Raw genomic sequence first — 112,441 nt, 5'->3', positions numbered from 1 at the left:
GCGACCTCCATTCACCTGATCCGGACCATGCCGGCGAAGGGAACCCGTCTCGTAGGTCTTTCGCATGCCCTCCCGCGGTCCTACGGTTTCCGCTCCGGCTCCGTCAGGTCGATCAGCCGGCAGACCGTCTCGATGTCGATCTTCACCTGGGCGATGGAGGCGCGGCCCGACAGCCAGGTGATCAGGGCCGAGTGCCAGGTGTGCTCGATGACCCGGACGGCCGAGAGCTGGGCCGGGGTGGGGTCGGTCCGTCCCATGGCGTCCAGGATGATCGCCGTCGTCTGCCGGGAGACCTGGTCCACCTCGGGGGAGACGCTGCGGTCGGCGAAGGTCAGGGCGCGGACCATCGCGTCGGCCAGGTGCGGCTCGCGCTGCAGGGCCCGGAAGGCCCGCATCAGGGTCTCGGCGACCCGCTCCGACGCCGTCTCGCCCGCCGGCGGCTTCTTGCGCAGCGTGCCGTGCATGTGCTCCAACTGGTCCTGCATGGTCGCGACCAGCAGGTGCACCTTGGAGGGGAAGTAGCGGTAGAGCGTGCCGAGGGCCACCTGGGAGGACTCGGCCACCTCGCGCATCTGCACCGCGTCGAAACCGCCCCGGCTGGCCAGCTGGGCGCTCGCGTGCAGGATCCGGCGGCGCCGGGCCTCCTGCCGCTCGGTGAGCGGCGGGGTGGCCGATCCGGTGCCGATGTCCACCTTGGCTTCCGCAGGCATGGGTCCCGTCCGTGACAGTCGGTGAGGGCAGCGCTCAGGGCGAGTGATCAGACAGCATGGCAGGGGTCGCGCCGTGGCGCGAATCACCTGATCCACTGCTCACTCGGCCCCTACCTGCCGGTAGATTCAGAGCCTCCTGAACGATCAAGTCTGAAACTTGTTCTAGATTAGCGTCCCGGCGTAACCTCGCGGGAAAGTGCAGGGAGAAGGGGGCCCGGAGTGACCGCTGAGGCCAGGCGGACGGGTGCCGACCAGGAACCCGCCGCCGGTGGGGGCCCCTCCCGCTCGAGCGCAGCCGAGAGCGGGGGAGAGCCACCGCTCCACATCGCGCTCCTCACCTATAAAGGGAACCCGTTCTGCGGCGGTCAGGGCGTCTACGTACGGCACCTCTCCCGCGAGCTGGCCCGGCTCGGCCACCGTGTCGAGGTGATCGGGTCCCAGCCGTACCCCGTCCTGGACGAGGGCTACCCCGAGCTCACCCTCACCGAGCTGCCCAGCCTGGATCTGTACCGCTCCCCGGACCCCTTCCGGACGCCGGCGCGGGACGAGTACCGGGACTGGGTCGACGCGCTCGAAGTGGCCACCATGTGGACCGGCGGCTTCCCCGAACCACTGACCTTCTCCCTCCGGGCCCGCCGTCATCTGCGGGCCCGCGCCGGGGAGTTCGACGTCGTCCACGACAACCAGACGCTGGGCTACGGCCTGCTGGGGGATGTCGGCGCGCCCCTCGTCACCACCATCCACCACCCCATCACCGTGGACCGGCAGTTGGAGCTGGACGTGGCCGAGGGATGGCAGCGGCGGTTGTCCGTACGGCGCTGGTACGCCTTCACCCGGATGCAGAAGCGGGTCGCGCGCCGGCTGCCGTCCGTGCTCACCGTCTCCGGCACCTCCCGCCAGGAGATCGTCGACCATCTCGGTGTCCGCGGGGACCGGGTCCACGTCGTCCACATCGGCGCCGACACCGACCTCTTCGCGCCGAATCCCGCCGTACCCCAGGTGCCCGGCCGGATCGTCACCACCTCCAGCGCGGACGTACCGCTGAAGGGGCTGGTCTTCCTTGTCGAAGCCCTCGCCAAGGTACGGACCGAGCACCCCGCCGCGCATCTCGTCGTCGTCGGCAAGCGGCCCGCCGAGGGGCCCGTCGCGCAGGCCATGGAGCGCTACGGCCTCGGGGACGCCGTCGAGTTCGTGAAGGGCATCTCCGACGCCGAACTCGTCGACCTGGTCCGTTCGGCCGAGGTCGCCTGCGTGCCGTCGCTCTACGAGGGCTTCTCGCTGCCCGCCGCCGAGGCGATGGCGACCGGCACCCCGCTGCTGGCCACGACCGGCGGCGCGATTCCCGAGGTCGCCGGACGGGACGGGGAGACCTGCCTGGCCGTGCCGCCCGGCGACGCCGGAGCGCTGGCCGCCGGGCTGAGCCGGCTCCTCGGCGACCCGGAGCTGCGCGCCCGCCTGGGCCGGGCCGGCCGCGAACGGGTGCTGCGGCACTTCACCTGGGCCCGCGCCGCGGAGGGCACGGTGGCCCGCTACCGCGAGGCGATCGCCACCGCGGCGCCGCGGCCCGACCGCCACCCGGGGACCCGGCCGGCCGCCCGTGGGCAGACCACGGACGCCGCCGCCCGTCCGGCGGCCCCCGCCGGCGTCGGGGTCTCCGTCGCGCCGGAGGACGGCTCCCCCGACTTTGTCTCTTCAGAGGTTGTCAATTCCGAAGGCAGGGCCACGTGCTGACCGTCGACTTCTCCCGGTTCCCGCTCGCCCCGGGCGACCGCGTCCTGGACCTCGGCTGCGGGGCCGGACGCCACGCCTTCGAGTGTTACCGGCGCGGCGCCCAGGTCGTGGCGCTCGACCAGAACGGCGAGGAGATCCGCGAGGTCGCCAAGTGGTTCGCGGCGATGGCGGAGGCCGGTGAGGCCCCGGCCGGCGCGACCGCCACCGCCATGGAGGGCGACGCGCTGGCGCTTCCCTTCCCCGACGAGTCCTTCGACGTCGTCATCATCTCCGAGGTCATGGAGCACATCCCGGACGACAAGGGCGTGCTCGCCGAGATGGTGCGCGTGCTCAGGCCCGGCGGGCGGATAGCCGTCACCGTGCCGCGCTACGGCCCCGAGAAGGTCTGCTGGACGCTCTCCGACGCCTATCACGAGGTCGAGGGCGGGCACATCCGCATCTACAAGGCCGACGAGCTGATCGGGAAGATCAAGGAAGCCGGTCTGCGGCCGTACGGCAGCCACCACGCGCACGCGCTGCACTCCCCGTACTGGTGGCTGAAGTGCGCGTTCGGCGTCGACAACGACAAGGCGCTGCCGGTACGGGCGTACCACAAGCTGCTCGTCTGGGACATCATGAAGAAGCCGCTGGCCACCCGCGTCGCCGAGCAGGCGCTGAACCCGGTCATGGGCAAGAGCTTCGTCGTCTACGCCACCAAGCCGCACCTGCCCCGCACCGGGGCCCGGTCCGCGACCGGCACCCCGTCGGACGCCGAGGTGGCCGCCAAGTGACCACCCCCCGGACAGAACACCTCGTCCTGCCCGGGGTCCTCACCGCCGAGCAGGCTGCCGCGACCGTCCGTGGCATCCTCGCCGTGCAGCGGGAGGACGGTGCCATCCCGTGGTTCCGCGGGCACCACCTCGACCCCTGGGACCACACCGAGGCCGCGATGGCGCTGGACGCGGCCGGTGAGCACACGGCCGCCGAGCGGGCGTACACCTGGCTCGCCGAGCACCAGAACGAGGACGGCTCCTGGTACGCGGCCTACGCCGACGGCGCGCACGACGACGTCACCGACCGTGCCCGCGAGTCCAACTTCGTCGCCTACATCGCCGTGGGCGTCTGGCACCACTACCTGTCCACCGGCGACGACACCTTCCTCGACCGGATGTGGCCCGCCGTGTACGCGGCCGTCGAATGGGTGCTGCGTCTGCAGCAGCCGGGCGGTGAGATCGGCTGGCGCCGCGAGGAGGACGGGACGGCCGCCGACGACGCGCTGCTGACCGGGAGTTCGTCGGTCCACCACGCGCTGCGCTGCGCGCTCGCCATCGCCGAGCAGCGGGAAGAGCCGCAGCCGGACTGGGAGTTGGCGGTGGGTGCGCTGCGCCACGCGATACGGCGCCACCCCGAGCGGTTCCTGGACAAGGACCGGTACTCGATGGACTGGTACTACCCGGTCCTGGGCGGGGCGTTGACGGGTGCCGAGGCGGGCGCGCGGATCGAGAAGGACTGGGAGCGCTTCGTCGTGCCCGGGTTCGGGGTGCGGTGCGTCGTACCCAATCCGTGGGTGACGGGCGGGGAGTCGGCCGAACTCGCCCTCGCGCTGTGGGCGGTGGGCGAGTCCGACCGGGCGTTGGAGATCCTGCAGTCGATCCAGCATCTGCGGGACGCGGAGTCGGGGCTGTACTGGACCGGGTACGTCTTCGAGGACGGCGCGATCTGGCCCCGGGAGCTGACCACCTGGACGGCGGGGTCGCTGCTGCTGGCCGTGGCCGCGCTCGGCGGGCACGACGCCACGTGCGCGGTGTTCGGGGGAGGGCGGCTGCCCGCGGGGCTCGAAGTGGACTGCTGTGCCTAGGGGCGGCCGGGGGCTGCGGTACGGCGGTTCTCAGTGCCGCTGCATCCGGCCGGCGATGGCGTGGCCGATGAACAGGTAGACGACCGCCGCCAGGCCGTATCCTGCGACCACCCTCGCCCACGCCTCGTCGAAGGTGAACAGGTCGCGTGACCAGCCGGCCAGCCAGGCCGCCGCGTCATGGATGAACTGGACCAGGCTGTTCGCCCGGTTCGCGTCCAGCAGGTACATGACTATCCAGAGGCCCAGTATGAGGGCCATGATGTCGGCGACGACCGCGACGACCGTGCCTGCCTGGTTGTGACGATATCGAGGAGACATGCCCTTCGGGTTGCCGCCGATCGGTCCTTGAAACCTGTACCGGGTTCCCCGAGTGGCGAGGTGCCGCCATCTGGGTGAGGCTGCGGGAGGAAGCTACCGCTCGGGGAGGACATCGAGACACACGGGAGGACCCCGTGCCCGTACCGATACGGCGCCTGGTCGTCGCGCTGACCCTCTGCTGCGCACTCGTCGCCGGCGTGACCGCATGCAGCAGCACACAGAGCAAGTCCACGGACACCGGCAGGGCCGTGGTGCCCGTGGCCGACACGCCCAGTCCGAGTACGTCGGCGGAGAAACAGAAGTTCGCCAAGACGCGGTTCGTCGCCAACGCGTCCCTCGCGGCCGGAGCCACCTACCAGTGGATCATCAAGCCCTGGAAGGCCGGAAAGTTCAAGAAGGGCGCCCACGGCCGCACCCTCGCCCTGATCAAGGCCGGTCTCGCGGGCACCTTCGCCTACAACCGGCTGCAGGCCGCCAAGCGGAACGCCCAGGGCGACCCGTTGCTCGCCAAGGCCGTCGCCCCGCTCTCGTCCGGCATCGACGCGCTGAAGGGCCTGCCGTCCAAGCTCCGCAAGGGCGACGGGAACGCGGCCAGCTCGTTCAACGACGTCATCAACAACGTGAAGGAAGCCGGCAAGAGCGCCGGCGCCCCGGTCACCAACAAGGTGCCCTCGGCGTCTCAGCTCACCCACTGAGCGACGTGGTTCGGGTCCGGCGCCGGAGTGTCCGAGTGCCTCCCCCGAGTGTCCGGCTCGTTCGCCCCGTGTCCGCACGGAGTTGACGCTTTCGGCGGTGACTGTTCGAGGCGGTAGTCCAGCCCCGTCACCGCCGACGAGCCCCGCTCGGCATCGGCCGAAGACCCCGGCGCCGTCTCCCGCGCCGCGCCCTGTCCGCCCATCCGCCGGCCCTCGCCGGCCCGGTGTCGGGCCCTGCCGGGGCATCGCCACCCAGGCCCCCAAGGGCATGGACCGGCGGCACGGCAGGAGTTCCAGGACGAGGAGTACTCCGGCGGCGTCGAGTTCCAGGCCCGCTGCCCGGCCGAGGTGCGCAGCCGGAACCGCCGGGCGCGGGAACCGGCCCTGGACCCGTTCGCCGTCTTCCGCTGAACTACCTAGGCCCGCCTAGGAGTTGAGCTCGGCGAGAACCCGCAGGGTGTGCGGGTCGGACGCCAGCGCCAGCAGATCGGTCACCGGGCCCCTGCGCCACGACTCCAGCCGTTCGGCGATGCGTTCGCGTGGGCCGACCAGCGAGATCTCGTCGGCGAACGCGTCCGGTACGGCCAGTACGGCCTCCTCGCGCCGTCCGGACAGGAACAGCTCCTGGATCCGCCGCGCCTCCTCCTCGTACCCCATGCGCGCCATGAGATCGGCGTGGAAGTTGCGGGCCGCGTGCCCCATCCCGCCGATGTAGAAGCCGAGCATGGCCTTCACGGGCAGCAGCCCGGCGGCCACGTCGTCGCAGACCTTCACCTGGGCCATGGGGGCGACCAGGAAGCCCTCCGGCAGGTCGGCCACCGCGGGCCCGTACACCTCGGGTCGGCTGGGCGCCCAGTACAGCGGCAGCCACCCGTCGGCGATCCGGACGGTCTGGGCGACGTTCTTCGGCCCCTCGGCGCCGAGCAGGACCGGAAGGCCGGCCCGGAGGGGATGGGTGATGGGCTTGAGCGGCTTGCCGAGCCCGGTGGCGTCCGGCCCCCGGTACGGATGCGGGTGGAACCGCCCGGCCGACTCCACAGGCCCCGCTCTGCGCAGCACCTGCCGTACGACGTCCACGTACTCCCTGGTCGCGGTCAGCGGCGACGCCGGGAACGGACGGCCGTACCAGCCCTCCACGACCTGCGGCCCGGACAGGCCGAGCCCCAGCATCACGCGGCCCCCCGACAGGTGGTCCAGGGTCAGCGCGTGCATCGCGGTGGTGGTCGGCGAGCGGGCCGCCATCTGGGCGACGGCGGTGCCCAGCCCGATCGTCGAGGTCTGCGCGGCGATCCAGGTGAGCGGGGTGAACGCGTCCGAGCCCCAGGACTCCGCCGTCCACACCGAGTGGTACCCGAGCCGCTCCGCCTCCAGCGCCAGCGGCACCTGGTCCGAGGAGGGCCCCCGTCCCCAGTATCCGAGCGCCAACCCGAGCCGCATATCAGCCTCCTGACGGAACGTCAGCACTTACGGACGGACGACTGTACGACAACGGCCCCTCACCCGAAAGGGCAAGGGGCCGCGGGAGGTCGCCGACGCGTCAGCCGCGCTGGATCCCGGAGGTGTCCTGGAGCACGCCACGGCGGCCGTCCTGCGTCTGCGCCACCAGAGCGCCGCCGCGCTGCTCGACCGCCAAGTACCAGGTGCCGGGCGCCAGTTCGGCGATCGGCGCGGTCGAACCGTCCTCCGCGAACAGCGGCCGCGCCACCGGGACGGCGAACCAGAACGGCGAGAAGTCGGGCGCGGGGGAGGCCGGCTGCTGTGCGGCGGCCGGGGGCTGCTGCCCGAACGGCTGGCCGGTCTGCGGCTGGGCGCCGTACGGCTGCCCGCCCTGCTGTGCGCCGGTGCCGGGGTAGCCGTAGCCACCGGAGGGCTGGGCGCCGTAGGGCTGCGGGGCCTGCGGCTTGGGGGCCGGGACCAGGGCTGCCTGGAGGGCGGGGACCAGCGGGGTGGCGATCGCGGCCGCGGCCAGCAGCAGGGTGGCGATCAGTCCGAGGATCAGACCGGAACCGGCGCCGATGTTCAGGCTGTTGAAGTCGTCGAACGCGCCCAGCGGGTCGATGGTCGACCAGAACGCGGTCCACACCGCGAACACGGACAGGCCGACCCCGATCTGGCCCAGGTCGAGCCCGACGAACTTGAACGGCTGCGGAAGTGCCCGGGCGAGGACGATCAGGACCGCGCCGGCGATACCGCCGACGTACATGCTCATCACCAGGCCGAGGTTGTCCCAGGCGTTCGGGGCACCGTTGCCGGACGTGTCGAACGTGTCGAGGAACGACGCGACGAACAGCAACACCGCTGCTCCGATCACCACGCCGTCGCCTCTAGTGAGGGAGCGGATATTCACTTCAGGTCCTTCGTAGGTCGTCTCGTCGGCGGAGGAGGCGTCGCGAGGTTGCCCCTCATCGTAGGAATCGCAGGAAGGACACTATCGTTCGTACGATCGGCGTGTCCGCCCGGACCAGTCGACCCATGCCTACCCGCGCAGGAAACTCACGATTCCCTCAGAGATTCCCTGCGCCGCCTTCTGCCGCCAGGCTCCGCTCGTCAGCAGTGCCGCGTCCTTGCTGTCGCGCATGTTGCCGCACTCGATGAACACCTTGGGCACCGTCGACAGATTGAGACCACCGAGATCCTTGCGGACGTCGAGACCGGTGCCGTCGCCGACGTAGTTGGACGGAGCACTGCCCGTCACCTTCGCGAAGTCGCTCTCGACGTGCTCGCCGAGGGTCCGCGAGGGACCGATGATCGGGCGGGTGTCGGCGGCGCCGGAGTGCACCTCCGCGGGCAGGATGACGTGGAAGCCGCGGTCGCCCTCGGGTGCGCCGTCGGCGTGGATGGAGATGGCCGCGTCGGCGTGCGCGTCGTTGCCGATCTGCGCGCGCTCGGTCACGCACGGCCCCCAGGCGGGCTTGTCCCCGTCGTGGGTCATCTTCACCGTGGCGCCCTCCCGCTCCAGCAGGGCCCGCAGCCGGTCCGCGACGTCGAGCGTGAACTGCGCCTCGCTGTAACCGGCATTGGTGGAGGTCCCCGTCGTGTCGCATTCCTTCCAGTTCGTCCCGATGTCCACCTGCTGGTTGATCTCGGACGTGTGCTGGAAGTTGCCCGGGTTGTGCCCCGGGTCGATGAGTACGACCTTGCCCCGCAGCGGGGGCGTCGGGCTCGGGCTCGGTACCTTGGCGTCGTCGCCGGGCGACACGGGCGCCGACCTGGGCGCCGCCGCGTCCGTCCGTCCGCCGCCGTTGCCGCCGGGTTTCCCGACGCCCTCGTACACCACCCATCCGAGCAGCGCACCGGGCACGAGCGCGGCGAGGGCGAAGGTCATGGGCGCCCGCCGGGAGCGCCGCTGCTGCGGGGGATCGAAGTCCGGGCCTGTGTAGGACACATCAGCCACCCTAGCGGCCGTCCACGGTGCCCACCCTGTCCAAGAGGGCCGAAAGGATGACGGCGTGACACCGGTCACCGGGCCGGGGGAACATGCGTCGTCCAATACGGCGACGGGCGGCGGCGACCGTGGGCCCATGCGGGTTCTCGTCTCCGGCGCCGTCTCCGTCTCCGGCGCCGCCGGTCCGGTTCCGGCCTGCCGGCTCACCAGGCACGGCCTCTCCGTCACCGCCGTCGAGCGCGCGCCGGACCCGCGCAGGACCGGCGGTCACGCGGTCCCGGTTCGGCGTGTCCGGACTGGCCCAGGGTGCCCGCCCGGTCTCCGCCCTGCCCGCGGGCGCCGGCCGCGTCCTTCTCCGCCTCACCGCCAGGAGCGCACGTTTCCACGACTTTGTGACCGTGGACGGCTACCCGCCGCCTGAGGAGGGGCCACGGTCCCGGCCGCGCCCTCAGATCCCCGCGCCCGTTCGCCGCAGGACGCGCAGCGAGTCGTGCGCCGCGACCTCCGTGAAGGCGCCCGACCCCAGGGCGCGGAGGTGGACGCGGTAGGGGGCCTGGCCGGTGAACTCGTCCTTCGGGTCCGGGAAGACGTCGTGGATCAGCAGGAGCCCGCCGGGCGCCACATGGGGGGCCCAGCCCTCGTAGTCGGCGGTGGCGTGCTCGTCGGTGTGCCCGCCGTCGATGAAGACGAACCCGAGGGGCGAGTTCCAGAGCGCGGCGATCTGCGGGGAACGGCCCACCAGGGCGACGACGTGGTCCTCGAGTCCGGCGCGGTGCAGGGTCCGCCGGAAGGCGGGCAGCGTGTCCATCAGCCCCAGCTCCGGGTCGACCGTCTCCGGGTCGTGGTAGTCCCAGCCCGGCTGCTGTTCCTCGCTGCCCCGGTGGTGGTCGACGGTGACGGCGGTGACCCCGGCGGCGCGTGCCGCGTCGGCGAGGAGCAGGGTGGAGCGGCCGCAGTACGTCCCGACCTCCAGGAGGGGGAGACCCAGCGCTCCGGCTTCGGCGGCGGCCGCGTACAGCGCCAGCCCTTCGTGCAGCGGCATGAACCCCTTGGCCTTCTCGAACGCGGCCAGGGTCTCGGGCTGGGGTGCGGCCGTCATGGAGGCCCTTTCGCTCGTACGACGTTCTCCTCGCCCCATGCTGTCGTACCCCCGCCGGTTGCCCGACGGGGGGTCCGCATGCCGCGTCCGCGGGGGAGGCGCCCCTTCGGGTGAGCGGGGCGGAATCCGGTCCGCGGCTCCGCCGCGTGGGTGCGCCCGGCCCCCACGGACCCGCGGCCGGCAACGCGCTCGTTATGCCGTGACCGACTCCGTCGGCAACGAAAGATCGAGGTCCACGGCCCGGTCGTCCCCCGCGTGCGACGCCGAGGAGGCCAGCGGGCCGTATCCCGACGCCTTCGCGGCCAGCACGTACGCCCCCTCGGTCGGCACCGCCAGCGCGTAGGTACCGTCGTCACCGGACAGCGTGGCGCCCGCCTGCCGCCCCCGCCGGTCGATCAGCGTGACCTTGGCGCGGGCCACCGGAGTGCCCGTGGCGTCCAGCACCCGTCCGCGGAAGCCCCGCAGCACCTCTTCGGCCACGGCCGGCGCGACGTCCTCGTCGCTGCTCGCGCGCAGCTGCGTGTGCTGGGCGGCCGCCGCCGGCGCGCTCCGCCTCGGCAGCATCAGGGCGAGGACCAGGCCCACGGCCACCGCACCCGTCGCGATCAGGAAGGAGACCCGGAAGCCGTGCATGGTGGGGACGGCGACGCCGCCCACGTTGTTCGCCGTGTTGGCCAGCACCATGCCGATGACGGCGCTGGACACCGACGTACCGATGGAGCGCATCAGGGTGTTGAGACCGTTGGCGGCGCCCGTCTCCGACGTGGGGACCGCGCCGACGATCAGGGCCGGGAGGGAGGAGTAGGCGAGGCCGATGCCCGCGCCCAGCACCACCGAGATGACCAGGCTCTGCCAGGCCGCGCTCATCAGGCCGATGCCCGCGCCGTAGCCGATGCCGATGATCAGCATGCCCAGGATCAGGGTGGTCCTGGGGCCGTACTTGGCGGACAGCCGGGCGTAGACGGGGGCGGTGAGCATCATCGTCAGGCCCAGCGGGGCGACCAGCAGGCCCGCCGTGACCATGGACTGGCCCAGGCCGTAGCCGGTGGCCTTCGGCAGCTGGAGCAGCTGCGGCAGGACCAGCGAGACGACGTAGAAGCTGACCCCGACCATGATCGAGGCGAGGTTGGTGAAGAGCACGGCCGGGCGGGCCGTGGTGCGCAGGTCGACCAGCGGGGCCTTGACGCGCAGCTCCATCACGCCCCACAGGAGAAGGACGGCGGCGGAGGCGGCGAAGAGCCCGAGCGTGGTGCCGGAGGTCCAGCCCCAGTCGCTGCCCTTGGTGATCGGCAGGAGGAAGAGGACCAGGCCCACCGAGAGGCCGATCGCGCCGAGGACGTCGAAGGTGCCCGCGGCGCGCGCCGCGGACTCCGGTACGACGAGGAGGGTGAGGAGGATGGCCACGGCACCCAGGCCGGCGGCGCCGTAGAACAGGGCGTGCCAGTCGGCGTGCTGCGCGACCAGGGCCGCGGCGGGCAGCGCGAGGCCGCCGCCGACGCCGATCGAGGAGCTCATCAGGGCCATCGCCGAGGGGAGCTTCTCGCGCGGCAGCATGTCGCGCATCAGGCCGATGCCCAGCGGGATCGCGCCCATCGCGAAGCCCTGGAGGGTGCGGCCCACGATCATCGTGAGCAGTTCGCTGGTGAGGGCGCTGATCAGCGCGCCCACCACCATCACGGAGAGGCTGAATATCAGCATCCGCCGCTTGCCGTACAGGTCGCCGAGGCGGCCCATGATCGGCGTGGCCACGGCGCCGGACAGGAGTGTCGAGGTCAGAACCCAGGTGGCGTTGCTGGGCTCGGTGCCCAGCAGTTGCGGCAGGTCCTTGATGACCGGGACGAGCAGGGTCTGCATCACCGCGACCACGATGCCCGCGAAGGCGAGGACCGGGACCACGGCCCCGCTCGCGCCCCGGGCGGGCTGGTCGGTCGTCGTGTGCGTCATTGAGTGAGGCCTCCGGGCCAGAGAGTGACGGGAAGGGGGAGACGGAATCCGCGGCGGATAAGTGCTGGGTAAACCTCGTATGCGCAGGCAACTATTCCGTTGCTTCGAGCTGCTAACGAATTCTTGACCCTCCCATGGGTTTCTGATCCGGCGTCAGGCCCTGGTGAATTTTTGTAACGTGTTCTAGTCTCACCGGCCATGAGTGTCGCCGTGAGTGCAGTGAAGGCGTACATCGCCGGGGTCGGTATGACCAGGTTCGAGAAGCCCGAGTCCCGTGACTGGCAGTACTGGGACATGGTCCGGGAGGCGGGGGGCTCGGCGCTCGCCGACGCCGGGATCTCGTACGACGATGTGGAACAGGTTCCTGTCGGCTACTGTTTCCAGCCCTCGACCGCCGGCCAGCGGGCCGCCTATGAGCTGGGTCTCACCGGCGTCCCCGTCTACAACGTCAACAACAACTGCGCCACCGGCGCGACCGCCCTGATGCTGGCCCGGCAGCTCGTCGCGGGCGGGGCGGCCGACTGCGTCCTCGCCCTCGGCTTCGAGAAGATGAAGAGGGGCGCGCTGGGGAGCGGCGCGGACGGCGCCGACTTCTCGACCTCGCCCGTCGCCCGGCACTACGGCGTCATGGCCGCCCGGCACGGCTTCGAGGCGACCCCGCCCACCGCGCAGATCTTCGGCGACGCGGCCCGCGAGCACATGGAGCGGTACGGCACCACCGAGGCGCAGCTCGCCGCCGTGGCCGCCAAGAACCACCGGCACTCCGCGCACAACCCGTACGCCCAGTTCCAGGACGTGTACGACGTCGCCGGCATCCTCGCCGCCCGTACCGTCCACCGCCCGCTCACCAGACTCCAGTGCTCGCCCACCTCGGACGGCGCGGCGGCGGCCGTGGTCGTCTCGCGGCGGTTCGCCGAACGGCGCGGGCTCACCGGCCTCGTCGAGATCGTCGCGCAGGCGATGACGACGGACACCGAGGAGTCCTTCGCCTCGGGCTCGTGCATCGACGTCGTCGGGCAGCCGATGTCACGGGCCGCGGCCCGCCAGGTGTACGACCGTTCGGGACTCGGCATCGAGGACGTCGACGTCGTGGAACTGCACGACTGCTTCTCCGTCAACGAACTGCTGACGTACGAGGCGCTCGGCATGTGCCCGGTGGGCGAGTCGGGCAAGCTCGTCGAGTCCGGGGCGACGACGTACGGCGGCCGCTGGGTGGTGAACCCCTCCGGAGGGCTCATCTCCAAGGGGCACCCGCTGGGCGCGACCGGTCTCGCGCAGGCCGCCGAACTGGTGTGGCAGCTGCGGGGCACGGCGGGGGAGCGGCAGGTGCCGGGCGCGCGGGTGGGGCTCGCCCACAACATCGGGCTGGGCGGGGCGGCCGTGGTGACCCTGCTCCGCAGGGCGGACCGGGCCACCACGCCCCGCGGGGCGGACCGGGCCGTACGGACCGGACCCGGCTGAGCCGAAAAACCGATGCAAGGACCGTAACCGGCTTGAGAGCATGACAGCCATGCTCGAAGCCGCGGACACCTCACACATATCCCGCCGTACCACCGTCCCCACCTGGCTGGTGGTGGCGCTGGCGTGTGCCGGGCAGTTCCTGGTGGTGCTCGACGTGTCCGTGGTGAACGTGGCGCTGCCGTCGATGCGCGCGGACCTCGGGCTGAGCGCGTCCGGCCTGCAGTGGGTGGTGAACGCGTACGCCATCGCCTTCGCCGGGTTCATGCTGCTCGGCGGGCGGGCCGGCGACCTCTACGGCCGCAAGCGGATGTTCCTGGTCGGGCTCGGCCTGTTCACGCTGGCCTCGCTCGGCGGCGGCCTCGCCCAGGACGGCTGGCAGCTGCTGCTCGCGCGGGCCGTCCAGGGGCTGGGCGCGGCGGTCCTCGCGCCCTCGACGCTGACCCTGCTCACCGCCGCCGTACCGGAGGGCCCGGCCCGGGCGCGGGCGATCGCCACCTGGACGGCGGTCGGTGCCGGCGGCGGCGCGGCCGGCGGACTGGTCGGCGGCGTGCTGGTGGACGTGCTGTCCTGGCGCTGGGTGCTGCTGATCAACGTGCCGGTGGGCGCGCTGGTCCTCGCCGGGTCCGTGCTGTGGCTGACGGAGAGCCGGGCCGGTGCCGGCCGGCGGCTCGACCTGCCCGGCGCCCTGCTGGTGACGGCGGGCCTGGCGACCCTGGCGTACGGCGTCTCGCAGACCGAGGCCGAGGGATGGACGGCGGCCGCCACCCTGGTCCCGCTGGCCGCCGGGCTCGCGGTGCTCGGGCTGTTCCTGGCCGTCGAGGCGCGTACGGCCCTCCCGCTGATGCCGCTGGGTCTGCTGAGGCGGCGGACGGTGGCGTCGGCCAACGCGGCCATGCTGGTGTCCGGGTCGGCGATGTTCTGCATGTGGTACTTCATGACGCTCTACGCCCAGAACGTCCTCGGCTACTCCCCGCTGGAGGCCGGCTTCGCCCTGATACCCAGCTCGGTGGCGGTGCTCGTCGGCTCCAAGACGGCGCCCCGGCTGATGCGCCGGGCGGGCGCCCGGACGGTGGCGGTGACGGGCACCCTGACCGCGGCGACCGGGTTCGGCTGGCAGTCGGCCATGGGACCGCACGGCGCCTACCTGACGGCGATCATGCTCCCGGGGATCCTGATGATGCTCGGCGCGGGCCTGGCCGCGACCCCGCTGGCCGCGCTGGCCACCTCCGGGGCGGCACCGGCGGAGGCCGGGCTGCTCTCGGGGCTCATCAACACCTCGCGCACGATGGGCGGTTCACTGGGGCTCGCGGTGATGTCGACGGTCGCGGCGGCCCGGACCGGCCCGGGCGGCGGGGCCGCGGCCCTGACCGAGGGGTACGCGCTGGCCTTCCGCGCCAGTACCGGGGTGCTGCTGGCCGGGGCGGTGCTGATGCTGCTGTGGCTGCCGGGAAGAATTTCGCCGGCGCCCGCTCGATGAGGCAACGGTCCGGGCGGCTCGTGGACTCCTCTTTACATCTAGGAGGTGCCCATGGGGGAACGGGAGAACGCTCGGAGCGAGGAGTTCCAGAGCTTCATGACCGGCCGCTGGCCGCGGCTGATGCGTACGGCATTTCTCCTCACGGGGGAGCAGCACGCCGCCGAGGACCTGGTCCAGTCGACGCTCGAACAGGTCTTCGTGGCCTGGCGGAAGGTCGGCTCGGCCGATGACCCGGAGGCGTACGTACGGCGCGTGATGATCAACGCGCACGCCCGCCGGCACAGAAGGAGACTCAAGGAGTTCCTCGCGCCGAAGGACGACTCGGGCCTGGTGCGCGAGATCGCCGACACGGGGGACCGGATCGCCCAGGCCGACGACCGCAGCGCCCTGCTCAAGGCGCTCGTCCAACTGCCGCCCCGGCAGCGGGAGGCGGTGGTGCTGCGCTACTGGGAGGACCTGACGGAGACCCAGGCGGCTGAGGCGATGGGCTGCTCGGTGGGCACGGTCAAGAGCAACGCGGCCAAGGGGATCGCGAAACTCCGCGCCATACCGGGACTGGCCGACATGGCGACACAGGGAGGGCGTGCCTGATGAGCGGGAACAGGGAGAACCACGGCATGACACGGACGGAGTCGGACATCGCCCTCCTCCTCGCGGACGCCACGGACGAGGTCGAGATCGGCATAGCCCCTGTCCAGGCGGTGATGCGCGGCGGCAGGCGACGCCGGGCCCGGCGGTGGGCGGTGGCCGGGGCCACGGCGGTGGTTCTCGCCGTCGCCTCGACGGCGGGGACACTGGCGGTGACGGGGCTGCCGGGCGGGGGGCACCGGGACCGGGGCGGTGAGGTGGCGGTCCGGCCGTCGTCACCGGAGGCGCGCCATGTGTACACGCCGGAGTCGACGGACCTGGCGTCGGGGAGCTACCAGGGCAAGAAGTGGGGTGTCGGGGTCATGGTGTGGGGCGCGCCGCTCACCCGTGCCGAGGCCGAGAAGCAGTGGAAGGCGATGGGCAGCTGGGGGCTCCAACCCGCGGACGCGGACAGGCCCGCCGACCTGATCGGCAGGACGTCCTTCTTCGCCGCCCGCAGTTACGACGGATTCCGCCGTCAGGTGGTCATGTTCAACACGGTGCAGGAGGTGGAGCGGCTCTCGGGGACCGACGTGGACGCTGCCGCCGCCAGACTCGGTGACGATCCGGCGAGCGCCGGCCGGCTGGTGGTCGGCAAGGTCGCCACGACCGCCGCGTCGGTCACCTGCCGCTGGAAGGACGGCACCTCGACCCGGGTCACGCGCGTTCCCGCCGAGTCCCCGTACTACGACGGGCAGTCGGGGCTCCGGCCGGTCCGCGACTACCCGGGGGCCGACTGGTTCGTCTGCGTGGCCCCGCAGGGCACCACCTACGAGTCGGCGGAGGTGACGAAGTAGCGCGGAACGCGTCGGGAGGTCACAGCCACCCCTGCTGCCTGGCCTCGCGTACCGCCTCGGTGCGGTTGCGGGTGCCGGTCTTGCCGATCGCGGCGGACAGGTAGTTGCGGACCGTCGACTCCGACAGATGCAGCTTCGCCGCGACGTCGGCGACGGTCGCGCCGTCCACCGACGCCTTCAGCACATCGCACTCGCGGGCGGTGAGCGGATTCGGCCCCGCGCTGAGCGCGGCCGCCGCGAGCGCGGGGTCGACCACGGTCTCCCCGGTGAGCACCTGCCGGATCGCCCGGGCCAGGTCCTCGACCGGGCCGTCCTTGACGAGGAAGCCGGCCGCCCCGGCCTCCATCGCCCGGCGCAGATAGCCGGGCCGGCCGAAAGTGGTCAGGATCAGCACCCGGCAGTCAGGCGCCTGGTCGCGCAGCTCCGCCGCCGCGTCCAGGCCGCTGATGCCCGGCAGTTCGATGTCGAGGAGGGCCACGTCGGGCCGGTGGGCCAGCACGGAGTCCACGATCGCGTCACCCGCCGCGACCTGGGCGACGACCTCGATGTCCGGCTCCATCCCGAGGAGCAGGGCGAGGGCTCCGCGCATCATGCCCTGGTCCTCGGCGAGCAGCACGCGGATCGACTTGGCGGGCCGGTGGTCCCGGGGCATCTCGTTCGCAGGCTCGTACACGGCCCAAGCCTAGCTTCGGGCCCGCGAAACAAAGAGTGGTCATTGTTTCCCGCTCCAGGGCCTGACGGCGATTGACCGTGTTCAAACAATCACCTCTGCAATTCTCCGAATTCCCGGCCGATGGCCGGTATTTCGACCGTCGAATGGGTTCGGTACTTCGATCGCCACAGCACCGACTCCGCCAGCACCGGCACGGGCGCGACGCCTGCGTGATGACCTCCGGCATCCCGACCGACGCCGCCGACGACGCCGTCCAGTCCGACATCGTCTCCGTCGGCTACGGCGGCGCGACCGGGTCCTCCGGCACGCTCAGCCCCGGCTCGGAGATCTCCCTGAAGGCCACGACGTCCTGCTGCACCACCGACTGTCTCCGCCACCAGGCCGACGCGGCCGTCCTCCCCGCCGTCACCGCCTCCAGCTCCGCCCTGGACAGGAACGACGCCACCTGGATCGTCCGGCGCGGGCCGGCGAGCGGCTCCTGCGTCTCCTTCGAGTCACGGAACCACCCCGGTGACTTCCTGCGCCACCACAACTTCAAGCTCCTGCGGCAGCCCATGGACGGCACCGCCACGTTCACAGCCGACGCCACCTTCTGCCCGGGGAGAGGCAAGAGCGGCACGGGCACCCCGTTCGCCTCGTACAACTACCCGACGCGCTGTCTGCGCCACTACGACTGCAACCTCTACACAGCGAGCGACGGCCACTCCAACGCCTCGGACAGCGCCCCGTCCTGGACCGACGACGTGAGCTGGGTCGTCAGCTCGCCGTGGGCGCCGTAGTCGCCACCGTCATCGAGGTCAGCAACTCCAGTGACTCGGTGGGGAGTTCCGCGGTGACCGTGAAGCCGCCGCGGGGCGAGGGGCCGGCTTCGAGGGAGCCGCCCGCCGCCGCGAGGCGTTCGGTCAGCCCCTTCAGGCCGGTGCCGCCGACGCCCGCGAGGCGCGGCTCGTCGGCACTCGCGCCGGTGCCGTCGTCGGTGACCGTCAGCCGGACCCGCTCGGCGCCGCTGTCGACGGTGATCTCACAGTGGGCGGCGTCGCTGTGCCGGACCACGTTGGTGACCGCCTCGCGCACCACCCAGCCCAGCAGGGTCTCGGTCTGCGGGGCGAGCGGCGTCCCGGTCTGCCGGACGACCGGTTCGACGTTCGCCGCCGTCAGGACCGAGCGGGCCCGGTCGAGTTCCGTGGCCAGACTGCCCTCGCGGTAGCCGGTGACCGCCTCGCGGATCTCGGTGAGCGCCTGCCGGCCGACCGACTCGATGTCGGAGATCTGGGAGAGGGCCGCGTCCATGTCACGGGGGGCGAGGCGCCGGGCCGCCTCCGACTTGACGACGATCACCGAGAGGGTGTGGCCCAGCAGGTCGTGCAGATCCCGGGAGAAGCGCAGCCGCTCCTTCTCCACCGCGCGCCGGGCCAGTTCCTCGCGGGCGGCGCGCAGCTCCCGTACCGCCTCGGACAGGGAGAGGATCGCGGCGGTCACCATGGTGGACAGGAAGGTGCCGTAGGCGACGTTGATCCCGTCCCAGCCCGCCCGGTACGCGGAGACCACCGCCGCCAGGGCGGTCAGCGAGAGGCCGATCTGGCCCAGCCGGGGCCCGCGCAGGCAGGCCCCGGTGGCCAGGCCGAGCAGCGGGAAGAAGTACAGCCAGCTGCCGCCGTAGCCGAGGGCCAGGCCGCAGGTGAGCAGGCCCATCAGGCCGAGCGCCACCCGCGTCGAGACGGCCTCGCGCGCCTCCTTCACGAAGGAGCGGAACACGACGTAGATGTAGAGCGAGTTGAAGGTCAGCAGGCCCAGGCCGCCGATCCAGGGGTTGGGGGTCTTGCCCTGGAGGAGGTTGGAGAAGGAGCCCAGCCCCAGCAGCAGCCACGGCAGCAGGGTGAAGCCGGTCGGCGGCGGACCCGGGTTCTCGGGCCACTCGCCCCTGCGGCGCGACTCCTTCCGCGCGGCCTTGAACTCCGCCATGTCGGCCTTCCACCGCGCGCGCCCCGCCCGCCACCGGCGCAGCTGACCGGTGATCCCCAGCATCCAGGACATCTCTCCCGCTCCCCCGTTCACACGGTCCGCCCGGTGCGGCGGTACGCCATGACAGCGTACGAACCGAACGCGAACAGCCAAGCCGTCAGGACGGCGATCGCGCCGAGTGCCGGGGCGTGCCCGTCGGCGACGGAGGTGCCGAGTTCGGCGAAGCGGTTGGTCGGGGTGTACTCCGAGACGGCGCGCAGCCAGCGGGGGAACAGGCTGATCGGGAACCACAGACCGCCGACCACGGCGAGCCCCAGGTTGCAGGCCATGTTCGTCACGCCGGTGGCCTGGGCGGTCAGCCCGTAGCCGTTGCCGAGCCCGAGCAGGGTGAAGGGGATCGAGCCCAGCCAGAGCAGCAGCGCGATCCCCGCCCACTGCCAGAGGGCCAGCCGCACCCCGTTGACCAGGCCGCCCGCCGCGAGCACCGCGAGGATCGCGGGCAGTACGGTCACCGAGCCGGTCAGCGCCCGGCCGAGGACGACCTGGCGCGGGGTCATCGGGGTCACCCGGAGCTGCCGCAGCCAGCCGATCGCCCGGTCCTCGGCGACCCCGCCGCCGGTGTTCAGGGCCGAGCCGACCGCGCCGTAGGCGGCCATGCCGACCATGGCCTGGGTCCGGTAGCCGCTGTCGTCGCCGCCCAGGTTGGTGAAGAGCAGGTACATCATCACCGGCATCGCGATCCCGCCGACGACGAAACCGACGTCGCGCAGGGTCCGGCGTACTTCGAGGCGCAGGTAGTCGGGCATCAGACGGTCTCCGTCTCAGCGGCGGTACGGGCGGGGAGGGCGGCCTTCGGGCCGGCCGCGGCGCGCAGCGCTCCGTCCGGCGGACGGTCACCGGTTCGCGGGCCCGAGGTCAGGGCCAGGAAGGCGTCGTCCAGCGAGGCGGGGATGACTTCGAGGCCGCGGATCGCGTTCCGGGCGGCCAGCGCGATCACGGTCGCGTCCGAGTCGTCGGTACGCAGCAGCGCGCGGTCGCCGCGCACTTCGAGGGAGCGCACGCCGGGCAGCCCCGCCAGGCCCTCGGTGGCGCGGCCCGCCAGATCGAAGGAGACGAGGTTGCCGCCGGCCGCCCGCTTGAGCTGTTCGCCGCTGCCGTCCGCGACGATCCGGCCGCGGTCGATGACGAGGATGCGGTCGGCGTGCGCGTCCGCCTCCTCCAGGTAGTGCGTGGAGAACAGGACGGTGTGGCCGCGCCGGGCGTACGCCCGCATCGACTGCCAGAACGCGTGCCGCGCCTCCACGTCCAGGGCGGCGGTCGGCTCGTCCAGGACGACCAGGGACGGGTTCCCGGCCAGCGCCACGGCGAAGCGCACGCGCTGCGTCTGGCCGCCCGACAGGCGGTCCACGCGGCGCCCGGCCAGCTCGCCGATACCGGCCAGCTCCAGGGCCTGCGCGACGGACATCGGGGCCGGATAGCGCCGGGCCACGAAGGTGACCAGTTCGCCGACGGTGACCCGGGGCACCGCCCTTGCCTCCTGGAGCATCGCTCCGACCAGTCCGCTCCGTACGGCCCTCGCCGGCTGCGCGCCGAACAGTTCGACCGTGCCGGCGTCGGGCGTGTCCAGCCCGAGCAGCAGCGAGATCGTCGTCGACTTGCCCGCGCCGTTGCGGCCGAGCAGCGCGACCGTCTCACCGCGCCCGATCTCCAGGTCCACCCCGTCCACCGCGCGCAGCGCCCCGAAGGTCTTGACCGCCCCCGCGAAGGACACCGCACGCTCCGTCAGGCCTGCCGTCCCACCTGTCCATGTCATGGCTACGACGCTACGAACCCGGGCACCGGGCGCGGCAGATGCGGTTGTACGGACTCGGGCAGGACAAATGTCATGGCCCGGCACGGCCACATCTGACACTGTGTCAGGAGTCTTCACAAGTGTGGAGCGCTCGGCTATACAAGGGGCGCTGGACTGGAACGCGTTCTAGGGACACCCCCTTGGACCCGCCCCGTGGACGACCTCGGTGCGGCCGACGGTGCGGACGGTCGTGCCGAGGTCTTGAGACACCTCAGGAGCCGTATGCCCATCGACGCAGCCAAGGCCCTCGCCGCCGAACCCCGGTCCGGGGAGATCCGCTGGGAGCGCCGGGACGTCCAGCTCTACCACCTGGGCATCGGTGCCGGCCGCCCCGCCACCGACCCCGACGAACTGCGTTACACCCTGGAGTCCCGGCTGCACGTACTGCCGAGCTTCGCCACCGTGGCGGGGGCCGGCTCGCCCGGGGTGATCAGCGGGCTGTCCATGCCCGGCGTCGACGTCGACCTCGCCAAGGTGCTGCACGGCGGCCAGTCGCTCACCGTCCACCGCCCCCTCCCCGTGGAAGGCACGGCCACCGCGACCGGCCGGATCGCCGCCGTGTACGACAAGGGCAAGGCGGCCGTCCTGGTGATGCGCACCGAGGTCGCGGACGACGACGGGCCGCTGTGGACCAACGACGCGCAGATCTTCGTACGGGGGGAGGGTGGCTGGGGTGGCGACCGCGGCCCGTCCACCCGGCAGAACCCGCCCGCCGGTGAGCCCGACCGGACCGTCGAGCGGCCGGTCCGTGAGGACCAGGCCCTGCTCTACCGTCTCTCCGGCGACTACAACCCCCTGCACGCCGACCCGGAGTTCGCCAAGCTCGCCGGCTTCGACCGGCCCATCCTGCACGGGCTGTGCACCTACGGCATGACGCTCAAGGCGGTCGTGGACACCCTGCTCGGCGGGGACGTGAGCCGGGTGCGGTCGTACACGACGCGGTTCGCCGGCGTGGTCTACCCGGGGGAGACCCTGCGCATCCGCATGTGGCGGGGAGCCTCCGAGATCCGCGTGGCCGTCGGCGCCGTCGAGCGGGACGACGCGCCCGTCCTCGCCGACACGATCGTCGAACACTCGTGAACCCACGAGAGCCCAGAAGAACCCACATGAACTCGCTTGAACTCGCTTGAACAGGCACGCAGTCGAGGGGAGAGCCGCACCATGCGCGCAGCCGTACTGCAGGAGATCGGTCAGGAGAAGCTTGAGGTCCTCGACGACGTCGAGGCGGTCGGATTCGGCCCCGGCAGGGTGCGGATACGGGTGCGCGCCACCGGGCTGTGCCACTCGGACCTGTCGGCGATGAACGGGGTGCTTCCGCAGCCGGCCCCGTTCGTGCCGGGCCACGAGGGCGCGGGCGAGGTCCTGGAAGTGGGGGAGGGCGTCACCCGGGTCAAGCCGGGCGACCGGGTGGTCGTCTGCTGGCTGCCGGCCTGCGGGGCCTGTCCGGCCTGCCGGCGCGGGCAGACCGAGCTGTGCCTGGCCGGGTTCATGAACGCCGGCACCCCCAACTTCAGGCGCTCCGGCGGTGACGTCTTCGGCTTCGCCGGCACCGGCACCTTCGCCGAGGAGGTCGTGGTCGACGCCGGATGCGCGGTGCCGATCCCGGACGACGTGCCCTTCGACATCGCCGCGCTGATCGGCTGCGGGGTCACCACCGGACTCGGCGCGGCCCTCAACACGGCCGACGTGGAGGCCGGTTCGTCGGTCGCGGTGATCGGGTGCGGCGGGGTCGGGATCTCGGCGATCCAGGGGGCCCGGCTCAAGGGGGCGGCCGAGATCGTCGCCGTCGACCCGGTCGCGTCCCGGCGCGAGGCCGCGCTCCGGTTCGGGGCGACGAGGGCCGTCTCGCCCGACGAACTGCCCGGCGCCAAGCAGGAGGTCACCGCCGGCGAGGGCTTCGACTACGTCTTCGAGGTCGTCGGCAGGTCCGCCACCGCCCGCACGGCCTACGACAACACCCGGCGCGGCGGCACCCTCGTGGTCGTCGGCGCCGGCGCGATGGACGACTTCCTCCAGCTCAACATGTTCGAGCTGTTCTTCGACGAGAAGCGGATCCTGCCGTCCATGTACGGCGGCGGAGACGTGGTCGGCTCCTACGAACGCACGATCGCCCTGTGGCGGGCCGGCCGCGTCGACCTGGAGGGCCTGATCACCCACCGGGTGCCGCTGGCGGAGATCAACGAGGCCCTGGACCAGATGCGCACCGGCACCGCGCTGCGCACCTGCATCGAGATCTGAGGGGACGCCGTATGCCGCAGAGGCCACTGGAAGGGCTCAGCGCGGTCGTCACCGGCGCGGGCCGGGGGCTCGGCCGGGCCGAGGCGCTCGAACTGGCCCGGCTGGGCGCGGCCGTCGTCGTCAACGACTTCGGCCAGCCGGGCCGGGACGGCTCGGGGACGGCCTCGACGGGCCCCGCCGAGCAGGTCGCCGAGGAGATCCGCGCTGCGGGCGGCCAGGCCGTCGCCCACACCGGGGACATCGCGGACTTCTCACAGGCGCGAGACCTTCTCACCTTGGCGACAACCCGGTACGGCAAGCTGGACATCCTCGTCAACAACGCCGGCATCCTGCGCGATCGCATGGTCTTCTCCATGACCGAGGACGAGTGGGACTCGGTGATCCGGGTCCACCTCAAGGGTCACTTCAACACCACCCGCTTCGCGGCCGCGCACTGGCGGGAGCGGTCCAAGGCGGCCGGCGGCGCGCGGGTGTACGGCCGGATCGTCAACACCTCCTCGGAGGCCTTCCTCGCCGGTTCGGCCGGCCAGCCCAACTACGCGGCGGCGAAAGGCGGCATCGTCGGCCTCACCACCTCCACCGCCCTCGCCCTCGCCAAGTACGGCGTGACCGCCAACGTGATCTGCCCACGCGCCCGCACCCGGATGACCGAGGACGTCTTCGCCGGGTTCGAGCGGCCCGCCGAGGGCCTCGACCCGCTCGCCCCCGAACACGTCGCCCCGCTCGTCGGCTACCTGGCGTCCCCGGCCGCCGGGCTGGTCAACGGTCAGCTGCTGGTCGTCCACGGCGGCATGGTCGCCGTCGTCGAACGGCCGCGGGTCCAGGCCAGGTTCGACAGCAAGCAGGACACCTTCAGCTACGACGAACTCGACGCCCTGCTCACCCCGCACTACGCCGACCGGCCGGCGGGGGAGACCTTCGCGGCGGCGGAGGTGCTGGGACTGAAACGCCAGTAGGGCGGCAGGCGCCCGGACGGCGGCAGACGCCCGGACTGTGGCAGACGGACAGCGGCCCCACCCCCACAAGGGGCGGAGCCGCTGTCGTAGGTGCCGTCAGGCCGCGGTCTCGGCCGGCTCCGGCTTGCGGTGCCGGCCGCTCGGGGCCGATTCGCCGTCCTGGGCCGAGACCGGACCACGGTGCTTGCCGTGGCTGTCGGACTCCTCCAGGCCGGCGGACAGGTGCTGAGACGTGCTGGTGTCGCTCATCGGAAGAATTCACCCCGTCAACATGATCTTTCTTACAGCGCGGCGATTTTAACCAACCCGGCATGGGGCGGATCCAGGCAGGCACGCCGACCGGTGCTACTTCGTTACAAGCCGTCCCTACTTCGTCACCAGCCCGCCCAGCGGAGCCTGCTGGAGCGGCACCGGCCGCGCCACGACAGGCACCGGAGGGTCCGGTTCCGCCTGCTCCCGGGGCGTACCGAACTCCCCGGCGGCCGTGCCGTCCCGAACCGGATCCTCCGGGCCCGCGTCGCCCGGCCCCCCGTGCTCCCCCGTCTCCCCCCAGGGCACCGCGACCTCCGCCACACCGCACGGGACCTCCCCCGTGGCGTACGGAAGACGCAGCACCCCGTCCTGCGTCCACGACCCGACGCCCGCCAGCCACCCCTCGGGCGCCGGGAGATGGCACACCCCGCGGGCCCGCGGCCGCCAGGCGCCGACCCAGCTGCCGTACGGGCCGTCGATGCGCAGCGCCACCCCGCAGTTCTCCGGCATCAGCACCAGGCCCGGCTGGATCGCGAACGGCGTCACCGTGCACGCCGCCGGCCGCAGGCTTTCCGGGAAGCGCACCGGCAGCGTGCTGCCGAGAACACCCCAGCCCAATCGTTCCTGCCCGGGAGAGGGGGCGTCCGAGCCGACCAGGATCAGTCCGCTGTCCGGTTCGGCGAGCAGCAGCCGGTCGTCGCTGTCGGCCGCGATCTGCAGCAGCGGCGACACCTCGCCGCCCCGCCCCAGATCGACCACGACCGCCTTGGTCCGCCCGCCCAGCTCCCGGTCCAGGGCCAGCATCCGCCCGCCGCGGTCCAGCCAGACCCCGCCCGAACAGCGTCCCGGGACCACCGCGAGCCGCTCCGGCCCGAAGGCTCCGCCCGCCACCAGCCACACCGTGGAGGTGCGCGGCCCCACCGCGAGCGCGTACGCGGTGCGGCCGCCGGGCGCGGGCGGCAGCAGCCGTAGCGACGTCCCCGCGTCCGGGCACTCCACCGCGCCCAGCGGCAGCTCACCGGTGCCGGGCCCGGTCGGATAGAGCAGGGTGAAGTGGTGCCGCCCGTCCACCAGCCGGCGGATGAGCACCCGCCCGTCGCCCATCGGCTGCAGCTCCGTGCCCGGCTCCTCGGGCTGGTTGCCGGGCAGCGGCACGGCGTACGGCTCGGGGCCGTCCAGCGTCCACCGCTCCGGGTACCAGGAACCTGCCTGCTCGGCCAGCCGGGCCGCGTACGCCCCGTCCGCCGTGATGGTGCAGCCCGCTCTCGGCGCGCTGTCGTCCTCGTCCGCAGCCGAGGGTTCGATCGCACAGACCGTCATCTCTCGGTCACCTCCGGCCACGAAGCTAGTTTTCGTACGCACAGGCGGGGCAGCAGCGCCCCATGGCTTCACACATACGGGTGCACACTCGACGATTCGCCTGAGGAAACGGGGACGGGTGTGCTGGGCGTCGCCTCGCGTGGGCGAGCAGGTACAGCCCCGGGGAACAGGCAGGTAGCCTTTCCCCGTGCCCCGTCTGTCAGAAGTCATCGCCGCGCTGGAGAGCCTGTGGCCCGCCGAGCGGGCCGAGTCCTGGGACGCGGTCGGCACCGTCGTCGGCGACCCCGACCAGGAGGTCGCGCGGGTCCTGTTCGCGGTCGACCCGGTGCGGGACGTCGTCGACGAGGCGGTGAAGCTGGGCGCCGACCTGCTGGTCACCCACCACCCCCTCTACCTGCGCGGCACGACCACGGTCGCCGCGGGCCACTTCAAGGGCCGCGTGGTGCACACCCTCATCAAGAACGACATCGCGCTGCACGTCGCCCACACCAACGCCGACACGGCCGACCCGGGCGTCTCCGACGCGCTCGCCGGGGCCCTGGACCTGCGGGTGGTGGCCCCCCTGGTGCCGGACGCCACCGACCCGAAGGGCCGCCGTGGCCTGGGCCGGATCTGCGAACTGGACCACCCGGTGACCGTCCGCGACCTCGTCGAGCGGGCCGCCGCCCGGCTGCCCGCCACCGCGCAGGGCATCCGCGTCGCCGGCGATCCCGAGGCCCTCGTCCGCAGGGTCGCCGTCAGCGGCGGCAGCGGCGACAGCCTCTTCGACGTCGTACGCGCCGCCGGGGTGGACGCCTTCCTCACCGCGGATTTGCGCCACCACCCGGCCTCCGAAGCCGTAGCCCACAGCCCCCTCGCGCTGCTCGACGCGGCGCACTGGGCCACCGAATGGCCCTGGTGCGAGCTGGCCGCAGCCCAGCTCGACGAGATCTCCGACCGCCACGGCTGGGACCTCCGCGTGCACGTCTCCAAGACGGTCACCGACCCCTGGACCAGCCACTCACCGTCCCTTGGAGCCCCCAACTGAACGCCGCGCCCGCCGACCAGATCCGACTCCTCGACGTCCAGGCCCTGGACGTCCGCCTCCAGCAGTTGGCGCACAAGCGGAAGTCGCTGCCCGAGCACGCCGAGATCGACTCGCTGACCAAGGACCTCACCCAGCTGCGCGACCTGCTGGTGGCCGCGCAGACCGAGGAGAGCGACACCGCCCGCGAGCAGACCAAGGCCGAGCAGGACGTGGACCAGGTGCGCCAGCGCGCCGCCCGCGACCAGCAGCGCCTGGACTCCGGCGCCGTCACCTCCCCCAAGGACCTGGAGAACCTCCAGAAGGAGATCGTCTCCCTCGCCAAGCGCCAGGGCGACCTGGAGGACGTCGTCCTCGAGGTCATGGAGCGCCGCGAGTCCGCGCAGGAGCGGGTCGCCGAACTGACCGAGCGGACCGGTGCCGTCCAGGGCCGGATCGACGAGGCCACCGGCCGCCGCAACGCCGCGTCCGGGGAACTCGAGGCCGAGGCGGCCACGGTCGCCAAGGAGCGCGAGGTCATCGCGGGCACGGTCCCCGCGGACCTGCTGAAGCTCTACGACAAGCTGCGCGAGCAGCAGGGCGGCATCGGCGCGGCCAAGCTGTACGCCCGCAGCTGCCAGGGCTGCCGCCAGGAGCTCGCCATCACCGAGCTGAACGAGATCCGCTCGGCCGCGCCCGACACCGTCGTGCGCTGCGAGAACTGCCGCCGCATCCTGGTCCGCACGGCCGAGTCCGGCCTGTAGCAAGGGACGCGCGTGGCAAGGGAGTTCATCGTCGAGGCGGACGGCGGCTCCCGGGGCAACCCGGGACCGGCCGGCTACGGCGCGGTGGTCATCGAGGCGGCGACCGGCGAGACACTGGCCGAGGCGGCCGAGTACCTCGGGGTCGTCACCAACAACGTCGCCGAGTACCGGGGACTGCTGGCGGGACTGCGGGCCGCCCGGGAACTCGACCCGTCCGCGAGCGTCCACGTGCGTATGGACTCCAAGCTGGTGGTCGAGCAGATGTCCGGCCGCTGGAAGATCAAGCACCCCGACATGAAGCCCCTGGCGGCGGAGGCGGCGCGGGTGTTCCCCGCGGACCGGGTGACCTACGAGTGGATCCCGAGAGCCGAGAACAAACACGCCGACCGCCTGGCCAACGAGGCGATGGACGCGGGCAAGCGCGGCGAGCGGTGGGAACCGGCGGCCGGGACAGCGCCCCGTCAGGGGCGCGGGGAACTGCGCGACCAGCCCCCACTCACCCGCACTGTGACGACTGCCGACGCACCCGCCTCCGACACCCGCGCCGCACGCCATGCCGCCACGGCACCTCAGCCGGCCTCCGGCTGGGCGTCGCCGGACATGGGCGCCCCCGCCACCTTCGTCCTCCTCCGCCACGGCGAGACCCCCCTCACGCCCCAGAAACGCTTCTCCGGCAGCGGCGGCACCGACCCGGCCCTGTCTCCCGTCGGTCTGGGGCAGGCGCAGGCCGCCGCCGGCGCCCTCGCCCGGCGCGGCACGATCGAGGTGATCCTCGCCTCCCCGCTCACCCGCACCCGGCAGACCGCCGCCGCCGTCGCCGAGCGCCTCGGCCTGGACGTCACTCTCGAGGAGGGGCTCAAGGAGACGGACTTCGGCGCCTGGGAGGGTCTCACCTTCGGCGAGGTCCGCGAGCGCTACCCGGACGACCTGAACGCCTGGCTCGCCGACCCGGAGGCCCACCCGACCGGCGGCGGCGAGAGCTTCGCCGAGACGGCGACCCGGATCGCGGCCACCCGGGACAAGCTGGTCGCCGCCTACGCGGGCCGTACCGTCCTGCTGGTCACCCACGTCACGCCGATCAAGACGTTCGTGCGGCTCGCCCTCGGCGCCCCGGCCAAGTCCCTGTTCCGCATGGAGCTGTCGGCGGCCTCGCTGTCGGCGGTGGCGTACTACCGGGACGGCAACGCGAGCGTACGGCTCTTCAACGACACGTCCCACCTGCGTCCCTGAGACCCGCCGCGGCCCGCGCCAGCGACTCGACGCGGGCCCAGTCCCGGGCGGCCACGGCATCCGCCGGGAGCATCCACGTGCCGCCCACGCAGCCCACGTTGGGAAGGGCGAGGTACTCCGGGGCGTTCTGCGCGCCGATCCCGCCGGTCGGGCAGAAGCGGGCCTGCGGGAGCGGACCCGCGAGGGACTTCAGATAGGCCGTGCCGCCGGCGGCCTGCGCCGGGAAGAACTTCATCTCCCGCACCCCGCGTTCGAGCAGCGCCACCACCTCCGAGGCGGTCGACACGCCCGGCAGGAACGGCACCCCGGACGCGGCCATCGCGCCCAGCAGCCCGTCCGTCCACCCCGGGCTCACCAGGAACCGCGCTCCCGCCGCCACGCACTCCGTGACCTGGCCGGGCGTCAGCACGGTCCCGGCTCCGACCACGGCGTCCGGCACCGCGCCGGCGATGGCCCGGATCGCCTCCAGCGCGGCCGGCGTCCGCAGGGTCACCTCGATCGCGGGCAGCCCCCCGGCCACCAGCGCCCGTGCGAGCGGTACGGCATCGCCGGCGTCCTCGATCACGACGACGGGGACGACGGGGGCGAGGTCCAGCACGGAGGTGGGCATGGGCGACATCCTGCCGGGGCGATGCACAGCACGCAAAGCTCGTTGCATTCTCTGCAACGGATGCCGTCTCCCTAATGGATCTCGTCCACCAGCACATCCAGCGCCCAGGCCTGCCCCGCCTTCCCCGGTGCCGCCGCCTCCACCTCGTACCCCAGGTCCCGCAACGCCTCCACCAGCTCACCCGGACCACCCGGCGCGATCCCCGCGGTCAGCAGACTCCGTACGATCCGCCCCTTCGTCGCCTTGTTGAAGTGGCTGACCACCTTCCGCGTCGGCGCGTGCAGCACCCGCACGGTCGCCGTCCGCGAGGCGACCTCCCCGCTCGGCTTCCACGCGGCCGCATACGCCGCCGACCGCAGGTCCAGCACCAGCCCCGCCCCGGCCGCCTCCGGCAGCACCTCGGCCATCGACCTGCGCCAGTGCGTCCCCAGCGCACCGAGCCCCGGCAGCCGCACCCCCATCGAGCAGCGGTACGAGGGGATCCGGTCCGTCACCCGGACCGCGCCCCACAGCCCCGAGAACACCAGCAGCGACCGCGCGGCCCGCCGCTTGGCGGCCGTGTCCAGGGAGGCCAGACCGAGGGCGTCGTACAGCACCCCCGTGTAGATCTCCCCGGCCGGCCGCGCACCGGCCGTCCGCAGCTTCGCGTTCTTCGCGACCTCGCCGCGCAGTCCCTCGCTCAGCCCGAGGACCTCACGCGCCTTCTCCTCGTCACCGGCGCACAGGTCGACCAGCTCGGCGAGCACGGCCTCGCGGGCGTCCGTGAGGCCCGGCAGGGACAGCGCCCCGGACTTCAGCGGGGCACCACGTCCCGAGGACGCCTTGCCCTCCGAGGGCGGCAGCAGGACCAGCACACGTACTCCTCTTCACCATCACGCTCTTCGATCGACGCTCCGTGCCAGCGTAGAGCGCCGGACCGGCACGATGTGACTACGCTCGTCGTATGCCCAGCCGCCACATACGCGTCAAGGGTGCCCCCGAGGCGCCCCTGCGGGCCGCGCTCGCCGCACTCCGGGACGACCTCGGCATCCCGGACGACTTCCGGCCCGAGGTCCTCGCGGAAGCCGAGAGCGCCGCGAGATACCCGGCCGTGCCCGCCCACGACGCGACCGACATCCCCTTCGTCACGATCGACCCGCCCACCGCGAACGACCTCGACCAGGCGATGCACCTCTCCCGGCACCAGGGCGGCTACCGCGTGCGGTACGCCATCGCCGACGTCGCCGCCTTCGTCGTACCCGGCGGCGACCTCGACTCCGAGGCACACCACCGTGTGAACACGCTCTACTTCCCGGACGAGCGGATCCCGCTGCACCCCGCCGTGCTCGGCGAGGGCGCGGCCAGCCTGCTCCCCGGCCAGACCTCCCCGGCCGTCCTGTGGACCATCGACCTGGACGCGGAGGGCCGGACGCGGACCGCCGACGTCCGCCGGTCCCTGGTCCGCAGCCGGGCCAAGCTGGACTACGCCGGCGTGCAGCAGCGGATCGACGAGGGGACCGCCGAGGAACCCCTCGCCCTGCTCAGGGTGGTCGGCGAAGCGCGCGAACGCCTCGAGGTGGAGCGCGGCGGCATCTCGCTCAACGTGCCGGAGCAGGAGATCGTCGAGTACGACCACACCTACCGGCTCAGCTACCGCGCCCCGCTGCCCGCCGAGTCCTGGAACGCCCAGATCTCCCTGCTCACCGGCATGGCCGCCGCCGATCTGATGCTCACCTACGGCACCGGCGTACTGCGCACCCTGCCCACCGCCCCCGACGGCGCCGTCGCGCGGCTGCGCCGTACCGCCACCGCCCTGCACATCGACTGGCCGCACCATGTCTCCTACGCGGCCCTCATCCGCTCCCTGAACCCGCGCCGTCCCCGCCACGCCGCCTTCCTCCAGGAGTGCACCACGCTGCTGCGTGGCGCCGGCTACACGGTCTTCAGGGACGGCGTGCGGCCCGCGATCAGCACCCACGCGGCCGTGGCCGCCCCCTACGCGCACTGCACCGCGCCGCTGCGCCGGCTGGCCGACCGCTACGTCCTGGAGCTGTGCCTGGCGGCGGCGGCCGGCGAGGCCCCGCCCGACTGGGTGCTGATGGCGCTGGACCTGCTCCCCAAGGAGATGGCCGAAGGCGCGCGGCGGGCCGGCACCGTGGAGCGGGAGAGCGTCGACATCGTCGAGGCGGCGCTGCTCAAGGACCGCGTCGGGGAGGTCTTCGACGGGTGCGTGGTGGAGGTCGAGCCGCATCGGCCGGCCGTGGGGAAGGTCCTGTTGCAGCAGCCCGCCGTCATCGGCCGGATCGAGGCCGACGCGCCTCTTCCGCTGGGCGAGCGGCTGCCGGTGCGGCTGACCCAGGCCGATCCGGGGACGACGAAGGTCCGGTTCGCGCCCGCGTGAGCCGCCGTTCCGTCGTGAGCTGTCGTACGAGGCCGGTCGCGTCGGCGGGCCGCAACCGCACCACGCGCACCTCACGGGCCCGGCCCAGCAGGGTGAAGCGGGTGACGGGACCGGCCGGTCCGAGGGTCACGGAGGTCTGCGAGGCGGGCAGCTCGCCCGCGTCCAGCGGAGCCCGCAGGCGCAGCCGCCGTTCCCGGATCCCCGCCTCCTGCCGGGCCAGGTCCTCGTCGAGTCCGCTGAGTACGCCGACGAGGTCCTTGCCGGGTCGTCCGCGAGCACGTCCCGCACCTCGGCGAGCCCGAGGCCCAGCTCGGTCGGCCGCCGGATCCGGGCGAGGACCACGGCGTGCCGGAGGGTGCGGTCCCGCCCGTACAGACGTTGACGTCGCGGCAAGGCCGGCCGCGGGCTCAGCCGGCTGTCGCGACGAACCAGCGGGTGAGCGCGTCGTCGAGGCCGTCCCCCCGGTCGTCGTCCCCGTCGGCGGCCCAGGCGGCGAACCCGTCGGGCCGCACGAGCAGACCGGTCAGCTCCGGCCGCCCCGGGCAGACCGCGGTGACGACGTCCACCCGGTCGCCGTACTCCTCGGCGCGGGCCCGCAGCTTGGGGTCGTCCGCGAGGTCGAACAGCACCGCCCGGCCGTCGTGCAGCCGGTCGCCGAGCCGGGTGCCGTCGGAGAACTCCAGGTCAGGGGCGCTCCCGCCGGTCAACGGGTGCTCGCCGGGCAGGTCGTACCGCTGCCGGACGCCGGAGATCTGCCCGACGAGGTAGGTCGTCCCCTCCCGCGTCAGCGCGAGGTCGGTGACGACCCGGCGCAGGGCGCGGGCGTGCCGGTCGGGCCGCATCACGGCGACCTGGGCGCGGGTCCAGTCCAGCACCCAGGCGCCGACCGGATGGCGTTCGGCGGTGTAGCTGTCGAGCAGGGACTCCGGGGCCCGCCCCTGTGCCACCGCCGCGAGCTTCCAGCCGAGGTTCAGGGCGTCGCCGAGCCCGAGGTTGAGCCCCTGGCCGCCGAACGGCGAGTGCACGTGCGCCGCGTCCCCGGCGAGCAGCACCCGGCCCCTGCGGTAGGTGCTCGCCTGCCGGGCGTTGTCGGTGAACCGGGTCGAGGAGTGCACCTCGTGGACGGTCACCTCGGGCACCCCCGACACCCGGCGCAGGGCGGCCTGGAGCTCGTCCGCGGTGATGGGCGCGGAACGGTCGGCGGGCGGCCCGTCGAACTCGACGGTCAGGATCCGTCCGGGGAACGGCCCGTTGACGTACGTCCCCACGTCGGTGGTGTTCCACCCCTTCCCCAGCCGCTCGCCCCCGCTCATCTCGACGACCGCCTGGTAGCCGGTGATCTCCGGATCGCTCCCGGGGAAGTCGAACCCGGCGAGCTTGCGGACGGTACTGCGCCCGCCGTCGCACCCGACGAGCCAGCCGGCCCGGACGTCCTCGCCGCCGTCGAGGTGTACGACCACACTCCCGCCGTCGGTGTCGAAGCCGGTCAGCTCCACGCCCCGGCGCACCTCCACGCCGAGCCGCTCGGCGCGGGCGGCCAGGATCCGCTCCAGGTCGGCCTGCGGGACACCGAGACCGACCCGGTCGGCGGGACCGATGTCGGCGAACGCCGGGTCGGAGGCGTCGAACAGGTCTCCGCGCATCATGATCCCGGCGAAGTGCCCGGCGAACTTCGGGGGAGTACGGGCCGCGTCGGCGCCGCGATCCCCGAGGAAGGCCTGCAGCCGCCACCGGTTCCTCTCCCAGGCTTCGGCGAGCTCGGGCAGCAGGCCCCGCCGGTAGAGGGCCACCGCGCCGGCCGTGTTGATGCCGCCCGCCTTGATGGTGACGTCCACCTCGGCCAGCCGCTCCACGACCAGTACCCGGGCCCCGCCGAGCCGCAGCTCACCGGCGAGAAAGAGCCCCACGGGCCCTCCACCGGCCACCACCACGTCGTAGGTCTGTTCTTCGTGATCTTTGCGATCCGTTGCTGTCATGACTTCACTGTAGTCACTAAAAGTTTCGAGCCGCTATAGTTTTCTTGTGATCGATGAGAGCGGGCCAGGGAGCCGGCCGGACAGCAGGCCGGGGGAGACCCTGCGGGAGCGCAAGAAGCGGGAGACGCGGCAGCGGATCTCGAACGTGGCGACGGTGATGTTCCGGGAGCACGGCTTCGACCAGGTGACGGTCGCCGAGGTCGCGCGAGCGGCGGGCGTCTCCGCGATGACCGTCTTCAACTACTTCCCGCGCAAGGAGGACCTGTTCCTCGACCGCATCCCGGAGGCCGTGGCGGCCTTCTCCGGGGCGGTACGGGACCGCGCCCCCGACGAGCCCCCGCTCAATGCACTGCGCCGCCTGGCCTTCCGGTTCATCGACGCCGGGCACCCGCTGGGCGGCGTCGGGGAGGGCTTCGAGGGCTTCTGGCCGGTCGTGGCAGCCTCACCGGCGCTGCTGGCACGCGCCCGCGAGGGCGCCGAGGAGGTGGAACGGGCGCTCGCCGGAGCACTCGCCGACGCCGGTCAGACCGACCCGGAACTGCTCGCGGCCGTGACCGTCGCCGCGTACCGCTCGGTGTGCGTCACCTCCGTGCGGCGCCAACTGGCGGGCGAGCCGTTCCCGGAGGTCGCACGGGACCACCGGGAACGGATGGGGGCGGCCTTCGACGCGCTGGAGCGGATGAGGGATGGAACCGACGCCTGAACGCGTTGCACCCTTGACGCGCAGGGGGCCGCACAGGGGGTGCCGGAAGTGGCGGAACAAGCACGGTGGACAAGGGCGCGGCTGGGTCGCTGCGGCCCGCCGCTCGACCTGCTGACGGCGCATTTCGAGCGCCACATCTACGCCCCGCACGCCCATGCGGAGTTCACCATCGGAGTGTGCGTGGGCGGCTCGGAGATCATCGACTACCGGGGCGGCCACATCCGCAACGGCCCCGGCGCGATCGTCGTCCTCGCCCCCGGCGAGATGCACACCGGCGGCCCGGCCACCCCGGACGAGGGCTACGCCTACCGCGCCCTGTACGCGGACCCGTCCCTGCTGGCGGAGGGCACCCTGGCCGCCGGCACCCCGCACTTCCGCGACCCGGTCCTGGACGACCCGGAACTGGCCGCTGCCCTCAGCCAGGCCCACACCGACCTCGCCCACTGCCCGGACCCGCTGGAAGCGGAATCCCGCCTCCCGTGGCTGCTGACGGCCCTGTCCCGCCGCCACTCCACGGCCCGCCCGGCGCAGGACCACGTCCCCGGAGCACACGGCATATCCCTCGTCGTCCGGGACAGACTCGCCGACGAACTCACCGCCCCACCGTCCCTCTCCGCCCTGGCGGCCGACCTGGGCCTGTCCCGCTACCAACTCCTGCGGGCCTTCCGTACGACGATGGGGATGCCGCCGTATGCCTGGCTGGCCCAGTACCGGGTGACCAGGGCCCGCGCCCTCCTGGACTCGGGCGTACGCCCGGCCGAGGCCGCCGCCCTGGTGGGCTTCGCCGACCAGGCCCACCTCACCCGCTGGTTCCGCAGGGTCCTGGGCGTGACCCCGGCGGCCTACCGCAACAGCGTTCAAGACCCGGGACGATCCTGACCCCGATCCTGTACGCATGACTGCACGAGGCTGGTTCCTGTTCTCCCTCATGGGAGTGATCTGGGGCATCCCCTATCTGATGATCAAGGTGGCGGTGGACGAGGTGTCCCCGTCGATGGTGGTCTTCGCCCGCTGCGCGGTGGGCGCGCTGCTCCTGCTGCCCCTGGCGATCCGCCAGGGAGGCCTGTGGCTGACCATCCGCACCCACTGGCGCCCGATGCTGGCCTTCGCGTGCATCGAGATCATGGGCCCCTGGTTCACCCTCACGGACGCCGAACGCCACCTGTCCAGCTCGACGGCGGGCCTGCTGATCGCGGGCGTACCGATCGTGGGCGTGGTCGCGGCGCGCTGTTTCGGCGACACGGAACACCTGGGCGCGCGACGGGTGACGGGCCTCCTGATCGGCCTGGCGGGCGTAGGCGTCCTCACCGTCCCCCACCTGACCGGCGGCGACGCCCGCTCCCTCGGCGAGGTCCTGCTCACGGTCGTCGGCTACGCGACGGCCCCCCTGATAGCGGCCCGCCGCCTGAAGGACGTCCCGACCCTGCAGCTCATAGCCCCCTGCCTGACCCTGGCCACGCTGGTCTACGCCCCCGCGGCAGCAGCCACCTGGCCCACGGCCGTGCCCTCCTCAGGAGCCCTCCTGTCCCTCCTGGCCCTGGGCGTCCTGTGCACGGCGGTGGCGTTCGTGGCCTTCCTGGAACTGATCAAGGAGATAGGCCCGACCCGCTCGACGGTGATCACGTACGTCAACCCGGCGGTGGCGGTGGCGGCGGGTGCGCTCTTCCTGGGCGAGAGCTTCACCGCGACGATCGCGGTCTCCTTCGCGCTGATCCTGACCGGCTCGGTCCTGGCGACTCTGGCCTCGGCACCGGCACCGAAGGGGTCGAGGCCGGCACGGCTGGTGCTGCGTCGCCCCCGGCCGGAACGAGACGAGGCCGGCGCCCGCTAACATGGTCCACACGGCAGACGAGCCGGGCGGACGGCCGCGTGGAGCCCCTTCACAGGGGCTTCCCGAGGAACGTCCGGGCTCCACAGGGCAGGGTGGTGGCTAACGGCCACCCGAGGCGACTCGCGGGACAGTGCCACAGAAAGCAAACCGCCGGGGACCGTATTCGTACGGGCCTCGGTAAGGGTGAAACGGTGGTGTAAGAGACCACCAGTGCCCAGGGCGACCTGGGCAGCTAGGTAAACCCCACCCGGAGCAAGGTCAAGAGGGGCCGCTGTAAGAGGCGGCCCTGCGGGGACGTTCGAGGGCTGCCCGCCCGAGCCCCCGGGTAGACCGCACGAGGCCGGTGGCAACACCGGCCCTAGATGGATGGCCGTCACCCCGGCTCCCGCGAGGGACCGGGGAACAGAACCCGGCGTACAGCCCGACTCGTCTGCCGCCACCTGCGGCTTTGCCTGGGAGAGGGCCTCTGACCTGCGTCGGAGGCCCTTTCCGATCTTTCGGGGGCTTGCCGCGTTTGGCGGCGGAAAGTCCCTCGAAAGTCCCTCGGACAGCGTTGAAAGTCCCTGAAAAGTCCCTGGAGCGGAGGGGCGGGGGACGGCTCTGAACGGAGAGGCACAGTCGGGGTTGCAACGCGTACCGCGAACGTCGACGTGACCAGCGCTCAGCCGTATGTCCTTGCGGTCGCCGCCTGCGCCGCGCTGTGCCGGCCGCCACAGGTTCGTGTGGGTCATGCGCTGCGTCGGCGGCACGCCTGCGACGGCGCCGAGCGCACCTGGCAGAACACCGTGGCGGCTGTCCTCAAGTACGTTGGAGCCGCCCCCCACATCGACCATCGACGCCACCTTGAGGGAACCCCGCTGCAGGGCGGGTTGTCGTTGCCCCGGTCCCACGCAGTCGGGCAAGGGGCCGGCCGTGAGCTGACGGAGGGCTGACCGCGGGAAGACGCTGGAGCGGTTGAGTTGAACGGGACAAGGCCCCGGCCTGGATCTCCGCGGAGTCCGGGCCGGAGCCGACCGGTCTGTCAGCTCTGTCATGCCGCAGATGCATCCGATTTCGGCTGCAGCAGCGACTCGTCCGCGCGTAACACCCACTCGGCGAAGCTTTCCGCAGGGTCTCTGCGCCCGGCGAGATAGTTCCGGGCCAGTCGTTCGACGTAGTCGGGGAGTTCGGCTGCCGGGGTCCGTAACCCCCGCAGCTTGCGGCCGAAGCCGCCGGCCCCGCCCGCGGCGAGCGTCAGGCCGCCGCCGAGATGGATCTGGAAACCCTCCACCTGCCGGCCCTCGGCGTCGGTCACCAACTGGCCCTTGAGGCCGATGTCGGCGACCTGGGTGCGGGCGCAGGCGTTCGGACAGCCGTTCAGATTGATGGTCAACGGCACGGACTGGTCCCGCAGCCGCCGCTCCAGCTCCGCCACCAGCTCCGCCGCCCGCTGCTTGGTCTCGACGATCGCGAGTTTGCAGTACTCGATACCGGTGCACGCCATCGTGGCACGCCGCCAGGGCGACGGCCGGGCGGCCAGCCCCAGGTCCGCCAGCTCCCGCACCAGGGGCTCGGGATCCGTCACATCGAGCACCAGCAGCTTCTGGTACGGCGTCAAGCGGATCCGCCCCGACCCGTGGGTCCGCGCGAGGTCCGCCAGCGCGGCCAGCCGGGTCCCCGACAGCCGGCCGACCACCGGTGCCGCGCCCACGTAGAACTGCCCGTTCTTCTGGCGGTGCACCCCGATGTGGTCCACCGGCGAGTCCGGGAGCCGGGGCGCCGGACCGTCGGCGAGCGGCCGACCCAGGTACTCCTCTTCCAGCACGGCCCGGAACCGTCGCACACCCCAGTCGGCGACCAGGAACTTCAGCCGCGCCCGGTTGCGGAGCCTGCGATAGCCGTAGTCCCTGAACAGCCCCGCCACCGCCGCCCAGACCTCGGGCACCTGCGCCAACGGGACCCAGCAGCCGACCCGTTCGGCCAGCCGGGGCGCCGTGGACAGCCCGCCGCCCACCCACAGGTCGAAGCCGGGGCCGTGCTGCGGATGCTCGACCCCGAGAAACGAGATGTCGTTCACCTCGTACGGGACATCGGGCAGCCAGGACACCGCCGACTTGAACTTGCGGGGCAGGTTCGCGAGGGCCGGGTCACCGACGTACCGGGACACGATCTCGTCGATCACCGGGGTGGGATCCAGCACCTCGTCCGCCGACACGCCCGCCACGGGGCTGCCCAGGATCACCCGGGGGCAGTCGCCGCAGGCCTCCGTGGTGGACAGCCCGACGGCCTCCAGGCGCTCCCAGATCGCCGGCACGTCCTCGATGCGGATCCAGTGCAGCTGGATGTTCTGCCGGTCGGTGATGTCGGCCGTGTCGCGCGCGAAGCGCGTCGAGAGGTCGGCGACGGCCCGCAGTTGCCGGGCGTCGAGGCGGCCCCCGTCACTGCGGATCCGGAGCATGAAGTACTCGTCGTCGAGTTCCGCGGGGGTCAGCACACCGGTGCGTCCGCCGTCGATGCCCGGCCTGCGCTGGGTGTAGAGCCCCCACCACCGCAGCCGGCCGCGCAGGTCGTCGGGTTCTATCGAGGCGAACCCCTTGTGGGCGTAGACCCGTTCGACCCGCTCGCGGACCCGCAACGGGTCCTCCAGCTGTTTGAACCGCTCGTTGTCGTTGAGGGGGGTGCGGCCGCCGACGGCCCACTGGCCCTCGTCGCGCCGCGCGGCGGGCCGCGCGGACTGCCTGCCGCCGGGTGTGGTGGTCATGCGGTGCCTCTCCTGTCGGGTGGAGCGGATGACGTCGGCCCGGTGCCGGGCCCGGCTACGACCGGTCGAGGGGCTGCGTGACCGGGATGATCATCCCGTCCGGGAACCAGTCCGTGGCACTGGAGTGGTCATGGCCGGAGCCGGCGACCGTGCCCGGGATCTGGGCCGTCGCCGCCGCGTACAGCAGCACCGGGGCGGCGTCCGCGGAGTGCCGTGCCTCCTGCCAGGCCGCGTAGCCCGCGGCCGTGGGCGCCTCGCCGGCGAACTTCCTGTCCAGGGCCGACACGTAACGCATCGGCGCAGGGTCGTGCGGGGCGTACCGCAGGGCGACGAGCTGCCCGGCGGCCGGCGTGAGGAGCGGCGCGTCGAGCAGCCACGGAGCGAGATACGTGCCCTCGGTCGCCACCCGCCCGGAGGCCGCGTCGGTCAGCGAGGTGTACGCCCCGGCCCACCCGGCGACCAGCATCAGCGGAAGCCGCCGGGCACCTGGCTCGGTGACAGCCACTCCGGCACGGGCGGCGGCCTGCCGCACGACCGTGGCGGCGGCCCGCCCGCGCGCCGAACCGTCCCCGGCGAGCGCCAGGGTCCGGGCACCGCGTCCGGCGATGTACCGGACGGTCGCGCGCAGCGCGTCGGCGTCCCGGCCGGTCAGCCGGTCGGCCGGACACCGGGCGAGCCGCCGGGACACCCCTGCGGCCAGGGCGCCGAGCGCGGAGCTCGCGCACTCCGGCCCGTCCGGCCCGAGCAAGGACGACGGTGTGCCGCCGCCCGTCCGCTGCCCGGTGTCGACCGTGAGCGACCCCAGCGAACCGCCGGCGGAGACCCACAGACTGCTGCGCCCGGCGGGCAGCCGCACCCGTATCCACGTCTGGGCACCGCCGGCCGCCTTCCGGCCCGCCGTGAGCCGGTCGCGGTCGGTGCCCGCGGCGGCCTGCCCCGTGGTGGTGACGGACACGAGGTTGAGGCCGGGCCGGTTCGGCACGACCAGGACCGGCACATGTGCGGAGCCCAGGTGCAGCGCGTCGTACACCGGGACGCCCGGTGCCGCGACGGCGGACGCGACGGGCGCCGTGGCCGGCAGCACCGCCGACCCGGCCAAGGCCGCCCCCGCCAGCACGGCGGCGAAGAAGCCCGCCACGACGGAGCGTCGGCGCAGCCACCCCTTGTGCAGCAGTACCAGGCCCATGGCGACCCCGGCACCCACCACCAGCGCGCCCACGACCAGGGCCAGGGTCGGGCCCCCGGACTGCCCGGAGGGGCCGTGGCCCTCCTGCGCCACGGCCCCCGCGAGCACGGCGGAACCGTTCACCGCAGCGCCTTGTCACTGACGACGAACAGCAGACCGTGGGCCCGGCCGTTGCCGTACGAGCCATGGGGCCAGTTCTGGCGGTTCATGTTCACGCACGTCTGGCCGGTGTTCTCGTCGCGGAACGTCGTGTCGAGCGACAGACGGCCCTTGCGGTCCAGGTTGAACATGCAGATCCGGTGGTCGCCGCCACCGCCGAAGGAGCCAGCGATGAAGTAGTTCGAGGTGGCGATGCGGCTGACGGTGTCCGTGTCCCGGTACTGCCCCATGGCGTTCTGCTTGAACGTGTCCATGGTGCCCCAGTGCGGACCGCCGTCGGTGGGGTCGTTGATCGGCATGACCCCGGTCAGCGCGGGACAGTCCGGCTCGTCGCCGCCGCGGTAGGCCTCGTCCAGCCGGTCGATGCTGCAGGCCGCCTTGCCGCCGTCGGCGAGCAGCTTGCGCACGTCCAGGACGTAGACCATGCCGGTGGTCACGTCCAGCGGCTTGCCGTACGTGGTCGACGAACCCATGACCGTGTGGAACAGGTACCGGTCGTCGGGGCTCATCATCAGCCAGCTGCCGTTGTCGCCGCCACCGGTCACCGAGCCGTCCGGATGAAAGGTCCGGTAGGCCGTGGTGTCGTCGAAGATCTCCCGCCACTTCGGGTGCTTCGCCATGATGTCGGGCGTGTAGAAGATCGCGCCACCCGCCATCGTGGAGACGAACGCCCCCTTGTGGTTGCGCTTGTTCGGCAGGGCCGTCTCCATCACGACACGGGACTCGCCGAACGCCTTGTTCCACTCCTGGGAGACCCGAGGGCCGTCGCTCACCTTGCTGATCGAGCGCAGCTTCGGGTTGTTCTCGTCCTTGATGTCGAAGACCCGCACCGTCTGCCGCGCCAGCTTTTCCACGCCGTCCGGCAGCGGGGTGCCCGGCTTCGGGATGCTGCGGGTCTCGGTGAAGTCACTGGCCACCATGATGCCGAGGTCCTCGCGGACCGCGACACCGTGCGGATTGGCACAGGTGGCCTTGGGTATCGCCGGGATGTTCGCGCACTGGTTCGGGTCCTCGCCCTGGGCCAGGGCCACGGGGATCTCGGCGAGCGTCTTGCCGGTCTTGCCGAAATGAACGACCTCACCGGGAGAGCCGGCCGCGCCGTTCCCGTCCCGCACCTGTCCGTTGGTGTAGGTGCAGGGGCCGGTCACGTTCGGCCCGCCTACGAACGTCCCGTACGCGGTCCCGTCCTTGAGGACCGTGTAGGCGTCCGGCATGGTGCCGCACGCCGTGTCCTGCGGGTCGTTGACGCCGACGAGCTTCAGCGCGGGCAACGCGTGCGAGTCGAAGACGAAGGTCGTGTCCGACTTGATGCCGCTGGCGTAGATCTGGTCGCCCTTGTGCCAGACGTACTGCATGTGGTGCGGCTCGTTGCCGGTGCCCGGCCCCATCGTCACGGTGTTGACGATCTCGCCGTAGTGCGCGGACCCGCGGGTCGCGTCGATCACGGCCATGAAGTCCGGTGCCGCCGGATCGTCCGGGCCCGACCAGGCAAGCAGCCACTCCCGCCCGGGGCCGGAGGCGGCCGGGGTGAGATGGTTGGTCGCGGTGTAGGTGACGCCGTTCGACGCCAGGTAACTGGAGGTGGACGTGGTGACGGTGGCCGCGTCGGCGGCCTGGCCGGAACCGGTGAGCAGTCCCGTCACCAGTCCGGCTGCCGCCACGGCCACGACGGTGCGGTGCACCAGTCGCCGTCGCCCCCTAAAGAGATGTCTCATCGTTCCCTGCGCTCCTTCCGCGCCAGGTCATGAACGCGCGATGTCACTCCTGCGGTGACTCTGGCAGTCACGGCTGATCGCGGGCTGACATCCGGCTGCCGAGGGCGGACGCGTACCGGTGGCACACCAGGAGCGCCGTCTCGGGGGTGTCACCGAGGGCGTCGGCGTACACGTCGACACCGCAGCGCCGGGCGTCGGCCCGCAGCCGGTCGAGCAGCCGCCCGGGGGCCAGGAACAGCGGGGCCAGCGCGACACGCGGCACGCCGGCCGCCCGCAGGGCGCGCGACGCGTCCCGCGGGCGGGGCAGTGGTCCGGAGGCGAACGCGGGCCGCACGGAGCGCCAACCGGTGCGCCGCAGCTCCCGCGCCACGTCTGCGACCTCCGCGATCGCCTCCGGGTCGGTGGACCCCGCCGAGGCCAGCACGACCCCGGTCGAGGGCTTGTCGGCCGGCGTCAACCCGGCCTCGTACAAACGTCGTTCGAGGGCGGACAGCAGCAGCGGGGAGCGGCCGAGGACGTCCGCCCGCACCACACGCAGTCCCGGCGGCGCCTTCCGCAGCAGCGCTGGGATGTCGATCCGCGCGTGGAACCCGCGGGTCAGCAGCAGCGGCAGGGCCACGACATCGCGCGCGCCCTCCGCCGCCAGGGACTCCAGCATCGCCGGCACGGACGGGGTGTCGAAGTCCAGGAAGCCGGCCTCCACCCGAAGTCCGGGCCGCCCCGACCGCACCCGCCGCACCAGGGCCCGCACGGTCGCCGCGTGCCGGGGGTCCCGACTGCCGTGCGCCACGAGCAGCAAGGGGGCCACCGTGGTCGTCGTCGGAGCCGCCCGGGCCGCCGGTGTCGTCCGGGTCGTCGGGGCCGCCCGAGTGGTGCGGAGCGCCGTACCGTCGTCGGCGGGTGCCGTGGGGACGAGCGGTGTCGTGCGGTGGGCAGGGGCCGGCACGGGTCAGTCCGTGGCCAGGAGACCGCGGACCCGTCGGATACGGCGCTCCAGCGGGCAGAAGACGATAAGGTCGATGGCGACCCCGATGACGAGGATCAGCAGGATGCCCGCGAAGACGCCCGGCAGGTCGATGCTCTCGCGCGAGTTCTCCAGATAGCGGCCCAGTCCTACGCCCAGATCCGGTGACGAGGCGATCAGTTCGGCCGCCATCAGCGAACGCCAGGCGAAGGCCCACCCCTGCTTGAGCCCGGCCACATAGCCGGGCAGTGCCGCGGGCAGCAGCACGTACCGGATCCCCCGTACCCCGTCGGCGCCGATCACCCGTCCGGCCCGCAGATACAGCGGGGGAACGTGATCGATGCCGGAGACCAGCCCGTTGGCGATGGACGGCACCGCACCCAGCAGGATCACCGCGTACATCGCGGAGTCGGTCAGCCCCAGCCAGATCACCGCCGCGGGCACCCAGGCCACCGACGGCAGCGACTGCAGGCCGGTGAGCAGCGGGCCCACCGCGGCCCGCACCCACGCGACCCGGGCGACCACGAGACCCAGCACGGTACCCAGCCCGAGCGCGGCCACGAAGCCGGTCAACCCCCGCGCCAGACTCGTCCAGATGATCCCGAACAGGGTTCCCTGGTACCACAGCGTCCGGAAGCTGTCGGCCACGGCTCCGGGGCTCGGCAGTTCGGCGGGGGACACCAGCCCCAGGACGCAGACCACCTCCCAGACCAGGAGCACCAGGGCAGTCGCAAGCACCGGTGGCAGCGCCTTGCGGAGCAGGAACCCCCCGACCGGCGTCCGGCGGGCCCGTACCTCCTCCAACGCGTCCAGGCCCGCTTCCAGACCGGCCAGGGCCTGCGCGTCGGCGGCCACGGACTCGCTCTCAGTGCTGGCCATGACGGCGGATCTCCCTCCGTAGTTCCTCGGTGATCTCGACCGACAGTGCCGCCACGTCGGGGTCCTCGATACGGCGGGGCTGCGGGATGCCGACCGTCCACTCACGGGCCACCCGCCCGGGGCGGGAGGACAGCAGCACGACGCGCTCGGCCAGCCGGACGGCCTCGCGCACGTTGTGGGTCACGAACAGCACCGACACCGCGGTCTCCCGCCAGATCCGGGTCAGTTCGTCGTGCAGCACATCCCGGGTGATCGCGTCCAGCGCCGCGAACGGCTCGTCCATCAGCAGCAGCCGGGTGTCCTGGGCGAGGGCGCGGGCCAGGGCGACGCGCTGGCGCATTCCCCCCGACAGCTCGTGCACGCGTTTGCCGTACGCGCCCTTCAGGCGGACGAGTTCGAGCAGTTCCTCCGCCCGGGGCCGGCGCCCGGGCCGGGGATGACCGCCCAGTTTCAGGGCGAGTTCGACGTTCCTGCCCGCCGTCAGCCAGGGGAACAGCGCGTGCTCCTGGAACATCAGCGCGGGGCGGCGGCCCGGCACGCTGATGTCGCCCGAGGTCGGCTCGTCGAGCTCGGCGATCAGGTTGAGCAAGGTCGACTTGCCGCACCCGGACGCACCCAGCAGACAGACGAATTCGCCCTGACCGATGTGCAGGTTGATGTCGTGCAGCACGGGCTGGGCGACACCGGGCCGGCCGAAGGACTTGTGGACGGCGGTGAGCCGTACGGCGGTCGCCGTGGTCGGTGCCGTGGTCACGGTGCCTCCTCGGCCACGCCGAGCCCGGCGTCGGACACCGCGGGCCTGCCCAGGTCCCGGAGTACCCGGTCGAGCGGGCGAAGGTCGTAGATACCGTTCAGATCGGGATGTTCGAGCAGCCCCGTACGGACCGCGTGCTCCGCCTCCTCGCGGAGCGTCGCGGCCAGAGGGTCGTCGAGCGGCTCGACCGAGCTCCAGGCCCGGTCGAGCACCGCCCGCGGCAGCGGACGGCTGCCGGCCGCACCGAGGGCACGGTTGACGGCGAGTTCGGCCGCGGCCGGGTGACTCCTTATCCAGGCGTTCGTCCGCACCGAGCCGCGCAGCACCGCTTCCACGATGTCGGCGTGCTCCTTCAGGAACCGCTGGGAGACGACTACCTCGGTGATCACGAACTTCCGCCCGGGCCACAGGTCGGCCTCGTCGAGCAGTACCTTCGCGCCCTCGGAGACCAGTTTGGACGCGGTCGGCTCCGGCACCCAGGCGCCGTCGACGGAGCCCGCCCGGTAGGCGTCCGGGGTGATCTTGTTGTCGGTGCGGACCACCGAGACGTCGCCCTTGCCGCTCTGTGCGTCGACCTTCCAGCCCTGGTCGGCGATCCAGTTGAGGAAGGCCACGTCCTGCGTGTTGCCCAGCTGAGGGGTCGCGATCCGCTTGCCCTTGACGTCCTCCAGGGACTTGATCTTCTTCGGGTTCACGACGAGTTTCACGCCACCGGAGGCCGAACCCGCGATGATGCGCAGGCTCTTGCCGCCGGACCTCGTGTAGCCGTTGATCGCCGGGGAGGGGCCGATCCAGCCGATGTCGACGGAACCGGAGTTGAGCGCCTCGATCTCGGTCGGGCCCGCGTCGAAGGCCACGTACTCGGCCTTCGTGCCACCCAGTTCCTTCTGGAAGAAGCCCTCCTGCTCGCCCGCCAGGGCCGTCATATGGGTGAGGTTCGGGAAGTAGCCGATCCGCACGGTGCCGGCGGAGAGCTTTCGCGCGCCCGGTGCGACAGCAGCCGCGCCGGCGTCCCGCGTCCGCTGTGAGCCGTATCCGCAGGCGGTCGGTACGAGCAGGGCGAGGGCCGCGAGCACCAGACAGGACCGGCGACGGGTGTCCCTACGGGGCTGAGGGGTGGCTGACATGGAGGTCCTCCCCTCGGGGCTGGGCCATGCCCGCGGCCAGGGTTGCCCCGTCGTCCGGGGCGATCAGGATGAAGGAGCCGGTGTGGCGTGAGTCGGCGTACGAGTCGAGCGGCAGCGGCTCCGCGGTGCGGATCGCGACGTGGCCGATGTCGTTGGCGGTCAACCGGCCCGGCTCGGGATGCCGGGAGAGGTCGTTCAGGGTCAGCCGCCAGGGGATCGCCGCGACGATCGCCCTGGCGGTACGGGTGGTGTGCTTGAGCAGCACCTGGTCGCCGACCCGTAGCGGACGGTCGGCCAGATGGCAGACGACGGCCCGGATGTCGCGTGTGAGCACCGGGGCGTGCTCCCCAGTGGTGATCATGTCCCCGCGGGAGACGTCCCGTTGGTCGGCCAGCCGGATGGCTGTCGACTGGGGTGCGAACGAGGCGGCGGCCTCCTTGCCGAGCACGTTGATCGCGACGATCTCGGAGGTCTCGCCGGACGGGTGGACGGTGACCCGGTCGCCGACCCGCAAGGTCCCGGCCGCCAACTGGCCCGCGTAGTGCCGGGTTTGGCCCTGCCGGATGACGTACTGCACCGGGAAGCGGACCGGGGCGTGCGCCAGGTCGTGGCTGACCGGGACGGTCTCCAGGTGTTCCAGGACGGTGGGGCCGCCGTACCAGTCCATGTTGGCGGAGGGTTCCACGACGTTGTCGCCGACGAGCGCCGAGATCGGGATCGCGGTGACCTCGGGGACGCCCAGTTCGGTCGCGTACGCCGTGAACTCCTCGGCGATCCCCGCGAAGATCGGCTCCTGGTAGGCGACGAGGTCCATCTTGTTGACGGCGAGGACGACGTGCGGGACGCGCAGCAGGGCGGCGATCGCGGCGTGCCGGCGGGTCTGCTCGACGACGCCGTTGCGGGCGTCGACCAGGATGATCGCCAGTTCGGCGGTGGAGGCGCCGGTGACCATGTTGCGGGTGTACTGCACGTGGCCAGGTGTGTCGGCGAGGATGAACCGGCGTTTCGGGGTGGCGAAGTAGCGGTAGGCGACGTCGATGGTGATGCCCTGTTCGCGCTCGGCGCGCAGCCCGTCGGTGAGGAGGGCGAGGTCGGGGGTGTCCTGGCCGCGGCCGGCGGAGGCCCGCGCGACGGCTTCCAGCTGGTCGGTGAGGACCGACTTGGAGTCGTGCAGCAGCCGTCCGACGAGGGTGGACTTGCCGTCGTCGACCGAGCCGGCGGTCGCGAACCGCAGGGTGTCGATGGTGGTGCTCATGTCTAGAAGTACCCCTCGCGCTTGCGGTCTTCCATCGCGGCCTCGGAGAGTTTGTCGTCGGCGCGGGTGGCGCCGCGCTCGGTCAGCCGGGACGCGGCGATCTCCGCGATGACCTTCTCGATGCTGTCGGCGTCGGAGTCCACCGCGCCGGTGCAGGACATGTCGCCGACGGTCCGGTAGCGGACCTGGCGCTTCTCGACGCTCTCGCCGTCCTTCGGGCCGCCCCACTCGCCGGCGGTCAGCCACATCCCGGCCCGCTGGAACACCTCACGCTCGTGGGCGTAGTAGATCTGCGGCAGTTCGATGCCCTCGCGGGCGATGTACTGCCAGACGTCCAGTTCGGTCCAGTTGGACAGGGGGAAGACGCGGACGTGTTCGCCGGGGGCGTGCCGGCCGTTGTAGAGGTTCCACAGCTCGGGGCGCTGGCGGCGGGGGTCCCACTGGGAGAACTCGTCGCGCAGCGAGAAGACCCGTTCCTTGGCGCGGGCCTTCTCCTCGTCGCGGCGGCCGCCGCCGAACACGGCGTCGAAGCGCTCGCTCTGGATCTTCTCGGTGAGCGGCAGTGTCTGGAGCGGGTTGCGGGTGCCGTCCGGGCGCTCGCGCAGCACACCGCGGTCGATGTAGTCCTGCACGGGGGCCACGTGCAGGCGCAGTCCGTGCCGTTCGACGGTGCGGTCGCGGTACTCCAGGACCTCGGGGAAGTTGTGGCCGGTGTCGACGTGCAGCAGGGAGAAGGGAACCGTCGCCGGGGCGAACGCCTTGAGCGCCAGGTGCAGCATCAGGATGGAGTCCTTGCCGCCGGAGAACAGGATCACCGGCCGCTCGAACTCGCCCGCCACCTCACGGAAGATGTGGACCGCCTCGGACTCCAGCACGTCCAGGTGGCTGAATGGCACAGTGTGCGGGACCTGCGCCGCGGTCGTGGCCGGAGCCTGTCCGATGCCGCTCATTCGTGCAGCCCGCATTCGGACTTGGCCCGCCCCGCCCAGCGGCCGGCGCGCGCGTCCTCGCCCTCCAGCACCCGGCGGGTGCAGGGGGCGCAGCCGATGGAGGTGTAGCCGTCCATCAGCAGGGGGTTGGTCAGCACGCCGTGTTCGGTGATGTAGTCGTCCATGTCGTCCTGGGTCCAGCGGGCGATCGGGGAGATCTTGACCTTCCGGCGCTTCTCGTCCCAGCCGACCACCGGGGTGTTCGCCCGGGTCGGTGAGTCGTCGCGGCGCAGTCCCGTGACCCAGGCGTCATAGTGCTCCAGGCCCGCTTCCAGCGGCTGGACCTTGCGCAGCTTGCAGCACAGGTCGGGGTCGCGGTCGTGCAGCCTGGGACCGTACTCGGCGTCCTGCTCGGCGACCGTCCGGCGCGGGGTGAGGGTGAGGACGTTGACGTCCATCACGGCCTCGACCGCGTCCCGGGTGCCGATAGTCTCCGGGAAGTGGTAGCCGGTGTCGAGGAAGACGACGTCCACGCCCTTCTGGACACGCGACGCCAGATGGACGACCACGGTGTCCTCCATGGAGGAGGTCACGCAGAAGCCCTTGCCGAAGGTGTCCACCGCCCACTGGAGGATCTCCAGGGCCGGCGCCTCTTCGAGCTCCCTGCCCGCCCGGCGGGCGAGCTGCTCAAGGTCGTGCATGGTCGACCCCTTTGTGTGTACCGGAAATAACACCGATAAAGGAGAGTGCGAACGCCCTGAGACACCCCGTGCATTCCCAGGAGTTCCGCGGGAGATCCGCGGAGGGTCGCAGGTCCTCGTTTCCGCAGTAAGGACAGTAGAAAGGTGCCGTGCGCTCACTCACGAATCCTCCCGATGGGTGGCCGATCGCACACGCTATAGGCGTGTGGATACGCGTTGCTGACAGATCGCTGATCGGCGTCCGGAAAGCCCGTCGGCGCTCATGCTTCGTCATGGGGGGCAGAGCGTCAGTGGCTCGTCAGTCCCCGGTAAGGCGGGGCGGGCACGATGGATTTCAGAACGACGGCGGGAGGAACGGTGATCCCGCCGGGATGGGGAGAGGTACCCGAAGCGGCCGAACGGGTTCCGGGTTTGTCCGGGAGGGTCCTTGTGGCCCGCGCAGGTTCGAATCCTGCCCTCTCCGCTCATGTGCCGGTGCCCATCGTCCAGCAGGACGGTGGGCACCGGTCTTACCTCGCAGATAATCGACACACGACCGGCGCGGGTCGATAGTGGGGCCAACGATCCCGGTGGCAGATCCGGGCGCGCAGACATGTAAGGGCTGAGCGCGATGCGGTCGGACGACGGGAGTGCGCCCGAGACCGGGCCCGGCGGGCTGGCGCGCCGCATCCGTGAGGAGCGACGGCTGAGCCGGGAAGCGGTGGCGGCCCAGGTCGGGGTGTCGGCACAGAATCTGGAGCGGTTCGAGGCGGACCGGCTGGTCCCGGACCGTTCGGTGCTGCTGCGGCTCGCCGAACTGCTCGGCCTCTCCCTGCGGGACCGCAACGAACTGCTCGCCCGCGCCGGCCACGGCCGGCCGTACGACGAGACCCCCCTGGCCGCCCCCGAGATGGCGGCGTTCCGCACCTTGGTGAGCAACGTCCTGCGCAGCCACGGCGCCGTGCCCGCTATGGCAGTCGACCAGTCGGGGCGCCTGCTCGCTGTCAACGCGGCCGCAGACCTGATCGTCGATGTGGTCGCCCCGGCCGACCGTACCTATCTCACCGAGGCCGGAGTGCGGACCCACATCCATCCCGACTGCCTCGACAAGTGGACCCTCGACAGCTCCGAGTGGACCGGGCACGTGCTCCGTGGGGACCTGCAGGACAGGAGCGCCGCCCCGCAACGTTTCTCACTGCTGCGGATCACCGTGGCGGGCCGGGACCTTGCTTTCGTGAATGTCGAAACGGTCTTTGCGCTGCCTTTGAACGTCACCGTGGAAGAAGTGGCGATTCAGGCATTTTTCCCCGCCGACGAGGAAACGGCCAGATTTCTGCGGTGACCGCCCGTCCGTGGGTCGAGTGTCTCGATCTTGTCTCGAACCCGTGTCAGCCTCATGTCAACGCGCCATCAGATGCTGCAGGCAGGCTATGGGCTTGAAAGTAATCCGCGGAACGGTGCAACGGGGGAAGTGACGTCGTGGTGCTCCAGATATGCGGAGTCATTTGCTCCAATTTATGTGCGTCCGGCGCCCGGCAGGGTCGCATGCACATGATCGAGATGGTCACCATCCGAATGGGGGAAACTTTGCGCTTCTGTATTCTCGGTCCGCTCCTTGTGTTCAATGGCGAGCGGGCTGTCCGGCTTCAGGGGAGGTTGCAGAACAGGCTCTTGCTCACACTCCTCGTCAATGCCGGACAGATGGTGATAATCGACGATCTGATCAACGAGGTCTGGGCGAACGATCAGCCTGTCTGCGTGGAGAACGCCCTGCAGGCTCATGTGAGTCGGCTGCGTCGACGGCTCTCCGCGCTCGAACCGGAGGTCGACCGGCCGCGGCTGATCACCCACACCTCCGGCTACCAGCTGCGGGTCGAGCCCGGCGAGCTGGACAGCGATCTCTTCCAGCAAGAGGTCGAGCGCATCCGCGCGGCGGTCCCCACGGGCTCGCCCCTGGAGGCCGTCTGTCAGCTGCGTGCGGCCCTGGACCTCTGGCGGGGCCCCGCGCTCGGCGGGGCCGTCGGCGGGCCGATGTACGAGGCCGCCAAGGTGCGGTGCGAGGAGATGCGCCTGTCCGCGCTCGAACTCCTCTATGACCTCGAACTGGAGAGCGGTAACCATGTGAGAGCGGTGACCGAACTGCGCCAGTTGCTGGTCGAGTTCCCCTTCCACGAGCGCCTGCGACAGCAACTGATGACCGCGCTGCACAGGTCGGGCCGTCAGACTGAGGCGCTCGCCGTCTACCGTCAGCTGTGGTGCCGACTGACCGACGAGCTGGGTCTCGAACCGACACCGGCGATGCGCGAGTACGAGCGCGCGCTGCGCGAGGGCGCCGCGGACCTGAACTCGGCGCCGGTGGTCTCAGGCTGAGGCGGTTCCTCTCCCGGCTCTTCCGCTCCTTCCCTTCCCTCCCTTTCTGTTCCTTTCGGCCTTCGTCGCACCACGCGCTCCGGCATGACCGTTGACGCGCACGCACGCATGCCGCGACACGGCCGACAGGGACAACGCCTGCGGGCCGGCCCGGAGTTCTCTCCGGGCCGGCCCGCCTGTGTTCCGGACGGTTATGCCGACGTGCCCGCCGTGGTGAGCAGCAGTTCCTCCAGGGCGGCCAGCGCACGGTCCGCCGCCGCGGCGGCTTCCGCGTCGTCCGGGTCGCCGCACAGCGCGGTGAAGTGCTCGATGACCTCGGCCTGGATGTCCGGAATCCGCCCGGTCGGTGTCGGCGTGTCAGTCACGGGTGCTCCTCTGGTCACAGCGCGCCGGCGGCGCGGAAGATGTGGACGAACGCATTGACGCTGGCGGGGCCCTGGAAGGCGACGTACTCGGTGAGCACCAGGCTCTGGTTCCACTTCTGCTTGTACGCGAGCTGGGTGGCGGCGGGGTACACGTCCTTGCCGTTCTCCCACAGGAAATGCATGAACCACCGGAAGGCCGCGCTGCTGCCCGGCATCTCCACCTTCTCGTCCAGGGTGGTGAAGGGCGTGAATCCGAAGTGCAGCCAGGGGACCTGCTCCTGGAGGAAGGCATCGATGGCGGTCTTGTTGATCGCTTCCATCAGCCCCGGCGAGAGGTCGGGCCGCCGCCGGCTCAGGTCGTGCATCCAGCCAGGCCGGGTGCCGTAGACCGGCGAGTACAGGATGTAGCCGGCCGGCGCGCCGTCGATCAGACCGAGGAACAGCCGGCGGTACCGCTGCGCGGGGCCGCCGCACTGACCGACGAGGTACTCCAGCTGCTTGGCGCCCTCGCCCTTCAGGGGCAGCCACATCCGGTCGATACCGACGATCGCTTCACGCCATTCCTCGTAGTCCGCCTCGATCACGGTGAGCCCGTTGCGGAAGGCCCGCGAGATCTTGTTCCGAAGCTGCATGAACCGGGTCCCGGACAGCGTGAACGTGGTGAGGTCGACCGCGTACGAGGAGCCGATCTGATTCACCGTGAAGCCCCGCTCGGCGTAGATCCGGGCGTCTCGCTCCTGCAACTGGACGGAGACCACCTGGTATCCCCGGTCCGCCGCGAACTGCATGAATCCGTCAAGTAGTTCGCGATAGCACTCGTCGGGCGCGAACGGGCCTCCGAACTGCACCAGATAGGGGCCGGCCGGACGATAGACGATCACTCCGTCGCGGCCCGGAAGGGTGAAGTACGAATTCCCTTGGCTGACCGCGAGGAATGAGCTTGGATTGTCGGACTCCGCATGATTGCGGATGGCGTTGTGCACAAAATCGAAGGAGACTGCTTCGTCGCTTATGACGCTCTCGGTCATACCATCCACCTCGCTCAGGACTGTTCGGGGTGCCGTATTCCGATACCAGTCGGAGGATGGCGACTATGGCATGCGCCCGCATGCTCCGCAAGTGCTGCGAAAACGGCGGCGGATGACGTAGGGAAATGTCAGCGAGGCGTCAACGAGTAGTCAGCGGGAACTCCGGTCAGACCGATGTCAGCGCAGGATCAGGGGCCCTCTGCCAGGATCTCGGACGTCGAAAGGCCACTTGGCGCAAGAGAGAAGGATCGTGGCAGTGCGTGAAATCTCCAGCGGCCCTGATCAGGTGACGAAAGAGCGTACCAAACCCCTGCTCAGTTACCACTCTTATGTCGGAGGAAAAGATATCGAGGGTATGGGCTGGGTTTATACGGTCAGTTCCAAGTCCCTCCTCGAGGACGTGTTCACCAGCGTGAGTCTCAAGCGGGCGCTGGAGCAGGATCCCGACCCGCGCTCCGTTGCGGCACAGCACCCCTACGTGGTGGGCCGCTGCGGGGTGATCGGTATGCCCGACGTCGTCGCGGCCACCGAGGCCGCGGCCGCCGCCGTGGACGCCTGGTCCACCACTCCGCTCGCCGACCGGCTGCGGCTCGGTGCCCGGTTCCGGGACGAGCTCATCGAACACCGGGACACCATCCTGGAGATCATGGTCGCCGAGGCCCACCCGGTCACGCTGGCCCGCTGGGAGCTGACCTGTCTCATCCAGGCGTACAGCGACGAGAGCCTGGCCTGGTACGAGCAGCAGATGTATGCCGAGCGCGAGTACCTCGGCCGCAGACTGGTCGTACGCCGGCAGGCGGACGGGGTGGTCGCCATCAACCCGCCGCAGAACGCGCCGGTACCCAACTCGGGCCTCGCGGTACTGGCGTTGATGGCCGGAAACGCCGTGGTCGTCCGGGCCCCGCGCAGCATCGCCCTGAGCACTCTCTACATCCTGCGCGAGCTGGCGGTACCGCTGCTGGAGGAGATGCAGGCCCCGCCCGGCACCCTGAACATCGTCTGCGGCACCCCACAGAAGATCATCGACCACTGGCTGGACGACCCGCGGGTCAACGACATCATGTACTTCGGCGCCAGCGAAGCCGGGCTGAGGTTCGAGCAGGAGTGCGTCGCTCGCGGCAAGAAGCCCATCCTCGAACTCGCGGGCAACGACACCCTGGTGGTCTGGAAGGACGCCGACGTCTCCGCCGCCGTGGAGGCGATCTGCGAGGCCTTCTACGGGTCCGGCCAGATCTGCATGGTGCCCAACTGCGTGATCGTGCACCCTGAGATCGCCGAGGAACTCATCGGCCGGCTCAAGTCCGCCGCCGAGGCCATCACCCCCGGATACCCCGACGACCCCGACGTTCTGCTGTCACCGGTCCGGCGCAGTGAGCGGTTCTTCGCGCTGCTGCGCCAGGCCCTCGACCAGGGCGGCCGGCTCGTCTGCGGAGGCCGGCGGGTGGAACTCGACGGCACGCCTTCCCAGGCCGGCCAGTTCCTCCAACCGACCGTCGTACGGGTTGACGGGATGGCCGAGTCGGCGGCCTTCGACATGGTGCGCCAGGAGACGTTCTTCCCCCTGCTGCCCGTCGTCGTCCCGGCCCCGACCGCCGACGCCACCCTGCTCGAGGACGTCATCGACTTCGTCAACGGCAACGACTACGGGCTGCGCAACTCGCTGTGGGCCCGCTCCGCCGACGTCATCGACCGCTTCGTCACCCGGGTGCGCAACGCGGGCCTGCTCAAGGTCAACGACTCCCACATCGGCTTCCTGCCCGTCGTCCCCACCCACGGCGGGACGGGGCTCACCGGCGGCGCGTTCGGTGAGGGCAACTACCCCATGCTCAAGACCTCCCACGTGCAGGGGGTGAGCCTCGGCAAGGGGATCTCACCGCGCGTGGCCATGTTCGAAAACTGACGGACACCCGAGTCAGGAGTCCCTGATGCGCTCCCTCGACCTGGCCCGCGCGGCCTGCGAACGCCACCACCCCGGCCTGCTCAAGGCCCTCGAGGAGGAACCGCTCGCGGCCCGTGAGGCGGCCGACAGCCCCGTGATCGACATCTTCCGGGCACATGGCGGCCCCACCCTGCTCGTGCCCACCCAGTACGGCGGCCTCGGCGTCCAAGCCCTGGAAGCCGTACAGGTCACCCGGGCCATCGGCGCCCTGTCGCCGTCCCTCGCGGCCGGCGCCACCATGCACAACTTCACTGTGGCCATGCTCTTCCAGCTGGTCGAACGGCTCGGCGCGGCGACGGCCGAGCAGACCGAGGTGCTGCACCGCATCGCACCGGAGCGGATGCTGCTCGCCTCGGGGTGGGCGGAGGGCCGTACCGAACAGAACATCCTCGCCCCCACGGTCGTCGCCACCCCGACCGAGGGCGGCTTCCTGGTCAACGGTGCGAAGAAGCCGTGCAGTCTGTCGGGCTCGATGGATCTGCTCACCGCGAGCGCCTTCCTCCCCGACGAGAACGGCACCCCCCAGCTGGTCATCCTGCTCGTACCCGCGAAGACCCCGGGCGTCTCCCTGCACCCGTTCTGGGGCACCGGTGTCCTCGCCGCCGCACAGAGCGACGAGGTGCGGCTGAAGGACGTCTTCGTCCCGGAGTACCAGGTGATCCGGGCGACCCCGGAGGACCCGGGCCGCCTCGACGACCTGCAGACCGCCGCGTTCGTCTGGTTCGAACTGCTCGTCACCTCCGCCTACGTCGGGGTCGCCGCCACGCTCACCGAACGCGTCCTGGAGCGCCGCCGCGGCAGCGTGAGCGACCGCGCCGCACTCGCCGTCCAGCTGGAGTCGGCCGTCGCGCTGACCGAGGGCATGGCACGCGCCGTCGACGACGGCGCGGCCGGCGACGGCGCGGTGGCCGCCGTCCTCGTCACCCGGTTCGCCGTCCAGAAGGCGCTGGCCGCGGTGAGTGACCTGGCCGTCGAACTCCTGGGCGGTATCGCCTTCATCGAGTCGCCGGACATCGCCTACCTCTCCTCGGCCGTACGGCCCCTCGCCTTCCACCCGCCGTCCCGTACCAGCACCACCGAGGCGCTGGTCGAGTACTTCGCCGGCGGCCCCCTGCTGCTCTCCTGAGCCGCATTCGTCACCGTCCCCGTCAGTCCACGTGCCAGCAGCCCGAGGAGGGCGAGTATGACCACCTATGTGGAGGCCGACCGCACGGCCGACACGGAGGCCGAGATCCTGGGCCTGTACCGCAAACATCTGAGCAAGGGCCGTGCCACCGTCGCCGAGCTGTTCGGCAGCCACATGGAGGTCGAGTCCTCCGGTGCCCGGCTGCGCACCAGCGACGGCAAGGAGTACCTCAACTGCAGCGGCTACGGCGTCTTCATCATGGGTGCCCGGCACCCCCGGGTGATGGAGCTGGTCCGCAGGCAGCTGGAGACCCACCCCATCGCGACCCGCATCCTGCTGGAGCCGACGGTCGGCCGGGCGGCCGAGGCACTGTCCTCCGTCGTCCCCGCACATCTCAACCGCATCCACTTCGCCCTCTCCGGTGCCGAGGCCGTCGAGACCGGCCTCAAACTGGCCCGGGCCAACGGCAAGAAGCGCCTGGTCTCCATGCGGATGGGCTACCACGGCAAGACCCTGGGCGCGCTGTCGGCCACCGCCAAGGAGGTCTACCAGAAGCCGTTCCGGCCGTTGCTCGCCGATGTCACGCACATCCCCTTCGGTGACCTGGAGGCGCTGGAGGAGGTGCTCAGCGCGCACCCCGGCGAGACCGCGGTGATCGTCGAGCCGGTCCAGGGCGAGGGCGGGGTCATCCTGCCGCCCGCCGGCTACCTGCCGGGCGTCGAACGGCTGGTGCGCACGTACGACGGTTTCCTCATCCTCGACGAGGTGCAGACCGGCATGGGCCGGCTCGGCGAGTGGTGGGGCGCGGACCTGTACGGAGTCAACCCGGATGTCCTGCTCGCCGGCAAGGCGCTCGGCGGCGGGGTGATGCCGGTGTCGGCGGCGCTCGCCAGCCGCAAGACCTTCGCTCCGTTCGACAAGGACCCCTATCTGCACACCGGCACCTTCACCGGGGCCCCGGTCCTGATGGCCGCGGTGCAGGGCGCGATCGAGGTGGTCAAGGAGGAGCGGCTGGTCAGCAGGGCCGCCGAGCTCGGCGGCCGGCTGCTGCCCGAGCTGTCCCGGATCGCGCACCAGAACCTGCCCGGCCTGGTGAAGGAGGTGCGCGGCCAGGGCCTGCTGATCGGCATCGAGATGGTGGAGGCGGGCCTGGCCGGAGAGCTGCTGATCGAGCTGTTCAACCACGGTGTCGTCGGCAACCACTCCATGAACGGCAGCTCGGTCGCCCGGTTCACCCCGCCGGCCATCCTCACCGACGCCGACGTCACCTTCCTGCTCGAAGCGTTCGACAAGGCCACGCGCGACCTCCTCGCGGAGCGCGCCCGGATGCCCGAAGGCGGTCGGTAGAGATGCGGAAGGTCATTCTGGACGCGGTGATCCACGGCACGGACCCGGGCACCGTCTTCGAGAACGTCGTGCAGTTCAAGCGCTACCCCGAACTGTCGCCCCACGTACAGGCCACCGAGGTCACCGAGACCCGGCCGAGCGCCACCGGGGCCTCCAGCTGGGAGCTGCTGTTCCGCAGTGGGCTGCTCCAGTGGTCGGAGACCGAGCGGTTCCTCAAGGACGACCTGCGCATCGAGTTCGAGCAGACCGAGGGCGACTTCGAGACCTTCCACGGCCACTGGTCGCTGGGCCCGGACGGCGCCGACACGGTCCTGCACTTCGAGTGCGACTTCGACTTCGGCATCGAGAGTCTCGAAGGAATCCTCGACCCGATCGCCGAGCGCGTGATCAAGGAGACCGTGGCGTGGGCCGTGGTCGGGCTGCACGACTCGGTCCGCCTGGAGGGCGACCTGGAGCTGTTGCCGACCGCGACCGCCGACCGCTGACCACCCCGCCCGTGAGCTGAGGAGCCGAGCCATGGACATGGCCAACCCGTTCGAGACCCCCGTCACCTACCGACTGCACCGCGCCGAGTACCTCGTCGGGCTCGCGGTGACCATCGGGCTGTTCGGCGCCCACATCGGGGAGGTGCGCTGGATACCGGCTGTCATCCTCTTCGCCTACATCGACCTGATCGGCTACATCCCGGGGGCCGTCGCCTACCGGCGCAGCCCCGGCCACCGGGTCGCCAAGGGCTACTACGTCGCCTACAACACCATGCACAGCCTGATCACGCAGACCGTGGTCGCCGGGATCTGGATGCTGGTGTACAAGCCCGAGTGGGCCCTGCTGGTCCTGCCGATCCACCTGTTCGCCGACCGGGGCGTGTTCGGGAACTTCCTCAAGCCCTTCGCGCTTGGCTTCGAGCCCGAGCCCAACCCGGCCTACACCCGGCTTGCGGCCGAACTGCACTGCCGCCGCGGCCCGCACGAGACGGCCGGGGCGGGCGTCACCGCGGCCCGCACATGAGCGGCCGCCGGACGGCGGGCTCCGACGCGGGGTCGGCCGACGCAGGGCCGGCCCACGCGGGGTCGGCCGACGGAGGGCTGGTCTCCGCCCTCCGGCTGACCACCGGCGTCACCGTCCTGACGGCCCACGCCGACGGCCGGATGCACGGATCCACGGTCAGTGCCGCCGGACTGGTCTCCCGCAACCCGCCGGTCGTCGCGGCCGGCCTGCGCCCGGACTCCGCCCTGCTCGAACTGGCCCACGACTCGGGCCGGTTCGCCGTGAACGTGCTGTCCGGCCGCCAGGCCCTGCTCGCCGACTGGTTCGCCAACCCCGAACGCCCCGTGGGCGCCGCCCAGTTCGAGCCACTGGGCTGGGCGCCGGACCCGGAGACCGGACTGCCGCTGCTGGGCCACGCGCTCGCCCACCTGATCTGCCGGGTCTCGGGCCGGTTCGCGGTCGGCGACCACGAACTGCTCCTCGGCACGGTGCAGACGGGCTGGCACGGCAGCGGCACCCCGCTGATCAGCTTCGAGGGCGGCCTGCACGGCGCGGAGTTCCACGAGGTCCCGCGGCGGCGCGGACGGCGCGGCGTGACCGGTGCCCTCGCCGTCGCGCTGGACTGACCGCCGTCCGGCGCCCCGCCCCCCTGTCCCGTCCGACCCCGACGTACGACGAGAGGAACCGACATGACCAGCAATGTTCCCGCCGAGACCGGCTGGGACACGGCGCCGGGACTGCTCGACGGCGCGATGAACCTCAACCTCACGCCCCAGCAGTGCGATCTGGCGTACTGGCTCGGCGGGGTCGCCCAGGGCACCCTCGTCGGCCGGGCCGCCACCGGGCACACCGACGAGGAGCCCACCCCCGCCCACATGCGTGAGGACGGGCCGCTGCGTGACGCGCTCATCATGGAGCTGGGTTGCCGGTCGGTGGCCGAGACCGAGGCGACGAAGGTGCTCGCCCACTACGTGGCGGGCGCTCCCGACACCGCGGGCCTGGAGTTCTTCGCCACCCAACTCCTGGACGAGGCCAGGCACGCCATGGTCTTCCGCAACCACCTCCTCGAACTCGGCGTCCCGGCTGCCGAGTTGGAGGCCACCGTGGCGAAGGTCTCCGCCGACTACACCCGTGAGGTCGTCGATCCGATCCTGGACTTCGCGCTGCGCGCCGTGCGGGACGAGCAGGACTTCGCCGGCGGGGTCGCCGTGTTCACCATCGTCATCGAGGGTGTGCTGGCCCCCGCCGCCGAGCTCAGCGAACGCAAGTGGAACGTCCTGGACCCAGCCGCCGGCGCCATCGCCCGCGGCGCCTCCATCGACGAGATCCGCCACCTCTCGGTCGGCAGCACCATCGTCCGCGACCACCTGCTCCGGCACCCCGACTACCGCCCGCGGCTGATGGACATCCTGGAACGCGGCCGTACGCTCTGGGAGCGGATCCCGGACCGCAAGTACGTCCTGGAGCGGGAGGAACTCTTCCAGGAGGGCATGCGGGAGCACGCCGAACTCATCGCGGACTACGAGGTGTTCCCCGGTCGCCGGCTCCTCGACACCACACCCGGGGAGCGCTACGACCTCGCCGAGCGGTGGACGGACGAGATGGCCGACAGCCGCTTCGCGTACATGGGCCTCGACCCCGCCGTCATGCGGATCGCCTGAGCGGGCCGCCATGACCGGTGACCGGTACACCCCGACCTGCGTGATCAGCGGACTCGGCGCCTGGCTGCCGCCGCGTGTGGTCACCAATGATGAACTCACCGCCCACCTCGACACCTCGGACAGTTGGATCCGGGAGCGCACCGGCATCGCGGCCCGCCGTCGCGCCGCGCCCGGTGTGTCCACGGGCGACCTCGCCGTCGCGGCCGGCGAACTGGCCCTCAAGGCGGCGGGCGGAGGCCCGGTGGACGCGGTCGTCCTCGGCACCACGACCCCGGACCGCCTCTGCCCCGGGACGGCACCCGAGGTCGCCTCCCGGCTCGGGCTCACCGGAGCCGCCGCGTTCGACGTGTCCGCCGTGTGCACCAGCTTCCTGTACGGTCTCGCCACCGCGGCCGGGCTCATCGCCACCGGCACCGCCGAGAGCGTCCTGTTGATCGGGGCCGAGACGTACTCGACGATCCTGGACCCCGACGACCGTACGACTTCGGTGATCTTCGGCGACGGCGCCGGAGCGATGGTGCTCAGGGCCGGCCGCCCCATGGAGCCCGGAGCCGTCGGCCCGGTGCTGCTCGGCAGCGACGGCAGCCAGAGCGACCTCATCCAGATCCCGGCCGGCGGCTCCCGGCAGCGCTCCACGGGCTCCGTCGCCCCCCGGCAGGACCACTACTTCCGGATGAACGGCTCCGACACCTACCGCAACGCCGTGCTGCGCACCACCGCCGTCGCGCAGGCGGCCCTGGAACGGCGGGGCTGGAGCCCCGACCAGGTCGACCGGTTCGCCGCCCACCAGGCCAACGCCCGGATCGTGGACGCGGTCTGCGTCCGGCTCGGCATCCCGCCGGGGGAGCAGCGCCTCAGCAACATCGGGCGGGTCGGCAACACGGCTGCCGCCTCCGTTCCGCTGCTGCTGGCCGAATCCGTCGTCGAGGGGCGGCTGCGACCCGGCGACCGGACCCTGCTGGCCGCCTTCGGCGGCGGCCTCACCTGGGGCGCCACCACGGTCCTGTGGCCCGACGTGCCAGCACTGACCGGCTGAGATCCGAACCCGACAACACGGCCCTGGGGAGGACCACGTGTACGAAGACGTCAAGAAGATGCTGATCACGTCCTTCAACGTCATGGAGGAGGACTTCCACGACGGCGCCAGTCTCACCGACCTCGGCCTGGACTCGCTCGACCTCGTCGAGCTGGCCATGCAGCTGGAGACGCTCGGCGCCAAGGTCACCGACGACGAACTCGCCGACGCGCCGAGCCTCGAAGCCGTCGTCGCCCTGCTGGAGAACCGCAGTCAGGGAGCGACCCATGCGTAGCACCTCGTCCCCGTCCGCCCCGCCGTCCGAGAGCGGCCGGCTCTCCCTCAGCCTCACCACACCGAAGATCGTCTTCCTGATCATCGCCGCCGCCGCCCCGCTCGCCGCCATGGTCTGCACCGTGCCGCTCGCCTTCGCCCTCGGCAACGGACCGGGCGTACCCGCGATGTTCGTGTTCGCCGGCCTGACCCTGATGTGCTTCTGCGTCGGCTACGCCGCGATCAGCCGCCGCGTCGTCAACGCGGGAGGCTTCTACACCTACATCTCCAGCGGTCTCGGCCGGCCACCCGCGGTCGGCGGCGGCCTCATCGCGGTGGTGGCCTACAACACCGCCTCCGTGGGGCTGCTCGGCGCCTTCGCCTACTTCGCCCAGCTCGTCGCGGCCTCGCACGGGCTCGACCTGCCCTGGGAGGTGTGGGCGGGAGCCGGACTCGTGGTGGTCGCCGTGCTCGGCTACCGGCAGATCGACCTGAGCGCCCGGGTGCTCGCCGTGGCCATGTGCTGCGAGGTGGGCATCCTGTTGCTGCTCGCCGTGGCCGTGCTGGTCCGGGACGGCGGCTCGGCGCTGCCGGCCACCTCGTTCGCGCCGCACACCCTCGCCGGAGCCGGCACCGGCGTGTCGATGATGTTCGCGTTCATCTCCTTCATCGGGATCGAGTCCGCGGCCCTCTACGGCGAGGAGGCGCACGACCCGGAGCGCAGTGTCTCCCGGGCCACCTACATCGCCGTCTCCCTCATCGCGCTCTTCTACGGCTTCATCAGCTGGATCGCGGTCGGCGCGGTCGGCGCGGCCGACGTCCAGCGGGTGGCCACCCACCAACTCGGCGATCTCTTCTTCAACCTGAGCGACGACTACCTGACGGCCGGGCTCACCACCGTCATGCAGATCCTGCTGTGCCTGAGCCTGTTCGCGGGCTGGCTGGCCCTGCACAACGCCGCCAACCGCTACATGTTCGTGCTCGGCCGGGAGCGGGTGCTGCCCGGCTTTCTCGGCGCAGTGCACCCCCGACTCGCCTCGCCGTACCGGGCGAGCCTCGTCCAGACCGTGTTCAGCCTCGTGACCGCCGCGGCGTTCGCGGTCGCGGGCCTCGACCCGTACCTCGGGCTGACCACCAGCATGCTCGGCCTCGGCACACTGGGGATCGTCTTCCTCCAGGCGGTGGCCTGCCTGTCCGTCATCGGCTACTTCCGGCGCAGGCGCGACCGTCACTGGTGGCGCACCATGGTCGCGCCCGGACTCGGCTTCGTCGGCCTCGTCGTCGCCACCACCCTGGTCGTGACCAACTTCGACACCATGACCGGCACGGACAACCCGGTCGTCGGTTCGCTGCCCTGGCTGATTCTCGCCGGCGCCGTGCTCGGCCCCGCGTACGCGCTGTGGATCCGCGCCGCCCACCCCGAACGCTATGCGCGCCTGGCCGGCGTGGCCACCCGGGGCGAGACCGCACCCCGCGGCCGCGAGGTCGGCGAGGCCGTGCCGGCCGGGGGCCGGCCATGACCGCGGACCTCGAGGGGCTGGCCCGCGCCGACGCCATGACCTGGGGCATGCGGGACTTCGTGGCCCTGCTCAACGAGGCCGTTCGGCTCCGGCTCGCCGCCCCCGAGACCCGTACCGCACCCACCACCCTGGCGGCACCCGGCCCCGGTGGCCGCCGCCCACCCCAGGCAGGGAAGGACAGGATGACCACCGGTCAGGACCCAGCGACCATCACGGCCCGGCTGCGCCGGCACGCCCTGGAGCGGCCCCGGCACACCGCGGTCGTCTGCGAGGGCCGTGAGACGACGTACGAACGCCTGCACCGGGAGAGCAACCGCACCGCGCACGCCCTGCGCGCCGCGGGGCTCACCCCGGGCTCGCGGGTTGCCTATCTCGGACGCGAGTCGGAGCACTACTACGACATCGTGCTGGGTGTGATCAAGGCCGGGCTCGTGATGGTCCCCATCAACTGGCGGCTCACCGCGCACGAGGTCGACCACGTCATGCGCGACTCCGGAGCCCGACTGCTCTTCGTGGAGCGGCGGTTCCTGCCCGTCGCCGAGCGGCTGCTGCCCGAACTGCCGGGCCTGGAACACATCGTGGTGACGGACGACGGCGACGACCGCGGTGCCGGACTGCACGTGTGGAAGGACGGCCGCCCCGACACCGACATCGGTCTCGGCGCCCGCACGGACGACGCCGTCCTGCAGATGTACACCAGCGGTACGACGGGCCTGCCCAAGGGCGTGGTACTCGCCCACCGCACCTACTTCACCTTCCAGGAGAACATGGCGGCGTCCGGCCTGGACTGGATCGACTGGCTGCCCGAGGACATCCACCTGATCTCCTTCCCCGGGCTGCACTCCGGCGGTATGGCCTGGTTCATGTTCGGTCTGGCGGCCGGCTCCACCAACGTCGTCATGCCGATGTTCGTCCCTGAGGAAGCGGTCCGGCTCATCCGGGAGCACAAGGTCACCACCACCTTCTGCGCGCCCGCGATGCTGCAGATGATGCTGGACGAACCGGGCGCGAACCGTGCGGCGTTCGCCTCGCTGCGCAAGGTCACCTACGGCGGCGCGCCGATGCCGGCCGACCTGATGCGTCGTTGCGTCGACGAGTTCGGCTGCGAACTGGCCCAGATGTACGCCTCGGCGGAGACCGGCTCCGTGGTCACCTGCCTCACCCCTTCCGAGCACCGTCCGGGCGGGCCGAAGGCCGGCTCCGCCGGACGGGCCTGCCCGGGCAACGAGGTGCGCATCCAGGACAGTGAGGGCAGGCCTCTGCCGAGGGGGGAAATCGGCCAGATCTGGGTCCGCAGTCCCGCGCACTTCGTGGAGTACTGGGGCAACCCCGAGGCCACCCGGCTGGCGCTGCGCGACGGCTGGCTGGCCATGCCGGATGCCGGCTACCTCGACGAGGACGGGTACCTGTACGTCTGCGACCGGATCAACGACATGATCATCGTCGCTGGGCAGAACATCTACCCGGTCGAGGTGGAGAACGCCATCAGGGACGCGAGCCCCGACGTCGCCGACGTCGCCGTGATCGGTGTGACCGACGAACGCTGGGGTGAACTGGCCAAGGCCGTGGTGGTGCTGCACCCGGGGCGGCGGACGACCGGACGTGAGCTCATGGTGGCCCTGCGCGGCCGGATCGCCGACTTCAAGATCCCGACACGGTACGAGTTCACCGACAGCCTGCCCCGCAATCCCACCGGCAAGGTGCTGCGCCGCGAACTGCGGGACCCCATCCGGCCGGATCTCGCCGCCGACCGGGCCTGACGGGCCCCCAACACCTCCCTGACGGGGTGCCGTACCGGGCGATCGGGTACGGCACCCGGTGGCAGGAAACCGATCGCACGGTGGTCGTGCGACGGCTGAGCGTCTACCGTGACAATGCCGAGGCGTCGCCATGGCGGCGAGCGGGACGGGGAGTGGAGTACACGCATGGCTGTGTCCGAGCGGGGTGCGCCGTCACAGGTGGGCTCGCTGCTGCGGGAGTGGCGCGAGCGCCGTCGCCTGAGCCAGGTGGACCTCGCCAACCAGGCGGGCGTGTCGGCCCGGCACATCAGCTTCCTGGAGACCGGGCGGGCCAAGCCCAGCCGGGCCATGGTCCTGCGCCTCGCCGAGCAGCTCGACGTCCCCATGCGCGACCGCAACCCCCTCCTGCTGGCGGCCGGCTACGCCCCCGCCTACGAGCAGAAGACCCTCGCCGATCCGGCCATGGGCCCGGTGCTGGACGCCGTCAGACAGGTGCTGCGCGGCCACGATCCCAACCCCGCGCTGGTCGTCGACGGCGAGTGGAACCTCGTCGAGGCCAACCGGGGCTTCGCACTGTTCACCGAGGGCTGCGCCCCCGAACTACTCGAACCCCCGATCAACGTGCTGCGGCTGGTCCTGCACCCCAAGGGCATGGCCCCTGGCGTCGCCAACCTCGGCGTGTGGCGGGCCAAGCTGCTCGGCCGGCTGCGCCGGCGCGCCGCCTCCGACCCCCGGCTGCGGCCGCTCTACGAGGAACTCCTGGAGTACCCCTGCGACCAGGAGGAGCCCGAGGTCGACATGCCCGTCGCGGGCGACATCTGCATCCCGTTCCAACTGCGCCGCGGCGATCAGGTGCTGTCCTTCTTCGGCACCCTCGCCACCTTCGGCACGCCACGTGACATCACCGTGGCCGAGCTGATCATCGAGTCGTTCTTCCCGGCCGACGGGATCACCGCGGACGCGGTCCGTGCATACGTCTCCACCGGCGCCGGAAACTTCTCGTAACCCGTTCTCCCTGGTCAGGTGGGGTAAGTAGGTCGTTCCTACCTCGGAAGTAATTGAGCTTCCTACCTCTGGACGGGACAGTTGGGCTCACCGCACACCCAGGTCGGCAGGCCGCCAGCTTCGGCCTGCCCTGATCAGGAGTTCCCTCCATGACCACTTCCGCCACTCCTGCCACGTCCCCGGGCGGATCAGCGCAAGCCAAGGCGGCCTCGACAGGGCCGCATCCGCTCACCCTGCCCATCGTCCTGGTCGGTGTCTTCCTGAGCGGCCTGGACTTCTTCATCGTCAACGTGGCGATCCCCGCGATCCAGGCGGACCTGCACGCCACCGAGGCGCAGATCCAGCTGATCGTCGCGAGCTACGCGCTGGTGTACGGCGTCGGCATGATCACCGGTGGCCGGCTCGGCGACCTGTTCGGCCGTCGCCGGCTGTTCGTGATCGCCCTGATCGCCTTCACCCTGGCCTCCGCTGCCTGCGGCCTTGCGCCCAACACCGGCGCGCTGCTGGCCTTCCGCGTCGTGCAGGGCGCCGGAGCGGCCCTGATGGCACCCCAGGTCCTCGCGATCTTCTCCACCGTGTACGAGGGACCCGCCCGCGCCCGCGCCATCAACTGGTACGGCGCGATCTCCGGTTTCGCCGCGGTCTTCGGCCAGCTCATCGGCGGTCTGCTCATCAAGTTCGACCTCTTCGGCATGGGCTGGCGCGCCTGCTTCCTCATCAACCTGCCGATCGGTCTGGCAGCCGCGGCGATGGCCCTCAAGTACGTGCCCGAATCCAAGGCACCGGGCCGTCCGAAGCTGGACCTGGTCGGCATGGTCCTGGTGACGGTGGCGCTGACAGCGGTCTGCCTGCCGTTGATCGAGGGTCGGCAGCAGGGCTGGCCCGCCTGGGCCTGGGTCCTGCTGGTGGGCTCGATCCCGCTGTTCACCGTGTTCGCCGTGCAGCAGAACCGGCTGCGCGCGAACGGCGGCTCGCCCTCCGTCGACCTCTCCCTCTTCAAGGAACGTGCCTTCACCGCCGGCCTGTTCGCCCAGCTGACCTTCTTCGCCAGCATGGCCTCGTACTTCCTGGTGCTCGCGCTGTACCTGCAGAAGGGCCGGCTCCTGGAACCCCTCGACTCGGGCCTCGTCTTCGGCGCCCTGGGAATCGGCTACATCATCACCTCCATGTCGGCCCGCAAGGTCGCCGCCCGCTTCGGCCCGCAGACCATCGCCGTGGGCTGTGTCATCCGGCTCGTCGGCATGGGCCTGCAGATCTGGGCCGTCGGCTCCATCGGGGTCCACGGCAACATCGGCTGGCTCATCCCCGGTCTGTTCCTCGACGGCGCCGGCATGGGGCTGGCCATCGCGCCGCTCGCCTCGACCGTGCTCGCCCGGGTCCCGGCCCACCACGCCGGCTCCGCCTCCGGAGTGCTGACCACCGGACTGCAGGTCGGCAACGGTGTCGGGGTGGCCCTCATCGGTCTCGTCTTCTACAACGTGCTCGGCGACGCCCCAGTGCCGGCGGACTTCTCCGACGCGTTCCGTGCCTGCCTCTACTACATCGTGGCGATCACCGTGCTCCTCGCCCTGATCGTGCAGGCACTCCCCAAGAACCCCGCCGCCGCGCCCAAGTGACGACACCGGCGCCGGCCGTACCCGAGTACCGACGGAAGTAAGGAAGAGAGAACCATGATCGACCTGAACGACTTCGCGGCCCGCTACATCGCGATGTGGAACGAGCCCGACACCGAGCTGCGCCGCAAGGCCATCACCGAACTGTTCGCCCCGGACGCCGCGCACTACACCCCCGCCCAGGAGGTGCACGGCCATGACGAACTCCAGGAGCGTGTCACGACGGCCTACGAGAAGTGGGTGAAGCCGGGGGTGTTCGCCTTCCGCGTCGTCCCCAACGCGAACGGCCATCACGACTCGGTCCGGTTCAACTGGGAGATGTACCGCGTCGCGGACGGCTCCGCCGACTCCCGCGGATTCGACTTCATGACCTTCAACGAGCAGGGCCTGATCGTCACCGACTACCAGTTCGTCGACTGACCCTCCCGGGTTCCGCCGGCCGCGGCCGTGCGGCCGGACATCCCCCGACGGCGGACACCGGACCACGACGGCCGGAACCCGGGAGTACCAAGGGGCCACGACATTCATGTCGTGGCCCCTTTCCCCTGCCCTGGAAAAGCCTCCCGCGGTGCGCGCAGGGAGAAAGGGAGAGGTAGTCAGGAAGCCGTCAGGAAGGGGTAATTACGCCTTGCCATAGTGAAGCGAGACAGCCGTTTCCGCGGAGAGGCAGGAAATCGATGACGGGACGCAACACGCTGGTCGACCGCTGGATCGACATGTGGCTGGAGCCCGATGACGCGGTACGCCGGAAAACGGTCGAGGAGCTTTTCGCGCCGCAGGCCGTCTATTCGATGTTCAACCTCGATCCTTTCGTCGGCCACGACGCCATATACAAGCAGGTGACCCTCGCCCACCACATCTATGTGCCGCGCGGCTACACCTTCCGGTCCCAGAACAACGCCACCGGACACCACAACCTGATCCGGTTCGGCTGGGTGATGCTCTTCGGGGAGTCCGGTGAGACCGACATGATCGGCAGCGATGTGCTGGTCCTGGACGAGGCCGGCCGCATCACCGCCGACTACCAGTTCCATGACAAGCTCTCCTCCGTTCCCTACGGCGAACTCCCGTACGCGGACGAGCTGGTCCCCGGGCTCTTCACCCCCGACGAGGTCGCCGCCTACCGCAAGGTCTTCGACCGCTTTCGCGCCACTCCGCCGCGGATCTGACACCGAAGCAGGAGACTCCCCGTGGATCCACTGAGCGAAGCCGTACTGGCCGGCGCGGACGGCGACCAGCTCGCCCGCGAGCCGCTGCCCGACGCCTACCTGGCCGCCCATCTGCGTGCCGAGGACGTGGGAATGTTCGCGGGCACCGCGGACAAGGACGTACGCAAGTCCCTGCACCTGGGCCGGGTGCCCATGCCCGAACTCGCGCCCGACGAGGTGCTGGTCGCCGTCATGGCCTCCTCGGTCAACTACAACACCGTCTGGTCCGCGATGTTCGAGCCGGTGCCGACCTTCGAGTTCCTGCACCGGTACGGCCGCCAGGGCGGTTTCGCGGCCCGCCACGACCTGCCGCAGCACGTCATCGGCTCGGACGCCGCCGGCGTGATCGTCAGGACCGGGGCGGGCGTGCGGCGCTGGCAGGCCGGCGACCGCGTTGTCGTCAGCCCGGTCCACGTCGACGACCAGGAAGCGGCCACCCACGCCGACGCCATGCTCGGCACCGAGCAGCGCGTTTGGGGCTTCGAGACCAACTTCGGGGCGCTGGCCCACTACACGGTGGCCCGTGCCAGCCAGCTGCTGCCCAAACCGCCCCACCTGACCTGGGAGGAGGCGGCATCCGTCCCGCTGTGCGCGGGCACCGCCTACCGGATGCTGGTCAGCGAGCGCGGGGCCCGGATCAAACAGGGCGACATCGTGCTGATCTGGGGCGCGACCGGCGGCCTCGGCGCCTACGCCGTCCAACTGGTGAAGAACGGCGGCGGCATCCCCGTCGGTGTCGTCGGGTCGCCGGAGAAGGCCCGGCTGCTCGAACGCCTCGGCTGCGACGTGGTGCTGGACCGCTCCGAACTGGGGCTCGACGGCGCCGCGACGGCCGATCCGGCCCGCACCGTCGAACTGGGCAAGAGGCTGGGCCGTGCCATCCGGGCAGCGGTGGGGGAGGACCCGCACGTCGTCTTCGACTACGTGGGCCGCGCCACCTTCGGCCTGTCCGTGTTCGTGGTACGGCGCGGCGGCACCGTCGTCACCTGCGGGTCCAGCACGGGCTACCACCACGAGTTCGACAACCGCTACCTGTGGATGAACCTCAAGCGCATCCTCGGCAGTCACGCCGCCAACCTCCAGGAACTCGCCGAACTCAACCGGCTCGTACGGCTCGGCCGGATCCGTCCCGCCCTGTCCCGCACCTACCCCCTCGTCGAGGTCGGCGAGGCGGCCCGGCTCGTGCAGACCAACGGCCATGTGGGCAAGGTCGGCGTCCTCGCCCTCGCCCCCGAACCCGGGCTCGGCGTCAGCGACCCCGCACTGCGCGACCGCCTCGGTGCCGTCGCCCCGCTCGCCGCGGAGCCGGCGTGACCTCCCGCGGCGAGCGGCCCCGCACCGGCATCCTCGGGACCGGCTCGTACCTGCCCAAGGAGGAAGTGGGCAACGCGGAGATCGCCGCACTGACGGGGGCCGACGAGGAGTGGATCGAGAGCAGGACGGAGATCCGGTCGCGTCGCTTCGCCGCGCCCGACGAGGCCACCTCGGACCTCGCGGCGAAGGCCGGCGCCGCGGCCCTGGCCCGGGCCGGCCTCACCGCCGACGACATCGACCACCTGATAGTCGCCACCTCCACCGGCGACTCGCCCCAGCCGCCCACCAGCAGCCTGGTCCAGGACCTGCTCGGCGTCCGCCGGGCCGCGTGCCTCGACGTCAACGTCGTGTGCAGCGGCTTCGTCTACGCGCTGGTGCTCGCCCACGGGCTGATGAGCCTGCGCCCCGGCACCCGGGCCCTCGTGATCGGCGCCGACGTCTACTCCCGCATCCTCGACTTCGAGGACCGCCGCACCGCCGTGCTGTTCGGCGACGGCGCCGGCGCCGCCGTCCTCGGGCCGGTCGCGGCGCCGTACGGGCTGATCGACTTCACCCTGGCCGGCCACGGCGACCAGCACAGGCTGATCCGGGTGGAGGCCGGCGGCAGCCGTGCGCCCGCCTCGCACGAGACCGTGGACGCCGGCGGCCACTACTTCCGTATGGACGGCCGCGCCGTACGGGACTTCGCGATGCGGGAGGTCCCGCCGGCACTCACCGCACTCGCCGTGCGGTCCGGCGTCCGGCTCGACGAGGTCCATCACTTCGTGCCGCACCAGGCCAACGGTGTGATGCTGCGCCGGCTGACCGACCTGCTGGGGATCCCGCACAGCCGCACCCACCGCACCCTGGAGCGCTACGGCAACGTCGGCAGCGCCTCCGTACCGGTCGCCCTGGACAGTGCCTGCCGCTCGGGTGCCCTGCGCTCGGGCGACCTGGTCCTGCTGGCCGGCTTCGGCGGTGGCATGGCGCTCGGCGCGGCACTGCTGCGGTGGGGAGTGGGAACGGAGTGGCACCGATGAAACCTGGAGAAGGGCGGACGGCTGTGACGGGCGACGCACTGGACACGACCGGTCCCGCGGCACCGGCGCCGCCGCGGGTCGGTGTCGTGGGCGCCGGCGCGATGGGCTCCGGCATCGCGGAGGTGGCGGCCAGGGCCGGACTCGACGTCCGGGTCGCCGTACGTTCCGAGGACTCCCTGCAGGCCGGCCGGCGTCGCCTGCTGCGCTCGGTCGACCGTGCGATGGCCAAGGGCAGGCTCACGGAGAAGGACCGGGACGCGCTGCTGGCGCGGACCGAGTTCGCCGTCGGTCTCGACGCACTGGCCGACCGCGACCTGGTGGTGGAGGCGGTGCGCGAGCACGAGGCCGACAAGACCGAGGTGTTCGCGGCCCTGGACAAGACGGTGCTGGCGGAGGACGCGATCCTGGCCTCCAACACCTCCTCACTGCCCATCGTCCGGCTGGCCCTGGCCACGACCCGCCCCGGCCGGGTGGTCGGCCTGCACTTCTTCAGCCCGGTTCCGGCGATGCCGCTGGTCGAGCTGGTCGGGTCGCCCTTCTCGGACGAGGACGCGCTGGCGCGGGCCGGGACCTTCGTCACCGACGTCCTCGGCAAACGCGCCCTGCGCTGTCCGGACCGCACCGGGTTCGTGGTGAACTCCCTTCTCATCCCGTATCTGCTGGCGGCCATCCGGATGGTGGAGCAGGGCGTGGCACCCGCGGCCGCCGTCGACGACGGGATGACCCTGGGCTGCTCGCATCCCGTGGGGCCGCTCAGGCTCGCCGATCTCATCGGGCTCGACGTAGTCGCCCAGATTGCCGAGGCACTGCACGAGGAGTACGACGAGCCTCAGTACGCCCCGCCGGCCCTGCTCTCGCGGATGGTGGCCGGCGGGCTGCTGGGGAGGAAGACCGGACGGGGCTTCTACGCCCACGCCTGACCGTCGGCCGAACGAGGGGGCCCGGTACGCCTGTACCGGGCCCCCTCGTTCGACCGCGCTCCCGGACCGGATGGGCCGGGCGCCGCTCAGGCCCGGTTCCGGAGCAGCAGGTGCGCCAGGTCCGCAGCGATGACGGCGGCCTCCGCGTCCGCTGCGAGGAAGAAGTGGTCGCCCGGCAGCACGCGGGCGCCCAGGAAGCCGCGGGTGCGCGTCGACCACGAGCGCAGCGCGTCCGGCTCCATCAGCGGGTCCGCCGTGCCGCCGTAGGCCACGAGCGGGGCGGTGACGACCGCTTCGTCGTCGACGTACCCGGCGCACACCGCGATGTCGGCGCGGATCGCGGGCAGGGCGAGCGCCAGCCACTGCGGGTCGGCGTCCAGCAGATCGGCGGGCAGGGCGCCGAGTTTCGCCAGCTCCCGCACCAGCACCTCGTCCGACTGTCCGCCCGCCGCGCCCTCGACCGGCCTCCGGAAGCCCTCCGGCGCCCACCCCGCCACCGCCGTGACCGCGGGGCCCGGCAGCCCGGCGCGCTCCAGTTCCACCGTCAGGCGGTAGGCGAGAAGCGCGCCCATGGAGTGCCCGAAGAACGCGAAGGGACGGCCGTCGTCCTCCGCCGCCACGATCTCCGTCAACGTCTCCAGCAGTTCGTCCAGCCGGACGAAGGGGGGCTCGCCGAGCCGGTCCTGACGGCCCGGGAGCTGCACACTCTGCACGGCGACGGCGGAGGGGAAGAGAGCGGGCCACGCGTGGTACATGGACGCGCCGCCGCCGGCACAGTGGAACAGCAACAGCCGCAGCCGCGCGCCGGCCGGGGCCGACTCCGGTTGCAGCCACGTACCGGGCTGCCAGGACATGGACCTCACCTCGTCTGTGTCTTTCGGGCATGTCTTCTCGTACGCGGACGCCCGGACCGCCGTACGGCGGTCCGGGCGTCGTGGGCCGATGCGGAGGGACCGTCGCTAACCCACCGGCTCCGGGACGAGCCTGCGGTCGAGGAACTCCGCCAGCAACTGCACGGACGGGTACTGCAGGATCGACGCGGCGGGCAGCTCGGTGCCGAGCACCCCCTCCAGCCGGAGCCGCAGCTGAGTGGCGAGCAGGGAGTTGAGGCCGAGCTGGATGAAGCGGGTGTGCCGCCCCAGCGACTCCAGCTCGTCCACGCTCAGCACATCGGCGAGCTGCCGCAGCACCAGCTCTTCGAGGGACCGCAGCCGGCCCAGCCGGGGCGAGGCGATCAGCTCGGCCACCCCGGCGGCGTCGAGCCGTTCGTCGTCGACGACCGCCATCGGCTCGGGCAGCCGGGCGAACGCCAGCCCCTCCAGGGCGAACACCGGCTGCTCGCCCTCCAGCAGCACCAGGTCGGCGGTGAACTCCGCGTCCTCCCGGTCGGCGGGCCCGGTGCGCAGGGCGGCCCGCAGTACCGCCGCCTTCGGCTTCTTGAACAGCCGGAACCCGCCGGCTCGCACGGCGACGAAGCCCGCCGACCCGTCGACGACCGCGGCCAGCAGATGCGTCGCGGCGTCCATCAGGACCGGCGGAAGGTGCTCCACCGCATCCGCGGACAACCCGTCGACCTCGCCGACCACGATGTCTGCCGCGACCCGCCCGGCCCACCGCAACCGGCGGAACCGGGGACCGTAGTCCAGCCCGAGCCCGCGGTAGACGTCGTACACCGCCTCGTGGGTCATCCGTTCCCCGGGTTCGGCCCCGGCGATCCCCGTCCACCAGGTCCGTGGTGCCCGCCGGCCCAGCCGGGCCGTGACGAGACAGCGGGCGCCGTCCGCCGTGACCCCGGCGATCTCGACCGTGCCGTCGGGCAGCAACCAGGTGCGCAGTTCGACCGCCTCGTCCCCGGGCAGGAACAGCGTCTCGTGGAACACCAGGTCCTCGACGGTCCCGCCGGTCTCGCCGAACACGGCGTCCTGCAGGGCCGTCAGCGTCTCCAGGTAGCCCGCCACCGGGAGGAACGGCCGTTCACCCGCCCTGTGTTCGGCGAGGTAGACCGGGTGACGGGCGCTGACGAGGGTCGAGTACCCGCGCGTCCCCTGGGGCACGGCCGCCTCGCCGAGGGCCGTTTCGGCGCCGAGCAGGGGATGGGTGGCCGGCCGGCCACCGAGTCCGGTGACCTGCCGATGCCGGGTGGCACCGTTGGGCAGCCAGTAGCGCTTGCGGTCGAACACGTAGTGCGGCACCTCCGTGCGGCCGCGCTCGCGCCCGGCGTGCACGGCCTGCCAGTCCACCGCGCGGCCGGACAGGTACAGCTCGACGAGGGCCTGCCGGACCGTGGAGCCGTCCGTGTCCTGCGGGTGCGCGCTGACCAGCCAGGCGTGCTCCTGGGCGGCCACGCACTGGGCGGCCGGGGTGGTGAGCGAGCTGGACGGTCCGATCTCGATGAACACGTGCCGGCCGCGCTTCTCGATGGTGCGCATCCCGCCGGCGAAGTCCAGCGGCTCGCACAGGTGACGGATCCAGTAGTCGGGTGTCGACAGCTCGGCGGGCCGCGCCACTTTGCCGGTGACGTTGGAGACCAGCGTGAACGACGGCTCCCGGAACGTGACCCTCGCCAGCACCTCCCGCAGCGGTTCGGCGATCTCGGTCATCAGGGGCGAGTGCGAGGCGACCGGCACATTCAGCCGTGTGACCTGGAACCCGCGGGCGCGCAGGTCCGTGACGGCGCGGTCGAGGAAGTCCGCGCGCCCCGAGAGCACACACTGGCCGGGTGAGTTCACCGCACCGATCACGAGATCCCGGTACGGCTCGACCAGCGGCCGGACCTCGTCGTCGGCGGCTGCCACCGCGGCCATGCCACCGGGCACCGAGAGCGTCTCCAGGAGCCGGCCGCGGGCCGCCATCAGAGCCACGCCGTCCTCGACGTCGAACAGGCCCGCCACACAGGCCGCGATGACCTCACCGGTGCTGTGACCGATCAGCACGTTCGGCCGCACGCCCCAGGACAGCCACAACTGGGCGAGCGCGTACTCGAAGGTGAACATCGCGGGCTGGTTGTAGCGCAGGTCGTGGAAGCGTTCGGGGTCGGGCACCCTGCCGAGCAGCAGGTCCCGGACGGACCGGTCGATCAGCGGCCGGAACAGTGTGTCGCACCGGTCCACGTGCTCCCGGAAGACGGGGAACTGCTCGTACAGCACCCGGCCCATGCCGGCTTCCTGGGCCCCGGAACCCGAGAACAGGAACGCTGTCCTGCGCAGGTCGACGTGGGCCGCCGTGTCCGCGGGGCCGGCCAGTTCCCGCTCGATGAGCGCCACGAGAGCGGCCCGGTCCCGCACCAGTCCGGCCACGCGGTGCTCGAAGTGGGCACGGCCCACGTTGCCGGTGTAGCAGACGTCCGCGATGTCCGCGTCCGGGTGTTCGGCCAGGAACTCCCGGTAGCGCAGCAGCTGCAGCCGCAGCGCCCGCTTCGTCTTGGCCGACACCGTGAAGAAGTGTGAGGACCCCTGCGGGTCCTCGGCCGGGTGTACGGGCGCGCGCGGGGGCGGTGCCTGCTCCAGTACGACCGAACCGATCGCGCCCGCGAAACCGAAGCCGTTGACCACGGCGCGCCGGACCGGGGCGTCCCAGGGCCGGCCGCCCCGGGCGAGCTCGACCGGGTAGGTGTCCCACGGGATGCGCCGCGAGGGCGTGACGACCAGGTGCGGGAAGAACACGCCGGCTCGCATCTGCAGCACCGTCTTGATCACTCCGCCGACACCGGCCGCGGGTTCCATGTGGCCGATGTTGGCCTTCAGCGACCCCACGATCACGGGAGCGTCTTTGGTGTGGGACTCGGCGAACACTCCGTTGACAGAGCCCATCTCGATCGGGTCGCCGAGTGCCGTGCCGGTGCCGTGCGCCTCGACGTACTGGATGTCGGAGGGGGTGAGGCGGGCGTCAGCGATGGCCGCCCGGACGACGGCCTCCTGCGCGACGCCGTTGGGTGCGGTCAAGCCCGCGCTCTCGCCGTCCTGGCCGATCGCCGTGCCGCGGATCAGCGCCAGGACGGTGTCGCCGTCCCGCCGTGCGTCCGACAGCCGTTTCAGCACCAACACGCCACAGCCCTCCGCGCGCGCGTAGCCGTCGGCTGCGTCGTCGAAGGTCTTGCAGTGCCCGTCCTCGGCGAACACTCCGGCATGCGAGAACATCACCCAGATCTTCGGGTGGTGCAGGCAGTTGACCGCGCCGGCCAGCGCGATGTCGCTCTCGTGCCGGCGCAGCCCCTGCACCGCGAGGTGCAGCGCGGTCAGCGACGAGGCGCACGCCGTGTCCGTGCTCAGGCTCGGCCCGCGCCAGCCGAGGAAGTAGGAGAGCCGGCCGGACAGCGGGTAGATGGTGATGCCGTTGGAGAGCGCCGGATCCAGGTCTTCGTACGGTACCGAGTCCAGCTCGAAGGCGTAGTCGATGGAACTCGCCCCGATGTACACACCCCCGTTGCCGTGCCGCAGCCGGTGCGGGTCGAGGTTGGCGTTCTCCAGCGCCTGCCACGCGGTCTCCAGGAGCAGGCGCTGCTGGGGGTCGATGTAATCCGCTTCTTTTGGAGCGATGTTGAAGAAACCTGGATCAAACTGGTCTATCCCGTTCAGGAATCCCGCCGACGGGGTGCGGATCCGGCCGGGCGAGGTCTCGTCCTCCGGTCGGAAATCGGTCAGGTTCCAGCGGTCGTCCGGCAGCGGGACGATCCCCGAGCGGCCTTCGCGCAGAAACTCCTCGAACCCGTCGAGGGTGTTGTTCTCGCCGGGGAAGCGCAGTCCGACGCCCACGATGGCGACGGGTTCGCTCTTCTCCATGAGCAGGCGGCGGATCATGCGCTCACGCTGCTCCGATGGGGGACGGGCGGGGTCCTTCTCCCGGTCCGGCGAAGTCTCCTGTGGCATGGTGATGGTTCCCTTCTGCGGTGTGGCGCGCACGGCACCGGCAAAGGTCGTGGAACCCGGCGGGACAGGACCGATTCGGGCTCAGCCCTGATACAGGTCGTCGAGCGCGGCATCCCACAGCGCCTGTTCCGCGGACCGCTCGCCGTCCGGTTCGGCCGCGGGCGCGGTGGTGAACAGGTCGGCGAACACATCGGTTTCGAGATGATCGAGCAACTGCTCCACGGTCGGCCGGTTGAACAGCAGGTTCGTACTGATCGGCCGGCCGATCACGCCCTCCAGCCGCTGCTTCGCCTCGGTGATCCGCAACGACGTGAAACCGAGTTCAAAATAACTGACTTCCAGCGGGAGTTCCTCGTCGTCGGGCATCAGCAGGGTCGCCTTGAATTCGGTCACGACCAGGGTTTCCAGCGCGTCCCGGCGCTCTGACGCCGGAAGGTCGAGAATCTCTCGTACGGCAGGGGTGATGGTGCCGTCGAGCGTGCCGCGTGCCACAGCCATGGCGCCCTCCGAGTTGATGGAAATGTAAATCAGGAAGCGGTCTTGAAGCGAACTGAAAAGCAATTCAAGCAGTGCACGGCTGACCCTGTGCTGACGGCAGCCTGATATCTGGCGATGGGCGCTTTTCCGCCATGCTCCGGGCGGGTCGGCTCCCTCACCTATCTGCGAGGTAATGGACAGGACGACATGGGCTCTGACACGCTTCGCGACGGTGCGACGCAGAACACACCCGTACGGCGACAACCGTGACGCAGGGGGATCCGCAGTGAACTGCAGCCGTCTCGACGGCGCCTACCGGGCGTTGCTGCACGCCGCCCGTTCCGTTCTCGCCGGAGGCAGCAGCCGTGATCCGCACGGGGCGATGTGCTGGACCCTGTGTCATATCGCCCTCTACGACCAGATCCTGGTCGCGGCGGCACGGGAGATCGCCCGCGGTGAGACCTCGGTGGTGGTGGAGAGCGGTCCCGAGATGTGCCCCGACGTCATCGGCGCGGTGATCGCCCGACGCACCCCGAAGGACCTGGTCGACCTTGTCGACTGCACAGCCCTGAACCTGCTGGGCGTCCTCGAGTCGATCCCCGACGAACGCGCCGACACGGCCGTCCGTGTCCGGCTGGCGAACCGGACCGGTGCCTACGCGTTCGACGACTGGCTCAGCTGGCGTGACCTCATCGCGGAACGCGCGAACGAACAGCTCCCGAGGCACGCACGGTTCATCTCGCTGCTCGCCGAACTGGCCGATGCCGAAGAAGCCGACAGGCCGACCGACTGCGGTGCGGGGCACGCGCACGCGCAGGTGCGTTTTCTCGAACCCTGCCCCCACGGATCGGACGACGACGATGCTTGAGTTCTGTCTTCTAGGCCCCCTGGAAGTCTGTGCGGGCGGCCTGACTCATCCCGTTCGCGGTATGGCCCAGCAGATCTTGCTGCTCGCACTGCTGCTGTCCCCGGCCGGCCTGGTGACCTCGGAAGCCCTCAAGTACGAGCTGTGGGGCGACTCCTGGCCGGACAACTCCGAGAACTCCCTGCACGCCCACGTCAGCCGGCTGCGCCGGCAGCTCAGAGAGCTGGAGCCGGAACCTGGCATACCGCGCCTGCTCAGTGAACACACCAGTTACCAGCTGCTTTTCACGGACGACGAAGTCGACGCCTGGCGCTTTCGGGCGACCGTGTGGGAACTGCAGAAGACGGCGGACGACATGTCGCCCGGGCTCCTCGCCGCTTCGGTGCGCTCGGCCCTGGCCGACTGGCGCGGGCCCGTCTTCGGCGGCGCGGTCGGCGGCTCCATCTGCCGGGTGGGCGGCCGCGCCCTGGAGAAACTGCGCTACGAAGCCCTGGAGTTGCTCTTCCGCGCGGAGCTGCGCTGCGGCAACCACGCACGGATCGTCCCCGAGCTGGTCCCTCTTGTGACCACGTACACGCCGTTCCTGCAGCGGTTCAGCGAACAGCTGATGATCGCCCTCTACCGCTCGGGCCGGCAGGTGGAGGCTCTCCAGGCGTACCAGCGGGTGAAGAACATCCTGGTCGCCCATGGTGACGCACCTGGCGACCGGCTGCGGAAGTGCGAGCAGGCCGTGCTGACCCAGAACTCTGTCCTGGTCTCCGTGTCCGCGGCACTGCATGCGGCCTGACCCCGCCCCCGGCCCTACCCACCGGATCCGCCGCCACCCGGCCCGCACCACAAACGGCCCCGGCCCGTCCAGGACGGGCCGGGGCCGTTTGTGGTGCGGGCCGGGGTGCTCACAGCCGGATCCGACGGACCTTCGGCCCGTCGGATCGTCGGACTGCTACGAGCCGGCCGTCGGCTTTAGGACGGAGCGCTCCGTGAGATACGGGCGCAACGCGCGGGGCACCACGACCGCCCCGTCGGCCTGCTGGTGGTTCTCCAGCAATGCGACGATCGTGCGCGGTACGGCGCACAGCGTTCCGTTCAGTGTGGCCGCCGGCCCCTTCACCGACGCGCCACGGACCCGGACCCCCAGCCGACGTGCCTGAAACTCGGTGCAGTTCGAGGCGGAGGTGAGTTCCCGGTACCGTCCCTGGCTCGGGATCCACGCCTCGATGTCGAACTTGCGCGCCGCTGACGCGCCGAGGTCGCCCGCCGCCACGTCGATGACCCGGTAGGGCAGTTCGAGAGCATCGAGGAACTCCTTCTGCCACTCCACGAGCCGTCGGTGCTCCGCCTCGGCCTGCTCGGGAAGGGCGAACGAGAACATCTCGACCTTGTCGAACTGATGGACACGGAAGATGCCCTGTGTGTCCCTGCCGTAGGCCCCCGCCTCACGCCGGAAGCACGAGGAGAAGCCTGCGTAGCGCAGCGGTAACTGCTCCTCGTCCAGGACCTCCTGCATGTGATACGCGGCCAGCGGGACCTCCGACGTGCCGACCAGATAGAAGTCGTCCTGTTCCAGCCGGAAGACGTCGTCGGCGGCCTGGCCGAGGAAGCCAGTGCCCGCCATGGCCGCGGGCCGTACCAGGGTGGGGGTGATCATCGGGGTGAACCCCGCCGCGCAGGCGCGCTCGACGGCCATGGTGACCAGCGCCAGTTCCAGCAGTGCCCCGACTCCGGTGAGGTAGTGGAAGCGGGAGCCGGAGACCTTCGCGGCCCGCTCGACGTCGATCGCGCCCAGCAGTCGCCCCAGCGTCATGTGATCGCGCGGTGCGAAGCCCTCGGCCGTGAAGTCCCGCGGAGTCCCGTGCTGTTCGAGGACGACGAAGTCCTCCTCGCCGCCGGGCGGAGCGTCACGGGACACCACATTGGACAGCCGGTTGAGCAGGCGACGGGTCTCCCGGTCGGCCGCGCGCTGGTCGGCCTCGGCGGCCTTGACCTCCGAGGCGAGCTCGGCCGCGCGTACCAGCACCGGAGCTCGCCCCTCGTCACGGGCCGCCGCGACCTCCTTGCTCAACTCCTTCTGTCGACGGCGCAGTTCGTCGAACCGCCGACCGGTCGCTCTGCGTGCCTCGTCCGCCGCCAGCACGGCGTCCACGATGTCGGGATCCTCGCCGCGTGCGCGCTGAGATTGCCGCACCAATTCCGGATCGGTACGGATCAGTTGAAGATCAATCATATTCTGAAGTTTATCTTCGCAGGCATCCCAGGGGAATACGGAAATCCGGCGGACGGACCCACTCGCGGCACTCCAAAGCTGTCAGGAGAACGTCAGTGCCTGGTAAGGGCGGGCTGCCAGTATTTATCTCGGAAGGCAACGGAGCAGGGGCAAGAGTCTCCGGGCCGACCAGGAGAGGTATCCGAAGTGGCCTAACGGGTCCCGGATTTCTCCGGGAGGGTCTTCATGGCCCGCGCAGGTTCGAATCCTGCCCTCTCCGCCACGGGACACCACGGTAGGGCCCGATCCTGTCTGCCCTCGAACAATCGCAGGTGAGGGCCGGGCTGGTATGGAAACCCCCTGAGGCGCGCGTTCACCTCGGGGGGTGTTCTGTCTGTTTCCCCGGGTGAGCGGCCCAGGAATCAGTCGTGTGTCAGCGTGAGGCAAGGGGAGACCGGCAGTATTGCCAGTGTGAGCCGGTCAGCGGTGGAAAGGACCTCCGTCCGGGTCGGCTGGGAGAGGTATCCGAAGTGGCCTAACGGGTCCCGGATTTCTCCGGGAGGGCCTTCATGGCCCGCGCAGGTTCGAATCCTGCCCTCTCCGCTCGCTTAATTCGTCCACGTGAGAGGCGTTCGCCGGTGACGCATCAGACACTGCGGCTCGACCGGGCCGTCATCCGGTTCGCGGGGGACTCGGGTGACGGTATGCAGCTCACCGGCGACCGCTTCACGTCGGAGACGGCGTCCTTCGGTAATGATCTGTCAACTCTTCCGAACTTCCCGGCCGAGATCCGGGCCCCGGCAGGCACCCTGCCCGGGGTGTCGTCCTTCCAGTTGCACTTCGCCGACCACGACATCCTCACCCCGGGTGACGCGCCGAACGTGCTGGTCGCGATGAATCCGGCCGCTCTGAAAGCCAACATTGGCGATCTGCCGCGCGGCGCGGAGATCATCGTCAACACGGACGAGTTCACCAAACGGGCGATGCAGAAAGTCGGCTACGACACCTCGCCCCTGGATGACGGCTCACTGGACGGTTACAACCTCCATCCGGTGCCGCTGACCACGCTGACAGTGGAGGCACTGAAGGAATTCGACCTCACCCGCAAAGAGGCCGAGCGCAGCAAGAACATGTTCGCGCTCGGCCTCTTGTCATGGATGTACCACCGGCCGACCGAGGGCACGGAGAAGTTCCTCAAGCAGAAGTTCGCCCGCAAGCCCGAGGTCATGAACGCCAACCTGGCGGCCTTCCGCGCGGGCTGGAACTTCGGCGAGACGACGGAGGACTTCGCGGTCTCCTACGAGATCGCGCCGGCGACGACCGCGTTCCCGGTCGGCACCTACCGGAACATCTCCGGAAACCTGGCCCTGGCCTACGGCCTGGTCACGGCGAGCAGGCAGGCGCAGCTGCCGCTGTTCCTCGGGTCGTACCCGATCACCCCGGCCTCCGACATCCTGCACGAGCTGTCCAGGCACAAGAACTTCGGGGTGCGGACCTTCCAGGCGGAGGACGAGATCGCCGGTATCGGCGCGGCGCTGGGGGCGGCCTTCGGCGGTTCGCTCGCGGTGACGACGACGTCCGGTCCCGGGGTGGCGCTGAAGGCGGAGACGGTCGGGCTCGCGGTCTCCCTGGAGCTGCCGCTGCTGGTCGTCGACATCCAGCGCGGCGGCCCGTCCACCGGGCTGCCGACCAAGACCGAGCAGGCGGACCTGCTCCAGGCGATGTACGGCCGCAACGGCGAGGCGCCGGTCCCGGTGATCGCCCCGCGCACCCCCGCCGACTGCTTCGACGCGGCGCTGGAGGCGGCCCGGATCGCGCTGACGTACCGCACGCCCGTGATGCTCCTGTCGGACGGCTACCTGGCCAACGGCAGCGAACCCTGGCGGATCCCGGAGCTGACCGAGCTGCCCGATCTGCGGGTGCGGTTCGCGAGCGGACCCAACCACACCCTGGACGACGGCACCGAGGTCTTCTGGCCGTACAAGCGCGACCCGCAGACCCTCGCCCGCCCCTGGGCGGTCCCCGGCACGCCCGGTCTCGAACACCGCATCGGCGGCATCGAGAAGCAGGACGGCACCGGCAACATCTCCTACGACCCCGCCAACCACGACTTCATGGTCCGCACCCGGCAGGCCAAGATCGACGGCATCACCGTCCCCGACATCGAGGTCGACGACCCGGACGGCGCGCGCACGCTGGTGCTGGGCTGGGGTTCGACGTACGGCCCGATCACGGCCGCGGTACGACGGCTGCGCGCGGCCGGTGAGCCGATCGCGCAGGCGCACCTGCGTCACCTGAACCCGTTCCCGAAGAACCTCGCCCCCGTGTTGAAGGCCTACGACAAGGTGGTGATCCCCGAGATGAACCTCGGTCAGCTCGCCACCCTCATCCGGGCGAGATACCTGGTGGACGCGCATTCGTACAACCAGGTCAACGGCATGCCGTTCAAGGCCGAGCAGCTCGCCGCGGCGCTCAAGGAGGCCATCCATGACTGACGTCACCGACGGACTGCTCCAGCTCGTGCCCAAGGCCGAGGCCAGACAGTCCATGAAGGACTTCAAGTCCGAGCAGGAGGTGCGCTGGTGCCCGGGCTGCGGTGACTACGCGATCCTGGCGGCCGTACAGGGATTCATGCCGGAGCTGGGGCTGGCGAAGGAGAACATCGTCTTCGTCTCCGGGATCGGCTGCTCCTCCCGGTTCCCGTACTACATGAACACCTACGGCATGCACTCCATCCACGGGCGGGCGCCGGCGATCGCCACCGGACTCGCCACCAGCCGACGGGACCTGTCGGTGTGGGTGGTCACCGGTGACGGCGACGCCCTGTCCATCGGCGGCAACCACCTCATCCACGCGTTGCGCCGCAACGTCAACCTGAAGATCCTCCTCTTCAACAACCGCATCTACGGGTTGACGAAAGGCCAGTACTCACCCACCTCCGAGATCGGGAAAATCACCAAGTCGACACCGATGGGTTCGCTGGACGCCCCGTTCAACCCGGTGTCGCTGGCGATCGGCGCGGAGGCGTCCTTCGTCGCCCGCACCATCGACTCCGACCGCAAGCACCTGACCGAGGTGCTGCGCGCGGCCGCCGCCCACCCGGGCACGGCCCTGATCGAGATCTACCAGAACTGCAACATCTTCAACGACGGCGCCTTCGACACCCTCAAGGACAAGCAGTCCGCCGACGAGGCGGTGATCCGCCTGGAGCACGGCCGGCCCATCCGCTTCGGCGCGGACGGCGCGCGCGGTGTCGTACGGGACCGGCTGACCGGTGACCTGGCGGTGGTCGACGTGACCGCCGACAACGAGTCCGAGATCCTCGTCCACGACGCTCACTCCCCGTCCCCCACCACGGCCTTCGCGCTGTCTCGGCTGGCCGACCCCGACACCCTGCACAACACGCCCGTCGGCGTCTTCCGCTCGGTGACACGGCCCGTCTACGACGTCCAGATGTCCGAGCAGCTGGACACCGCCGTCGAGCAGCACGGCAAGGGCGACCTCGCGGCGCTGCTGGCCGGCGGCGACACCTGGACGGTCGTCGGCTGACCGCGCGTTGGAAGACTGGATGGACTCCTGGTAGGCGGTTATGACGGACCGGCCGGCCTGGGGATACCGATACGCGATGTGTGACTGTACTGAGCGTACAGCCCGGCTCGTCTGCCGCTGAGGTCCTTTGGCCAGCGAACAAGCTGGTCAGAGACTCTTTTGAGACTGGGGTGACCTTAGACAGACCCTGTTCCGAACCGCTTCGAACGTGGTCGCACGGCTACATACGCAGCCACGAAAGCAGCCGGCGGGTGCGGGGAGAGGGCATCGGCCATGGGGTCTGATCTGCGGCCGGCCTCGACGGTCCTGGGTCTCCGGGTGGCCCGCCGCGATGGTTGAGCAGATTACGAGGCCATGGCCTGCTTAGCTTGATCATCACCTGACGTGCAGGCCGACTCGTCTGCCCGTAGCGTCATCCTCTCGACGCGACAGCTCCGGTGGTTCTACCTTCTAGGTCTCTCGTGCTACCCGCGCAGGGGGACTGATGCGGTCACACAGATCGAGGCTCGTCGCGGCCGTACGGTTTCTGCTGTCCGTACAGATGGTGCTCTCGGGGAAGACCTTCCTTCCGGGTAACGGAGTGCCCGATGACAGTCTGCACCTTTGGGTATGCCGGGCCGAGGGATGTCGCTGGGCACGACTCCTGACGATCAACCGGGGTGATTTCGACAGCTGTGCCGCGCACGGTGACACGTTTGTCCATCTGGCCGAGAGCTCGGACAGGGACAGGGTCTGGGACGTGAAGTGCCCGGATCGCAAGTGCTCCAAGACCAAGTGCATCGGGCAGTACGACAAGCAGACCCACACGCCGGATTACTTCCGCTGCGACGAACACAGGGGGAGCAAGTGAGCCAATTGGGCGCGCTGGGCGTTGCGGATGCAGATCTCACCCCTCGACTGAAGTTCGTCAACATCCTTCCTTCTGCCCTGCTCATCACCGTTGTCGTCGCGCTGATCCTCGGCGGTGCTCCCGCGCACGCCCCCAGCTTTGACCGGCTACTCGGCAACGCCCGTTCGTACGGCTGGCCCGGTGCTGTTCTCGCATCGGTCGGAGCCCTTGTCGCGGGCCTGCTGCTGCAGCCGCTCGAACTTGCCTCCATCCGGCTCCTGGAGGGATACGTCAGCGCGACAGGCCCCCTGGGGCCGCTGGCCAGGATGGGTACTTGGGTGCAGGCCAACCGCAGGTCCAGGCTGCTCTGGCAGCGCAACCGTCTGCAGTACGACGACCCCCTCAGCGCTCAGGATGCGCAGTTCCGGCTCACTCGCATGCCGCACACCCAGCCCGTCCTGCCTACGGTTTTGGGAAACCGCCTGCGTGCGGCGGAGGAACGGGCCGGCCGCCCCTACAGACTCGACTCGCTGCTGACATGGCCGCGCCTCTACCACGTCTTGCCTCAGGAAGTCCTGCAGACGATCTCGGAGAGCCGCAACGAACTTGACACCGCGGCCCGGTTGTGTCTCTCGTTCGCTCTCACCTCGGCCGTCACGACTGGGCTGCTATTGCTCCATCCCTGGTGGCTGCTGCTTCCGGCAGCGCTCGCCGTGCTGTCGTGGTTCGCCTACCGAGCGGCCGTCCACGCGGCGACCACCTATGGAGACACGGTGGCGGCCGTGATCGATGTCTACCGCATGAGGCTTCTTCAGGAGATGCGCATCGCTCTTCCCAAAGACACGGACGAGGAACGCGAACTCAACGAGAAACTCATCGCCCTGTGGCGGAGGAACGACAAGAATCCGCTGCCCAGCGCCGTGAAGTACGACACCGGAGGCAGCGGTTCCGACGGGCAATCAGGGTCAGGAGGAGCCTGAGGTCTCCTCGATCTCCGCGACCCTGCGGATCTCGATTCCGCCGAGCAGCGCCAGTGCCTTTATGTGCAGGGTCTGCCTCTCGGGGATCTCAGGAGGACCCACGGGCGGCTGGCGCCAGTGGGACGAGTAGCGCTCGACCGTCCACTCCCAGCCGTGCGGAACAAGAATGTCGACGCCGCTCAGTACAGCCGTCACCTCGAGCCGGGCCTCGCGCCAGGCACGGCCGTTGGCGTCGACGTTCTCGTGCAACTGGGCCTTCCTCAGGTCGATCACACATCCACTGGCGAATGCCATGACCGTCGCGAGCGAGAACTCCCCCTGAGGCCACACCACTCGTCGTGCCTCGGCCACCGACACCAGTCGCGTTACGAGCAATCCTCTAGCCGCAGTTGTGGTGGCCGCCATGCCGGCGAGCATGAACGTACCTGCGAAGAGCAACGCCAGCGGCCACACGTAGGGCCGGACGGAGGGTGGGAGCGGGTCGCGGGTCAGGACGAGGAGGAGTGCACCGACGACGGCGACGACGAGTGGTCCGCGCAGGACGTTCTTCGTTGCGAGGAGGAGCCGCAGAGCGCCGCCGAGGCCGAGCACCACCAAGGCGAGGGGCCACCAGTCCCGCAGGGCGGCGAGAACGTGCGCCGAGGGCGCGAGCCGGTCGACGAGGGCGGTGAGACCGACGGCGAACAGCGCCAGCGCGATCCATATGCGCAGATGGCTTCTCACAGAGGTGAACGTTAGTACAACGTGCGTACATGCCACGCAGGCGGCGGCTGCACCGGCCCCGGCCCACCCGGGCTGAGTCATGTTCTTCGCCTTCGTGGCGTCGCATCGGAGGTCGGCGGAGCCATTGTCGGTGAAGGTCAGTCGTGTGTCCGAGGGCAGAGGCCATGCGCGCCGGTGTCTCTGCGTCGCCAACGGAGACCGGGCACGGCGTCTGCTTCCGCCACTGCGACCAACGGTACGACTGTCAGTACCGCCAGGTACCCTCAAGCACATCGTCAACGCGGCCCGACGGGCTTCCGCTCCACCCCGGTGGAGTCTCGAAGGACATGCCCCCACCCGCACGAATCTCTTCGTGCTGCCTGGGGGAAGTCCTTGCTGTTCCGCGCGTCCGCGAAAACGGTCGCCGTCATGGCACTCGACGGTTCGCTGTTCCTGCACCTCACCGAGAATTTCGTCCACATGCACGGCTATCGGCCCGGCACCTCGGAGGCGCGCTCCTGGGAGCGCAGCATCCCCGTCCTGGCCGCCGCACTCAACGACGCCGGCTTGGGCGACGTGGAGGTCATGCTGGAGTACTCGCTCCCACTGAACAGCAAGCGTGCGGACGTCGTGCTCGCCGGAGTGCACCCGGCCACGGGCGAACCGTCGTACGTCGTGGTGGAGCTGAAGCAGTGGAGCCAGGCACTGCCCCACGAGGACGACCTCACCCTCTGCCATGTCGACGCCTATGCACATCCGGTCCTCAACCCCATCGAGCAGGTGCGCCGCTACTGCGAGTACCTCGTCAACTTCAACGGGGCGGTGTCCGAGCACGGCCACCGGGTGGCCGGAGTGGCCTATCTGCACAACGCCACCGAGTTCGGCGTGGCCGGGCTGCGGGAGATCGAGCGCGACGGCAAAGGCCTGCTCTTCACCGCGGAACGCCGCGGGGCCCTCCTCGACTACCTTCGCAGCAGGCTGAGCGACAGGCACCCAGGAGCCGGGGCGGCGGACGAACTCCACGCAGGCGTCACGGCGCCGTCGAAGCAGCTCATGTCGGTGGCCGCCGAGGAGGTGCGCGAGCGCACGCAGTTCGTCCTTCTCGACGAGCAGCAGGTCGCGTACCGCATGGTGCTCAACGCGGTGGAGAACGCCAAGCGCGCCGATCGCAAGGAGGTCGTCATCGTCACGGGCGGTCCCGGCACCGGTAAGAGCGTGATCGCTCTCCAACTGCTCGGCGAGCTCTACCGGCGCGGGATCGCGGCGTTGCACGCCACCGGTTCGCAGTCGTTCACGAAGACGATGCGGAAGGTCGCCGGCGCCCGCAAGCGGGAGGTCCAGGACCTGTTCAAGTACTTCAACAGCTTCATGACGACCGAGAAGAACAGCCTGGGTGCCCTGATCTGCGACGAGGCGCACCGCATCCGGGAGACCTCGGCCAACCGCTACACGCGCGCCGCGCACCGAACCGGCAGGGCACAGATCGACGAACTCATCGACGTCGCCTACGTACCCGTCTTCTTCCTCGACGAGCACCAGGTCGTCCGCCCCGGCGAGATGGGCACCGTTGCCGAGATCAAAGCGGCGGCCGCGAAGCGGGGCATCCCCTGCCACGTCGTCCCGCTGGACAGCCAGTTCCGCTGCGGCGGCAGTGACGCTTACCTGCGCTGGGTGGTCCGCCTCCTCGGCCTGGAGCCGGGCGGGCCGGTCGTATGGGAACCCGACGACCGCATGCATTTGCTGGTCGCCGACAACCCGCAGGAGATGGAAGCTTTCCTCCAAGCCCGCCGGGCCCAGAACTACGGCGCCCGTATCTCCGCGGGCTACTGCTGGCGCTGGTCCCCGGAACCCAAGCCCGGCGACCCGCTCCCGCCCGACGTCGTCATCGGCGACTGGACCCGTCCCTGGAACCTGCGCGGTGACCGCGCCGTCTCCGGCGCACCCCCGGCCGCCCTGTGGGCCACCGACCCGGCAGGCTTCGGACAGGTCGGATGCGTCTACACCGCCCAGGGCTTCGAGTACGACTGGTCCGGCGTGATCATCGGCCCCGATCTGGTCTGGCGCGGCGATCGCTGGGTGACGGACCGCACGGCGTCCAAGGATCCGGTGTTCAAGCGCTCTACGCCCGACGCCGATGTGGACCGCCTGATCCGCAACACGTACAAGGTGCTCTTGACCCGCGGAATGGTCGGGACGGTCGTCTACTCCACGGACCGGGAAACCCAGGACAAACTACGAGAGCTGGTGGGTGCTGACCGACATGTGACGGTCACGCCGTGAACGACGGGCATACCCACACAGCTTTCTCGCCAAGTTGCCGCTGACATGCCATGCCGGAGGAGCCGCTGCGCGCCCTCCTGGCCGAGGACCGTCCGCGTCACCAGCGAGTCGCGGCTGTCCGGCTGTTGCGGGCGACCGGGGGGATGTAGGTCCGCGGCGGACGCTCGGTATGCCCGTGTGCGTGAACTGCGCGCCCGCGTACGGGAGTTCGATCGTAGGATGTGTCGCGAACGGTTCCCGCCCCTGGTTGAAGGACGTGCGCCTGTCATGAGTGACCCCGCAACGACGCCCGAGCCGGCGGAGCAGGACAAGATCGATACGTCGGTGCCGCACTCCGCGCGTATCTGGAACTACTGGCTCGGCGGGAAGGACAACTACCCCGTCGACGAGCAGGCGGGTGACGCCTACACCGAGGTGTTTCCCGGGATCGTCACCATCGCCCGGAGCAGTCGGGCCTTTCTGCGGCGGAACATCGCCTATCTCGTGGCCGACGCCGGGATCCGGCAGTTTCTCGATGTCGGGACCGGGCTTCCCACCGCGCAGAACACGCACGAGGTCGCCCAGGGGCTCGCTCCCGAGGCGCGGATCGTCTACGTCGACAACGACCCGATGGTGCTCGCCCACGCCCGTGCCCTGCTGACCTCCACCGAGGAGGGCGCGACCGCCTACATCGACGCCGACGTGGCGGAGCCGGACCGCATTCTCGAAGCCGCCGCCGCGACACTGGACTTCGGGCGGCCCACCGCGCTCATCCTCAGCAACATCCTGGGGCACGTCGGCGATCTGGAGCAGGCCCGTTCCATCGTCACGCGGCTGATGGGGGCGCTGCCCTCGGGGAGTCATCTGTCCGTCAACGACGGGTCGCGTGGCATCGACCCCGTCTTCGAACAGGCCCAGGACGCCTACAACAGCAGCGGTGCCGTTCCGTACAACCTGCGGTCCATTGACGAGATCACCGCTTTCTTCGACGGTCTGGAACTCGTCGAGCCCGGTGTCGTCTCGGTGACCGAGTGGCGGCCGGAGCCTGGTTCGGGGGTCCCGACGGTCGTCGCCGAGCATGGTGGGCTTGCGCGCAAGCCGTAGCGGTGGAAACGGGAGTGGGCTCAGGCAGCAGGTGGTGCGGGCGGGGTGTCCGTGTCTCGATGGGCGGCTCCGGTGCGCACAACCTTCCGAGGGGCCGCAGGTCTGAGAAGACACACACCTGCGCGAGCTACCAGGGGGGTAGTCATGCGACGGATAGGTACTGCACTGGCCGCGATCATGTTGGCGGGCGGTGGGCTGGTGGCCGGGACGGTGCCGGCGGTTGCCGCGCCGGCGGCTGCCGTCGACTGCGCCGTGTCGTGGGGGAGTCTGGAGAAGAGCGGTGACGCCGATGCCGGGCGGCGGTTGACCGACGTGCGGGCCGGGCAGCACGAGTGCTTCGACCGGCTCGTCTTCGACGGCCTGGGGGCGGGGGACGCGCCGATCGGGTTCACGGTCCGCTACGTCGACGTGCTGCACCAGGACCCCAGCGACGTCGTGGTTCCGATCAAGGGCGGGGCCGTTCTGGAGATCTCGCTGTTCTCGCCGCGCTACGACCCGGCCACCGGACAGCCCTACCCCGCGCTTCCGTCCGTCGGCGTCACCGGGTACCGGACCTTCCGGGAGTTCAAGGTCACCGGTGGCTCCGAGGGTTACACCCAGGCCGGACTGGGTGTCCGCGCCCGGCTGCCGTTCCGGGTCTTCCAGACCGCCAACCATCTCGTGGTGGACGTGGCGCACACCTGGTGAGCGAAGCGGTCGTACGAAAACGGAATACGGTGCGCGGCGTTCCCCTGTCGTAGGGGGAGCGCCGCGCACCTGTGTCCGTGCTCGTTCGGAGCGGGGTGGCACCCAACTCCGGGCCCCTTGTGGGTTATGGAGTGGAGCGAGGCAGGTGATTCCTGAACCGGCGTACGCCCCGTCGTACGTGCGGTGTCACTCCCGGGGGTGAACGGGGTGCCATTCAGGAACCCGTTGGTGGCGTGTGGAGTCCGAACAGGCATGTAACAGGTCTTGTTGTCGGGCACGCGGAGTGCGAGATCTTCCCTATTGCCGGCGCCGCATTCCTGAGCGCACGCGTGCCGGGAGTCCTGGGGCTATAGATTGTGTTTCCGTCCGTACGTGGCCGTCCGACGGGGTTGATGGCGGGACGGCGTGCGGATCGGCGACGGTGATCAGGGATCGCCGCAGGTTGTACCTGATGCGTTTGCGTTGCGCCCGTGACCGGCGGTCGAGGAGCCGTCCGGTGTGACGGGAGCGGCATACGCTGCTTCATGTTGGTGTATCAGTCAGGAGTTCCCGGTGCCCGATCCTGTTCCCACGGCATCAGGGATGCCCGAGTCCGGTTCTGGAACGCCGGATATCCCGTCGCAGAACGGGGCCCGCCCGAATGGACGTCGCGGTTCGGGACGGGAGGGCGCGGGACACGACTCCTCCGTGGGCGGTGCATATATCCACAGTCCTGGAACCGGATCGTCGAATAGCCGTTCAGATACTCCGCCCGAAAGCTTTCTGGATTTTCTGGACCGTCTTTCGGAGAGGGTTTTCACAAAGAACGACAAGGCGTGGCCGGCCGTGTTCCAGTTCGCTCTGCTCGTGCTTTTGCTGCCCACGTCACTGGTCGCCGTCATGATGGTGGCCCACGCCGCGGGCGTCCCCGGCTGGGCGATCGCCTCGGGGGCGGTGACATCGGCCGGTGGGGTGGGTGTGGCGACCGTGAGCCGCCGTCGCCACACCGGCCGTCGTTCCGGGCGGTCTAACCGGCGTCAGGGATCGCACCGGCGCCGTTGACGGCCGTGCGCTCGAACTCGCCGGAGGTGGTCCAGGCGGCGGTGCCGGGTGGGCCGGCTGCCGGGCGGCGGGTGCGGCGGGTGCGCCGGGTGCGACGCAGCAGGCCCAGGGCCACTGCCAGGGCGGTCGACGCCGCTTCCACGGCCAGGAACACCGCCGTTCGCCCCGAACGGGGCACGGCGAGGGCGGCCGCGGTCGCCAGGGCGAGCCCGAGGACCGTGCACGCGGCGACGAACAGGGCGGACGACGTGGTCCGGCCGGCCTCGGGGCGCGGACGCCGGTGCGCTCCGCCCGGGTGCTGCCCGGAGGAACTGTGCGGAGGGAATCCCTCCGCGCGATCGGTTTCCTGTGCGGTCATCGTGGCCCCCACGGCATCGCCCCTCATCACTTACCGTCACTGTCTAGTTACCCATCATCCAGGGTTCAGGACATGCTGCGCTGGATATCGCCGCATGCAACAACGCGACTTTTGTCCAATGGGTTCTCCCGGCCCGGCGCGGTGGGAACAGTCCGGCCGGTCGGCGCCGTTGCATCGGTGGAGGAAGCGGTGCCGCCCGGGCGGTGAGGATCGGTGTGCTCGGGAGTCTGTCGTCGAGGGGCGCCCGACCGGGTGCCCGCCGTGGACTCGGACCGAGGACTTTCCCAGCAGGAGGACTGTTTCATGAACGACCGGCCCTTGACGCTCATGGCCGTGCACGCCCATCCCGACGACGAGGCCACGAGTACGGGAGGTGTGCTCGCGCGGTACGCGGCGGAGGGTATGCGCACGGTCCTCGTGACCTGTACCGACGGCGCTTGCGGTGACGGGCCGGGGGGTGTCAAGCCGGGGGAGCCCGGACACGACCCGGCGGCCGTCGCCGCGCTGCGGCGGCAGGAGCTGGAGGCCAGCTGCGAGATCCTGAAGATCACCGATCTGGAGATGCTGGGCTACGGCGACTCCGGGATGATGGGCTGGGCCTCCAACGACGCTCCCGGGGCGTTCTGGCGGACGCCGGTCGAGGAGGGGGCCGCCCGGCTGGCGGAACTCATCCGGCAGTACCAGCCCGACGTGGTCGTCACCTATGACGAGAACGGCTTCTACGGGCACCCCGACCACATCCAGGCCAACCGCATCACGATGGCGGCGCTGGAGATGACCGAGTCGGCGTCGAAGGTGTACTGGACGACGATGCCCCGCTCGGCGATGCAGCGGTTCGGCGAGGTCATGCGCGAGTTCGGTGAGGACATGCCGGAGCCGGATCCCGCCGAGGCCGCGGCGCTCGCCGAGATCGGACTTCCCGACGACGAGATCACCACCTGGGTGGACACCACCGGGTTCGGCGGCCAGAAGTTCGACTCCCTGGCCGCGCACGCCAGCCAGGGCGAGAACATCTTCTTCCTGCGGATGGGCAAGGAGAGGTTCACCGAGCTGATGGGTGTCGAGACCTTCGTACGGGTGCACGACACCACCGGCGCGGACCTGCCAGAGGACGACCTCTTCGCAGGACTGCGCTGATCTTCGCCGGGCTGCGGGGAGCCCGGGCTGCGCTGATCTTCGCGGGGCCGCCGAGAGCCGCGCTCAGGGGGTTGCCGCCCGGCTGATCGTCGCCCTGATGTGCTTCATCAGGGGCTGGTCGCTCTGTTCGCTGTAGTCGCACAGGGCGATCAGGACGTTCATCTCCGGCATGTAGCCGGCCGCGCAGCCCCCGGGGAGGTCGTAGGGGATGGCCAGACAGCCGTTCAGGGTGCGGGTGGTGCCGTCCTTGGCGGTACTGGTGATGTCGACCGGATCGAACTCCTCGATGCTGCGCTCGCGCATGTCGGAGGGGTTCATGAAGACCAGGGTGCGCAGGTTCCTGACGCCCCGGTAGCGGTCGTTGTCGGAGTAGATCGTGGTGTTCCACTGGTCGTGGGAGCGCATGGTGCCCAGGGCCAGGGTGCCCGGCGGGGGGACGACGTCCGGGAGCGGTGCCGAGGAGAACTCGGCGAGCCCGGAGCCGGTACGGAAGACCAGTTCGCGGGCCGGCTGGCGGATGCGGAAGCCCAGGGGGAGGCGGACCCGGCGGTTGAAGTCCTCGAAGCCGTCCAGGACCTGGGCCATGGTGTCGCGGATGCGGTCGTAGTCCTCGACGTACCACGACCAGGGGGTGGTGGAGTCGGGGAGGGCCGCCCGGGCGACACCCGCGATGACGGCGGGCTCGGAGAGCAGGTGCGGGGAGGCGGGCTTCTTCATGCCCACCGACAGGTGCACCATGCTCATCGAGTCCTCCACCGAGGTGGACTGGACGCCGCCTCGCTGGTGGTCCTTCTCGGTGCGGCCCAGGCACGGGAGGATCAGGGCCCGGCGGCCGTGGACCAGGTGGCTGCGGTTCAGCTTGGTGCTCACCTGGACCGTGAGGTCGCAGGAGCGCAGGGCCTCGTAGGTGGCCCGGGTGTCCGGCGCGGCCAGCGCGAAGTTGCCGCCCATGCCGACGAACACCTTGATGCCGCCGCGCAGCATCGCCTCGATGGTGCCGACGGTGTCCAGGCCGTGCTCCCTGGGCGGGGTGATGCCGCAGACCCCGGCCAGCCGGTCCAGGAACGCCGGTTCGGGCCGGTGGTCGATGCCGCACGTGCGGTTGCCCTGGACGTTGCTGTGGCCGCGCACCGGCGAGGGACCGGCGCCCTCCCGTCCCAGGTTGCCCCGGAGCAGCAGCAGGTTGACGATCTCCCGTACCGTGTCCACGCCGTGCTCGTGCTGGTTCACGCCCAGGCACCAGCTGACGATGGAGCGGTCGGCCTCCCGGTAGATCCGCGCCGCGTGCAGGATGTCGGCGCGGCCGATGCCGGACTGGCGCTCGATCTCCTCCCACGGCGTGGCCTCGCACACCGCGCGGTACTCCTCGAAGCCGGTCGTGTGGCGGTCGATGAACTCCTGGTCCAGGGCCTTGGGGTCGGACGTGGACTGGTCCAGGACCGCCTTGGCGATGCCCCGCATCAGCGCCATGTCACCGCCGATGCGCACCTGGAGGTTCAGGGTGCCGGTGCGGGTCGCGTGGAAGGCCGCCATGTCAACGAAGTCGTGCGGGATGATCGTGCGCCGCGACGCCGCCTCGATCAGCGGATTGACGTGCACGATCCGCGTGCCGCGCCGGTAGGCCTCGGCCAGGGCCGTCAGCATCCGGGGCGCGTTCGACGCCGCGTTCACCCCCATGATGAACAGGGCGTCCGTGGCCTCCCAGTCCTTGAGGTCGACGGTCCCCTTGCCGGTGCCGAGCGAGGTGGTGAGGGCGCGTCCGCTCGCCTCGTGGCACATGTTGGAGCAGTCCGGCAGGTTGTTGGTGCCCAGTTCACGGGCCAGGAGCTGGTACAGGAAGGTGGCCTCGTTGCCGAGCCGGCCCGAGGTGTAGAACGACGCCTGGTTCGGATCGTCCAGCTCCCGCAGCGCGCGTCCGGCCAGCTCGAACGCGTCCCGCCAGCTGATCGGCACGTAGTGGTCCGACCCGGCGTCGTACACCATCGGCTCGGTCAGCCGGCCCTGGTCCTCCAGCGCGAAGTCGCTCCACTCGGACAGTTCGGCGACGGAGTGGGCGGCGAAGAAGTCACGCCCGACCCGCTTGTGGGTCATCTCCCAGGTGACGTGCTTGACCCCGTTCTCGCACAGGTCGAGCCGCAGGCCCTTGGTGTCGTCGGGCCACGCGCAGCCGGGGCAGTCGAAGCCGTTCCCCTCGTGGTTCATCTTCATGATCGCCCGGGGGCCGTCCACGAGCGCGTGTTCCCGCAGCAGGAACTTCGAGACGCTCTTGGCGGCGCCCCAGCCGGCGGCCGGGTGGTGGTAGGGGTGGAAGAACGGCTCCCCCGGCGGCCTCGGCCCCACCCGGGGCTCGATCTCCTCCCCCGTGCCCCGTCCCAGCCGCTTCGGCTCGTCGTGGGAGGTACTCATGGCTCTCGCCTTCACCGTCGAGAGTGCACGCCGCCGGTCTCGGTGGCCTCCTTTGCCATGCTAGGCACGCCTGTCGGGCCTCGCGAGGGGGAGAACGAGGGGCGGGGGCGAGGGAGAGGCATCTGCGCGCAGATGCGGGACGACTGCCTGGACCTGTTCGGGGACGGCGAGGTGATGGGCAAGGCGACCGGAACGGACATCCGCGACGGCAAGCATAGTTACGTGGTGGCCGCGCTGCTTTCCCCGTCCGACGGTCTCGGTGGCGCGGAGCGGGCCGTGCTGGAGACGGCGCTCGGCGACCCCGCCTGCACCGCGGGGACGATCGACACGATCCGGGAGATCGCCGAGGCGCGTGGGGTGGCCGGGCGGCTACGGGCACGGATGCGTGATCACGCCGAGCAGGCCGCCCTGGTGGCCGGTGGCTGGCGGGCGCACTGGCGGGGCGAGGCGGTCGACTTCTTCACGCTGCTGCCGCACTGGAGCGTCGAACGCTCCCACTGAACCCGCCCGGCCGCGGTACCGACACGCCCGCCCGGCCCGGAGGGTTCGTCCGGGGCCCCGGGGCCCCGGCGTGGCTCGGCCGGTGTACGGGTCGTCAGGAGGACGGCCGGCGTCGGGCTACACGGGTGTGTGGCCCTCCAGATAGACGCGGACGGGTCCGGGAAGCCCCATGCCGATGGCTTCCGTGAACGGGGACCACCTGAGGTGCTCCGCGCCGAGCCGCGCCTCCGCCGACGGGGTCTCGGACAGCAGCCGGCACACCACGAAGGAGTGCGCGTCCGGCGCGGCCGTGTCCGCCGCCGGCCGCAGCAGCGTCGAGCCGTCGACGAGGTAACCGGTCAGCTCGTACACCAGCCGCGCCGCCGTGGCCGTCGCGGATTCCGCCGGTTCGGGAGCGCCCGACGGCAGTTCCCAGCCGGGCTGCCCGTTCACCAGCAGCACCCGCCCGTTGTAGACGACGACCGCCTCCACCACGCCCGCGGCGGCCTGCTCCGAGATCATCCCCACCCCTGCCCTCCCGTCGCGCCGGTCGACGCGACGCATCCTTCCTACCCTGGCCACACCGGCTCACGCCGCGAGGTCAGCCGCTGACGATGCCGACCACGAGGTTGATCGCGGTGGCGAGAATGCCGGTGCCGAAGACGTAGGACAGCAGCGTGTGACGCAGCACGATCGCCCGGATCGCCGAACTCGACACATCGGTGTCGGAGACCTGGTAGGTCATCCCGAGGTTGTAGCTGAAGTAGAAGAAGTCCTGGTACGCCGGCGGGTCGTCCGAGTTGAAGTCGATCCCGCCCCCGGCCTCGTAGTACACGTAGGCGTAACGGGCGGCGTACATCAGGTGCAGCGCGCCCCAGGCCGTGAAGACCCCGCACAGGGCGAGAGCCGCCGCCACGTGACCGGGGTCGGACCTGCCGCGCAGGAGCAGCAGCACGATGGCGGCCAGCGCGCACAGGGCCACCGCGACCACCACGGGTTCCTCGGTGCCGGGACGGAAGTCCTCACGCCGCGCGTTGCGGTGGGTGGCCGCGGCGTCCATCGGCAACAGCACCGCCCAGCCCGTCAGGACGAAGGCCAGTTCCGTCGTGGCGATCGCGGCCAGCGCCCCGAGTGCTCCGTCGGCCGCCAGCGCCACGGCCACGCCGACCACCGCTCCGACGACCGCCGCGACGGTGAGGCGGGGCACGGCGTCCAGGGGCAGGGAACGTCTCATGCGTCGTCACGGTAGTGGCGTCGTCGCCCCCGGGCCCAGCGAGCGTGCCGTCACCCCCGCCAGGTGGCGTTCGAAGACGGCGCGTGTGTCCGGCGTCAGCGTCCGCAACGCCACCAGCGCCGTGATCACCACGTCGCACAGCTCGCGCTGTACGTCGTCCCACGTGTGGCTGACACCCTTGCGGGGGTTCTGGCCGGTCGCGCCGATCACCGCCTGGGCGACCTCGCCGACCTCCTCGGTCAGCTTCAGCATCCGCAGGACGAGGCCGGTGTCGCCGTCGTGCACGCGGTGGGTCTCCAGCCAGGTCCAGAGGTCGTCGATGGCGGCCCATACGTCCACGGGCGGGGTCGGCTGCTGCGTCATGACGCCGTAGCCTGCCATGCCCCGCCCCCCGCTCACCGCGCCGCGGTCACTGCTCGAACAGCGCCTCCTGCTCGCCCTCCCGCCGCCGCTGCACCCGCTGGTTCCGGGCTCCGACCACGGCCGCCGTGACCGCCGCCGTGACGCCCAGTGCCACCGGGACCATCCAGCCCCGGTCGAAGACGTGCCCGAGCGTGTGGTCCAGGGAGAGCCGGCCGGGCCCGGTGACCGCCAGGCCCGCGGCGGTCAGGCCGAGGCTCGCCGCGTGCTCGTAGCCGCCCTCCGCCGCGAAGAAGCCGTTCGGCAGATGCAGCGCGGCCGCGCCCGCCATCGCACCGGCCGCCGCCGCCCCCGCCGCCGGGGTCGCCAGGCCCAGCGCCAGCAGGGAGCCGCCACCCGCCTCCGCCAGTCCGGCCGCCAGCGCGCTCTGCCGCCCGGGCGCGTACCCGACCGACTCCATGAACTGTCCGGTGCCCTCGACGCCGCCCCCGCCGAACCAGCCGAACAGTTTCTGCGCGCCGTGTGCCGCCAGCACGCCGCCGGTCCCCAGCCGGAGCAGCAGCAGGCCCACGTCACGTCGGTCGTAGCAGGTCACGGCGGCTCCTCGGGAAGCGGACGGATCAGATCTCCACCGTCGCACCGGGCCACCCGGGTGGCCCGCCCTCACCGCCGTTCGGGTGGCGGGTCCCCGGCCGCGGTGTGACGCTGACTCGCATGACGATCAAGACAGCCAAGCTCAGCGACCCGGCGGTCCGGGCCTTCGTCACCGCCGTCAACGCCAACGACCGCGAGCGCCTCACGGAACTCCTCACTGCGGACGCGACGATGGCGGACGACGGCTCCGACCGGGACCTCGACGAGTGGATCGACCGGGAGATCTTCTCCTCCAACGGCCACCTGGACGTCGACAACGAGTCCAACGGCGGCCGTTCCCTGCTCGCCCACTACCGCAACGACACCTGGGGCGAGATGGTCACCCGCTGGAACTTCACGGTCGAGGACGACGGCCGCATCTCCCGCTTCGAGACCGGGCAGGCCTGACGACAGGTCCGGCAACAGGTCCGGCAACCCCCCTTGTCCTCGTGTGCACTTCAACTCCTACCGTCCCGGGCATGGACAGCTACCGCACCACCAGGACCCTGGGACGTTCCGGCATCGAGGTCAGCGCGCTCGGCTTCGGCTGCTGGGCCATCGGCGGCGAGTGGCAGGACGCGGGCGGGCAGCCGCTCGGCTGGGGGAAGGTCGACGACGAGGAGTCCGTACGGGCCGTGCACCGCGCCCTCGACCTCGGCGTCACCTTCTTCGACACCGCCGACACCTACGGCGCCGGGCACAGCGAGCGTGTCCTCGGCCGCGCCCTCGGCAAGCGGCGGGACGAGGCCGTCGTCGCCACCAAGTGGGGCAACGTCTTCGACGAGCACAGCCGCACGCTCACCGGCAGCGACGACTCCCCGGCCCATGTCCGCCGTGCCCTCACCGCCTCCCTGCGCCGTCTCGGCACCGACCACGTCGACCTCTACCAGCTGCACCTCTCCGACGCCGACCCGGCTCGTGCCGCCGAACTGCGCGACGTCTGCGAGGAGTTGGTGACGGAGGGACTGATCAGGGCGTACGGCTGGAGCACCGACGACCCGGCCCGCGCGGCCGTCTTCGCCGAGGGCCCGAACTGCGCGGCCGTGCAGCACACCCTCAACGTGCTCCAGGACGCGCCCGAACTCCTGCGAACAGCGGCCGACCTGGACCTCGCCGCCGTCAACCGCAGCCCGCTCGCGATGGGGTTGCTCGGCGGGCGGCGGGCGGCGGCCGGTGCGGGGGACATCCGGAGCAGGCCGCCGGCCTGGCTGCCCGGGTTCGGGGACGGGACCGGGGCCGATCCCGAGTGGGTCGCGCGGATCGACGCGCTGCGGGCCGTCCTGACCAGCGGCGGCCGGACCCTCGCGCAGGGCGCCCTCGGCTGGATCTGGGCGCGCAGCCCGCGTACGGTCCCCATCCCGGGCTTCCGGTCCGTCGCACAGGCCGAGGACAACGCCGGAGCGATGGCGAAGGGGCCGCTCACCGCCGGACAACTGGCCGAGATCGACCTGTTGCTCGGACGCTGAACGGCCGCCGCGGACGCGGTGGCGACCCCGTCAGTGGCCCGGTCCGCCGCCGTACTGCCGCTGCGCGTACGGCTGCCGGCCGTACCCCTCGGGCTGCCGGCCGTGGTCGGCGGCCTGCTGGGCGTACTGCTGTCCGTGCCCCTGTCCGTGACTCTGCCCGTGGCTCGGTCCGGGGCCCTGTTCGGTGAGGGTGATCCGGCCGGCCCTGATGGTGGCCAGGCGCGGGGCGCGGCGGGCGATGGAGGAGTCGTGGGTGACCATGACGAAGGTCAGCCGGTACTCGTGCCACAGGCCCTCCAGCAGGCCCACGATGTCGTCCCGGGTGCCCTCGTCGAGGTTGCCGGTGGGCTCGTCGGCGAGCAGCACCTTCGGCCTCTTCACCAGCGCACGGGCGATGGCGACCCGCTGCTGCTGGCCGCCGGAGAGCTCCGCGGGGGCGTGGGTGAGGCGCTCGCCCAGGCCCACCGAGCGCAGCGCCTGAGCCGCCCGCTCGCGCCGCTCGGCCGGCTTCACGCCGAGCGGCACCAGGGCCGTCTCGACGTTCTCCCGCGCGGTCAGCGTCGGGATCAGGTTGAACGACTGGAAGATGATGCCGATCTTCTCGGCCCGCAGCCGGGTCAGCTTCGCCTCGCTGATCCGCGCGAGGTCGACGCCGTCCAGCTCGACACCGCCCTCGGTCGGCCGGTCCAGGCCGCCGATCATCTGGAGCAGCGTCGACTTGCCGCCGCCGGTCGGGCCCTGGATGACGAGCTGGTCGCCGTCCTCGATGGTCAGGTCGATGCCGCGCAGCGCCTCGACCGTCTCCTTGCCCCGGGTGTAGCGCTTGGTGACTGCGGTGAGTCTGTACATGGGTTCTCCACTGGGTGGTGAGCGGGGCGGGGCGCCGCGTCCCGGGGGGATCGGAAGCGGCGCCCCGGTCCAAGGGGGGCTGGCGGTGTTACGAGACGCTGCGCAGGGCGTCGGCCGGGCGCATCCGGGAGGCGCGCCAGCCGCCCATCGCGCCGGCGATCAGACCGCCGGCGACCGCGAGGCCGACCGCGAGCGCGATGGTGGTGAGGGAGACCGGCGCGCTCAGCGCGATCTCCGTGGTGTTCTGGGCGGCCTGCCGGCCGGGGCCGCCCATGCCGCCAGCGCCGCCCGTGCCGCCCAGCCGGGCGGTCAGCTCGGGGCTGATCGCGGTCACCGCGTAGGCCGCGCCGACGCCGAGGGCGATACCGAGGGCGCCCCCGATCAGGCCGTTGACCATGGACTCGCCGACCACCTGCCGGGTGACGTTCCCGGAGGGCCAGCCCAGCGCCTTCAGGGTGCCGAACTCACGCACCCGGCGGGAGACCGCGGAGGAGGTCAGCAGTGCCGCCACCAGGAAGGCGGCCACCAGGACGGCGACGGACAGCCACTTGCCGACGCTGGTCGCCAGGCTGGAGGCGGTGGAGAGGGAACCGGAGACGGTGGACGCCAGGTCCGCGGAGGTGGTGACCGTCGTACCGGAGATGTCGGCCGTGATCTCCTTCTTCACGGCGGTGATCCGCTGGGAGCCGGTCGCCTTGACGTAGATCGTGGTGACCTGGTTCTTCGCGTCGCCGAGGGTCTGCGCGGCCTTCAGCGGCACGAACACGTCGGTGTCGGACTCGCTGCTGTCCGGGGTCGCGATGCCGATGACGGTGAACCTGGTGCCGGAGATCTTGAAGGTCGAGCCGACCTTGTACTTCTTCTCCTTGGCGTACGACTTGCTGACCACCGCGGCCTTGGCGCCGGTCTGCGCCGAGGTGAAGGTCCTGCCCGAGGTGATCTTCATCGGGGAGAGCGGGCCGAGGCCCTGGTGGGCCACGTCGACGCCGACGACGGAGTAGCTGTTGACGTTGAAGTCGGCGCCGCCGCCCTGGACCTGGGGCTGGCCGGTGGAGGTGCCGCCGCCCGGCCGGCCCTGGCCGCCGCTGTTGCCGCTGCCGCTGGAGCTCTGCGCCTTGCCCTGGGTGAAGGAGCCGTCGACCCTGGTGACGTTCAGGGAGAGCGCCCCGACCGCGCTCTCCACGCCCTTCTGCGCGGCGACCTTGGTGACCAGGGCCGACTTCAGGGCCTGACCTCCCTGCGTCATCACCCGGTCCGAGCTCTGCGTGGAACTGCCGCTGGACTTGGCGTCGAACGTGAAGTCGGGGCCGCCGGAGCTGCCCGAGGTGGGTGCCGTACGGGCCTTGGTGACCGTCATGTCGGTACCGAGGCCGTACAGCGACTCGAGGACCTTGTCCTGTGCCTGGGTCATGCCGGCCGACACCGAGTTGACCGTGATGACCAGGGCGATTCCGAGCGCCAGACCCAGTGCGATGACCAGGGCCGCCTTCTTTCTGCGGCCCAGTTCGCGCTTGAGATAGATGCCAAACATCCCGTTCCTCGAAGGTTCTTGGCGCCCGCTGTGGGCGCTGCCTCAAGCTAGGGAGAAACCTTTGAGTCACACTGGGCAAAAGATGTGTCAGAGCTGAGAAAGCCCGTAGTCTCATCAAACTTTCATAAGACAGCAAATTCCTCGCGTGCCGGAGGGGACCACCCGGGAATCGGATGTTCGATTCGGTGTACCGTCCCCGGGTGCGCGATTCCTCTCGGCTGACCAGGCGTGCCGTCCTCGGACTCACGGCCGCCGCTCTTCCCCTCTCCACGGCGGCCCCTGCCTCGGCCGCCACCGTCATAGGGGGCGAACGCCTCGCCCGCGGCGGCGTCCAGGTGCGGGGGGCCACCGGTCTCCCCAAGAAGATCACCGCCCATGCCTGGCTGCTCGCCGACTGCGCGAGCGGGGAGGTGCTGGCCTCCTACGACGCGCACCGGCGCCTGGCGCCCGCGTCCACCCTGAAGATGCTGTTCGCGGACACCGTGCTGAAGAAGTTCGAGCGGACCGAGCGCTACCGGGTCAAGGACAGTGACATCTCCGACGTCCCGGCCGGCTCCAGCCTGGTCGGCATCAAGCCCGGTATCACCTACACCGTCGAGCAGCTGTGGCAGGGCGTCTTCCTGCGCTCCGGCAACGACGCCGTGCACGTCCTCGCCCACATGAACGGCGGCGTCGCGAAGACCGTCGCCGAGATGCAGGCCAGGGCGGCCGACCTGCAGGCGATGGACACCCATGTGGTCAGCCCGGACGGTTTCGACCACCCCGGCCAGCTGTCCTCCGCCTACGACCTGACCCTGTTCGCCCGGCACGGGCTGAGGGACGACGACTTCCGGGGCTACTGCGGCACCAGGACCGCCGACTTCCCGGCCGGGGGCAAGAAGACCTTCCAGATCCAGAACACCGACCGTCTGCTCACCGGTTCCTGGGGACTGGGCGTCTACAAGGGCCTGTTCGGCGTCAAGAACGGTTACACCAGTCACGCCGGCAACACCTTCACCGGCGGTGCCACCCGGGGCGGCCGCACCCTGCTGGTCACCGTGATGCACCCCGACAGCGGCAGCAACGCCGTGTACGAGGAGACCGCCGCCCTGCTCGACTGGGGCTTCGGGAAGGGGAGTTCGGCGCAGGCGGTGGGCATGCTGGTCGACCCGCTGAGCGAGGGCGGTGCGGGCGCGAGTCCGTCGCCGTCGAAGGGCGCGGTGGGCGCGGGAGCACCCGGGACGCGGGCGGCCGGCAGCGGGTCCTCCGGTGCCTCGCCGTGGCTGTCCGTGGGCGGCGCGGCGGGCGTGCTGGCACTCGCGGGCGCCGGCGCCTGGGGTCTGCGCAGGCGGCGGACGGCGAAGGCCGCGGCACAGGGGGCCGGTCCGGGCGACGCGCAGGGGAGTTGACCGCACGCGGCAGCCGTCCCGCCCACCGGTGCGTACCCGCGGTCCCGCACGGGTCCACCCCCACCCGGTCCGGTGGGACGGCTGCCGCCTCCCCCCTCGATGTGGTTCGGCGGAACACCAGAGCTTCAACTGTGAAGTTCTGGTGGAGGAAAGTTGAGCATAGGCGCGTTACCGGCCGCAATACCGCGGACGTCGGAATTCCGCTTGTGCAGGTTGAGAAGACCGGGGCTGAACGGAGGTTCAGCCCCGGCCCACGTACGGCATCGCCGTCGCCAGCACCGTCGCGAACTGCACGTTCGCCGCCAGCGGCAGCTCGGCCATGTGCCGTACGGTGCGCGCCACATCGGCCACGTCCATCACCGGCTCCGGGGCGATCTCCCCGCTCGCCTGGAGGACGCCGGCCCGCATCGCGGCCGTCATGTCGGTGGCCGCGTTGCCGATGTCGATCTGCCCGACCGCGATGCCGTACGGCCGTCCGTCCAGGGACAGGGACTTGGTCAGCCCCGTGAGGGCGTGCTTGGTCGCCGTGTACGCGACGGAGCGCGGGCGGGGCGTGTGCGCCGAGACGGACCCGTTGTTGATGATCCGCCCGCCCTGCGGCTCCTGCTCCTTCATCTGCCGGAACGCCGCCTGCGCGCACAGGAACGCCCCGTTGAGGTTGGTGTCCACGACGTGCCGCCACGCGTCGTAGGCGAGTTCCTCCACGGGCACCCCGCCGGGCCCGAACGTCCCCGCGTTGTTGAACAGCAGGTCCACCCGCCCGAACCGGGTCACGGCCGCCGCGAACAGGGCGGTCACGTCCTCCGGCCGCGCCACGTCCGTGCGTACGACGAGCGAGGCGCCCTCGGGCGCGAGCGCCGCCGTCTCCTCCAGGGTCCGGGGCCGGCGGCCGGCCAGTGTCACCGACCAGCCGGCCCGTAGCAGCTCCACGGCCACGGCCCGTCCGATACCGGAACCGGCGCCGGTGACCACGGCGATCTTCGATTGCTTGGCATCCATGGGGTGGCAGCGTAGGCGCTCCGCCGGGGAGGGCCGTGATCGGTCGTCGGTCGGCCGCGGCGCCGTCGTGGCTTGTCGCGCCCGCGCGGCGGAGCCGCACATCGGACACGCCCCGCGCCCCTTTCAGGGGCGTTCGTAGTCGACGCCGATCTGGTCGCGGAGGGTGTCCAGGGTGCGCATGACGGCGAGGGTGCCGTCGAGGGGGACGAGCGGGGACTCCTTCTCGCCGGCCCGCAGGGCGCGCATCACCTCCCGGGCCTCGTGGCGGAACGTGTTCCGCGGGCCGTCGGCCGGGTCCAGGACGAACTCCTCGGGATCGCGGCCGTCGCGGTGCAGGACGAAGCGTTCGGGGTTGAAGAAGCCGTCCGGGACGTCGATCCGGCCCCGGGAGCCGGTGACCGACGCGGTGGTGCCGGTGCCGCCGACGATGGAGCAGTGCACCATCGCGAGAGCACCGCTCTCCCAGGAGAGCAGCGCACCCGTCTGGAGATCGACGCCCTCCGCCGAGAGCATCGCTCGCGCCGACAGCCCGTCCGGCTCGCCCAGCAGCAGTTGCGCGAACGACACCGGGTACACCCCCAGATCGAGCAGCGCGCCCCCGCCCTGCGCCGGGTCCCGCAGCCGGTGCGCCGGCGGGAACGGCCCCTCCAGGCCGAAGTCCGCCTGCACGGTCCGTATCTCGCCGATCGCCCCGTCCGCGACCAGCGTCTTCAGCCGCCGCACCAGCGGATTGCAGTACATCCACATCGCCTCCATCAGGAAGCGGTCGTGCTCCTTGGCCAGCGCCACCAGTTCCGCGGCCTCGCGGACGTCGATCGTGAACGCCTTCTCGCACAGCACGTTCCGCCCGGCCTCCAGGCACAGCCCGGCCGCCGCCCGGTGCGCCGAGTGCGGGGTGGCGACGTACACGACATCGATGTCCTCGTCCCGGGCCAGCGACTCCCAGTCGCCGTACGCCCGGCCGATCCCGAACCGCTCCGCGAACGCCTCCGCGGACTTCGCCGTCCGCGAGGCGACCGCCGTGATCTCCGCGTCCGGCAGATCCACCAGGTCCGCCGCGAACGCCGCCGCGATCCCGCCGGTCGCCAGGATCCCCCAGCGCACCTTCTGCTCAGCCATCCCGGCAGCCCCACCCTCGCTCATGTGTTTCCCGGCAGTACGTACGAGCTGAGAGCATAGGCGGCGGACATCGGGGTTCATCAAGAGCGGATCCGCGGACCGAGACCGCCGGGAACCGAAGGAGCGGGGGGACACATGCGCCAGATGCCGGAGCGGCCGGCACCGCCGACGCCGGACGCCCAGGACACCGCCGCGCCCCCCACGGCCACCCCCACCGCCCGCCGGGCCGGCCTGCTGCTGGTGCTGGTCCTCGGCGCGCTCACCGCGACACCCCCGCTGGCCATGGACATGTACCTCCCGTCCCTGCCCGAGGTCACCCGCTCGCTGCACGCCCCCGCCGCGACCGTCCAGCTCACCCTCACCGCCTGCCTCGCCGGCATGGCCCTCGGCCAGCTGGTCGTCGGCCCGATGAGCGACCGCTGGGGCCGCCGCCGCCCGCTGCTGGCCGGCCTCGCCGTCTACGTCGCCGCCACCGCCCTGTGCGCGCTGGCGCCGAACGTCGGGACGCTGGTCGCCTTCCGCCTCGCCCAGGGCCTCGCCGGCGCCGCCGGCATCGTCATCGCCCGGGCCGTCGTACGCGACCTCTACGACGGTGTCGCGATGGCCCGCTTCTTCTCCACCCTGATGCTGGTCTCCGGGGCCGCCCCCATCGTCGCCCCGCTGATCGGCGGCCAGATCCTGCGGGTGACGGACTGGCGGGGCGTGTTCGTCGTCCTCACGGCCGTCGGCGCGGTCCTCGCCGCGGTGGTGTGGACGAAGTTCCCGGAGACCCTGCCGGCGGCCGGCCGGCACGCCGGGGGAGCGGCCGCCGCCGTCCGCGCCATGCGCACCCTGCTCGCCGACCTCCCCTTCACCGGCTACCTGCTCGCGGGCGGCTTCGCCTTCGCCGCGCTGTTCGCCTACATATCGGCCTCGCCCTTCGTCGTCCAGGAGATCTACGGCGCCTCCCCGCAGACCTTCAGCCTGCTCTTCGGGCTCAACTCGGTCGGGCTGGTCATCGCCGGGCAGATCAACGGCAAGGTGCTGGTCGGCCGGGTCAGCCTGGACAAGGTGCTCGGCGCGGGACTGGCCGTGACCGTGCTCGCCGCGACCGCCCTGCTCCTCATCGCGACCGGGGTCTTCGGCCCGGTCGGTCTCGCCCCCGTCGCCACGGCCCTGTTCGTGCTGATGTCCGCGATGGGCTTCACCCTTCCCAACGCCCAGTCCCTCGCCCTGCTGCGCACCCGGCACACCGCCGGAACCGCGTCCGCGCTGCTCGGGACCTCCTCGTTCCTGGTCGGCGCGGTCGCCTCGCCGCTGGTGGGGATCGCCGGGGAGAGAACCGCCGTGCCCATGGCGATCGTCCAACTGGCCGGGACACTGGTGGCGCTGGCCTGCTTCATGGGAATGTGCCGTCCCTGGACATCACGTGGGAACACACGTGCGGGGATGGAGGGAGCAGGGAGCTGAGCGTACCGAGACTGCGCGTCGAGACACCCGAACGGGCCGGGCTCGACCCCGCGGAACTCAGGCACCTCGCGCGCGAAGTGCATGCCCTCACCGAGGGTGAGCGGCCTTGGGCGGCCGGGGCCGTGGTGGTCGCCGGACGCGGTCCCGTGATCGCCGTCCAGCAGGCGGCCGGCTGGGCGGTGCGCTGGTCCGCGTACGACCCCGAGTCGGACGCCGGTGTCGAACTGCCGCGCGCCGCCCGGGTCCCGATGACCGTCGACACCCCCTTCGACCTGGCCTCCCTCACCAAACTCTTCACCGCGGTCGCCGCAGTGCAGCAGCTCGAACGCGGCACCCTCGGCATCGACGCCCGGGTCGGCGCCTACCTCCCCGACTTCGGGGCGGCCGCCCTCCACGGCATCACCGTCCGCCAGCTCCTCACCCACACCTCAGGCCTGCGCCCCGAACTCCCCCTCTACGACTGTCCCGACGACGCGGCCCGCCTCGACCTGCTGCGGGCCGAGGCCCCGAGCAGCGCGCCCGGCGCCTACCGCTACTCGGACCTCAACATGCTCCTCCTGCAGTGCGTCCTGGAGCGGATCACCGGACGCACCCTCGACGTCCTGGTCCGCGAGGGCATCACCCGCCCGCTCGGGATGACCGCCACCGACTTCGGCCCCTGCCCCGGGGCGGTGGCCACCGAGGACCAGCGGCGGCCGTGGGCCAAGGCGGACCGGGGGATGCTGCGGGGCGTGGTCCACGACGAGAACGCCTGGGCGCTGGGCGGGGTGGCCGGGCACGCGGGCCTGTTCTCCACGGCCCGGGACCTGGCCGTCTTCTGCCGGGCGCTGCTGGCCGGCGGTGCGTACGGTCCGGCGCGCGTCCTCGGCCCCGACTTCGTGGACCTGCTCCTGGACCCGCCCGGTCTGGGGTTCCTGGTGGACCAGCGGTGGTTCATGGGCGAACTCGCCGGCCGGGGCGCGGCCGGGCACACCGGGTTCACGGGGACGAGCCTGGTGCTGGACCGGGCGACGGACACGTTCCTGGTCCTGCTGGCCAACACGGTGCACCCCCGTCGCCGCCCGGGCGGCAGCGCCCCGCGTGCGGCGGCGGCGACCCGGCTGGCGAGGGCGGTGTTCCTCAGCCCGGGGGTATGAGGGCGGACCCGGCCGGGGCGCGGGGGCGCGGGCCGGCCGGCCCCGCGACCGCGGGGTCCGGCCGCCCCTACAATCGCCGGGTGAACCACCCCGCATCCCCGGCCGACCGGCTCCGTGCCACGCTCGCCGAACTCCTCGACGGCCTGCCCCCGAAGCAGGCCGCCGGAGCCGTCGAGCGGCTGATCGCCAACTACCGGGGGGCCACCCCGACCGACACGCCGATCCTGCGGGACCGGGCCGACGTGGTGGCCTACGCGGCCTACCGGATGCCGGCCACCTTCGAGGCGGTACGGGCGGCGCTGGCGGCGTTCGCCGACGCGGCGCCGCAGGGCTGGGCACCGGGGAGCCATGTCGACGTCGGGGGCGGGACGGGCGCGGCGACCTGGGCGGTGACCGACACCTGGGCCGGCGTACGGCCGGTGACGGTCCTCGACTGGGCCGAGCCCGCGCTGGCCCTCGGCCGGGAGATCGCCGCGGCCAACCCGGAACTGCGGGAGGCGGTGTGGCAGCGCTCCCGGATCGGAGCGGCGCTCACCATAGAGAGCACCGATCTGGTCACGGTGTCGTACGTCCTCAACGAACTCGACGAGGCCGCTCGTACCGCGCTCGTCGACGCCGCCGCGACCGCCGCGCGGGCCGTCGTCATCGTCGAGGCCGGCACCCCGGCGGGCTACGCCCGGGTCATCGAGGCCCGCGACCGCCTGGTGGCCGCGGGGTTCCGGGTCGCCGCGCCCTGCCCGCACAGCGCCGCCTGCCCGATCGTCCCCGGCACCGACTGGTGCCACTTCTCGGCCCGGGTCAGCCGCTCCTCGCTGCACCGCCAGGTCAAGGGCGGGTCGCTGGCGTACGAGGACGAGAAGTTCAGCTATGTGGCGGCCACCCGCCTCCCGGCCGCCCCGGCGCCGGCCCGGGTGGTCCGGCGCCCGCAGATCCGCAAGGGCCAGGTCCTCCTCGACCTGTGCGAGAAGGACGAGCGACTGCGCCGGACGACGGTCACCAAACGCCATGGCGACCTGTACAAGGCGGCGCGGGACGCGGACTGGGGCGACGAGTGGCCGCCGCCCGGTTCGCCTGGTTCGAGGGTGTAGCTCCCGCAATTCCTTATCGCTCGCGTACCCCCCTTCACGCCCAGATGGGACGATAAGGCATGCTGGCCGGATCACAGCGAGGCGAGGCGATTCATGAGCGGGACGTTCGGCGGCCGTAACGGCCGCCAGGGCAAACTCTCCCAGTGGCTGCTCGGACGACGGCCCAAGGAGACCGCCGCCACCGACGACGACGGCCGCGCGGCCCTGCTGCTCGCCGCCGCCGAGGCGGGCCTGCCCCTGGCCCCCGCCGCGCATCCCGCCCCCGGCTACGGCTGCTCCTGCGACCGCGTCGGATGTCCCACCCCGGCCCGGCACCCGGTGTCGTTCGCGTGGCAGACGCAGTCCACCACCGACCGCGCGCAGATCGAGCGCTGGGCACGGCACCAGCCGCAGGCCAACTTCATCACCGCGACCGGGATGACCCACGACGTCCTGGACGTCCCCCTGGAGGCCGGCCGGCAGGCGCTGGAGCGGCTGCTCGCCAACGGCGTCGAGGCGGGTCCGGTCGCCGAGAGCGACGACGGCCGCATGCTGTTCTTCACCCTCACCCGCGGCACCCCCGAGGACGAGGACGAGTGGTGGCCGTGCGAGCTGGACTGCCGGCCCGAGACCATGGACGAGCACCCGGGGCTGCGCTGGCACTGCCGGGGGTCCTACGTCCTCGTACCACCCGCCCGGCTGCCCGGTGAGGACGGCCGGCAGGTGCGCTGGGTGCGTGGCCCCGAGCATCCGCTGCCCGACCCGCTGAGCCTCCTGGAGATCCTCACCGACGCCTGCGCCCGGTACGTCGGCGAGGAGTCCGACCACGCTGCCGCCGCCTGGCCGGCCAGCGGCTAGGCCCCTTCGGTCAGGCCCCTTCGGTCAGGCCCCTTCGGTCAGGCCCCTTCGGCTAGGAGCCTTCGGCGGACGTCAGACCCTGGATGCGTCCGATGACCGAGACCTTCCCGGAGCCCGCCGGGTCCAGGGCGACCTGGTTGGAGACGAACTGCATGGTCAGCGACTGCTTGATCTCACCCTTGGTGAGGGCCTTCACGTCCTGGTTCTGCGCCGGCACCGACGTGCCCGCGGCCGCGGTCTCCTTGGCGTAGTAGCGGGTGGTGAAGAACACCATCGCGCCGCCGTCGGAGGTGCGCAGGGCGAGCGGCGCGTAGTCGCCGCCCGTCAGCGGCTCGTCGATGTACTGGGTCGCCAGGCCCGGCTTGGTGGACTTACTGCGGTCCGTGCGCCAGCCGCTGGTGTGCGCGCCGTCCGCGAAGGCGGCGCCGCCGCTCTTCAGGTACGTGGCGTACTCCTGGCCCAGGTCCGCGGGAGGGACGGCGAGTCGGGGACTGCCGGCCGGCACGGTCTCGGCCCAGCCGTCCTTGTCGGTCGTGAACTTCGGTACGGCGTCCGGCGCGACCAGCGTCAGATACGCCACCTGGAACGGCTCGGAGAGGCTGTCGCGGGTGAAGACCAGCAGCCAGCGGTCGTCGCCGCCCTTGTTGCCGTGCGCGTCGGCGAGGAACCAGCGCGGCCAGCCGGCCTTCTTCGGGATGGTGTACCTGACGTCGTCGAACTCCAGTGCCGAGTGGCCGGAGTTGCCGCTCGGGCTGTTGAGGTGCCCGGCCTTCAGACGCGCGGAGTCGATGTCGGCGAGGGCACCGGTCGTGAAGTCGGCGTCCAGGGAGCCGTCGTAGGCCGCGTCGGCGTTGTTGTAGGCGGCCGTGAACTGCTTCAGCGCCTTGGCGGCCTCGGCGCGGGTGGTGGTGGGGAGTATCTCGCGCTCCCCGTGCACCACCACGCAGCCGCTCGCCGTCAGCGACACGGCGGCCAGTGAGACCGCCAGGAGCGCGTTCCGATCACGCCCGCGGAGCCTGCGGCGCCGCAGCGGGCCGCGATCCCTGGTCGTCAGGTGCGTCATCAGGTGCCTTCACCTTCCCCTTCCCGGAGCCGAACCCTACCGGGACGAAGAAGAGGACGAGTGTCGGGACCAGGTACAGCAGCCACACCGTGACCTGGAGGACGGTCGGGTCGGGCTGGAAGTTGAAGACGCCCTTGAGGAGGGTGCCGTACCAGCTGTCCGGCGGGATGGTGCCGCTGATGTCGAAGGCCTGGTTGGTCAGGCCCGGGATCCAGTCGGCCTCCTGGAGGTCGTGGAAGCCGTACGCCAGCACGCCGGCGGCGACCACGACCAGCATGCCGCCGGTCCAGGTGAAGAACTTGGCGAGGTTGATCCGCAGGGCGCCGCGGTAGAACAGCCAGCCGAGCAGGACGGCGGTGGCGAGGCCCAGGGCGACGCCGGCCAGGGGGCGCGGGGTGCCGTCGCTGGCCGCGTGCACGGACGCCCACACGAACAGGGCGGTCTCCAGGCCCTCCCGGCCCACGGCCAGGAAGGCGGTGGCGACCAGCGCGCCGGTGCCCATGGCGAGGGCCGCGTCCAGCTTGCCGTGCAGTTCCTTCTTGAGGTGCCGGGCGGTGCGCCGCATCCAGAACACCATCCACGTCACCAGGCCGACCGCGACGACGGACAGGGACCCGCCGAGCGCCTCCTGGGCCTGGAACGTCAGCTCCTGGGATCCGAATTCGAGGGCGCAGCCGAAGCCCATGGCGATCAGCACCGCCACCGCGATGCCGGTCCAGATCGGCCGCAGGGCGTCCCTGCGCCCGGTCTTGACCAGGTAGGCGATGAGGATGCAGACGACGAGCGAGGCCTCGAGGCCCTCGCGCAGCCCGATCAGATAGTTGGAGAACACGGCTCACGCCCCCTTGGCGGACTCGGCGGACTCGGCGGACCGGGAGAACAGCGTCCGGCCCCACCAGTCGTCCTTGTCCCGGACGCCGGGCGGGACCGCGAAGACCGCCGAACCCACGTGCTGGATGTACTCGTTGAGCGCGTCGGACGCCGACAGCCTGCGCTGCAACGGGATGAACCCGTTGCGCACGTCACGCTGGTAGGCAAGGAAGAACAGGCCCGCGTCCAGCCGCCCGAGCCCGTCGGTGCCGTCGGTGAACGAGTAGCCCCGGCGCAGGATGGTGATCCCGTCGTTGGAGTCGGGGTGCGCGAGCCGCACGTGGGCGTCGGGCTTCATGGCCTTGAGGAACGGCGCGTCGTGCTCCTTGGCCTTGCCGACCGGGGCGCCCTCGCCCTTGTCCCGGCCGAAGACGTCCTCCTGCTCCTGGAGCGAGGTCCGGTCCCAGGTCTCGATGTTCATCCGGATGCGCCGGGCGACGAGGTACGAGCCGCCGCTCATCCACGCCGGACCGTCACCGTCGCCCACCCACACGAACTTCTTCAGCCGGTCGGTCTCGGTGCCCGCGATGTTGCGGGTGCCGTCCTTGAACCCCATGAGGTTGCGCGGGGTCTGGGCGTCCGGCGTGGTCGAGGACGTCTTGCCGAAGCCGAGCTGGGACCAGCGGATCGCGACCTTGCCGAAGCCGATCCGGGCCAGGTTGCGGATGGCGTGCACGGCGACCTGGGGGTCGTCGGCGCAGGCCTGGACGCACAGGTCGCCGCCGGTGCGGGCGGAGTCGAAGTTGTCGCCGGGGAACTGCGGCAGGTCGACCAGGGCGGCCGGGCGGCTGTCCTTCAGGCCGAACCTCTCGAAGAAGGAAGGTCCGAAACCGATCGTCAGCGTCAGCCGGTTCGGCTTCAGCCCGAGCGCCTCGCCGGTGTCGTCCGGGGGCGCCTCGGCGAGCCCGCCGTAGGCGCCCTCGCCGATTGCCTTCCCGGCGGTCAGCCGCCGGGCCGCGGCCGTCCAGTCCTTCAGCAACTGGACGAACTCGTCCCGGTCCTCGGTCTTCACGTCGAACGCGGCGAAGTGCAGCCGGTCCTGGACGGCGGTGGCGATCCCGGCCTGGTGCGCGCCGTGGAACTCGACCGCGCCCCCGGCGTCCGCGGCGGCCGGGGACATGTCGTCACCGGCCTCGGCCATCGCCACCGCGCCCCCGGCCACCGCGGCGCCGAGCGCGAGCCCGGCACCGCCCCAGCCGATGAGCGCGCGTCGCGACGGATTGGCTTTGTCTGCCATGTCCTGCCCCTTACTTGACGACGGTCGCGGCGAGCTTGGACAGCGGCTCCGCGAGCGCGTTGACCGCGTCCGACAGCTCCTTGCGCTGAGCCTTGGTGACCTTGTCGTACGACACGAAGCCGTCCGAGGTGGCGGTCGTGCGGTACTTGTCGAGCAGCGTGTTCAGCGCGGCGAACTGCTTGTCCAGCTCGGTGACCAGGGCCGCGTCGTTCTTCTGCGCGACCGGCTTCAGCAGCTCGTACGCCTTCTGCGCGCCGTCCACGTTGCCCTTGAAGTCGCTGAGGTCGGTGTGCGAGTAGCGGTCCTCCTCGCCGGTGACCTTGCCGGTGGCGACCTCGTCGAGGAGTTCCTTGGCGCCGTTGGCCATGGAGGTGGGGGTGATCTCGGCCTTGCCGACCCGCTGCTGCCAGTCCTTCAGGTCGGTGAGCAGCTCGTCGGCGAGGGTCTTCTGCTCGGCGCCGATCTTCTTGTCCTGCCACAGCGCCTTCTCCAGCGCGTGCCAGCCGGTCCACTTCTGGCCCTTCTCCAGGCCGTCGGCGCGGGTGTCCGTCTTGGGGTCGATGTCACCGAAG

Annotated in this window: 102 protein-coding genes, 3 tRNA genes, 1 other RNA gene and 2 pseudogenes (1 of these 108 running past the window's edge); 60 read left to right on the top strand and 48 right to left on the bottom strand. The window is 71.2% G+C overall.

Annotated features, from left to right (window positions below):
- Positions 1-80: 80 nt before the first annotated feature.
- Positions 81-710, bottom strand: a complete 630-nt coding sequence (locus ACZ4O3_RS20620) for a TetR family transcriptional regulator (protein WP_362722470.1) — start codon at positions 708-710, stop codon at positions 81-83.
- A gap of 219 nt (positions 711-929) precedes the next feature.
- Here ACZ4O3_RS20620 and ACZ4O3_RS20615 point away from each other — a divergent pair, with 219 nt between their 5' ends.
- The 3 genes from ACZ4O3_RS20615 to ACZ4O3_RS20605 are packed head-to-tail and all read left to right on the top strand — an operon-like array spanning position 930 to position 4,278.
- On the top strand, positions 930-2,441 hold the full coding sequence (locus ACZ4O3_RS20615; protein ID WP_467723457.1) for a glycosyltransferase family 4 protein: 1,512 nt from the start codon (positions 930-932) through the stop codon (positions 2,439-2,441).
- Positions 2,435-3,211, top strand: a complete 777-nt coding sequence (locus ACZ4O3_RS20610) for a class I SAM-dependent methyltransferase (protein WP_384987554.1) — start codon at positions 2,435-2,437, stop codon at positions 3,209-3,211. Before ACZ4O3_RS20615 ends, ACZ4O3_RS20610 begins: the two co-directional genes overlap by 7 nt.
- Positions 3,208-4,278 (top strand): prenyltransferase/squalene oxidase repeat-containing protein, encoded by a 1,071-nt coding sequence (locus ACZ4O3_RS20605; protein WP_384987552.1) that lies wholly within the window; start codon positions 3,208-3,210, stop codon positions 4,276-4,278. The genes ACZ4O3_RS20610 and ACZ4O3_RS20605 overlap by 4 nt, the downstream gene beginning before the upstream one ends.
- Before the next feature lie 30 nt (positions 4,279-4,308).
- On the opposite strand, the gene ACZ4O3_RS20600 is transcribed toward ACZ4O3_RS20605, so the two are convergent.
- The gene (locus ACZ4O3_RS20600) at positions 4,309-4,596 is read right to left on the bottom strand and encodes a hypothetical protein (RefSeq protein WP_362727746.1); all 288 of its coding nucleotides are present in this window, start codon (positions 4,594-4,596) and stop codon (positions 4,309-4,311) included.
- A 134-nt stretch (positions 4,597-4,730) separates the two neighbouring features.
- Between ACZ4O3_RS20600 and ACZ4O3_RS20595 the strand changes: the two genes are divergently transcribed.
- Positions 4,731-5,291: a hypothetical protein gene (locus ACZ4O3_RS20595; RefSeq protein ID WP_362727748.1), complete on the top strand. Its 561-nt coding sequence runs from the start codon at positions 4,731-4,733 to the stop codon at positions 5,289-5,291.
- A 426-nt stretch (positions 5,292-5,717) separates the two neighbouring features.
- Here ACZ4O3_RS20595 and ACZ4O3_RS20590 read toward each other — a convergent pair whose 3' ends face one another.
- From ACZ4O3_RS20590 to ACZ4O3_RS20570, 5 genes are all read right to left on the bottom strand, one after another.
- The gene (locus tag ACZ4O3_RS20590) at positions 5,718-6,728 is read right to left on the bottom strand and encodes an LLM class F420-dependent oxidoreductase (RefSeq protein ID WP_362727750.1); all 1,011 of its coding nucleotides are present in this window, start codon (positions 6,726-6,728) and stop codon (positions 5,718-5,720) included.
- Positions 6,729-6,828: 100 nt separating this feature from the next.
- Entirely contained in the window at positions 6,829-7,638 is an 810-nt protein-coding gene (locus ACZ4O3_RS20585; RefSeq protein WP_467723454.1) for a hypothetical protein, read from the bottom strand.
- Between the two features lie 129 nt (positions 7,639-7,767).
- Complete coding sequence (locus tag ACZ4O3_RS20580; RefSeq protein ID WP_467723452.1) at positions 7,768-8,676, bottom strand: N-acetylmuramoyl-L-alanine amidase; 909 nt, start codon at positions 8,674-8,676, stop codon at positions 7,768-7,770.
- Between the two features lie 448 nt (positions 8,677-9,124).
- A complete protein-coding gene (locus ACZ4O3_RS20575) occupies positions 9,125-9,775 on the bottom strand; it encodes a class I SAM-dependent methyltransferase (protein WP_362727740.1) in 651 nt (216 codons plus the stop codon).
- A 192-nt stretch (positions 9,776-9,967) separates the two neighbouring features.
- A complete protein-coding gene (locus ACZ4O3_RS20570; RefSeq protein WP_467723450.1) occupies positions 9,968-11,719 on the bottom strand; it encodes an MFS transporter in 1,752 nt (583 codons plus the stop codon).
- A 219-nt stretch (positions 11,720-11,938) separates the two neighbouring features.
- On the opposite strand from ACZ4O3_RS20570, the gene ACZ4O3_RS20565 reads away from it, so the two are divergent.
- The 4 genes from ACZ4O3_RS20565 to ACZ4O3_RS20550 are packed head-to-tail and all read left to right on the top strand — an operon-like array spanning position 11,939 to position 16,081.
- The gene (locus ACZ4O3_RS20565; protein ID WP_467723659.1) at positions 11,939-13,180 is read left to right on the top strand and encodes a lipid-transfer protein; all 1,242 of its coding nucleotides are present in this window, start codon (positions 11,939-11,941) and stop codon (positions 13,178-13,180) included.
- A gap of 49 nt (positions 13,181-13,229) precedes the next feature.
- Positions 13,230-14,657 carry an MFS transporter gene (locus tag ACZ4O3_RS20560; RefSeq protein ID WP_467723448.1) on the top strand — a complete coding sequence of 476 codons (1,428 nt, stop codon included), beginning with the start codon at positions 13,230-13,232 and terminating at the stop codon, positions 14,655-14,657.
- 51 nt (positions 14,658-14,708) lie between these two features.
- Positions 14,709-15,248, top strand: coding sequence for a SigE family RNA polymerase sigma factor (locus ACZ4O3_RS20555; protein WP_362723436.1), 540 nt, complete (start codon positions 14,709-14,711; stop codon positions 15,246-15,248).
- Positions 15,248-16,081 carry a hypothetical protein gene (locus tag ACZ4O3_RS20550; RefSeq protein ID WP_467723446.1) on the top strand — a complete coding sequence of 278 codons (834 nt, stop codon included), beginning with the start codon at positions 15,248-15,250 and terminating at the stop codon, positions 16,079-16,081. Before ACZ4O3_RS20555 ends, ACZ4O3_RS20550 begins: the two co-directional genes overlap by 1 nt.
- A gap of 19 nt (positions 16,082-16,100) precedes the next feature.
- Here ACZ4O3_RS20550 and ACZ4O3_RS20545 read toward each other — a convergent pair whose 3' ends face one another.
- The gene (locus ACZ4O3_RS20545) at positions 16,101-16,733 is read right to left on the bottom strand and encodes a response regulator transcription factor (RefSeq protein ID WP_362723460.1); all 633 of its coding nucleotides are present in this window, start codon (positions 16,731-16,733) and stop codon (positions 16,101-16,103) included.
- Between the two features lie 233 nt (positions 16,734-16,966).
- On the opposite strand from ACZ4O3_RS20545, the gene ACZ4O3_RS20540 reads away from it, so the two are divergent.
- The gene (locus ACZ4O3_RS20540; RefSeq protein WP_467723444.1) at positions 16,967-17,533 is read left to right on the top strand and encodes an AbfB domain-containing protein; all 567 of its coding nucleotides are present in this window, start codon (positions 16,967-16,969) and stop codon (positions 17,531-17,533) included.
- Here ACZ4O3_RS20540 and ACZ4O3_RS20535 read toward each other — a convergent pair.
- From ACZ4O3_RS20535 to ACZ4O3_RS20525, 3 genes are read right to left on the bottom strand one after another with little or no spacing between them, the layout of a single operon-like run.
- On the bottom strand, positions 17,511-18,788 hold the full coding sequence (locus ACZ4O3_RS20535) for a sensor histidine kinase (protein ID WP_467723442.1): 1,278 nt from the start codon (positions 18,786-18,788) through the stop codon (positions 17,511-17,513). The genes ACZ4O3_RS20540 and ACZ4O3_RS20535 overlap by 23 nt on opposite strands.
- A 17-nt stretch (positions 18,789-18,805) precedes the next feature.
- Positions 18,806-19,522 carry an ABC transporter permease gene (locus ACZ4O3_RS20530; RefSeq protein WP_467723440.1) on the bottom strand — a complete coding sequence of 239 codons (717 nt, stop codon included), beginning with the start codon at positions 19,520-19,522 and terminating at the stop codon, positions 18,806-18,808.
- Positions 19,522-20,529, bottom strand: a complete 1,008-nt coding sequence (locus ACZ4O3_RS20525; RefSeq protein WP_467723438.1) for an ABC transporter ATP-binding protein — start codon at positions 20,527-20,529, stop codon at positions 19,522-19,524. Before ACZ4O3_RS20525 ends, ACZ4O3_RS20530 begins: the two co-directional genes overlap by 1 nt.
- 261 nt (positions 20,530-20,790) lie before the next feature.
- Here ACZ4O3_RS20525 and ACZ4O3_RS20520 point away from each other — a divergent pair, with 261 nt between their 5' ends.
- From ACZ4O3_RS20520 to ACZ4O3_RS20510, 3 genes are all read left to right on the top strand, one after another.
- Positions 20,791-21,648: a MaoC/PaaZ C-terminal domain-containing protein gene (locus tag ACZ4O3_RS20520; RefSeq protein WP_467723436.1), complete on the top strand. Its 858-nt coding sequence runs from the start codon at positions 20,791-20,793 to the stop codon at positions 21,646-21,648.
- 81 nt (positions 21,649-21,729) lie between these two features.
- Entirely contained in the window at positions 21,730-22,806 is a 1,077-nt protein-coding gene (locus ACZ4O3_RS20515) for a Zn-dependent alcohol dehydrogenase (RefSeq protein ID WP_467723434.1), read from the top strand.
- Between the two features lie 11 nt (positions 22,807-22,817).
- Positions 22,818-23,762: a 3-oxoacyl-ACP reductase gene (locus ACZ4O3_RS20510; protein WP_362730155.1), complete on the top strand. Its 945-nt coding sequence runs from the start codon at positions 22,818-22,820 to the stop codon at positions 23,760-23,762.
- 96 nt (positions 23,763-23,858) lie between these two features.
- Here ACZ4O3_RS20510 and ACZ4O3_RS20505 read toward each other — a convergent pair whose 3' ends face one another.
- Positions 23,859-24,011, bottom strand: coding sequence for a hypothetical protein (locus ACZ4O3_RS20505; RefSeq protein ID WP_362730152.1), 153 nt, complete (start codon positions 24,009-24,011; stop codon positions 23,859-23,861).
- 117 nt (positions 24,012-24,128) lie between these two features.
- Positions 24,129-25,334, bottom strand: coding sequence for a hypothetical protein (locus ACZ4O3_RS20500; protein ID WP_467723432.1), 1,206 nt, complete (start codon positions 25,332-25,334; stop codon positions 24,129-24,131).
- A 187-nt stretch (positions 25,335-25,521) separates the two neighbouring features.
- Between ACZ4O3_RS20500 and ACZ4O3_RS20495 the strand changes: the two genes are divergently transcribed.
- From ACZ4O3_RS20495 to ACZ4O3_RS20485, 3 genes are read left to right on the top strand one after another with little or no spacing between them, the layout of a single operon-like run.
- Positions 25,522-26,361, top strand: coding sequence for a Nif3-like dinuclear metal center hexameric protein (locus ACZ4O3_RS20495; RefSeq protein WP_362730872.1), 840 nt, complete (start codon positions 25,522-25,524; stop codon positions 26,359-26,361).
- Positions 26,358-27,101 (top strand): zinc ribbon domain-containing protein, encoded by a 744-nt coding sequence (locus ACZ4O3_RS20490; RefSeq protein WP_362730875.1) that lies wholly within the window; start codon positions 26,358-26,360, stop codon positions 27,099-27,101. Before ACZ4O3_RS20495 ends, ACZ4O3_RS20490 begins: the two co-directional genes overlap by 4 nt.
- A gap of 12 nt (positions 27,102-27,113) precedes the next feature.
- Positions 27,114-28,331 (top strand): bifunctional RNase H/acid phosphatase, encoded by a 1,218-nt coding sequence (locus ACZ4O3_RS20485; RefSeq protein WP_467723430.1) that lies wholly within the window; start codon positions 27,114-27,116, stop codon positions 28,329-28,331.
- On the opposite strand, the gene ACZ4O3_RS20480 is transcribed toward ACZ4O3_RS20485, so the two are convergent.
- Positions 28,303-28,950: a bifunctional 4-hydroxy-2-oxoglutarate aldolase/2-dehydro-3-deoxy-phosphogluconate aldolase gene (locus ACZ4O3_RS20480; protein WP_384987518.1), complete on the bottom strand. Its 648-nt coding sequence runs from the start codon at positions 28,948-28,950 to the stop codon at positions 28,303-28,305. The two genes, ACZ4O3_RS20485 and ACZ4O3_RS20480, sit on opposite strands and share 29 nt — an antisense overlap.
- A gap of 62 nt (positions 28,951-29,012) precedes the next feature.
- Complete coding sequence (gene yaaA / locus ACZ4O3_RS20475; protein ID WP_467723428.1) at positions 29,013-29,795, bottom strand: peroxide stress protein YaaA; 783 nt, start codon at positions 29,793-29,795, stop codon at positions 29,013-29,015.
- An 89-nt stretch (positions 29,796-29,884) separates the two neighbouring features.
- Between yaaA and ACZ4O3_RS20470 the strand changes: the two genes are divergently transcribed.
- Positions 29,885-31,321: an RNB domain-containing ribonuclease gene (locus tag ACZ4O3_RS20470; protein WP_467723426.1), complete on the top strand. Its 1,437-nt coding sequence runs from the start codon at positions 29,885-29,887 to the stop codon at positions 31,319-31,321.
- A 163-nt stretch (positions 31,322-31,484) separates the two neighbouring features.
- Here ACZ4O3_RS20470 and ACZ4O3_RS20465 read toward each other — a convergent pair.
- A pseudogene (locus ACZ4O3_RS20465) lies at positions 31,485-31,732 on the bottom strand (MerR family transcriptional regulator); the annotation flags it as partial.
- A complete protein-coding gene (locus ACZ4O3_RS20460) occupies positions 31,729-33,297 on the bottom strand; it encodes an FAD-dependent monooxygenase (protein WP_467723424.1) in 1,569 nt (522 codons plus the stop codon). The pseudogene ACZ4O3_RS20465 and the gene ACZ4O3_RS20460, both read right to left, overlap by 4 nt.
- A gap of 49 nt (positions 33,298-33,346) precedes the next feature.
- On the opposite strand from ACZ4O3_RS20460, the gene ACZ4O3_RS20455 reads away from it, so the two are divergent.
- From ACZ4O3_RS20455 to rnpB, 4 genes are all read left to right on the top strand, one after another.
- Positions 33,347-34,000 carry a TetR/AcrR family transcriptional regulator gene (locus ACZ4O3_RS20455; protein WP_467723657.1) on the top strand — a complete coding sequence of 218 codons (654 nt, stop codon included), beginning with the start codon at positions 33,347-33,349 and terminating at the stop codon, positions 33,998-34,000.
- A 48-nt stretch (positions 34,001-34,048) separates the two neighbouring features.
- Complete coding sequence (locus ACZ4O3_RS20450) at positions 34,049-34,879, top strand: helix-turn-helix transcriptional regulator (RefSeq protein ID WP_362714086.1); 831 nt, start codon at positions 34,049-34,051, stop codon at positions 34,877-34,879.
- A gap of 16 nt (positions 34,880-34,895) precedes the next feature.
- On the top strand, positions 34,896-35,831 hold the full coding sequence (locus tag ACZ4O3_RS20445; RefSeq protein ID WP_362714088.1) for a DMT family transporter: 936 nt from the start codon (positions 34,896-34,898) through the stop codon (positions 35,829-35,831).
- An 18-nt stretch (positions 35,832-35,849) separates the two neighbouring features.
- Positions 35,850-36,264, top strand: an RNA gene (gene rnpB / locus ACZ4O3_RS20440) — RNase P RNA component class A.
- Between the two features lie 597 nt (positions 36,265-36,861).
- On the opposite strand, the gene ACZ4O3_RS20435 is transcribed toward rnpB, so the two are convergent.
- The 10 genes from ACZ4O3_RS20435 to ACZ4O3_RS20390 all read right to left on the bottom strand — a co-directional run bounded on the left by ACZ4O3_RS20435 (position 36,862) and on the right by ACZ4O3_RS20390 (position 48,240).
- Positions 36,862-38,571: a nitrite/sulfite reductase gene (locus tag ACZ4O3_RS20435; RefSeq protein WP_467723422.1), complete on the bottom strand. Its 1,710-nt coding sequence runs from the start codon at positions 38,569-38,571 to the stop codon at positions 36,862-36,864.
- A gap of 55 nt (positions 38,572-38,626) precedes the next feature.
- Complete coding sequence (locus ACZ4O3_RS20430) at positions 38,627-39,880, bottom strand: type 1 periplasmic-binding domain-containing protein (protein ID WP_467723420.1); 1,254 nt, start codon at positions 39,878-39,880, stop codon at positions 38,627-38,629.
- The gene (locus tag ACZ4O3_RS20425) at positions 39,877-41,631 is read right to left on the bottom strand and encodes a hypothetical protein (RefSeq protein ID WP_467723418.1); all 1,755 of its coding nucleotides are present in this window, start codon (positions 41,629-41,631) and stop codon (positions 39,877-39,879) included. Before ACZ4O3_RS20425 ends, ACZ4O3_RS20430 begins: the two co-directional genes overlap by 4 nt.
- A gap of 67 nt (positions 41,632-41,698) precedes the next feature.
- On the bottom strand, positions 41,699-42,439 hold the full coding sequence (locus tag ACZ4O3_RS20420; protein ID WP_467723655.1) for a sirohydrochlorin chelatase: 741 nt from the start codon (positions 42,437-42,439) through the stop codon (positions 41,699-41,701).
- A 141-nt stretch (positions 42,440-42,580) separates the two neighbouring features.
- Positions 42,581-43,474, bottom strand: a complete 894-nt coding sequence (locus ACZ4O3_RS20415; RefSeq protein WP_467723416.1) for an ABC transporter permease — start codon at positions 43,472-43,474, stop codon at positions 42,581-42,583.
- On the bottom strand, positions 43,461-44,228 hold the full coding sequence (locus ACZ4O3_RS20410) for an ABC transporter ATP-binding protein (protein WP_467723414.1): 768 nt from the start codon (positions 44,226-44,228) through the stop codon (positions 43,461-43,463). The genes ACZ4O3_RS20415 and ACZ4O3_RS20410 overlap by 14 nt, the downstream gene beginning before the upstream one ends.
- Entirely contained in the window at positions 44,225-45,355 is a 1,131-nt protein-coding gene (locus ACZ4O3_RS20405; protein WP_467723412.1) for an aliphatic sulfonate ABC transporter substrate-binding protein, read from the bottom strand. Before ACZ4O3_RS20405 ends, ACZ4O3_RS20410 begins: the two co-directional genes overlap by 4 nt.
- Entirely contained in the window at positions 45,330-46,610 is a 1,281-nt protein-coding gene (locus ACZ4O3_RS20400; RefSeq protein WP_467723411.1) for a sulfate adenylyltransferase subunit 1, read from the bottom strand. The genes ACZ4O3_RS20405 and ACZ4O3_RS20400 overlap by 26 nt, the downstream gene beginning before the upstream one ends.
- A 2-nt stretch (positions 46,611-46,612) precedes the next feature.
- Positions 46,613-47,560 (bottom strand): sulfate adenylyltransferase subunit CysD, encoded by a 948-nt coding sequence (gene cysD / locus ACZ4O3_RS20395; RefSeq protein WP_467723409.1) that lies wholly within the window; start codon positions 47,558-47,560, stop codon positions 46,613-46,615.
- The gene (locus tag ACZ4O3_RS20390; RefSeq protein WP_467723407.1) at positions 47,557-48,240 is read right to left on the bottom strand and encodes a phosphoadenylyl-sulfate reductase; all 684 of its coding nucleotides are present in this window, start codon (positions 48,238-48,240) and stop codon (positions 47,557-47,559) included. The genes cysD and ACZ4O3_RS20390 overlap by 4 nt, the downstream gene beginning before the upstream one ends.
- A gap of 375 nt (positions 48,241-48,615) precedes the next feature.
- Here ACZ4O3_RS20390 and ACZ4O3_RS20385 point away from each other — a divergent pair.
- From ACZ4O3_RS20385 to ACZ4O3_RS20375, 3 genes are all read left to right on the top strand, one after another.
- Positions 48,616-48,703, top strand: a tRNA-OTHER gene (locus tag ACZ4O3_RS20385).
- A gap of 147 nt (positions 48,704-48,850) precedes the next feature.
- Entirely contained in the window at positions 48,851-49,561 is a 711-nt protein-coding gene (locus ACZ4O3_RS20380; RefSeq protein WP_467723405.1) for a helix-turn-helix domain-containing protein, read from the top strand.
- A 203-nt stretch (positions 49,562-49,764) separates the two neighbouring features.
- Positions 49,765-50,589 carry an AfsR/SARP family transcriptional regulator gene (locus ACZ4O3_RS20375; protein ID WP_467723403.1) on the top strand — a complete coding sequence of 275 codons (825 nt, stop codon included), beginning with the start codon at positions 49,765-49,767 and terminating at the stop codon, positions 50,587-50,589.
- 191 nt (positions 50,590-50,780) lie between these two features.
- Here ACZ4O3_RS20375 and ACZ4O3_RS20370 read toward each other — a convergent pair whose 3' ends face one another.
- A complete protein-coding gene (locus tag ACZ4O3_RS20370) occupies positions 50,781-50,954 on the bottom strand; it encodes an ABC transporter ATP-binding protein (protein WP_467723401.1) in 174 nt (57 codons plus the stop codon).
- A gap of 14 nt (positions 50,955-50,968) precedes the next feature.
- Positions 50,969-51,982: a phosphatidylglycerol lysyltransferase domain-containing protein gene (locus tag ACZ4O3_RS20365; RefSeq protein WP_467723400.1), complete on the bottom strand. Its 1,014-nt coding sequence runs from the start codon at positions 51,980-51,982 to the stop codon at positions 50,969-50,971.
- A gap of 355 nt (positions 51,983-52,337) precedes the next feature.
- Between ACZ4O3_RS20365 and ACZ4O3_RS20360 the strand changes: the two genes are divergently transcribed.
- The 18 genes from ACZ4O3_RS20360 (at position 52,338) to ACZ4O3_RS20275 (ending at position 70,668) form a co-directional block, all read left to right on the top strand.
- Entirely contained in the window at positions 52,338-53,882 is a 1,545-nt protein-coding gene (locus ACZ4O3_RS20360) for an aldehyde dehydrogenase family protein (protein WP_467723398.1), read from the top strand.
- A gap of 25 nt (positions 53,883-53,907) precedes the next feature.
- Positions 53,908-55,047, top strand: coding sequence for an acyl-CoA dehydrogenase family protein (locus ACZ4O3_RS20355; protein ID WP_467723396.1), 1,140 nt, complete (start codon positions 53,908-53,910; stop codon positions 55,045-55,047).
- Positions 55,048-55,104: 57 nt separating this feature from the next.
- Positions 55,105-56,394, top strand: coding sequence for an aspartate aminotransferase family protein (locus ACZ4O3_RS20350; RefSeq protein WP_467723394.1), 1,290 nt, complete (start codon positions 55,105-55,107; stop codon positions 56,392-56,394).
- Between the two features lie 2 nt (positions 56,395-56,396).
- Complete coding sequence (locus ACZ4O3_RS20345) at positions 56,397-56,879, top strand: type II toxin-antitoxin system RatA family toxin (RefSeq protein WP_467723392.1); 483 nt, start codon at positions 56,397-56,399, stop codon at positions 56,877-56,879.
- A gap of 31 nt (positions 56,880-56,910) precedes the next feature.
- On the top strand, positions 56,911-57,402 hold the full coding sequence (locus ACZ4O3_RS20340) for a hypothetical protein (protein ID WP_467723390.1): 492 nt from the start codon (positions 56,911-56,913) through the stop codon (positions 57,400-57,402).
- The gene (locus ACZ4O3_RS20335) at positions 57,399-58,007 is read left to right on the top strand and encodes a flavin reductase family protein (protein WP_467723388.1); all 609 of its coding nucleotides are present in this window, start codon (positions 57,399-57,401) and stop codon (positions 58,005-58,007) included. The genes ACZ4O3_RS20340 and ACZ4O3_RS20335 overlap by 4 nt, the downstream gene beginning before the upstream one ends.
- A 63-nt stretch (positions 58,008-58,070) precedes the next feature.
- Positions 58,071-59,042: a VlmB-like protein gene (locus ACZ4O3_RS20330; protein ID WP_467723386.1), complete on the top strand. Its 972-nt coding sequence runs from the start codon at positions 58,071-58,073 to the stop codon at positions 59,040-59,042.
- Between the two features lie 10 nt (positions 59,043-59,052).
- On the top strand, positions 59,053-60,078 hold the full coding sequence (locus ACZ4O3_RS20325; RefSeq protein ID WP_467723384.1) for a beta-ketoacyl-ACP synthase III: 1,026 nt from the start codon (positions 59,053-59,055) through the stop codon (positions 60,076-60,078).
- A 37-nt stretch (positions 60,079-60,115) separates the two neighbouring features.
- Positions 60,116-60,352, top strand: coding sequence for an acyl carrier protein (locus ACZ4O3_RS20320; protein ID WP_293988061.1), 237 nt, complete (start codon positions 60,116-60,118; stop codon positions 60,350-60,352).
- Positions 60,345-61,850, top strand: a complete 1,506-nt coding sequence (locus tag ACZ4O3_RS20315; RefSeq protein ID WP_467723381.1) for an APC family permease — start codon at positions 60,345-60,347, stop codon at positions 61,848-61,850. Before ACZ4O3_RS20320 ends, ACZ4O3_RS20315 begins: the two co-directional genes overlap by 8 nt.
- The gene (locus ACZ4O3_RS20310) at positions 61,847-63,610 is read left to right on the top strand and encodes a long-chain-fatty-acid--CoA ligase (protein ID WP_467723380.1); all 1,764 of its coding nucleotides are present in this window, start codon (positions 61,847-61,849) and stop codon (positions 63,608-63,610) included. Before ACZ4O3_RS20315 ends, ACZ4O3_RS20310 begins: the two co-directional genes overlap by 4 nt.
- A gap of 165 nt (positions 63,611-63,775) precedes the next feature.
- Positions 63,776-64,594, top strand: a complete 819-nt coding sequence (locus ACZ4O3_RS20305; RefSeq protein ID WP_467723378.1) for a helix-turn-helix domain-containing protein — start codon at positions 63,776-63,778, stop codon at positions 64,592-64,594.
- A 149-nt stretch (positions 64,595-64,743) separates the two neighbouring features.
- Positions 64,744-66,210, top strand: a complete 1,467-nt coding sequence (locus ACZ4O3_RS20300) for an MFS transporter (RefSeq protein WP_467723376.1) — start codon at positions 64,744-64,746, stop codon at positions 66,208-66,210.
- Between the two features lie 54 nt (positions 66,211-66,264).
- Positions 66,265-66,627, top strand: a complete 363-nt coding sequence (locus ACZ4O3_RS20295; protein WP_467723375.1) for a nuclear transport factor 2 family protein — start codon at positions 66,265-66,267, stop codon at positions 66,625-66,627.
- A gap of 257 nt (positions 66,628-66,884) precedes the next feature.
- Positions 66,885-67,376, top strand: coding sequence for a nuclear transport factor 2 family protein (locus tag ACZ4O3_RS20290; RefSeq protein WP_467723373.1), 492 nt, complete (start codon positions 66,885-66,887; stop codon positions 67,374-67,376).
- A 21-nt stretch (positions 67,377-67,397) separates the two neighbouring features.
- Positions 67,398-68,729 (top strand): crotonyl-CoA carboxylase/reductase, encoded by a 1,332-nt coding sequence (gene ccrA, locus ACZ4O3_RS20285; protein ID WP_467723371.1) that lies wholly within the window; start codon positions 67,398-67,400, stop codon positions 68,727-68,729.
- Positions 68,726-69,748, top strand: coding sequence for a 3-oxoacyl-ACP synthase III family protein (locus ACZ4O3_RS20280; RefSeq protein ID WP_467723369.1), 1,023 nt, complete (start codon positions 68,726-68,728; stop codon positions 69,746-69,748). Before ccrA ends, ACZ4O3_RS20280 begins: the two co-directional genes overlap by 4 nt.
- 23 nt (positions 69,749-69,771) lie before the next feature.
- A complete protein-coding gene (locus ACZ4O3_RS20275; protein WP_467723367.1) occupies positions 69,772-70,668 on the top strand; it encodes a 3-hydroxybutyryl-CoA dehydrogenase in 897 nt (298 codons plus the stop codon).
- Between the two features lie 86 nt (positions 70,669-70,754).
- On the opposite strand, the gene ACZ4O3_RS20270 is transcribed toward ACZ4O3_RS20275, so the two are convergent.
- From ACZ4O3_RS20270 to ACZ4O3_RS20260, 3 genes are all read right to left on the bottom strand, one after another.
- A complete protein-coding gene (locus ACZ4O3_RS20270) occupies positions 70,755-71,522 on the bottom strand; it encodes a thioesterase II family protein (protein WP_467723366.1) in 768 nt (255 codons plus the stop codon).
- Positions 71,523-71,627: 105 nt separating this feature from the next.
- The gene (locus ACZ4O3_RS20265) at positions 71,628-75,533 is read right to left on the bottom strand and encodes a type I polyketide synthase (RefSeq protein ID WP_467723364.1); all 3,906 of its coding nucleotides are present in this window, start codon (positions 75,531-75,533) and stop codon (positions 71,628-71,630) included.
- Positions 75,534-75,614: 81 nt separating this feature from the next.
- The gene (locus ACZ4O3_RS20260) at positions 75,615-76,094 is read right to left on the bottom strand and encodes an acyl carrier protein (protein WP_467723362.1); all 480 of its coding nucleotides are present in this window, start codon (positions 76,092-76,094) and stop codon (positions 75,615-75,617) included.
- 202 nt (positions 76,095-76,296) lie between these two features.
- On the opposite strand from ACZ4O3_RS20260, the gene ACZ4O3_RS20255 reads away from it, so the two are divergent.
- The gene (locus ACZ4O3_RS20255; protein WP_467723360.1) at positions 76,297-76,878 is read left to right on the top strand and encodes a hypothetical protein; all 582 of its coding nucleotides are present in this window, start codon (positions 76,297-76,299) and stop codon (positions 76,876-76,878) included.
- A gap of 61 nt (positions 76,879-76,939) precedes the next feature.
- Complete coding sequence (locus ACZ4O3_RS20250) at positions 76,940-77,662, top strand: AfsR/SARP family transcriptional regulator (protein ID WP_467723358.1); 723 nt, start codon at positions 76,940-76,942, stop codon at positions 77,660-77,662.
- Between the two features lie 156 nt (positions 77,663-77,818).
- Here ACZ4O3_RS20250 and serS read toward each other — a convergent pair whose 3' ends face one another.
- On the bottom strand, positions 77,819-79,099 hold the full coding sequence (serS, locus tag ACZ4O3_RS20245; protein ID WP_467723356.1) for a serine--tRNA ligase: 1,281 nt from the start codon (positions 79,097-79,099) through the stop codon (positions 77,819-77,821).
- 171 nt (positions 79,100-79,270) lie between these two features.
- On the opposite strand from serS, the gene ACZ4O3_RS20240 reads away from it, so the two are divergent.
- From ACZ4O3_RS20240 to ACZ4O3_RS20220, 5 genes are all read left to right on the top strand, one after another.
- Positions 79,271-79,361: transfer RNA gene (locus ACZ4O3_RS20240), tRNA-OTHER, on the top strand.
- A 232-nt stretch (positions 79,362-79,593) separates the two neighbouring features.
- Positions 79,594-79,681 (top strand) — tRNA-OTHER (locus ACZ4O3_RS20235).
- Positions 79,648-81,573: a 2-oxoacid:acceptor oxidoreductase subunit alpha gene (locus tag ACZ4O3_RS20230; protein WP_467723354.1), complete on the top strand. Its 1,926-nt coding sequence runs from the start codon at positions 79,648-79,650 to the stop codon at positions 81,571-81,573. The genes ACZ4O3_RS20235 and ACZ4O3_RS20230 overlap by 34 nt, the downstream gene beginning before the upstream one ends.
- Positions 81,566-82,627, top strand: coding sequence for a 2-oxoacid:ferredoxin oxidoreductase subunit beta (locus ACZ4O3_RS20225; RefSeq protein ID WP_467723352.1), 1,062 nt, complete (start codon positions 81,566-81,568; stop codon positions 82,625-82,627). Before ACZ4O3_RS20230 ends, ACZ4O3_RS20225 begins: the two co-directional genes overlap by 8 nt.
- Positions 82,628-83,473: 846 nt before the next feature.
- Complete coding sequence (locus ACZ4O3_RS20220) at positions 83,474-84,436, top strand: hypothetical protein (RefSeq protein WP_467723350.1); 963 nt, start codon at positions 83,474-83,476, stop codon at positions 84,434-84,436.
- Here the strand turns inward: ACZ4O3_RS20220 and ACZ4O3_RS20215 are convergent.
- The gene (locus ACZ4O3_RS20215) at positions 84,422-85,159 is read right to left on the bottom strand and encodes a hypothetical protein (protein ID WP_467723348.1); all 738 of its coding nucleotides are present in this window, start codon (positions 85,157-85,159) and stop codon (positions 84,422-84,424) included. The genes ACZ4O3_RS20220 and ACZ4O3_RS20215 overlap by 15 nt on opposite strands.
- A 372-nt stretch (positions 85,160-85,531) precedes the next feature.
- Between ACZ4O3_RS20215 and ACZ4O3_RS20210 the strand changes: the two genes are divergently transcribed.
- The 3 genes from ACZ4O3_RS20210 (at position 85,532) to ACZ4O3_RS20200 (ending at position 89,188) form a co-directional block, all read left to right on the top strand.
- Positions 85,532-87,418, top strand: a complete 1,887-nt coding sequence (locus ACZ4O3_RS20210) for a DNA/RNA helicase domain-containing protein (protein ID WP_467723346.1) — start codon at positions 85,532-85,534, stop codon at positions 87,416-87,418.
- Positions 87,419-87,685: 267 nt separating this feature from the next.
- Positions 87,686-88,501 (top strand): SAM-dependent methyltransferase, encoded by an 816-nt coding sequence (locus ACZ4O3_RS20205; RefSeq protein WP_467723344.1) that lies wholly within the window; start codon positions 87,686-87,688, stop codon positions 88,499-88,501.
- A 144-nt stretch (positions 88,502-88,645) separates the two neighbouring features.
- Positions 88,646-89,188, top strand: coding sequence for an AMIN-like domain-containing (lipo)protein (locus ACZ4O3_RS20200; RefSeq protein ID WP_362721061.1), 543 nt, complete (start codon positions 88,646-88,648; stop codon positions 89,186-89,188).
- A gap of 1,006 nt (positions 89,189-90,194) precedes the next feature.
- Here ACZ4O3_RS20200 and ACZ4O3_RS20195 read toward each other — a convergent pair.
- Positions 90,195-90,587 (bottom strand): hypothetical protein, encoded by a 393-nt coding sequence (locus tag ACZ4O3_RS20195; RefSeq protein WP_467723343.1) that lies wholly within the window; start codon positions 90,585-90,587, stop codon positions 90,195-90,197.
- A gap of 303 nt (positions 90,588-90,890) precedes the next feature.
- Here ACZ4O3_RS20195 and ACZ4O3_RS20190 point away from each other — a divergent pair, with 303 nt between their 5' ends.
- Complete coding sequence (locus ACZ4O3_RS20190) at positions 90,891-91,724, top strand: PIG-L family deacetylase (RefSeq protein WP_467723341.1); 834 nt, start codon at positions 90,891-90,893, stop codon at positions 91,722-91,724.
- 63 nt (positions 91,725-91,787) lie between these two features.
- Here the strand turns inward: ACZ4O3_RS20190 and ACZ4O3_RS20185 are convergent, their stop codons facing one another.
- Positions 91,788-94,130 carry an FdhF/YdeP family oxidoreductase gene (locus ACZ4O3_RS20185; RefSeq protein WP_467723339.1) on the bottom strand — a complete coding sequence of 781 codons (2,343 nt, stop codon included), beginning with the start codon at positions 94,128-94,130 and terminating at the stop codon, positions 91,788-91,790.
- 57 nt (positions 94,131-94,187) lie between these two features.
- Between ACZ4O3_RS20185 and ACZ4O3_RS20180 the strand changes: the two genes are divergently transcribed.
- Positions 94,188-94,631 (top strand): polyprenyl synthetase family protein, encoded by a 444-nt coding sequence (locus ACZ4O3_RS20180; protein ID WP_362717384.1) that lies wholly within the window; start codon positions 94,188-94,190, stop codon positions 94,629-94,631.
- A 117-nt stretch (positions 94,632-94,748) separates the two neighbouring features.
- Here ACZ4O3_RS20180 and ACZ4O3_RS20175 read toward each other — a convergent pair whose 3' ends face one another.
- The 4 genes from ACZ4O3_RS20175 to ACZ4O3_RS20160 all read right to left on the bottom strand — a co-directional run bounded on the left by ACZ4O3_RS20175 (position 94,749) and on the right by ACZ4O3_RS20160 (position 96,799).
- Positions 94,749-95,132 (bottom strand): NUDIX hydrolase, encoded by a 384-nt coding sequence (locus tag ACZ4O3_RS20175; RefSeq protein ID WP_467723653.1) that lies wholly within the window; start codon positions 95,130-95,132, stop codon positions 94,749-94,751.
- Between the two features lie 79 nt (positions 95,133-95,211).
- A complete protein-coding gene (locus tag ACZ4O3_RS20170) occupies positions 95,212-95,844 on the bottom strand; it encodes a DUF1345 domain-containing protein (protein ID WP_467723337.1) in 633 nt (210 codons plus the stop codon).
- Between the two features lie 6 nt (positions 95,845-95,850).
- Entirely contained in the window at positions 95,851-96,207 is a 357-nt protein-coding gene (locus tag ACZ4O3_RS20165) for a MazG-like family protein (RefSeq protein ID WP_467723336.1), read from the bottom strand.
- A 46-nt stretch (positions 96,208-96,253) separates the two neighbouring features.
- On the bottom strand, positions 96,254-96,799 hold the full coding sequence (locus ACZ4O3_RS20160; RefSeq protein ID WP_467723334.1) for a DoxX family protein: 546 nt from the start codon (positions 96,797-96,799) through the stop codon (positions 96,254-96,256).
- 119 nt (positions 96,800-96,918) lie between these two features.
- On the opposite strand from ACZ4O3_RS20160, the gene ACZ4O3_RS20155 reads away from it, so the two are divergent.
- Complete coding sequence (locus ACZ4O3_RS20155; RefSeq protein WP_362717396.1) at positions 96,919-97,245, top strand: nuclear transport factor 2 family protein; 327 nt, start codon at positions 96,919-96,921, stop codon at positions 97,243-97,245.
- A 71-nt stretch (positions 97,246-97,316) separates the two neighbouring features.
- Positions 97,317-98,303 carry an aldo/keto reductase gene (locus tag ACZ4O3_RS20150; RefSeq protein WP_362717399.1) on the top strand — a complete coding sequence of 329 codons (987 nt, stop codon included), beginning with the start codon at positions 97,317-97,319 and terminating at the stop codon, positions 98,301-98,303.
- A gap of 171 nt (positions 98,304-98,474) precedes the next feature.
- Here the strand turns inward: ACZ4O3_RS20150 and ACZ4O3_RS20145 are convergent.
- Both ACZ4O3_RS20145 and ACZ4O3_RS20140 read right to left on the bottom strand, forming a co-directional pair.
- Positions 98,475-99,152, bottom strand: a pseudogene (locus ACZ4O3_RS20145) (ABC transporter ATP-binding protein); the annotation flags it as partial.
- An 88-nt stretch (positions 99,153-99,240) separates the two neighbouring features.
- Entirely contained in the window at positions 99,241-100,683 is a 1,443-nt protein-coding gene (locus ACZ4O3_RS20140) for an ABC transporter permease (protein ID WP_467723331.1), read from the bottom strand.
- 173 nt (positions 100,684-100,856) lie between these two features.
- Here ACZ4O3_RS20140 and ACZ4O3_RS20135 point away from each other — a divergent pair, with 173 nt between their 5' ends.
- Positions 100,857-102,071 carry a D-alanyl-D-alanine carboxypeptidase family protein gene (locus ACZ4O3_RS20135; protein ID WP_467723329.1) on the top strand — a complete coding sequence of 405 codons (1,215 nt, stop codon included), beginning with the start codon at positions 100,857-100,859 and terminating at the stop codon, positions 102,069-102,071.
- A gap of 240 nt (positions 102,072-102,311) precedes the next feature.
- Here the strand turns inward: ACZ4O3_RS20135 and ACZ4O3_RS20130 are convergent, their stop codons facing one another.
- Positions 102,312-103,070: an SDR family oxidoreductase gene (locus tag ACZ4O3_RS20130; RefSeq protein WP_467723327.1), complete on the bottom strand. Its 759-nt coding sequence runs from the start codon at positions 103,068-103,070 to the stop codon at positions 102,312-102,314.
- A 123-nt stretch (positions 103,071-103,193) separates the two neighbouring features.
- Positions 103,194-104,189: a Gfo/Idh/MocA family protein gene (locus ACZ4O3_RS20125; protein ID WP_384987479.1), complete on the bottom strand. Its 996-nt coding sequence runs from the start codon at positions 104,187-104,189 to the stop codon at positions 103,194-103,196.
- Between the two features lie 144 nt (positions 104,190-104,333).
- On the opposite strand from ACZ4O3_RS20125, the gene ACZ4O3_RS20120 reads away from it, so the two are divergent.
- The 4 genes from ACZ4O3_RS20120 (at position 104,334) to ACZ4O3_RS20105 (ending at position 108,699) form a co-directional block, all read left to right on the top strand.
- On the top strand, positions 104,334-105,638 hold the full coding sequence (locus tag ACZ4O3_RS20120; RefSeq protein WP_467723652.1) for a multidrug effflux MFS transporter: 1,305 nt from the start codon (positions 104,334-104,336) through the stop codon (positions 105,636-105,638).
- Complete coding sequence (locus tag ACZ4O3_RS20115) at positions 105,578-106,774, top strand: serine hydrolase domain-containing protein (protein WP_362727323.1); 1,197 nt, start codon at positions 105,578-105,580, stop codon at positions 106,772-106,774. Before ACZ4O3_RS20120 ends, ACZ4O3_RS20115 begins: the two co-directional genes overlap by 61 nt.
- Before the next feature lie 80 nt (positions 106,775-106,854).
- Positions 106,855-107,862 carry a small ribosomal subunit Rsm22 family protein gene (locus tag ACZ4O3_RS20110; protein ID WP_467723325.1) on the top strand — a complete coding sequence of 336 codons (1,008 nt, stop codon included), beginning with the start codon at positions 106,855-106,857 and terminating at the stop codon, positions 107,860-107,862.
- A gap of 93 nt (positions 107,863-107,955) precedes the next feature.
- Positions 107,956-108,699 (top strand): bifunctional DNA primase/polymerase, encoded by a 744-nt coding sequence (locus ACZ4O3_RS20105; RefSeq protein ID WP_362726015.1) that lies wholly within the window; start codon positions 107,956-107,958, stop codon positions 108,697-108,699.
- A gap of 52 nt (positions 108,700-108,751) precedes the next feature.
- Here ACZ4O3_RS20105 and ACZ4O3_RS20100 read toward each other — a convergent pair whose 3' ends face one another.
- The 4 genes in view from ACZ4O3_RS20100 to efeO are tightly spaced (at most 10 nt apart) and all read right to left on the bottom strand, a layout consistent with a single transcriptional unit that may run on beyond the window.
- Positions 108,752-109,762 carry an SCO2278 family lipoprotein gene (locus tag ACZ4O3_RS20100; protein ID WP_362726018.1) on the bottom strand — a complete coding sequence of 337 codons (1,011 nt, stop codon included), beginning with the start codon at positions 109,760-109,762 and terminating at the stop codon, positions 108,752-108,754.
- Positions 109,701-110,594: an iron uptake transporter permease EfeU gene (gene efeU / locus ACZ4O3_RS20095; protein WP_362726021.1), complete on the bottom strand. Its 894-nt coding sequence runs from the start codon at positions 110,592-110,594 to the stop codon at positions 109,701-109,703. Before efeU ends, ACZ4O3_RS20100 begins: the two co-directional genes overlap by 62 nt.
- Before the next feature lie 3 nt (positions 110,595-110,597).
- On the bottom strand, positions 110,598-111,869 hold the full coding sequence (efeB, locus tag ACZ4O3_RS20090) for an iron uptake transporter deferrochelatase/peroxidase subunit (RefSeq protein ID WP_362726024.1): 1,272 nt from the start codon (positions 111,867-111,869) through the stop codon (positions 110,598-110,600).
- 10 nt (positions 111,870-111,879) lie between these two features.
- Positions 111,880-112,441: the 3' portion of an iron uptake system protein EfeO gene (gene efeO, locus ACZ4O3_RS20085; RefSeq protein WP_467723322.1), read on the bottom strand. It continues 575 nt past the right edge of the window; only the last 562 of its 1,137 coding nucleotides appear in the window; the start codon falls outside the window, past its right edge; its stop codon occupies positions 111,880-111,882.

Source organism: Streptomyces sp. NPDC026515 (assembly GCF_055567595.1).
The sequence above is the reverse complement of the archived record's forward strand: the minus strand, read 5'-3'. Positions and strand labels throughout refer to the sequence as shown.

Bases quoted from the DNA above. Each gene is read 5' to 3' on its own strand.
- ACZ4O3_RS20325 (WP_467723384.1), top strand. From the start codon at position 59,053: ATGACCGGTGACCGGTACACCCCGACCTGCGTGATCAGCGGACTCGGC.
- ACZ4O3_RS20560 (WP_467723448.1), top strand. From the start codon at position 13,230: ATGCTCGAAGCCGCGGACACCTCACACATATCCCGCCGTACCACCGTC.
- ACZ4O3_RS20195 (WP_467723343.1), bottom strand. From the start codon at position 90,587: ATGACCGCACAGGAAACCGATCGCGCGGAGGGATTCCCTCCGCACAGT.
- ACZ4O3_RS20340 (WP_467723390.1), top strand. From the start codon at position 56,911: ATGGACATGGCCAACCCGTTCGAGACCCCCGTCACCTACCGACTGCAC.
- ACZ4O3_RS20620 (WP_362722470.1), bottom strand. From the start codon at position 710: ATGCCTGCGGAAGCCAAGGTGGACATCGGCACCGGATCGGCCACCCCG.
- ACZ4O3_RS20125 (WP_384987479.1), bottom strand. From the start codon at position 104,189: ATGGCTGAGCAGAAGGTGCGCTGGGGGATCCTGGCGACCGGCGGGATC.
- ACZ4O3_RS20300 (WP_467723376.1), top strand. From the start codon at position 64,744: ATGACCACTTCCGCCACTCCTGCCACGTCCCCGGGCGGATCAGCGCAA.
- ACZ4O3_RS20500 (WP_467723432.1), bottom strand. From the start codon at position 25,334: ATGACGGTCTGTGCGATCGAACCCTCGGCTGCGGACGAGGACGACAGC.
- ACZ4O3_RS20510 (WP_362730155.1), top strand. From the start codon at position 22,818: ATGCCGCAGAGGCCACTGGAAGGGCTCAGCGCGGTCGTCACCGGCGCG.
- ACZ4O3_RS20130 (WP_467723327.1), bottom strand. From the start codon at position 103,070: ATGGATGCCAAGCAATCGAAGATCGCCGTGGTCACCGGCGCCGGTTCC.
- ACZ4O3_RS20335 (WP_467723388.1), top strand. From the start codon at position 57,399: ATGAGCGGCCGCCGGACGGCGGGCTCCGACGCGGGGTCGGCCGACGCA.
- ACZ4O3_RS20185 (WP_467723339.1), bottom strand. From the start codon at position 94,130: ATGAGTACCTCCCACGACGAGCCGAAGCGGCTGGGACGGGGCACGGGG.
- ACZ4O3_RS20120 (WP_467723652.1), top strand. From the start codon at position 104,334: ATGCCGGAGCGGCCGGCACCGCCGACGCCGGACGCCCAGGACACCGCC.
- ACZ4O3_RS20315 (WP_467723381.1), top strand. From the start codon at position 60,345: ATGCGTAGCACCTCGTCCCCGTCCGCCCCGCCGTCCGAGAGCGGCCGG.
- ACZ4O3_RS20330 (WP_467723386.1), top strand. From the start codon at position 58,071: ATGACCAGCAATGTTCCCGCCGAGACCGGCTGGGACACGGCGCCGGGA.
- ACZ4O3_RS20505 (WP_362730152.1), bottom strand. From the start codon at position 24,011: ATGAGCGACACCAGCACGTCTCAGCACCTGTCCGCCGGCCTGGAGGAG.
- ACZ4O3_RS20380 (WP_467723405.1), top strand. From the start codon at position 48,851: ATGCGGTCGGACGACGGGAGTGCGCCCGAGACCGGGCCCGGCGGGCTG.
- efeB (WP_362726024.1), bottom strand. From the start codon at position 111,869: ATGGCAGACAAAGCCAATCCGTCGCGACGCGCGCTCATCGGCTGGGGC.
- ACZ4O3_RS20435 (WP_467723422.1), bottom strand. From the start codon at position 38,571: ATGACCACCACACCCGGCGGCAGGCAGTCCGCGCGGCCCGCCGCGCGG.
- ACZ4O3_RS20360 (WP_467723398.1), top strand. From the start codon at position 52,338: ATGGGCTGGGTTTATACGGTCAGTTCCAAGTCCCTCCTCGAGGACGTG.
- ACZ4O3_RS20545 (WP_362723460.1), bottom strand. From the start codon at position 16,733: ATGCCCCGGGACCACCGGCCCGCCAAGTCGATCCGCGTGCTGCTCGCC.
- ACZ4O3_RS20230 (WP_467723354.1), top strand. From the start codon at position 79,648: ATGGCCCGCGCAGGTTCGAATCCTGCCCTCTCCGCTCGCTTAATTCGT.
- ACZ4O3_RS20350 (WP_467723394.1), top strand. From the start codon at position 55,105: ATGACCACCTATGTGGAGGCCGACCGCACGGCCGACACGGAGGCCGAG.
- ACZ4O3_RS20155 (WP_362717396.1), top strand. From the start codon at position 96,919: ATGACGATCAAGACAGCCAAGCTCAGCGACCCGGCGGTCCGGGCCTTC.
- ACZ4O3_RS20170 (WP_467723337.1), bottom strand. From the start codon at position 95,844: ATGAGACGTTCCCTGCCCCTGGACGCCGTGCCCCGCCTCACCGTCGCG.
- ACZ4O3_RS20165 (WP_467723336.1), bottom strand. From the start codon at position 96,207: ATGACGCAGCAGCCGACCCCGCCCGTGGACGTATGGGCCGCCATCGAC.
- ACZ4O3_RS20190 (WP_467723341.1), top strand. From the start codon at position 90,891: ATGAACGACCGGCCCTTGACGCTCATGGCCGTGCACGCCCATCCCGAC.
- ACZ4O3_RS20460 (WP_467723424.1), bottom strand. From the start codon at position 33,297: ATGACAGCAACGGATCGCAAAGATCACGAAGAACAGACCTACGACGTG.
- ACZ4O3_RS20570 (WP_467723450.1), bottom strand. From the start codon at position 11,719: ATGACGCACACGACGACCGACCAGCCCGCCCGGGGCGCGAGCGGGGCC.
- ACZ4O3_RS20540 (WP_467723444.1), top strand. From the start codon at position 16,967: ATGACCTCCGGCATCCCGACCGACGCCGCCGACGACGCCGTCCAGTCC.
- ACZ4O3_RS20425 (WP_467723418.1), bottom strand. From the start codon at position 41,631: ATGAGACATCTCTTTAGGGGGCGACGGCGACTGGTGCACCGCACCGTC.
- ACZ4O3_RS20105 (WP_362726015.1), top strand. From the start codon at position 107,956: ATGAGCGGGACGTTCGGCGGCCGTAACGGCCGCCAGGGCAAACTCTCC.
- ACZ4O3_RS20575 (WP_362727740.1), bottom strand. From the start codon at position 9,775: ATGACGGCCGCACCCCAGCCCGAGACCCTGGCCGCGTTCGAGAAGGCC.
- ACZ4O3_RS20225 (WP_467723352.1), top strand. From the start codon at position 81,566: ATGACTGACGTCACCGACGGACTGCTCCAGCTCGTGCCCAAGGCCGAG.
- ACZ4O3_RS20415 (WP_467723416.1), bottom strand. From the start codon at position 43,474: ATGGCCAGCACTGAGAGCGAGTCCGTGGCCGCCGACGCGCAGGCCCTG.
- ACZ4O3_RS20390 (WP_467723407.1), bottom strand. From the start codon at position 48,240: ATGCACGACCTTGAGCAGCTCGCCCGCCGGGCGGGCAGGGAGCTCGAA.
- ACZ4O3_RS20530 (WP_467723440.1), bottom strand. From the start codon at position 19,522: ATGCCCGACTACCTGCGCCTCGAAGTACGCCGGACCCTGCGCGACGTC.
- ACZ4O3_RS20520 (WP_467723436.1), top strand. From the start codon at position 20,791: ATGCCCATCGACGCAGCCAAGGCCCTCGCCGCCGAACCCCGGTCCGGG.
- serS (WP_467723356.1), bottom strand. From the start codon at position 79,099: ATGATTGATCTTCAACTGATCCGTACCGATCCGGAATTGGTGCGGCAA.
- ACZ4O3_RS20365 (WP_467723400.1), bottom strand. From the start codon at position 51,982: ATGACCGAGAGCGTCATAAGCGACGAAGCAGTCTCCTTCGATTTTGTG.
- ACZ4O3_RS20180 (WP_362717384.1), top strand. From the start codon at position 94,188: ATGCTAGGCACGCCTGTCGGGCCTCGCGAGGGGGAGAACGAGGGGCGG.
- ACZ4O3_RS20295 (WP_467723375.1), top strand. From the start codon at position 66,265: ATGATCGACCTGAACGACTTCGCGGCCCGCTACATCGCGATGTGGAAC.
- ACZ4O3_RS20470 (WP_467723426.1), top strand. From the start codon at position 29,885: ATGCCCAGCCGCCACATACGCGTCAAGGGTGCCCCCGAGGCGCCCCTG.
- ACZ4O3_RS20205 (WP_467723344.1), top strand. From the start codon at position 87,686: ATGAGTGACCCCGCAACGACGCCCGAGCCGGCGGAGCAGGACAAGATC.
- ACZ4O3_RS20405 (WP_467723412.1), bottom strand. From the start codon at position 45,355: ATGTCAGCCACCCCTCAGCCCCGTAGGGACACCCGTCGCCGGTCCTGT.
- ACZ4O3_RS20525 (WP_467723438.1), bottom strand. From the start codon at position 20,529: ATGACATGGACAGGTGGGACGGCAGGCCTGACGGAGCGTGCGGTGTCC.
- ACZ4O3_RS20345 (WP_467723392.1), top strand. From the start codon at position 56,397: ATGCGGAAGGTCATTCTGGACGCGGTGATCCACGGCACGGACCCGGGC.
- ACZ4O3_RS20555 (WP_362723436.1), top strand. From the start codon at position 14,709: ATGGGGGAACGGGAGAACGCTCGGAGCGAGGAGTTCCAGAGCTTCATG.
- ACZ4O3_RS20355 (WP_467723396.1), top strand. From the start codon at position 53,908: ATGCGCTCCCTCGACCTGGCCCGCGCGGCCTGCGAACGCCACCACCCC.
- ACZ4O3_RS20550 (WP_467723446.1), top strand. From the start codon at position 15,248: ATGAGCGGGAACAGGGAGAACCACGGCATGACACGGACGGAGTCGGAC.
- ACZ4O3_RS20100 (WP_362726018.1), bottom strand. From the start codon at position 109,762: ATGACGCACCTGACGACCAGGGATCGCGGCCCGCTGCGGCGCCGCAGG.
- ACZ4O3_RS20310 (WP_467723380.1), top strand. From the start codon at position 61,847: ATGACCGCGGACCTCGAGGGGCTGGCCCGCGCCGACGCCATGACCTGG.
- ACZ4O3_RS20265 (WP_467723364.1), bottom strand. From the start codon at position 75,533: ATGCCACAGGAGACTTCGCCGGACCGGGAGAAGGACCCCGCCCGTCCC.
- ACZ4O3_RS20400 (WP_467723411.1), bottom strand. From the start codon at position 46,610: ATGAGCACCACCATCGACACCCTGCGGTTCGCGACCGCCGGCTCGGTC.
- ACZ4O3_RS20305 (WP_467723378.1), top strand. From the start codon at position 63,776: ATGGCTGTGTCCGAGCGGGGTGCGCCGTCACAGGTGGGCTCGCTGCTG.
- ACZ4O3_RS20270 (WP_467723366.1), bottom strand. From the start codon at position 71,522: ATGTCCTGGCAGCCCGGTACGTGGCTGCAACCGGAGTCGGCCCCGGCC.
- cysD (WP_467723409.1), bottom strand. From the start codon at position 47,560: ATGAGCGGCATCGGACAGGCTCCGGCCACGACCGCGGCGCAGGTCCCG.
- ACZ4O3_RS20600 (WP_362727746.1), bottom strand. From the start codon at position 4,596: ATGTCTCCTCGATATCGTCACAACCAGGCAGGCACGGTCGTCGCGGTC.
- ACZ4O3_RS20290 (WP_467723373.1), top strand. From the start codon at position 66,885: ATGACGGGACGCAACACGCTGGTCGACCGCTGGATCGACATGTGGCTG.
- ACZ4O3_RS20445 (WP_362714088.1), top strand. From the start codon at position 34,896: ATGACTGCACGAGGCTGGTTCCTGTTCTCCCTCATGGGAGTGATCTGG.
- ACZ4O3_RS20140 (WP_467723331.1), bottom strand. From the start codon at position 100,683: ATGTTTGGCATCTATCTCAAGCGCGAACTGGGCCGCAGAAAGAAGGCG.
- ACZ4O3_RS20135 (WP_467723329.1), top strand. From the start codon at position 100,857: ATGTTCGATTCGGTGTACCGTCCCCGGGTGCGCGATTCCTCTCGGCTG.
- ACZ4O3_RS20590 (WP_362727750.1), bottom strand. From the start codon at position 6,728: ATGCGGCTCGGGTTGGCGCTCGGATACTGGGGACGGGGGCCCTCCTCG.
- ACZ4O3_RS20535 (WP_467723442.1), bottom strand. From the start codon at position 18,788: ATGTCCTGGATGCTGGGGATCACCGGTCAGCTGCGCCGGTGGCGGGCG.
- ACZ4O3_RS20515 (WP_467723434.1), top strand. From the start codon at position 21,730: ATGCGCGCAGCCGTACTGCAGGAGATCGGTCAGGAGAAGCTTGAGGTC.
- ACZ4O3_RS20375 (WP_467723403.1), top strand. From the start codon at position 49,765: ATGCACATGATCGAGATGGTCACCATCCGAATGGGGGAAACTTTGCGC.
- ACZ4O3_RS20150 (WP_362717399.1), top strand. From the start codon at position 97,317: ATGGACAGCTACCGCACCACCAGGACCCTGGGACGTTCCGGCATCGAG.
- ACZ4O3_RS20250 (WP_467723358.1), top strand. From the start codon at position 76,940: ATGGCCCAGCAGATCTTGCTGCTCGCACTGCTGCTGTCCCCGGCCGGC.
- ACZ4O3_RS20200 (WP_362721061.1), top strand. From the start codon at position 88,646: ATGCGACGGATAGGTACTGCACTGGCCGCGATCATGTTGGCGGGCGGT.
- ACZ4O3_RS20175 (WP_467723653.1), bottom strand. From the start codon at position 95,132: ATGATCTCGGAGCAGGCCGCCGCGGGCGTGGTGGAGGCGGTCGTCGTC.
- ACZ4O3_RS20480 (WP_384987518.1), bottom strand. From the start codon at position 28,950: ATGTCGCCCATGCCCACCTCCGTGCTGGACCTCGCCCCCGTCGTCCCC.